Source organism: Actinophytocola sp. (assembly GCF_036378875.1).
In the GTDB taxonomy this organism is placed as follows: Bacteria; Actinomycetota; Actinomycetes; order Mycobacteriales; family Pseudonocardiaceae; genus Actinophytocola.
Genome location: NZ_DASUVO010000022.1, coordinates 57,672 through 173,014, shown reverse-complemented (window position 1 = coordinate 173,014; position 115,343 = coordinate 57,672). Strand labels below are relative to the sequence as shown.

Genomic DNA, 115,343 nt, shown 5'->3' with positions numbered 1-115,343 from the left:
GAGACCGGCGTCCAACGGATCGAGCACGATCGTCCCGCCGGCGGTGGTGATCGTCATCCGGTCCACGGAAGGCCCGGCACCCCACGTGAACCGGCAGCTCGCGGTCGGGCCGGCCGGCCAGTGCAACCGCACCACCGCGGTTCGCTCGGCGCCGCCCGGAAACAGGTCGGCGGATAGCCCCACGACCGCTTCCGGTGGGCCGAACAGCCAGCACAGCAGGTCCAGCCGGTGGCTGCCGGCGTCGGCGAGCACCCCGCCGCCGGAGACGGAGAACTCGGTACGCCAACGCATCGGGTGATCAGGCGCGGGTTCGAACGGGGACCGGAAGTCGATCGACACCCGGCGAACCTTCTGCGTGGCAAGGGTTTCGCGCAGCTGCGCGAGTGCCGGGTTGAGCCGGCGGTAGTAGGCGACCCCGGCCGTCACGCCACGCTCGACGGCCAGCGCGGCGAGTGCCTCCGCCTCGGTCCGCAGCGCTCCCCCGAGTGGTTTCTCCACCAACACGTGCCGGCCGGCGTCGACCGCGGCCAGTGCCAGTGGCACGTGCGTGACCACCGGTGTGGCGACATAGACCGCGTCCACCTTGGCGAGCAGCGTGGCGAGTTCCGTTGTGGCGACCGGGATCCCGTGCTGGGTGGCGACCTCGTCGGCACGCCGCTGGTCACGGCCCCAGATGCCGACGACCTCCTCGCCAGCCTCCCGCAGCGCCGGCAGCACCCGGCGGACCACCACGTCCCCATACCCGGCGACCGCCCACCTCACGACACGCCCTCACTCGCTCCGTGGCACCGGAACGCTCCGCAGGCTCCGCTCCACCGGCGCCCTCCGCAAGTGCCGTCGTGTCCTGAATGTCGCTGGTTCGCTCCGCAAGCTCCGCTCACGGGCAGATCGCGACCTTGAGCACGTTCGGCGGCGGGCCGGAGTACACCTCCTCCCCCTCCGGGGCGAGCGTTCGGTTGGCCGACAAGCGGTCGATCGCGTCCGGCAGCTTCTCCAGCGGGTAGGTGTCGGTCAGCAGTTCGGCGAGCCGGATCCGGTCGTGGTCGACGAGCCGTTGGGCGATCGCCATGCTCTCCACCCGTGCCTGGTCGGTGGGTTCGGCCGCGGTGTGCAGCCGCAGGCCCTTCTTCTCCCACGCGACCATGTCGAACGTGACGTGCGTGTCGACGTGGTGTGTGCCGAGGAAGACCACCAACCCGTTCTGCCGCACCAGGTCCACGCACGCGTTGGCGGTGATGGGGGTGCCGACGGCCTCGATGGCCACGTCGAAGTCGGCGCCGATCGCACGCAACGCGGCCAGACCGCCGTCCACGTGCTCGGTCCGGTGGGCGCCGAGCTGCCCGGAGACCGCCAACCGCCAGGGGTCGAGGTCGGCCACCACGATCTCGGCCGCGCCACGCAGTGCGGCCGCCTGCAGTGCCATGAGTCCGACCGGGCCCTGGCCGATGATCACGACACGGTCGCCGAGGCGCACCCCTCTGGTGGCGTGCACGGCCAGCGGAAGCAGCTGGAGGATCGCGCCCTGCTCGAACGGGATCCGCTCCGGCAGCCGGCCGAGCGCGATCTGCCTGGCCAGCGCGAAGTCGGCGAACCCGGAGGTCAGCGGGGTCCGCACGAACACCCGCTCCCCCACGGAGAACCCGGTGACACCCGCACCCAGCTCGTGGACGGTGCCGGCGACCTCGTGGCCGAAGCAGCCGGTGGCGCAGTGATCGCGCAACCCGAAGTAGTGGTAGTAGGCCAGATCGCTGCGGTTGCACAGAGTGTTCGCGCGTACCTGGACAAGAACCTCGCCGGGGCCGGGAACGGGCACCGGCGCCGCGTCGTCGAGCCGGATCTCGTGGCGGCCCGTCAGTTCGTACCTACGCATCATCTCCCCCATCCCGCCCCCGCGCGGCGACGTAATCGGCCGTCGGCGCAACAGCAGATCAACCAGCCGGCGTACCCGGCGAGCGCCGTCACCCCCGGCGCGTGCCCGCCGTCCACCCAGCCGGACCCGTCATCACATAATCGGCTCTTCACCGTCCCATTCGCGGTGGCCGCGTACAACCGGCCACTCAGCCCGGTCATGGCGACCACCTCGGCCGCCTCGCCGATGCGCCGCCACGCCCGCTCGTCCCACAGCGTGGCGAGGGGAAGCGCCCACAGCGCGCCGTCCTCGGTCACGGCGAACAGGCTCTCGAAGCACACCGCGAGATCGCGGGTGCCCTCCGGTGCGCGGCAGAGCGGGTCCCAGTGCGCCGGCCCGGGCAGTGGCTCACGGAAGGCCACCGTACGGTCGGCGAAGAGGCCGTACAGGCCGACCGTGCGGCCCACGTTGGTCTCCCGTGGCGCGGCGAGTGCCAGCAGGCCGGGTGCGTCGTCGACGGTGCGCCAGGCGAGGTTCTGCGCACTGATGTCCCTTGTGGACAGTTTGCCGTGTTCGGTCACGCCGAACAACCGGTGCTCGCAGGCCGCGACCGAGCGGATACCCACGCTGGAGCCGATGTCCTCCCACTCCTCGACACCCCGCGGCGCCGAGAGCCGGTCCACGACGTTGGCGGTGATCCGGGCCACCGTCACGTCCGTCAGCCGGTTCACCCAGTTCACGGTGGCGGCGTTGAACACGGTGCCGAGACCACGTCGGAAGATGCCCATCGTGGCGTGGCCGCCCTGCCCGTAACCGCGCCAGTGCCGCAGGTCGGCCGTGGCCAGCACGACGAACTCGGGTGGGGTGCCGTCCCGGCCGGTCACCCGTGGGACACCGTCGATCTCCTCGAAGTCCGCGGCGTCGGTCTCGTAGCCGACCGCGCCGGTGGCGAACTCCTCCCCGTCGCGCAGCCCGGTGCCATCGAACACCCAGTGCTGCGCGAACCTGGCCGTGTAGCCGGCCTTCTCGACCAGGGACATGTCCTCCCAGCAGCCTGCGCCGCGCCGGAAGCTCACGCCGGTGAGGCTGTTCTCGGGGCGGTTGACCGGTGCGCTGGACCATTCGACGGTGACGCGACGCGGGTCGACCGCGGACATGGGGTCGCCGGCCGCGTCGCGGTAGCAGACCATCGTGCGCAGGTCGTCTTCGAACCGCACCTGCCACCAGCACGTGTTGCCGGTGAAGAACGCCAGGTTGCCGCCGGTGTCGACGAACGCCTCGACGTTGTCCCGCATCTCCCACGACCAGTACTCGTCGTGGCCGGCGCAGATCAGCAGCCGGTAGCGGTCGAGCCCGGCGGCGCCGGTGTGCAGGTCAAGGGCCGAGCAGTACTCGACCGTGCGGCCGGTGTCCGAAAGCCAGCGGTAGAACGGCATCTCCCAGTCGCCGGCGTTCTCCGGGCCGCCGCCGGGGCGGTCCAGTCGCACGCGCACCGCCCGGTCCGGCTGTTCGGTCAGGTACATCCCCTCACCCGGCACGCCGAGGTGGTTGTACGCCTCCCAGGTCGGGAACGGCACCGACACCAGGATCGCTGAGCTCGCGCCCGGATCCGCCGGGCGGACCACGAAGTGGGGCCTGCTCCGCTCGTCGCCGCCGTCGCCGAACTCGGCGCGGTACAGCGAACTGCGCCACGGCGCCTGGATGCTCCACACCGGGCCCTCGGCAACGCCGGTGTACACCTCGTGTCCCGTCACGACATCGCGGACGGACACCGGGAACCGGCCGGGCGGCAGGTGGAAGGCGAGAGTGTCGCCCTGACGCACGGAGGTGTCGCTGGCGTGGGCGAGCACCGTCATCGGGACGGCTCGCGGTCCGCTCGCCACGGCCCGGACAGCCGCCCGTATCCGTGGTCCGCACGCCAGCTCAACGGTTCCAGGTGGGCGTTGAACGGCGCGCCGCTGTCGTTGACCATGCGCGGGCGTGGGTGGTCCAAATGCAGGAACGCATCGGTGTGACGCGGGACGGGACCGAGCAGCTCGAGCCGGGCCAGCATGTCGTCGTCCTCACCGCCCCAGCCGGCGTACCGCTCGTCCAGGCCGCCGACCCGGTCGAACGCGTCCCGCGTGAGCCACAGGCAGGCGCCGGGCGGGCGCTTCAGCAGCAGGCCACGCAGCACGTCGAACGGCACGTCCGGCTCACCGGCTGCGATGCGGTCCCGGATCGCCCGGTGGCTAGCGGCGGCGTCCAGCGAGAACATGTCGACGTACGGCAGGTGCGCCGCGTAGGGATCGGCCAGCAGACGTTCACGGTTACGCGCGACGAACTCGCGGTCGGCGAGGATGTCGGCGTCGAACACGCACAGGTTCCTGGCGCGGCCGGCACTGTGCGCCACGCCAACGTTGATCGCCCACGACTTGTTGAACGGCCCGTCGTCCGGCAGGAAGAAGTACTGGTCCACGAGTGGTTCGACCACCTCGCGCCAGCGCGGCCGCTCGTCGGTCTCGACCACGGTGACCGCGACCGGCCAGGTCTGGTCCCGCAGTGCCAGCAGGCAGGTCACGAGGTTGCGCACCCGGTGCCCGCCGACGTTGTCGCGCAAGGAGATCACCACGAGCACGTCCGGGTCGTCGGCCGGCCGGAGCGGGCGGTCCGCCGCCCATTCCCGCACCAGTGCCAGGTCGACCGGCTCGACGTCGGGCCGGTATCCGCGACCGTGGTGGTAGTCGATGCGGATCGCGGGCGCGGCCCGGTCCAGCGCGGCGTGGATCGCGGCGTGCCGGTCCTGGTGTGCCGCCAGCAGGACCGCCAGCTCGCGCCGCAGCGGCTCCTCGGCGGTGATGTCCCACGGCCGTTCCGTGAGCCGCTGCAGGGCCGGCTCCGCGGCTGTTCCGGCGACCAGATCACCTATCTGGCCGATCACGCCAAGGTAGTACGGCCGGCTTTCCTCCCAGTAGTCGACCGCGATGTCGGCCACGGCCGGGTCGTAGGCCAGCACGACGTACCGAACCAGGCGTTCTGCGAGCTCCTCTAAGCCATCCGCCATGGTTACGCCGGTTCGATCGTCAGGTCGTCGAACGACACGGGGAAGCCGCTTCCTTCCGGTGCCGCGCACATCACGCCGACGAGTGCCTCCTGGCCCGCCGGCAGGTACACGAGCGACGCCAGCTCGTACTGTCGGCCGTCCAGTGAGTAGTGCACCTCGACGGCTTCGCTCTTGCGGTGCATGCGCAGCCAGATCGTCGACGTGCCCTTGGGCATGGTGGCGAACGCCCAGCTGGAGTGGCCGATGGTCACGACCGTGCTCAGCCGCAGCTGTCCGTCGAAAAGTTCGACGCCGGCCTTGAGCCAGTGCTCGGCGTCCACCCAGGCCATGACACCGGCCTGGTCGTACTGGTCGCGGTAGTTCCCTTCGACACGGGCCGAGACCGTGACGTCGCCCGGCACCGTCTCCCCGTAGATGTGCCCGCTGTCCCGCACGTAGCCGTAACCGGTCGTGTGCCAGAAGTCGGTGTCCCCATCGGCCGTCGCTTCGAGCAGACCCTCACTGTACGTCCACTGCTTCGGCTCGTTGCGCCAGTGCATTGCGGCACGGTAGCACCGGCTGAATCGAGCCGACAAGGTCTTCCGATGCTTGACGAAACCGTGGTGACATGGGCTAATCCTTCGGACGACATGGGGGTTTTCGCGGTGCAGCGTGACCGACTCGACGGGTTGCTCGCCGCTCGCCCGGCCGAGCGTGCGCAGGGGGCCGCGTTGCGAGCGGTGGTGGCGCGGATCGCCTCGGTGCGCCCGGCCCGTCTCACCACACTGAATGTCCACACAGGACAGACAGGCGACCTGATCCGCGAGCGGTACGAACTGCGGCACGAGCACCGGAGCTCGGTCCGTGCCACCCTTCTGCGCCCGCCCGGCACCGGCGCGCGGCCGGCGATCCTGGTGTGCCAGGGCCGCAACGCGCGGTTCGAACACGTCACCGGCGAGGAACCACCCGACTATCCCGACCGCAATGTCGCCGAGCGACTGGCCCGTGCCGGTTTCGTCACGCTGACACTGGACTACGGGCTGGACGGCGGTCTGCCCGCCGAACGGCTGGGTGGCCGCGACGAGGCCGTGGTGCTCAACCAGGCACTGGAACTGTCCGGGCGATCGCTGCTCGGCGTGCTCGTCGAGGACGCCGTCGCCGGACTCGACTGGCTGGCACGGCAACCGGGCGTCCAGAGTGACCACATTGGACTGTTCGGGCACAGCCTCGGGGCCGCGGTGGCACTGCACACCGCACTGGTGCGCGACCGCCCGCTTCCCGTGTGCACGGCGAGCCATCTCGGCGGTTACGCGACCCTCTTCGGCCGACTGCTGTCGCTGGGCGAAGGCACCGCACTGCCCGGCATCCTGCGCCACGCCGACCTCGCCGACCTGTACGGCGCGCTAGCTCCGGCGCGGCTGCAGATCCAGTACGGCACCGAGGACTCCCGTCTCGACCGCGAGGACGCGGCCGCGGCGGGCGAGACGGTCCGCAAACGCTACGCCGAGGTCGAGGCGGCAGACCAGGTCGAGGTGCTTGCCCTGCCCATGGGTCACGGCACCGGGACCACGCAGGCCGCCGAGTTCTTCGCCCGCGCCTTCGCCGACGAGGCGCGGCCCGTCGCGGTGCCCGCGGCCCGGATCGTCTTCGACCCGGCGGCCCGCGTGGAGATCACGGACCGGATCGACCGTGCGCTCGCTTCCGGCGCGCTGACGCTTGGCTCGTACGGTCGGCGATTGGAGGAACTCGCCGAGCCGTGGACCGGCCGCGCGACCGCCGCGGTCTCGTCCGGCTCGTCCGCGCTCGAGATCGCGTTCCGGATCGTCGGGGTGACGGGCCGGACGGTTCTGGTGCCGGTCAACACGTTCTTCGCCACCGCGGCGTCCGCGGTGCGGGCCGGCGCCACGGTCGACTTCGTGGACATGGAGCCGGACGGGCTGGGCATGGACCCCGTCGCCCTCGACGTCGCACTGTCCACACGGGACGATGTGGCGGCGGTCGTGCCGGTGCACATCGCCGGCGTGGTGTCGCCGGCACTGCGTGACGTGCTGGACACCTGCGCGTCACGCGGGATCACGGTGATCGAGGACGCGGCCCACGCGATCGGCAGCACGCTCGACGGCCGTCCCGCAGGCGCGTTCGGCCGGCTCGCCGCGTTCTCGCTGTACCCCACCAAAGTGGTCACCAGCGGGGAGGGCGGGCTGCTCGCCTGCGCGGAGGGCGCGGATCTCGAGGATGCGCGCCGGTACCGGGACCAGGGCAAGCTCTCCTTCGAGACCAACGTGCACGGCAGCCTCGGCAGCAACTGGCGGATGAGCGAGCCACACGCGGCGATCGGCATCGCCCACCTGGAACGGCTCGACCAGATGCTCGACGAGCGCCGGCGCCTGGCCGCCTGGTACGACGAGCACCTGCCGTCCGTGCCCCGCGTCCGGCCCCACCCGGTCCCGGACGGCGTGCGCACCAACTACTACAAGTACGTGGCCTTGCTGGACACCGACGTGTCCCGTCCCGAGCTGAAGCGGCGACTTCGTGAGCGGTACCGGGTGGCGCTCGCCGGCGAGGTGTACGACACGCTGCTGTCCGAACAGCCGTACTTCGCGGACGCCTTCGCCGGCCGCGTGTTCGAACACGCGTCCCGGTTCGCGCGCCACCACATCTGCCTGCCGCTGTTCAACGGCATGACCGAACGCCAGCAACAGACCGTGGTGGACGCGCTGCGCGCGGAGCTTTCATGAGCCAGCTCATACAAGCCTTCCGTGGCGGCCGGTGGTACGAGTCGCTGGACACCGCGGAGGTCGCCGACGGCTTACGGATCTGCCTGACGCCGGAGATCATGCTGCGGGACGACGCGCGGAAGGCCCCGGCCACCGAGTTGGACATGCCAGGCACCGCCCGGCGGGACATCCTCCGCCGGGCGGTGTCGTCGTTCCGTACCGGCGCGCCCGAGGTCGGCGGGATCGGGGCGCAGGACCCGGACACCTTCGCCGCGTCGCTCGGAGAGATCGCCGGCCTGCCGGAGCCGCTCGTGTGGCGGTGGTGCGACCTGCTGGCCACGTCGATCGAGGAGTTGGCCGACGCGGCACCCGACCGGCACAGCACGCTGGTCTGGCTGCCCGGCAACACGTTCACCTGTCTGGTGGCGGTGGCCGAGGCTGTGCTGCGTGGTTCGGTCCTGGTCGTGCGGCCGAGCACCCGGGAGCCGCTGTCCGCCGCCCGGTTCGTCGCCGCGCTGCTCGAAGCCGGCTGGCCGTCCCACCGGATTCGCTTCTGCCCCACCCGGACCGGAGCGCTGGACACGCTGCTTCGGGTCACCGACCGGCAGATCGTCTACGGCGGTGAGGCCGTCGCCGCCGCCGTCGGCCACATGTCCACTGTGGACCTGCGTGGACCCGGACGGGCCTGCGCGGTCATCGCGCCGGACGCCGACCCGGACGACACGGCCGCCTGGCTGGCCGGCCTGGTCGCGGCGGACTCGGGCCGGTTCTGCACCAACGTGTGCACGGTGGCGTGTCTCGGCGACCCGGCGCCCGTCGCCGGCCGGCTCGGTGAGCTGCTGGACGGCATCGAGCTGACACCGGCCGACCAGCGCTGGCCGGTGGGCTGGGTGGACGAGCGAACCGCCGCCCGCACGGCGGAGTTCGTGACGGAACGCGTCGCGGCCGACGACACCTTTGTGACCTCGCGCGAGCTGGTCGTCAGCGAGGGCGGCCGTACCTTCCTCTCCCCCACCTTGGTGCGATTGCCGTCGCCGGCCGGGCATCCGCTGGTCGGCTGCGAACTGCCGTTCCCGTTCGCGTCCGTGGTCGCCGTCGACGAGCCGGCGGCCCGGCAGCTCATGGCCCGGTCCCGGTTCGTCTACACCGCGGGAGTCACAGCATGACCGTCATATCGCTTGTGGACGCCATGCGGGAGCAGGTGGCGCCCATGCGTCACGACCGTGACGAGTGGACGCGCCGCATGATGCGCTGGCATTTCTCGGACGAGACCGGTTCCCCGTTCTGGTTACGCCGGAAGACCGAGCTGCCGTTCGACCCGATCCGCGACGTGACCGAGTACGCCGCGCTGGAACTGTTCGGCTACTTCGACAAGACGGCGCTGCGTGCGGCGCGGGCGCGGGACCTGTTGCCGAAAGGGTTCGCCGGCCGGCCGTTCCGGGTCGTGGAGACCGGCGGCACCACCGGCGCGCCATGCCGCGTCGTGGACGTGACCAGGGGCCCGTACGACGTGGCGATGTACCGGGTGATGCTGCGGGCACGCGGGCTGGAGGGCGGCGACATGCTGGCCATGACGCCGAGCGGACCGCACGCCTACGGACACTTCGTCGCGCGCCTCGCCGACAGCTGGGCCGGCGCCGTGCACTTCATCGACTTCGACCCGCGCTGGGTGAAGAAGTCGTTGCTCGCCACCGGGAACGCGCACGACTACGTGGCACACCTGATCGACCAGACCACGGTGTTACTCGCCGCGGAACAGCCCGACCTGCTGTTCACCACGTCCCGGCTGCTTCTGGAACTCGCCGCCGAGCTGCCGAAACCCCTTGCCCACTACGGAGTCCGCGCCGTGTGCACCGGCGGCACGTCCTGCTCGCCGGAGGAGGTTCGGTACCTGCGCGAGGAGCACCTCGACGGAGTGGCGTGGATCGACACCTACGGCAACACGTTGATGGGACACGCTCTGCAGGCGGACAGCGCTGAGAGCACCGGCGGCACGCACACCTACCACCTCCCGCCCCCGCTCGCCTTCATCGAGGTGGTGGACCCGGCGGCGCCGGAACGGCGGGTCGCCCATGGCGAACGTGGCCGCGTGCTGGTGAACACGCTGTTGGAAGACCTGTTCATCCCCAACCTGCTCGAGCGGGACAGCGTGCTCCGGGTTGGTCCGCACGAGTGGTTCCCCTGGGACGGCGTGGCCGAGGTCAGGCCGTACGTCGACGACGAAGCCGAAGCGACCGAAGGCGTGTACTGATGGACGAGCGACACGACCCCGCCAGAGCCCGGTGGGCGGTAGCGGGACTGTTCTTCATCGTCGGCATCGTCATCAGCACGTGGTTCACCCGCATTCCGCAGTTCAAGACGGGGTTGTCGCTCTCCGACGCGGAACTGACCGTCGCGCTGCTCGCGCCGACCGTCGGCGCGCTGACGGGCATGCAGTTCGCCGGCAGACTCACCGCCCGCTACGGCAGCGCACCGATCGCCCGTGTCACCATCGTCCTCGCGCCCGCCGCGCTGCTCATCCCGGCCGCGTCCGGCGACCTGGTGACCGCGTTCGTCGGACTGCTGGTCTTCGGCGTCGTCGACGGGATCGCCGACGTCGCAGCCAACGCACAGGGCGTGGCGGTGGAACGTCAACTGCGCCGTCCCGTCCTGTCCGGCATGCACGCCGCCTGGGGCATCGGTGCCATCATCGGTGCCCTGTCCGGCGGCGCCGCCATCGCCACCGGACTGACCGTCCTGCAACACTTCGCGGTGATGGCCGCCGTCACGGTCGTGCTCGCGCTCGTGGCCGGCAGCCAGCTGCTCCCGGCCGGCGTCGACCGCAGCCAGACCGACCGGGAGAGTCCGAAACGGACGTCGTGGCGTACCGGTTGGACCCGCCGGGTGCTCGCACTCGGCCTGCTCGGCGGCGCCGCGATGCTCTGCGAGGGTGCGATCTCCAACTGGAGCGCGGTGTTCCTGCACGACGAGCTGGCCGCGACCGCCGCCGTCGCCTCGCTGGGCTACTCGGTGTTCACCGTCGTCGAAACGGCGACCCGGCTCGTGGGTGACGGCGTGCGCCGCCGGGTCGGGCCAGTGCCGGTGGTTCGGGTGTCGGTGGCACTGGCCATCGCCGGGCTCGCCTTGGTGCTACTGGGTTCCCCATCGGACATCGTGTGGTTGGCCATCGTGGGCTTCGGTCTGCTCGGTGCGGGCCTGGCGGTGCTGAACCCGATCGTGTTCAGCGCCGTGGGGCACGGAAGCGTGCAGGACACGGGTTCCGCAGACACGGCGGGCGCGGCGATCGCCCACTACACGACCATGAGCTATGGCGGGGTGCTCGCCGGGCCGGCCATCGTCGGCTGGCTGTCGGGGGCGATGGGGTTGACCGCCGCACTGGCGTGTCTGCTGGTGCCGTTGGTGGGCATCGGCCTGTTCGCCCGCGTGACCGCGGCGGCGGAGCCGGCGGTCGCCGACTGACCTCGCCGTTCCACCGGGACTTGATCGAGACTCCAGCACGGGAACGACATGCTGAGCGGGGGCACATTCATCATTCCCAATCGAGTGGGAGATCACGTTGACCGGTCCCGTGTTGAGCATCGTCATGCCAACCTACAAGGATGCCCACAGCGTCAAGTACACGCTGCGGTCGCTGAGCCGGCAGACCCTGCCGGCCGACCAGTTCGAAGTCGTGCTCATCTGCGACGGCCCCGGCGAGGGGTACGAGGGCATCGAGGAGTACGCGCAAGGAATCGACTTACAGATCACCGTATTGCCGCGACGCAGGGGCCGGTCGGCGGCACGTAACGCCGGGCTCGCCGAAGCCGTCGGCCAGACCGTGCTCTTCCTCGACAGCGACTGCTACGCGCATCCGGAGTTGCTGAGCCGCCACGTGGCGTTCCACGAAGGACAGTCGACACCCCGGGTGTTGTTGGGCGTGCGGCACGAGCTCGACTTCGTGCAGTTGGGCTTCGTCCACCGCGACGAGCCGGTCCCGGACGAACTGCTCACCCAAGTGCGTGAGGGGACCAGGTTCCTCGGCGTCCTGGAGACCGACCTCGCGAAGTGCATGGAAACGCCGTGGTTGTTCGCGCACAGCAACAACGTCTCCGTGCCGGCCGAGACGCTGGCCGAGATCGGTGGGTTCAACGAGGAGTTCGGCACGAAGTGGGGCTGGGAGGACACGGAGATCTTCTACCGTGTCTACCAGCAACTGGGCGGGGACGACCGCGCGTTCCAGACGGACACCGAGGCGGTCTGCTTCCACCTGCCCAAGTACCGGGACCCGCGGCGGGAGTACCTGGACTTCTTCGACAACCAGGCCGCGGTCAAGCGGCTCTACCCGCACTACGACTTCGAACTGAACTCCCTGCGGATCCCGGTCACCGTCGCGGCGAAGATCCGTTACTACCGGGAGGTCATTCGGGACTGCGTCGAGGCCAAGGCATGCCGGCTCGCGCCGGTGTGGACCTGGGTCGAACCCAGACTCGCCGAGGAAGGCGGCCGCGCCTTGTTCATCGGTATGGGCACGAACGAGATCCCGTTGCCCGACGGCACCCTGACCTTCGACCACGAGGCACCGCCGTCGGCAACGAACTTCCATCTCATCGGCACGGAGATACCCACACAGGACGCCGCGCTCGACGTGGTGGTGAGTGTCGACTTCTGGCGATGCCTGCAGTGGGAGGAGTTCTGCGCCTTCCTCCGCGACGCGACGCGCGCCGCGCGGACCGTGTTGCTCGTCCACACCGTCGACGCCAAGCTCCCACACCAACCACTCCAGGAGCAGAGCGAGCTGGACTTCCTGCTCGAGGTGCTGTCCCACGACTTCGTCCCGACCAAGGAAGTCACCGGCGACATCACGGGGATCACGGTGCGACGCCGATAACCGGTCGACACAGAAGTAGGCCCCCTTCGAGAATTCGAAGGGGGCCTACTTCTGGTCACTTGGCGACGTACACGCTGTTGGCGAGGAAGGACAGGGTGGGGACGCTGGTGTTCCCGTCGACCGGGTAGGGCCGGCCCGTGCAGTCGGCGCTCGCGAACAGGCTGGCGGTGTGCCTGCTGGTGTTGATCACGGAACGGGCGCGTTCGCCCCAGCCGTGCTGGACCAGGTCCACGCAGACCCCGCCCGAGCCGAGCGGGCTGGCGGTGAGACTCGCGCCGCCGTATCGCTGCTCCTCCCACAGGCACAGGGTGTTGGCGTACCCGCAGGTTCCCGCGGCGGCCGCCGCGGGTGCCAACGCGACCGTGACACCGGTCAGGAGCAGGCCGGCCAGCGCGGCGGCCAGCGTTCTGGATGCGTGAGGACGTCTCATGGCTACTCCTTTGTAGACTGTACACAATGGATGACCGACGGCGCTTCACGGATGCGTTCAGGGCGCCGCGGATGTCTCGAAAGACGTGCTGATGTCGTTGAACCCAGACCCACCGATGGTCTTGGTGGCTCGGGGTGCGGCCCGGTGGACTCGCCGCGCGGTTTCGGCCGGCAGCCATGCCACGCACGAATGGCGCGTCCACATGCGGGCAATGTCTCGAAAGACGCGCTCATGTCGTTGAACGCCCCGATCGCGTCTTTCAGGACACCGGTTATGCCCCCAACGCGTCCTTCGCGACGCGGCACCCTGCGGGTGTGTCGAACTGCGAGTCTGGACCCGGTCAGCGGGATGAGCGGCGGCGGAAGGTGCGGGCGGCCAGTGTCGCGGCGAGCGCGGTGAAGGCCAGCCACCAGGCCAGGGCGATCCAGGCGCTGTCGCCGACCGGCAGGTCGAGGAGCAGTGCGCGGACCGCGTCGATGACCGGGGTCACCGGCTGGTTCTCGACGAAGAACCGCAGTCCCGCCGGCATGCTGTCCGCGGGCACCAGGGCGCTGCTGGCGTAGGGCAGGAAAACCATGATCATGCTGAGGCCGCTCGCCCCTTCGACGCTGCCGGCCACGATGCCCAACAGGACCGCCAGCCAGGAGATCCCGACCATGAACAGCAGCAGCAGGCCGAGCGCACCCAGCCATCCGCCGATGCCCGCGGTGGGGCGGAAGCCGACCACGAGGCCCAGACCGACGAGAATCACCGTGGACAGCAGGTTTCGCAGCACGCCGGCGACCATGTGTCCGATCAGGACGGCCTGGCCGAGCATCGGCATGGACCGGAACCGTTCGACGATGCCGTTCTGCAGGTCGGCCGCCACGCCGACGGCGGTCGACGTGGAGTTGAACGCGACGCTGATCACCAGGAGCCCGGCGATGAGGTAGTTCACGTAGACGACGTCACCGGTGTTGATGGCGCCACCGAACAGGTAGCGGAACAGCAGCAGCAGGATCACCGGCAGGGCGAGGACCTGGATGACCTGGTCCGGGTTGCGCAGGACGTGCCGCAGGTTGCGGCCGATCAGCACCAGGCAGTCGTTCAGCGCGAGCACGGGAGCGGACCGCGTTCCGGTCCGCGGTGCGAGGGTCTGGGTCATCGGGTTTCTCCGGAGGTCAGGGTGCGGAACACGTCGTCGAGCGTGGGCTGGGTGATGGCCATGCTGTGGACCGGGATGCCGGCCTGCGCGGTGCGTTCGAGCACCGCACGTACGTCGTCGACCGCGCCGATCGGGAGGCTGAGGGTGACGTCGTCGACGTCGCCGCCCAACAGCTCGCCGGCGCGGCGCACGTCGATCTCGTCGGTGAAGGTCAGCGTCAGCCGTTCGCTGCCGACCTGCTGCTTGAGCTCGTCCGGGGCGCCCTCGGCCACGATCCGCCCGCCGTTGATGACCGCGACCCGGTTGGCGAGGCTGTCGGCCTCGTCGAGGTACTGCGTGGTGAGCAGGATGGTGGTGCCGTCCGCGACCAGTTTGCGGATGAGCTCCCACATGGCCGTCCGGCTGGTCGGGTCGAGCCCGGTCGTCGGTTCGTCCAGGAACAGCACCGGCGGCGCGGTGATCAGGCTGGCCGCGATGTCCAGCCGGCGCCGCATGCCACCCGAGTAGGTGCGGACCTGGCGGTCCGCCGGCTCCACCAGATCGAACTGGTCGAGCAGCCCCTCGGCGCGTTGCCGCGCCTCAGCCTTGCCCAGGTGGAACAGCCTGGCCATCATCACCAGGTTCTCCCGCCCGGTCAGCAGCTCGTCGACCGCCGTGTCCTGTCCGGTGAGGCCGATCGCACCCCGGACCGCCCTGGGGTCGCGGGCGACGTCGTGCCCGTCGACCTGCACGGTGCCGCCGTCCGCGGTGAGCAGCGTGCTCAGGATCCGCACCAGCGTGGTCTTGCCGGCACCGTTCGGGCCGAGCAGCGCCAGCACGGTCCCGCGCTCGACACGCAGGTCCACCCCGGCCAGGACCACCGTGTCGCCGAAGGACTTGCGCACCCCCGACGCCTCAATCGCACAGCCAGTCATGAAACACCACCAATCGCCATCTTGATCAGTTCGTCGGGGTCCATCGAGTCGATCGACTCCCGTTCCTCTTCTTCACCGTCCGAATCGGACAGTGGGGTCGCGTGCACACCGGCCAGTTCGAGCAGGTGGTCCAGCAGCCCCGCCTCCCGCAGTCGTGACAGCGGGATCGACCCGATGGCGGCACGCATCTCGTCCTCGCCTGCGACCTCCTCGGCGCCGCCGTCCTCGCTCGCCGGGAACAGCTCGGCGGCGAGGTGGTCGGCGAGCACCCGGGGACTCGGGTAGTCGAAGATCAGGCTCGCCGGCAGCTTCAGGCCGGTGAGCAGGGTCAGCTTGTTGCGCAGGCCCATGGCCGACAGCGAGTCGAAGCCCACCTCGCTGAACGACCGGTCCGGCTCGATCTCGTCCGGACCCGCGAAGCCCAGCAGGGCGGCGGCCTGGGTACGTACCAGGTCGAGCAGCGCCGGCACCCGGCGACGCGGCGGCAGACCGGTCAGTCGCTCCAGCAGCGACCCGGACTCCTCCTGGTCCGCCCGGCGTGCGGCGGTTCGGACCAGCGCGCGGAACAGCGGGTGCAGGTCACCGCCGGCCTCGAGGGCCTCCATGGTCCTGATGTCCAGCCGGATCGGCACCAGCAGCGCGTCGCCGCGACCGGACGCCGCGTCGAGCAGTCCGAGGCCCTCACCGGTGGACAGCGCGCCGACGCCGGTGTCGGCGATCCGCTTGGTGTCGGCGGCGCCGAGCGCGCCGGCCATCCCGTCGCCCGCCCACATACCCCAGGCCAGGGAGGTCCCGACCAGTCCGGCGGCCCGCCGGTGCCCTGCCAACGCGTCGAGGAACGCGTTCGCGGCCGCGTAGGCACCCTGGCCTGGCGCGCCGAGCACACCGGCGGCCGAGGAGAACAGCACGAACGCGGACAGTTCGGCACCGGCGGTCAGCTCGTGCAGGTTCAGCGCGGCGTCCACTTTGGATCGCAGCACGGCGTCGACCCGGTCCGGGGTCAGCGAGGTGATCACCCCGTCGTCGAGCACCCCGGCGGCGTGCACCACCGCGCGCAACGGCCGGTCCCGCGGGATCGCCGCCAGCATCGCGGCGACCGCGTCCCGGTCGGCCAGGTCGCAGGCCACCAGTGACACCGAAGCACCCAGCTCGACCAGCTCGTCGCGCAGCGCGGCCGCGCCCGGTGCGTCGGCGCCCCGCCGGCTCGCCAGCAGCACGTGCCGCACGCCGTGCTGGCCGGCGAGGTGGCGGGCGACCGAGCTGCCGAGCGCTCCGGTGCCGCCGGTGATGAGCACGGTGCCGTCCGGTTCCCACGGCGCCGCAGCGGGAGTGGGCGGGACTCGGACCAGCCGCGGCACCCGGACGACGCCCGCCCGCAGCGCGGCGTGCGGCTCACCGGAGCGCACCACGGCCGGCAGGAGGGCCGGCGTTGGGTCGTCGGGATCCAGATCGACCAGGGTGATGCGGTCCGGGTGCTCGGCCTGGGCCGAACGCACCAGCCCGGACACCGCCGCCCCGGCGAGGTCACGCGGGTCCTCGCCGGCGCACGAGACCGCTCCTCTGGTCACGACGACCAGCCGGCTTTCGGCGAACCGTTCGTCGGCGAGCCAGGACCGCAGGATGTCGAGCACCCGGTGGATCTCCTCGCGTACCGGGCCGCCGGTCGGCACGACCAGCGTGTCGCCCGGCTCGACCTCGTGGACGACCCGGGCGCCGAGCGTTTCGGCCAGCCCCCAGCGGTCCCCTAGCACGGCCCACTCACCGGCGGGTTTCTCAGCGTCCATGTCGGACTGCTGCCAGTCGACCCGGAACAACGCGTCGGTGGCGGCCGGGGCGGTGGCCGGCCGGGTCACCGCGGACATCGGCCGCAGCACCAGTGAGTCGACCGACACGACCGGCCGTCCGGTCGCGTCGGCGACATCCAGCGCGACCACCCCGACCCCGGTGGGCCGGACGTGCACACGCAGCCCGGTCGCGCCGTGGGCGTGCAGTTCCACGCCTTCCCAGGAGAACGGCAGCGCCCGCTCCTCGCCGGCGGCGCCGCTGAGCCCGATCGCGTGGAGCGCGGCGTCCAGGAGCGCGGGATGGATGCCGAACCCGTCCACGTCCGCCCGTGCCTCCTGCGGCAGGTCCACCTCGGCGAAGGTCTCCCCGGCCCGTGTCCACAGTGTCCGCATCCCGCGGAAGGCCGGTCCGTAACGCAGTCCTTCCTCGGCGAGGTCGGCGTACATGCCGTCCAGCGACACGGTTTCAGCGCCGGCGGGCGGCCACTCGGTCAGGTCGAACGGCGTGTTCCGCTGAGGGCCGGGGGCCAGCACGCCGGTCGCGTGCCGGATCCACGGGGCTGTGCCCTCGACGTGCGAGTGCACGGTGAAGCGGCGGGTGCCGTGCTCGTCCGGCGCGCTCACCGCGAGCTGCACCCGCACCCCGTCACGCGGGGGCAGGACCAGCGGCGCCTCGATGGTCAGCTCCTCGACACGCGGACAGCCCACCTGGTCGCCGGCACGAACGGCCATCTCCACGAACCCGGTGCCGGGGAACAGTGCCGCGCCACCGACGACGTGGTCGGCGAGCCACGGGTGTGTTCCGACGGAGAACCGGCCAGTGAACAGCAGTCCGCCGGCGTCGGCGAGTTCGGTAGCCGCGCCGAGCAGCGGGTGCTCGGCGGCGGCGCCCGGGCCGGCGCTCTCCAGCCAGTACCGCTGGCGCTGGAACGCGTAGGTGGGCAGGTCCACGATCCGCCCGCCGCTCCCGGCGAGCACCGCGTCCCAGTCCGGCGACGCGCCGTCGACGTGCAGCCGGGCGAGCGCGGTCAGCAGCGCGCGGTCCTCAGGCACGTCCTTGCGCAGCACCGGGGTCAGCACGGCGGCGCCCGCCCGCTCGGCCAGGCACTCCTGCGCCAGCGCGGTCAGCGTCGCGTCCGGGCCCACCTCGACGAACCGGGTCACGCCCTCGCCGTCGAGGTCCTCGACCGCGTCGTGGAAGCGGACCGCCGCACGGACGTGGCGGACCCAGTACTCCGGCGAGGTCAGCTCCGCGGACCGGTCACCGGTCACTGTGGACACGATCGGGATGTGTGGGGCGTGGTAGGTCAAACCCGACGCCACGGCACGGAACTCGGCGAGCATCGGCTCCATCAGTGGGGAGTGGAACGCGTGCGACACCCGCAACCGCTTCGTCCTCACGAAACGGGCGGCGACCGCGAGCACCGCGTCCTCGTCGCCGGAGACCACCACCGACTCCGGACCGTTCACCGCGGCGACGTCCACACGCCCGTCCAACAACGGCCGAACCTCGTTCTCGCCCGCGGCGATCGCCACCATGGCCCCACCGGCGGGCAACGCCTGTATCAACCGGCCCCGCGCCGCCACCAGCACACACGCGTCCGAAAGGGACAGCACACCGGCGACGTGGGCCGCGGCCAGCTCACCGATCGAGTGGCCGGCAAGGAAGTCGGGCACGACGCGCCAGGACGCCAGCAACCGGAACAACGCCACCTCGACGGCGAACAGCGCCGGCTGGGTGTACTGGGTCTGGTCCAGCTCGGCCCCGCCGATCACCTCACGGATCGGTCTGTCGAGGTGGCGGTCCAGCTCGGCGCACACCTCGTCGAACGCCAAGGCGAACGCGGGATACCGCTGGTACAGCTCGGTTCCCATGCCGACCCGTTGCGCGCCCTGACCGGAGAACAGGAACGCGGTCCGCCCGCCGGTCCGAGCGACGCCCGTCACCAGACCGGGCACGTCCTCGCCGTCGACCAGGGCCGCCAGCCCACGCAGCATCTCCGGCCAGCGGGCGCCGATCACGATCGCACGGTGTTCGAGCCGCGCCCGGGACGTCGCCAGCGAGACACCGACGTCCTCGAGCCCGTGGGGTTCGTCGTCCATGTAGGACATCAGCCGTTCGGCCTGGGCGGCGAGGGCCGCCCGGCCGCGTCCGGAGATCAGCCACGGGACAGGGCCGCCGGCAGGCTCGGGGTCGGGTTCCGGTTCGGTCTGCGCCGGCAACTCCAGCACCACGTGTGCGTTGGTGCCGCTGACGCCGAACGAGGACACCCCGGCGCGGCGCGGGTGGCCGGTGTCCGGCCAGGGCCGCGCCTCCGTCAGTAGCCGCACGGTGCCGGCCGACCAGTCGGTCTCGGTCGACGGCTGGTCGACGTGCAGGGTGCGCGGCAGCTCGCCGTGGCGCATGGCCTGCACCATCTTGATCACGCCGGCGACGCCGGCCGCGGCCTGGGTGTGACCGAGGTTGGACTTGAGCGAACCGATCCACAGTGGACGATCGGCCTGACCGTAGGTGGCCATGAGCGCCTGCGCCTCGATCGGGTCACCGAGCCTCGTGCCGGTGCCGTGTGCCTCCACGGCGTCCACATCGGACACGTCGAGGCCCGCGTTGGCCAGTGCCTGCCGGATCACCCGCTGTTGGGCGGGTCCGTTCGGCGCGGTGAGGCCGTTCGAGGTGCCGTCCTGGTTGATCGCGCTGCCCCGCAGCACCGCGAGCACCCGGTGCCCGTTGCGCCGCGCGTCCGACAGCCGTTCGAGGACGACCATCCCGACGCCCTCGGACCACGCGGTCCCGTCGGCGTCGGCGGAGAACGCCTTGCAGCGGCCGTCCGGGGCGAGACCGCGCTGTCGGCTGAACTCCACGAACGTCTCCGGGGTGGCCATCACGGTCACCCCGCCGGCGAGCGCGAGCGTGCAGTCGCCCTGCCGCAACGCGTTGGCCGCCCAGTGGATGGCCACCAGCGAGGAGGAGCACGCGGTGTCCACGCTGACGGCCGGTCCCTCCAGGCCGAGGCTGTACGCCACGCGCCCGGTGACGATCGATCCGGCGCTGCTGGCGGCGACGTAGTCGTGGTACTGCACGCCGGCGTACACCGCGGTCGGGCTGCCCTTCAACGACAGCGGGTCGATCCCGGCCCGTTCCAGCGCCTCCCAGGAGGTCTCCAGCAGCAGCCGCTGCTGCGGGTCGATCAGCGGTGCCTCCTTGGGCGAGACGCCGAAGAAGGCGGGGTCGAACTCGCCAGCGTCGTACAGGAACCCGCCCTCGCGGACGTAGGTGGTGCCCGGCCGCGTGCCGGTCGCGTCGAACATCCCGGCCACGTCCCAGCCGCGGTCGGTGGGGAACTCGCCGATCGCGTCGGTCCCGTCGGCGACCAGCCGCCAGAGATCCTCGGGCGAGCGGACACCGCCGGGCAGGCGGCAGGCCATGCCCACGATCGCGATCGGCTCGTCGCCACCGGTGGCCCGGACCACGGGCTCTGCATTGGCGGTGCCGGCCAGTTCGGCGAGCACGTGGTCGGCGAGCGCCGCCGAGGTCGGGTAGTCGAAGATCGTGGTGGTCGGCAGTCGGAGCCCGGTGGCGGCGCCGAGCCGGTTGCGCAGCTCGACCGCGGTCAGCGAGTCGAAGCCGAGTTGCTGGAACTCCACGGCCGGACCGATCTCCTCGGCCGAGCCGTAGCCCAGCACCGCCGCGGCGTGCGTGCGCACCACGTCCAGCACGGCGGCCCGACGCTCCGCCTCCGGCACGCCGGCCAGGAACCCGCTGGCAGGCTCCGGGACGCGGGACGGTGTGGTGCCGGCGAGCGCGAGCAGTGGCCGGGGCACGCCGGCGGGGTCCTTTCGTAGCGCGCCCGCGTCGACACGGACGCCGACCACGACGGGTTCCGGCGAGCCGAGCGCGGCGTCGAACCGGGCCAGGCCCTCCTCGGTGGTCAGCGGCACGAGGCCGGTGGCGGCGATGCGGGCGACGTCGGCCTCGTCCAGCCGGCCGCCCATCCCGCCGGCCTCGCCCCACAGTCCCCACGCGACGGACAGGGCGGGCAAGCCGAGGCCGCGCCGGTGCGTGGCGAGGGCGTCGAGGAAGGCGTTGGCCGCGGCGTAGTTGCCCTGTCCCGGTGCACCGAGCACGCCGGAGACCGAGGAGAACAGCACGAACGCGGCGAGGTCGGCGTCGCGGGTCAGCTCGTGCAGGTTCAGCGCGCCGTCGACCTTGGGGCACAGCACGGTGTCGAGCCGTTCGGGGGTGAGCGCGGTCAGCACGCCGTCGTCCAGGACACCCGCGGCGTGCACCACGGCGGTCAGCGGGTGCCGGGCCGGGATCGCGGACAGCGCCCTGGCCAGCGCGTAGCGGTTGGCCACGTCACAGGCCGTGGCGCGGACCTTCGCGCCGAGCCGGGTCAGCTCACGGGCGAGCCTGTCGACGCTCCTGCGTCCACCGCGGCTGAGCAGCAGCAGGTTCCTGACGCCGTGGGCGGTCACCAGGTGCCGGGCCAGCACACCGCCGAGCGCGCCGGACGCGCCGGTGATCAGCACGGTGCCCTCGGGATCGAGAGCCGGGGCCGGCTCCGCGGCGGCGTACCGGGCGAGCCGGGCGGCGTGCGGGACACCGCCACGCACCACGACCTGCGGTTCGCCTGAGGCGAGCACCGCGGGCAACACCGCGGCCACGTCGGTGTCCTCGTCGGTGTCCTCGTTGATGTCCAGCAGCACGAACCGGTCGGGGTGCTCGGTCTGTGCCGAGCGCACCAGGCCCCACACGGCCGCCCCGGCGAGGTCGGTCACGTGCTCGCCGACCGCGCCACGGGTCACGATCACGAGTCGGGTCGTGGTGTCGGTCGACAACCGGGTCTGCATCGCGTCCAGCACCTGGTGCGTGGCCGCCCGGACCGCGGCGGAGTCGGTGCCGCCCGGGCAGGTCAGCACGTCCGCGGGCGCGGGGTCCGCCGGCCCGGCCGGGATGGGACGCCACTCCAGCCGGTACAGCGGCGCGGCGACTCCCGCCGGGGGTGTGAACGGGCGGAACACCGCCGACTCGATGGAGGCCACCGGGGCGCCGGCGGCGTCGGCGAGGTCGAGCGTGTAGCCGTCGGCACCGGACGGGGCCAGCCGCACCCGCAGCGCCGCCGCCCCGCCGGCTCGCAGCTCCACACCGGACCAGGTGAACGGCACGCGTCCGACGCCGCCCGCGCCAACACGCAGGGCGTGGGTGGCGGCGTCCAGAGCCGCCGGGTGCAGGCCGAACCGGTCGGCCTCGTGCGGTACGTCGTCCGGCAGGCGCACCTCGGCGAAGATCTCGGCATTGTCGTCACCGCCGCGCCGCCACACCGCTCGCAGCGCACGGAAAGCGGGGCCGTAGGTCAGGCCGGTGTCGGCGAACTCCTCGTACAGCCCGTCCACCGGAACCGGCTCGGCGCCGGGCGGCGGCCACTCGGCGAGGTCGATCCCGGCCCGGCCCGACCCGCTCACCACGGACGCGGTCGCGTGTCGGGTCCACTCGGCGTCCGGGTCGTCCTCCGGCTTCGAGTGCACGGTGACCGCACGCCCACCGGCGGAGTCCGCGGCACCCACCGTGACCTGCACCCGCACCCCGCTGTGCTCGGGCAGGACGAGTGGGCTCGCCAGGGTCAGCTCGTGCAGGCGGGGACAGCCGGCCTGCATGCCGGCCTGGATCGCCAGCTCGACGAACGCGGTTCCCGGCACCACCACCGTGTCGCCGAGCCGGTGGTCGGCGAGCCATGGCTGCTGCGCGACCGAGAGCCGGCCGGTGAGCACGACGTGATCGGACTCGGCCAGCGTGACGGCCGCGCCCAGCAACGGATGTCCGGCGGAGTCCAGGCCGGCGGCACGCACCCCGTCCTGTCCCGGCTGACGCGGCAGCCAGTAGGTCCGGCGCTGGAACGGGTAGGTCGGCAGCGGCACGCGGCGAGCACCCCGTCCCGCGAACACGCCGGCCCAGTCCGGGTCGACACCGCTGACATACAGCCGCGCCAGCGCGGTGATCACCGACCGGGGTTCGGGCCTCTCCTTGGGAAGCAAGGAAACCACGGTCGGTCCGTCCGCGAGGTACTGGCGGGTCAGCCCGGCCAGCACGGCGCCAGGACCGACCTCGACGAACCGGGTCGCCCCGGCCTCGTGCAGCGCCGTCAGTCCATCGTGGAAGCGCACCGCCTCACGAACGTGCCGGACCCAGTACTCGGCGCCGCACAGGCCCCGAGCGGGTCCACCGGTCACATTGGACAGAATGGGAACGCTGGGCTCGTGGTAGGTCAGTTCCTTCGCGACGCGCTCGAACTCGGCGAGCATGTCGTCCATGCGGTGCGAGTGGAAGGCGTGCGAGACCCGCAGCCGCGTGGCCTTCGGGAAGCGGGCCGCGAGCGCGAGCACGGCGTCCTCGTCGCCGGACAGCACGACCGACGTGGGGCCGTTGACCGCGGCGATGTCGACCCGTTCACCCAGCAGCGGGCGCACGTCCTCCTCGGTGGCCTGTACGGCGACCATCGCCCCGCCGTCCGGCAGCGCGTCCATCAGCGTGGCGCGGGCGGCGACGAGGGTGCAGGCGTCGTCCAGCGACAGCACGCCGGCGACGTGTGCGGCGACGAGTTCGCCGATGGAGTGGCCCAGCAGCAGGTCCGGCCGCACGCCCCAGGACTCCAGCAACCGGAACAACGCGACCTCGACGGCGAACAGCGCCGGCTGCGCGTAGGCGGTGCGGTCCAACAGCGCGGGCTCACCGAAGCAGACTGCCTTGAGTGGACGGTCGAGCCGGCCGTCGAACCGGGCGCACACGGCGTCGAACGCCTCGGCGAAGACCGGGAACGCGGCGCACAACTCCTGGCCCATGCCGGCGCGCTGCGAACCCTGGCCGGAGAACAGGAACGCGGTCAGCCCCTCGGCGGCGGACCCGAGCAGCACGCTCGGATCGTCGACACCGGCGTGGAGCGTGTCCAGTCCCACGGCGGCGGACTCGGGACCGTCCGCCAGCACCACCGCCCGTTCCGGTAGCGGCGACCGGGTCGTGGCGAGCGAGTAACCGAGATCGAGCACCGATCCGTCCACAGCGGACTTGAGGTCACCGGCCAGCGCACGTAACGCACGCGGATCCTTGGCGGCGATCGGCAGCGGGACAGTGCATGACCAGTCCGGTTCCCCGGCGGGGTCGACCGGCGCCGGTTCGGCCTGTTCGATGATCACGTGCGCGTTGGTGCCGCTGACGCCGAACGAGGACACCCCGGCGCGGCGCGGATGGCCGGTTTCCGGCCAGGGCCGGGCGTCGGTCAGCAGCCGGACGTCGCCGGCCGTCCAGTCGACCTCCGTGGTCGGTTCGGTCACGTGCAGCGTTTTGGGCAGCAGGCCGTGCCGGATGGCCTGCACCATCTTGATCACACCGCCGATCCCGGCGGCGGCCTGGGCGTGACCGATGTTCGACTTGAACGAGCCGAGCCACAGTGGACGGTCACGTTCCTGGCCGTAGGTGGCGATGAGAGCGGACGCCTCGATCGGGTCGCCGAGCGTGGTGCCGGTCCCGTGCCCTTCGACGGCGTCGACCTCGGCAGCGGCGAGCCCGGCGTCGGCGAGGGCATGCCAGATCACGCGCTGCTGCGACAGGCCGTTCGGGGCGGTCAGGCCGTTGGACGCGCCGTCGGAGTTGATCGCGGAGCCGCGCACGACCGCGAGCACCGGGTGGCCGTTGCGCCGGGCGTCGGAGAGCCGCTCGACGAGGACCGTGCCGGCGCCCTCGGCCCAGCCGGTGCCGTCCGCCGCCGAGGAGAACGCCTTGCACCGGCCGTCGGACGCGAGGCCGCGCTGGCGGTGGAACGCCAGGAACGGGCCCGGCCGCGACATCACCATCACGCCGCCGGCGAGAGCCATCGCGCACTCGCCCCGCCGCACGGCCTGGACGGCCAGGTGGAGCGCGACGAGCGAGGATGAGCACGCCGAGTCGATGGTGACCGCCGGTCCCTCGAGGCCGAGCGCGTAGGCCACGCGGCCGGAGATGACCGAGCCGGCGTTGCCCGTGCTGAGGTAGTCCTCGACCACCCCGGACGCGACAGAGGGCGGCAGGTCGTCGTAGTAGTCCTGTCCCCCGCTGCCGATGAACACCCCGACCTGCTTCTCGCGCATGGTGTGCGGCGCGATCCCGGCCCGCTCGAAGGTCTCCCAGGCCAGCTCCAGCACCAGCCGCTGCTGGGGGTCCATGGTCAGCGCCTCGCGTGGCGAGACGTGGAAGAACGCGGCGTCGAACTCCCCCGCGTCGTGCAGGAACCCACCCTCACGCACGAACGTGGTGCCGGGGTTGTCCGGGTCGGCGTCGAAGCGCGTGTCGATGTCCCAGCCGCGGTTGGTCGGGAACGGACCGACCGCGTCCACCTCGCCGGCCACCAGGTCCCACAGGTCCTCGGGTGTGCGGACGCCGCCGGGGTAGCGGCAGCCCATCGCCACGATGGCGACCGGCTCATCATCGCGTTGCTCGGCCTCGCGCAGCCGCTCCCGGGTCTGGTGCAGATCCGCGGTGACGCGCCGGAGGTACTCGACGAGCTTTTCTTCGTTCGCCATCATTCAGCCTCTGGTCAGCTCGTTGTCGATCAGGTTGAAGAGATCCTCGGCCGAGGCCGTTCGCAGCTGGTCGGTCACCGTCGTCGTCCCGAGCCTCTCGTCCACTGTGGACAGCAGGGCACGCAGCCGGGCGGCCACCCTGCCGCTCTCGATCTCCGCCCGCGGCAGCGCGGAAAGGCGGGCGTGCAGCCGGTCCAGCTCGGCGGCGAGCGGCACGGCGGTGTCCGCGTCCGCGCAGAGCCGGGTCCACAGGTGCCCGGCGAGGGCGGTGGCGGTGGCGTGGTCGAACACCACCGTGGCCACCAGTTTCAGCCCGGTCGCCGTGGCGAGCCGGTTGCGCAGGTCGACGGCGGTCACCGAGTCGAACCCGAGCTCCTTGAACGCACGGCCTGTCTCGACCGCGGCGGCCTCGTCGTAGCCGAGCACGGCGGCGACGTGCGTGCGCACCAGGTCCAGCAGGAGACGGCGCTGCTCGGCCTCGGTCAGCTCGGCGAGCTGGGCCGTGATTCCGCTGGCCAAGAGCGTTTCGGTCTCCTCGGCAGGCGGGACGGCCTCGGGTAGTGCCCGCAGCAACGGGCGGGTCCTGGCGAGCGTGTACACCGGCGTGAACCGGGCCCATTCGATGTCCGCCACCACGAGGTGGCTCTCGTCGTTCGCGAGTGCCTGACCGAGTGCCTCGACGGCGAGTGCCGGGTCCATGTCGGACAGTCCGAGCCTGCGCAGGGCCGCGCCCGCCTCGCCGCCGGCCATGCCGCCGCCACCCCATGCGCCCCAGGCGATCGCGGTGGCGGTCAGTCCCCGGGCCCGGCGGTGCTGGGCGAGGGCGTCCAGGTAGGCGTTGGCGGTGGCGTAGGCCGCCCGGCCCGCCGTGCCCCACACCGAGGCGCCCGAGGAGAACAGCACGAAGGCGTCCAGTGGTGTCTCGGCAAGCAGGCGATCGAGGTGTGCCGCACCGGTGACCTTGGCCCGTGTGGCGGCCGCGAACTCCGCCATCGTGGTCTCGGTCAGCGGTTTCCCGTCGGGCAGCTCACCCGCGGCATGCACGACCGCTGTCAGTGGCAGTTCGGGCGGGACCGTGTCGAGGACGCGGCGCAGCGCCGCCGCGTCGGACATGTCGCAGGACTCGATCGTCACTCGGGCACCGGCGTCGGCCAACTCTGCCGCCAGTTCGTCGGCCCCGAGCGCGTCCCGGCCACTGCGGCTGGTCAGCAGGATGTGTTCGGCCCCGGCCCTGGCCAGCCAGCGTGCGACGTGGGCGCCGACCGCGCCCGTGCCGCCGGTGACCAGCACGGTACCGCGCGGTCGCCAGGGAGTGTGCGACCGGGCCGCGGCACGCACCATGCGCCGGGCGAACACGCCGGAGGGCCGGACCGCCACCTGGTCCTCACCGTCCACCCCGGACAGCAGAGCGCACAGGCGATCGAGTGTGCCGGGGTCGGTGGCATCGGCCAGGTCGACCATGCCGCCCCAGGTGTCCGGGTGGTCGAGCGCGAGCACGGTGCCCGTCCCCCACAGCGAGCCGGAGATCGGGTCGACGTCCTCGAACCGATCGACCGCGACCGCGCCGCGGGTGACGCACCAGAGCGGCGCGCTGATCCCGGCGTCGTGTGCCGCCTGCACAAGGGTGACCGTGCCGGCGATGGCTGGTGAGTCGGTCTCGGACTGGGCGCGTTCGTCCAGTGCCAGCAGGGAAACCACGCCGGTGAGACCCGAGGACAGGTCGCGCAGGGTGTCCGTGAGTTCGGCCCGGTCCGTGCCGTCCACCTCGACCAGGTGCACGTCGGCGCCACGCTCGGCGAGACCCGCCGCGACCGTGACGGCCGCGGTCGAGTTCGGTGGCATGGCGACCAGCCAGGTGCCGGTCAGCCGGCCCGCCGGCACGCCGGTCAGCGGCACCCAGGTCACCCGGTACCGCCAGGAGTCCACAGTGGTCATCCGGGTCCGCTCGCCGCGCCAGGTCGACAGCGCGGGCACGATCTCCCGCAACGGCGCGTCGTCAACACCCAGCCGCCTCGCCAGCGCCTCGACGTCCCCGCGCTCGACGTCCGCCCAGAAGTCCCGGTCCGCCGGGTCCCCGACAACGGCCTCGGGTGGGCGGTCGAGCCAGAACCGCTTGCGCTGGAAGGGATAGGTGGGCAGGTCGACCAGCGTGCCGCCGGCGCAGAAGGCCGTCCAGTCCGGGGAGACACCCCGCACGTGCAGCTCGGCGGCCGAGGCGACGAACCGGTCCATGCCGCCTTCGTCGCGACGCAGGGTCCCGACGACCACCGCCTCGTGCCCGGCCTCGTCCAGCGTCTCCTGGATGCTCATGGCCACGACGGGATGTGGGCTCACCTCGACGAACGCCGCGTAGCCCCGGGCCGTCAGGTCCCGGACGACGGGTGCGAACCGGACGGTCCGCCGGAGGTTCTCGAACCAGTACCGGGCGTCCATCTCGCCGCCGGACACCCAGGCGCCGGTCACCGACGACAGCATCGGCACCGCACCGTCGCGGGGCATGATCGGCGCCAGGTCGACGAGCAAGCGGTCGCGCAGGTCGTCCACATGGGCCGAGTGCGAGGCGTAGTCCACCGGCACCCGCTTGACTCGAACGTCCTCGGCGGCGAGCAGTGTGGCCAGGTCGTCGAGTGCGTCGCCGTCGCCGGACACCACGACCGAGCGGGCGCCGTTGTCGGCCGCGATCGAGACACCCGTGGGCAGCCGCCCGGCCACCCGGTCTGCCGGCAGCCCCACGGCCAGCATGCCGCCGCCCCGGCCGCCGAGCACCTCGCGGATCGCCTTGCTGCGCAGGGCGACGACCCGCGCGCCGTCGTCGAGCGACAGCACACCCGCGACGCACGCGGCGGCGATCTCCCCCTGGGAGTGCCCGATCACCGCGTCCGGATGAACGCCGTGGGCACACCAGTGTGCCGCCAGCGACACCATCATCGCCCACAGCACCGGTTGTATGACGTCCACGGACAGCACGTCGGGCGCCTCCCGCAGTACCGCGGCGAGCGACCAGTCCACAAAGGGCGCCAGAGCTTTCTCGCAGTCGGCGAGGCTTTCGGCGAACACGGTGGACTCGGTCCGCAGCGCGGTGGCCATCCCAGCCCACTGGGACCCCTGGCCGGGGAAGACGAACGCCGTTCGGCCGCGGAGATCGGCCAGGCCGGTCACCACACCGGGCGCGGTGTCCCCCTCGGCCAGGCTTCGCAGGCGGGTGCGCAGCTCAGCGGGGTCCCGGCCGATCACGACCGCCCGGTGCGCGAAGGTCGACCGGCTGGTGGCCAGGGAGAACGCCATGTCGACCGGCTGCCCGTCACACCGTTCCGCGAGGCGGGCCGCGGACTCCCGCAGCGCTTCGGGGCTTTTCGCGGACAGCACGAGCGGAACGGCGGTGTCCGGCCGGTCCGCCTCGCTCGCGGGCCGCGCCGGCGCCTGCTCGATGATCACGTGTGCGTTGGTGCCGCTGATCCCGAACGAGGACACGGCGGCCCGGCGCGGCCGGTCGACCTCCGGCCAGTCCCGCGCCTCGGTCAGGAGCCGTACCGCACCGGCCGACCAGTCCACCTTGCTCGTGGGCCGGTCCACATGCAGTGTCCTGGGTAGCGTGCCGTGCTGGACGGCCTGCACCATCTTGATCACGCCGGCGACACCTGCCGCGGCCTGTGGGTGACCCAGGTTCGACTTGATCGAGCCCAGCCAGAGCGGGTGGTCCGCCGTGCGCCGGCCGTAGGTGGACAGCAGGGCCTGTGCCTCGATCGGGTCGCCGAGCGCGGTGCCGGTGCCGTGTGCGTCCACGGCGTCCACATCGGACGGTGTGAGGCCGGCCGTGGCGAGCGCCTGTTCGATCACCCGGACCTGGGACGGGCCGTTGGGTGCGGTGATGCCGTTGCTGGCGCCGTCGGAGTTCACCGCGGAGCCACGCACGACGGCGAGTATCCGGTGCCCGTTGCGTTCCGCGTCGGACAGCCGTTCCAGCACGAGCACGCCGACGCCCTCGGACCACGCCGTTCCGTCGGCGTCGTCGGAGAACGACTTGCAGCGCCCGTCCGGCGCGAGTCCACGCTGGCGGCTGAAGTCGACGAACAGCTCCGGTGTGCCCATCACGGCGACACCGCCGGCGAGGGCCAGCGTGCAGTCGCCGGCACGCAGGGCACGCGTCGCCAGGTGCATCGCGACCAGCGAGGAGGAGCACGCCGTGTCGACTGTGACGGCCGGGCCCTCCAGTCCGAGGCTGTAGGCGACCTGGCCGGAGACCAGGCTCCCGCCGGGGCTGCCGCCTCCGCCGTAGTCGTGGTACATCAGGCCGGCGAAGACTCCGGTGGGGCTGCCGTGCAGGGACTCGGGGTCCAGACCCGCGCGTTCGATGGCCTCCCAGGAGGCTTCGAGGAGAAGCCGCTGCTGTGGGTCGGCCCGGCGTGCCTCGTTCGGGCTGATCCCGAAGAAGGACGCGTCGAACTCGGCCGCGTCGTACAGGAACCCGCCGCGCCGGACGTAGGTCTTGCCCGGCTGGTCGGGTTCGGGGTCGTACAGCGCCTCGACGTCCCAGCCGCGGTCGGCCGGGAACTCGCCGATCGCGTCGCGGCCTTCGTCGACGAACCGCCAGAGTGCTTCCGGCGAGTCGATCCCGCCCGGGTACCGGCAGCTCATCCCGATGATCGCGATCGGTTCGGCCTCGAGTTCCCGCACCCGGCGCTTGGCCTGCCGAAGGTCCGCCGTCGCACGCTTGAGGTAGTCGCGCAGTCTGTCGTCGTCCGCCATCGCCCGCCCGTTCACGAGATGCCCAGTTCTTCGTCCAGCACGTGGAAAAGCTCCTCGTCGGTGGCGCTCGCGAGGTCGCTACCCGTTTCGCCGCCGGCCCGCTGCCACGCGCGGAGGAGGGCCTGCAGCCGGGCGGTGATCTTCGCCGCGCCACGGTCGTCTCGTGGCCCCGCCGCGGTCAGGGTTGTTTCGAGGCGGTCCAGTTCGGCCAGCAGCGGCCCTGCGGGATCGGTCTGCCCTGGATCGATCAGTGTCAGCAGGTGGGCGGCCAGCGCCGCCGGCGTCGGGTGGTCGAACACCACCGTGGCCGGCAGGCTCACCTCGGCCGCCGCACCGAGCCGGTTGCGCAGCTCGACCGCGGCCAGCGAGTCGAAGCCCATCTCCTGGAACGCTCGCCTCGGCTGGACGGCGGCCGGGGACGCGTGTCCCAGCACCGCGGCGACATGGTGGGACACCAGTTCGAGTACCAGACCGTCCCGTTCGGACTCGGGAAGCGCGGCCAGCCGGACCGCCAGTGTCTCCTGTGGACGTTCGGGGGCCGGGCCGGGGCGTCGGGGCGGCCGGACCAGTCCGCGCAGCACGGCCGGTGTCTCACCGCCTCGGGCCCGCAAGGCCGGCAGGTTGATCTTCACTGGCACGAGCGCCGGTTCGTCGAGGCCGAGCGCCGCGTCGAACAGGGCAAGACCTTCCTCGGTGGACAGCGGGGGTAGCCCGAGCCGGTCCAGGCGACGCAGTGCTGCCTCGTCGAGCAGGCCGGCCATGCCGCCGTCCTCCGCCCAGGCGCCGTAGGCCAAGGCCACCGCCGGCAGCCCCAACCAGTGTCGGTGGGTGGCGAGCGCGTCGAGGAACGTGTTGGCGGCGGCGTAGTTGGCCTGTCCCGCGCCGAGCACGACCCCGGCGGCGGAGGACAACATCACGAACGCCGCGAGGTCGTGGCCCGCGGTCAGCTCGTGCAGGTGCCAGCCACCGTCCACCTTGGGGCGCAGCACACGGTCCCACTGGTCCGGGCTGAGTGACTCGACGACGCCGTTGTCCACCACGCCGGCCGCGTGCACGACGGCGGTCAGCGGGTGCTCGGGTGGGATCGTGGCGAGCAACGCGGCCATCGCGGCACCGTCGGCGATGTCGCAGCTGGTGATTCGCACCTCGGCGCCGAGCCCGGTCAGCTCCTGCTGGAGTTCCCTTGCGCTCGCCGCGTTCGGCCCGCTCCGGCTCGTGAGCAGCAACCGCCGCACGCCGTGCGTCGACACCAGGTTGCGAGCCAGTACCGCGCCCAGTCCGCCTGTGCCGCCGGTGATCAGCACGGTGCCGGCCGGATTCCATGAGCTGTCCCTGGCCGGTGCCACCGTGCGGACGAGCCGGGGCGCCAGCAGTTCCCCGTTCCGGATGGCCAGTTCGGGCTCTCCACTGGCCGCGGCCTCGCGCACCCGGTTCGGTGCCGGCTCCTGACCGTCCACATCGACCAGTACGAACCGGCCGGGGTTCTCCGCTTCCGCTGCTCTGACGAGGCCCCACACCGGCGCGTGGGCGAGGTTGATGTCATGCGCGTCCCGCACCTGGACGGCGTTGGTGGTCACGACGGCCAGCCGGGAGTCCGTGTGGCGTTCGTCGGTGAGCCACGTCCGTACCCGGTCGGCTACCTCGCCGAGCACCGAGCGGACCGAACCCGGGACGTCGTGGTCGCCGGGCGGCACGGTGAGGACGTCGACGTCCCGGGCACGCGTCGGAGCACCGGTCACGGAGTCCCACACCACGCGGTACATGTGGTTCTGGGCGAGGTGCTCATGGCTGATGGGTCGGGCCAGCAGCGAGTCGATCGTGGCGAGTGGTTTGCCCGCGGTGTCGGCGATCTCCAGGGCGAGCGCCTCCGGCCCGGCAGGCGTGATCCGCACCCGCAACGAGGACGCGCCGGCGGACAGGAGTGTCACCCCGCTCCACAGGAACGGGACCACCGGTGGGCCGTCCCCCGTCAGGAGGAGAGGATGCAACGCGGCGTCCAGCAATGCCGGGTGCAGCCCGAACGGACCACCGTCCACGTCGGACGCCTGCACCTCGGCGAAGATCTCCTCACCTCGGCGCCAGGCCCGGCGCAGTCCCCGGAACGCGGGACCGTAGTCGTAGCCCCGGTCGGAGAGCGTGTGGTAGCAGCCGTCGAGGTCGACTTCGTCGGCGTGTGGGGGTGGCCATTCGGTGAGGTCGAACGATGGTTGGTCGCCGGCGGCGAGCACTCCGGTGGCGTGACGGGTCCACTCGTGGTCGTCGTGTCGGGAATGGATCGACAGGCGGTGGTCGCCGTCCACCAGGACCTGCACGGTGACGGCACCGTGCTCGGGCAGCACGAGTGGTGCTTGCAGGGTCAGTTCGGCGACCTGGTCGCAGCCGACCTCGGCGGCGGCACGCAGCGCCAGCTCCACGAATCCTGTGCCTGGCAACAACACCTGGCCCAGGACCACGTGGTCCGCGAGCCAGGGGTGGGTGGTGGTGGAGAGGCGACCGGTCAGGACCGCGCCGCCGGTCTCCGGCAGCTCGACTGCCGTGTCCACCAACGGCTCCGGCGCCGGTGACAGCCAGAACCGTTGGTGCTGGAAGGCATACGTGGGCAGGTCGACTCGTCGGGCGTCGCGGGCGGCGTAGAACGCGGCCCAGTCGACGGGGACACCACGCACGTGCAACTCAGCCAGCGCGGACGTCACCATCACGACCTCGTCCCGACCCCGCCGGCACGAGGGCACGAACTCCTCATCCAGCGCCGACAACACCGCATCGGGACCCACCTCCACAAAAGAGGCCACCCCGGCAGAACGCAGAGCCTGAATCCCGTCGGCGAACCGCACCGTCCGACGAACGTGCTCCACCCAGTACTCGGCGCTGTACTCGGTGACCAGCTCTCCGGTCACGTTGGACACCACGGGGATGGTGGGCCGGTGGTAGGCCACCGACTCCGCGACCGACCGGAACTCCGCCAGCATCGGCTCCATCAGTCCAGAGTGGAACGCGTGCGACACCCGCAACCGCTTCGTCTTCGTGAACCGGGCCGCCACCGCCGACACGGCGTCCTCGACCCCCGAGATCACGACCGAGCTGGGTCCGTTGACCGCGGCGAGGTCGACGCCATCACCCAGCAACGGCAGCACGTCGTCCTCGGTGGCGGCGATGGCGACCATCGCCCCGGCAGCGGGCAGCGCCTGCATCAACCGACCCCGCGCGCTCACCAGCCGCGCCGCATCCGCCAGCGAGAACACACCGGCCACATACGCCGCGACCAACTCACCAATCGAATGCCCAGCCACATATCGCGGCGCGACACCCCATGACTCCAGCAACCGGAACAACGCCACCTCGAACGCGAACAGACCGGCCTGCGTATACCTCGTCTGATGGACGAGTTCGCTACCCAACGCATCCCGCACCGATTCACCCAGCGCGGCACACACCTCGTCGAACGCACGCGCGAACACCGGGAACGCCGAGGACAGCTCGGCACCCATCCCCGGGCGTTGGGAACCCTGACCGGAGAACAGGAACGCGAGTTGCTGTTCGGTTGCCTGGCCGTGGATGCCGTCGCCCTCGGCGATGGCGGTGAGCCCGCCGATCAGTTCGTCGCGGCCGGCGCCGACGACCGCGGCGCGGTGTTCCAGCGCGGCACGAGTGGTGGCGAGCGAGTAGGCCACGTCCACTGGTTCGAGCGACGCGTGCCGGTCGAGGTGGGACCGTAGCCGGACCGCCTGGTCTCGCAGTGCTTCGGTGCTCTGTCCGGACAGGATCCACGGTTGGACCGCGACGGTCTCCTCACGGGGCGAGGGTGCCGGGGTCGCGGGGGCCTGTTCGAGGATCACGTGGGCGTTGGTGCCGCTGATCCCGAACGAGGACACGGCAGCCCGACGCGGCCGGTCACGCGTCGGCCAGTCCCGGGTCTCGGTCAGCAACTCGACCGAGCCGGCCGACCAGTCCACCTTCGACGACGGTGTGTCCGCGTGGAGCGTGGCCGGCACCATCCCGTGCCGCATGGCGAGGACCATCTTGATCACACCCGCGACGCCAGCCGCGGCCTGTGTGTGACCGATGTTCGACTTGATGGACCCGAGCAGCAGCGGCCGCTCCCGCTCCTGGCCGTAGGTGGCCAGGAGGGCCTGCGCCTCGATCGGGTCACCTAGCGTGGTTCCGGTCCCGTGTCCCTCCACGACGTCCACGTCCACATGCGACAGTCCGGCGGACCGCAACGCCTGGGTGATCACCCGCTGCTGTGACGGCCCGTTGGGGGCGGTCAGCCCGTTGGACGCGCCGTCCTGGTTGACCGCGGAACCCCTTACCACTGCCAGCACCTCGTGGCCGTTGCGGCGCGCGTCGGACAGCCGCTCCAGCAGCAGAACCCCGACGCCCTCACCCCAGCTGGTGCCGTCGGCGGCCTCGGCGAACGACTTGCACCGCCCGTCCGGCGCCAACCCACGCTGCCGGCTGAAGTCCACAAAGGAGTCAGGCGTGGCCATCACGGTGACCCCGCCGGCAATGGCCAGCGTGCACTCGCCACGACGCAGGGCCTGGGCGGCCCAGTGCAAGGCCACCAGCGACGACGAGCACGCCGTGTCCACGGTGACCGCGGGCCCTTCCAGACCGAAGGTGTACGCGACCCGGCCGGACACCACGCTGCCCATGCTTCCGTTCGCGAGGTAGCCGGCGATGTCCTCCGGCACCTGGGTCTGCCGGCCCCAGTCGTGGTACATCACCCCGGCGAAGACGCCGGTCTGGCTGCCGCGGACGGTCGTCGGGTCGATCCCGGCCCGCTCGAACAGCTCCCAGGACGCCTCGAGGAACACCCGCTGTTGCGGGTCCATGGCCAGTGCCTCACGCGGGCCGATCCGGAAGAAGGCCGGGTCGAACCGGTCGGCGTCACGCAGGAAGCCGCCCTCGCGCACGTAGCTGGTGCCCACCCGGCCGCTGTCGGGGTCGTACAACGCGGAAAGGTCCCAGCCGCGGTCGCCGGGGAACGGACCGATGCCGTCGGCACCGTCGATCACCAGCTCCCACAACGCCTCCGGCGACGTGACGCCACCGGGGTAGCGGCAGCTCATGCCGATGATGGCGATGGGATCGTCCTCGTTCTCCCTGACCACCGGGACCGCCGTGGCCGGGCCGGTCCCGGTGCCGGTCCCGGTCCCGGTCCCGGTCCCGGTCCCGGTGCCGGTCCCGGTGCCGGTCCCGGTCCCGGTGCCGGTCAGCTCGGTGTCGATGAGGCGGGCCACCGCGACCGCCGTGGGGTGGTCGAAGACCAGCGTCGCCGGCAGCCGCGTCCCGGTCACCGTGCAGAGCCGGTTACGGAGTTCGAGTGCCGACAGCGAGTCGAAGCCCAGGTCGGTGAACGGCCGGTCCGCCTCGACGGCGTCCCCGGCGGTGTGTCCGAGCACGATCGCGATGTGGGCACGCACCAGGTCCAGGAGATGCCGTTCGCGATCCGATGTGGACATACCGGTCAGGCGGTCGGCGAGTGCCCGGTCACCGGTGCGGGTCGGGGTCGGCCGGGTGGCGCGGACGAGTCCACGGAGGACTGCCGGCACGTCGTGGTCCCGCACGGCGGCGGGGTCGAACCGCATGGGGTACAGCACGGCCCGGTCCAGGCCGCAGGCGGCGTCGAAGAGGTCGAGGCCCTCTCGTTCGGGCAGCGCGGCGATGCCGGACCGGCCGATGCGCCGGGCGTCGGTGTCGCTCAACGCGGTGGCTAGGCCGTTGTCCCACAGCCCCCAGGCCAGGGAGACGGCGGGCAGCCCTCGTGCCTGCCGGTGGGAGGCCAGCGCGTCGAGGAAGGTGTTGGCCGCGGCGTAGTTGCCCTGCCCGGCCGCGCCGAGGGTGCCGGATGCCGAGGAGAACAGCACGAACGCCGCGAGGTCGTGGCCGGCGGTGAGTTCGTGCAGGTGCCACGCGGCGTCGACCTTCGGGCGCAGCACCCGGTCGAGCCGTTCGCCGGTCAGCGCGGCGATCAGGCCGTCGTCCAGCACGCCGGCGGCGTGGATGACGGCGGTCAGCGGGTGGGTGGCGGGAATGCCGGCCAGGACGGCGGCGAGCGCGTCCCGGTCGGCGACGTCGCAGGCGACCACCGACGCCGCGGCGCCGCGTTCGGTCAGCTCACGCACCAGATCCTCGGCGCCGGGTGAGTCCGGGCCTCGGCGGCTCGCCAGAACCAGGCTGCGCACGCCGTGCTCGGTCACCAGGTGTCGGGCCAGCACCGCACCCAACCCGCCGGTGCCGCCGGTGATCAGCACGGTGCCGTCCGGATCCCAGGACGTGTCCCGGCCCGATGTCGCTGTGCGTGCGAGCCGGGGTGCGAGCAGACGGCCCTCGCGCACGGCCAGCTCCGGCTCGTCCGTCGTCAGTGCGAGGGGCACGGCCTGCCGGGACGCCTCGTGGTCGTCGACGTCGATCACCACGATCCGGCCCGGGTGCTCGGCCTGCGCGGACCGGACCAGTCCCCACAGCGGCGCCGAGGTGAGGTCGACGTCGTCCGCGTCGGACGTCGCCACCGCCCCACGCGTCACCACCGCCAGCCGCGCGGAGGACTGCTCGTCCGCCAGAAAGTCCTGAAGCTCGTCGAGCAGCCGACGCGTGGCCGCCCGTGCCGCCCGCGCGGTGTCCACAGTAGAGTCCGCGGTCACCCACCGGACGACGGTGTCGTCCGCCTGTCGCGCCTCGGCCGCCGGCACGGCGACCCAGTCCAACTGGAACAGTGAACGGCGGAGCGGGGTGCCGAGGCGGTCCGCCGACGCCGGGCGGGTCGACAGGGACTCCACGGTGGCGACCGGTGTTCCGGTCACGTCGGCCAGGTCGATGGTCACGGCGTCGGAGCCGGTGCGGGACAGCCGCACCCGCACCTCGGCCACCCCGCCGCCCCATCGCGTGATTCCGTTCCAGTGGAAGGGAAGCCCTGGACCGGACGAGTCGAGGAGGGCCGCGGCGTGCAGTGTGGCGTCCAGCAATGCCGGATGCAGGCGATAGGACTCCGCGTCGCCGCGCATCTCCTGCGGGAGGGCGACCTCGGCGAACATGTCCTCGCCCCGCCGCCACGCCCTGCGCAGACCGCGAAACGCTCGACCGTAGTGGAAGCCTTCGGAGTCCAGCCGCTCGTACAGGCCGTCGAGGTCGATCTCCTCGGCGTGCGCGGGTGGCCATTCGGTGAGGTCGAAGGACGGTTGGTCACCCGTGGCGAGTACTCCGGTGGCGTGCCGGATCCACTCGTCCTCCTCCTGTCGCGAGTAGACGGTGAACCGGTGGTCGCCCTCGACCGTGACCTGGACGGTGACCCCACCGTGCTCGGGCACCACGAGCGGCGCCTGCAGGGTCAGCTCGGCGACCTGGTCACAGCCCACCTCCTCGGCCGCCCGCAGTGCCAGCTCGACGAACCCGGTACCGGGAAACATCATCTGCCCCAGCACCATGTGATCGGCAAGCCACGGCCGGGTGTCCACGGACAGCCGGCCGGTCAGCACCACCCCACCCGACTCGGGCAGCTCCACCGCCGCACTCACGAGTGAGTCCGTGGCGGGCGACAGCCAGAACCTTTGGTGTTGGAAGGCATACGTGGGGAGGTCGACGCGACGCGCGCCGGTTCCGGCGAAGTACGCGGGCCAGTCGACCGGGACACCACGCACATGCAACTCGGCCAGCGCGGACGTCACCGTCACGACCTCGTCCCGACCCCGCCGAGACGTGGCCACGAACTCCTCATCCAGCGCCGACAACACCGCATCGGGACCCACCTCCACAAAAGAGGCCACCCCGGCAGAACGCAGAGCCCCAATACCGTCAGCGAACCGCACCGCACGACGAACGTGCTCCACCCAATACTCGGCGCTGTACTCGGAGACCAACTCCCCCGTCAGGTTCGACACCACCGGGATCTCCGGCCGCCGATACGACACGGACTCCGCGACCGCCCGGAACTCCGCCAGCATCGGCTCCATCAACACCGAATGGAACGCGTGCGACACCCGCAACCGCTTCGACTTCGCGAAACGCGCCGCCACCGCCGACACGGCATCCTCGACCCCCGAGATCACCACCGCGTCCTGGCCGTTGACCGCCGCGATGTCCACCCCGTCGACCAGTGCCGCCCTGACCTGCTCCTCGGACGCGGCCACCGCGACCATCGCCCCACCAGGCGGCAACGCCTGCATCAACCGGCCCCGCGCGCTCACCAGCCGTGCCGCGTCCGCCAGCGAGAACACACCGGCCACATACGCCGCGACCAGCTCACCGACGGAGTGCCCCAGCAGGAAGTCCGGGCGCACACCCCAGTCCCGCAACAACCGGTACAACGCCACCTCGAACGCGAACAACCCGGCCTGTGTGTACTTCGTCTGGTGAACCAGCTCGGTGTTCAGCGCCTCCGACACCGACTCGCCCAGTGCCGCGCACACCTCGTCGAACGCACGCGCGAACACCGGGAACGCCGAGGACAACTCGGCACCCATCCCCACGCGCTGGGCACCCTGACCCGAGAACAGGAACGCGGTGCGCCCGGCCGACCGTGCGACCCCGAGGAACACGCCGGGGGCCGCCGAACCGTCGGCCAGCGCACGCAGACCGCGGCGCAGTTCGTCAGGACTGGCACCGACCACCACAGCCCGGTGCTCCAGCGACGAACGCGTGGTGGCCAGCGAGTAGGCCACGTCCACCGGCTCTCCGTCCACATGCGACAGCAGGCGCAATGCCTGGGCCGGCAGGGCATCCGCACCACGAGCCGACACGAGCAACGGCACCGCCCGCTGACCGGTCGGCGCGTCACGTGGTTCACGCTCCTCGGCGGGCGCCTCCTCGATGATCACGTGAGCGTTGGTGCCGCTGATCCCGAACGAGGACACCCCGGCCCGACGCGGCCGGTCACCCGCCGGCCACTCCCGAGCCTGTGCCAACAACTCCACCGAGCCGGCCGACCAGTCCACAGTGGATGACGGTTTGTCGACGTGCAACGTCGCCGGCAGCACTCGATGCCGCATGGCCAGGACCATCTTGATCACACCGGCCACCCCCGCGGCGGCCTGCGTGTGACCGATGTTCGACTTGATCGAGCCCAACCACAGCGGCCGGTCCACGGGGCGGTTCTGGCCGTAGGTCGCCAGCAGCGCCTGCGCCTCGATCGGGTCACCCAACGTGGTCCCGGTCCCGTGCCCCTCAACGACATCGACGTCCACAGCGGACAGTCCGGCCGACCGCAACGCCTGTTCGATGACCCGCTGCTGGGACGGCCCGTTCGGCGCGGTCAACCCGCTCGACGCGCCGTCGGAGTTCACCGAGGAACCCCGCACGACCGCCAGCACGTCGTGCCCGTTGCGGCGCGCGTCGGACAACCGCTCGACGACGAGGACGCCGACACCCTCGCCCCAACCGGTCCCGTCGGCCGCGTCGGCGAACGACTTGCACCGCCCGTCCGGCGCCAGTCCGCGCTGGGAGCTGAAGTCCACGAAGGTGTCCGGCGTCGCCATGACCGTGACCCCGCCGACCAACGCCAGCGGGCAGTCACCACGCCGCAGCGCCTGGATGGCCCAGTGCAGCGCGACCAGCGCCGACGAGCACGCCGTGTCCACGCTCACCGCGGGTCCTTCCAGCCCGAGCGTGTACGCGACCCGGCCGGACACCACACTGCCGACCTGGTGGTTGCCCGGGTAGTCGTGGTACATCACGCCCGCGAACACCCCGGTCTGGCTGCCCTTCAGCGACGTGGGTGGGATCCCGGCCCGCTCCAGCGCCTCCCACGAGATCTCCAGCAGCAGCCGCTGCTGCGGGTCGATCGTGAGCGCCTCGCGCGGGCTGACCCCGAAGAACCCGGCGTCGAACGCCGGCGCGTCGTGGAGAAAGCCGCCGTGCCGCACATAGCTGGTGCCGGGCCGCTCCCGGGTCGGGTCGTACAGCCGGCCCAGATCCCATCCCCGGTCGACCGGAAAACCACTGATTCCGTCACGCCCGGACGAGACGAGCGCCCACAGATCCTCAGGCGAGAAAATGCCGCCCGGATATCGGCACGCCATTCCCACGATCGCGATCGGCTCGTCATTTCGCTGTTCGACCTCACGCAACTGACGACGTGCCTCACGGAGATCCGTGGTGGCCCGTTTGAGATAACTCAGCAGCTTTTCGTCGCCGGTCATTCGAGTCCTCTCGACTCCAGCGTAATTGCGGTGCTGTACCGCACGTTACGAGTCGAGAAAGCTCGCCCCAACCCCTATCGGGGCGTCGCCGCCCCCACAATTCAGGTACGGGTGGCGGTGGCGAGTCGCGCGAGCTCCGGCACGAGATCGTGCGGGCTCGGCATGGCGTCCAGCTCACCACGCAGGCGCTCGGCATGGCCCCGGGGCTCCGGATCGGTGAGCAGGCGGGTGAGCTGAGTACCGAGCGATTCGGGGTCGGCCATCAGGCCCGCCCCCTGGTCCACCACGCGGCGGAAGACGTCGGTGGCCGGCCCGAGCTGGGGCAGCCCATGCGCGAGCGCCGCCGCCACCGGGTGTGCCATGCCGTCGTGCACCACGGCCGAGCACGTCGGCAGCACGGCGGTCACCGGCAGTTCCTCGACCAGGCGGACGTTGCCCGGCACGCCCACGTCCGGCGGGACCTGGTCGGCGGCGCAGACCACCTCGGCGTCCACCCCGCCGAACCCCGCGACGAGAGCGGCAGCGCCCGCGGTCACGCACACGCGCCGCCGGCGCGGTTTCCGGCGCAGCCAGACGGGAACGACGGCCGGGCCCGCATAGGGGACGAAACGCATCGACCGGTGCCCGGCGTCCTCGGGGTCACGCAGTGACGGCGGCCGGGAGTCCAGTGTCAGGTCGGCCTCGGCCGCACTGGTCCCGCCGGGCAGGCCCACCACCCGGACGCTCGTCGCGGCGACGGCCCGGGCCGCCAGCGCGCCATCGGGCGCCCCGTCGTCCCAGACGACCAGGTCGGGTCGCCACAGGTCGGCGTGGTCCACCAGGTCGTCCGCGACAGCGACCAGCCCGGTCAGGTTGATCGTCTCGGTGAACTCCGGCGGGCCGGCCACCCGGACGAGGTGTCCGGCGGTGCGCAGGGCCCACGCCAGCGGCACCAGGTGATGCAGGCGCTCGGGCACGGCTGGGACGGTCATGAGGACGCGCATGGGAAGCTCCCAGAGAGGTCAGGCGTCCGGCAGGCTGACCGCCTCCGCGGCGGTGTGTTTCATCGCCAGCCGGGACGCGATGTAGGTGACCGGCAGCACCAGCAGGTACGCCGCGAGCACGACGGCGAGGAACACCCAGACCGGGCCGGACGGGACCACGGTGTGGCTCACCGCGATGGCCATCGGGATGACGGTGAACAGCGAGACGACCGCGCCGAGCGCGATGCCGGCGGTGGCGATGACGGAGCCTTCGAGGAACAGCATCCGCATCACCTGGCGCCGGGTCGCCCCGTTGAGCCGCTGCACCCCGAACTCCCGGCGGCGGGCCAGCACCGACACCGCCAGGGTGTTGATCGTCGCGATGGCCGCGTAGGCGATGGCCAGAAAGGCGAGCAGGTAGTTGATCCACGCCTGCATGCCGAGGCCGGACGAGAAGTTGGCCAGCAACGCGTCCTCGCCGCCGACCTCGGTGCCCGGCCAGCCCGCGACCCGCTCCCGGAGCGTGCCGACGAGCGCGGCCGGATCCTGCCCGGACTCGGCCCGGACCAGGATCTGTGACGGCAGCTCGGCGGTCGTGTGCGGGGCGAGCAGGCCGGCGGGAAGCACCAGGCTCGGGTAGTTCCACGGACTGTCCAGCAGTGCGACGACGCGGACGTCGACGAGGACGCCGTCGCCGAGCCGCACGGAGATCTCATCGCCGACGCCGAACCCGAGGTCCTCGGCGGCGTCCCTCGGCACCGCGACCGTGTTCCCGTCGAGGTCGGCGAGTGAGCCGGCGGTGACCGGCATCGCGATCACCGGGTCGCGTTCCTGGGCGTCGACCCCCAGCAGTGGCCAGCCCTCCTCACCGTGAAAGGTGTCCTCGGGCTGCTCGATCGCCCCCGAGCTCGACACCAGCGCGGAGGCGTCCGCCACGCCCGGGGTGCCGAGGACGTCGGCGAGCATGCCGGGCGTGACGGCGCCGAAGGTCGAGGTGACCACGGCGTCGGCCTGGAGCTGTTGGGCGTACCCGGCCTCGCGGGCGGCGCTCTCCGTGGTCTGGGAGTAGACGTTGCCGAGCGCGATGGCGGTGCCCAGCGTGATCGGCATCAGCACCGCGGCGAACTGCACGGCCCGCGTGCGGGTGTTGATCACCGCGAGGTGGCCGTTGGTGCCGCCGACCCGCCGGATGAGCCCGGCCGCCCGGCCCACCAGCCGGTCGATGATCTCGGGGCCGAGCAGCGCGACGGCGATGGCCCCGGTCAGGACCGCCGGACCGCCGGTCGCCGCCGCGGTCTCCGCGCCGAGGAACGGGGTGGTGACGGCGAGCCCGACCGTGGCGGCGGCGAACACCCTGGCGAGGTACCGGCGCACCATGCCGACCTCCGCCGGCGGGATGGCCGCCTCGACGAGTGCCTGGATCGGCCGGGTGTCGGCGGCGCGGCGGGCGGCCAACCGGGCCGCGAGGTAGGGCGCCGCGAGCCCGAGCACGATACCGGCGGCGAACGGGACGGGCCCCTGCTGGAACTCGAGCTTCGCGGGCACCACGCCCCGGTCGGTGATCAGCGCGAAGAGCCAGAGGCCCATGAACCTGCCGAGCGCGAGGCCGCAGAGGACGGCGAGCCCCGCGACCACCATGGTCTCGGCGAGCACCATCTTCCGCACCTGCGCGGGGGTGGCGCCGCTGGCCCGCAGCAGGGCGAGCTCCCGTTCCCGTTGCCGGACGGTCAGGCCGATCGTGGCAGCCACCACGATCCCCATCACCACCATCACCATGCCGCCGAAGATGCTCGACAGCAGGATCAGCGGGAAGAAGCTCGTGCCGATGCCGGCGAACTCGACCGTGCCGCGGTCGTCGCCGGTGAACACGGTCAGGTCACCGAACCGCGCGGCCAGCCTTTCGGCGAGGTCGTCCGCCGAGGTGCCGGCGGCGGGGAACACGCCGATCGCGTCGACCGTGTCCGGGTGCGCGGAGAACCGGCGCACGTCGTCCTCGGCGAAGAACAGGGCGGGCGCGTCGACCTGGTGCCGCGCCGTGGCGACCCCGGAGACGACGAAACTCTCCGGCTCACCCGCGACCACGATCTCCACGCGGTCACCGGGCTTCACCCCGGCGTGCTCGGCGGACACGGCGTCCAGCACGACCTCACCGGCGCCCGGCTCGTCGCCCCGCACCGTGTACGGGGTCAGGCTGGCGGAGGTCCAGTCGTGTCCGGCGAGGTAGGCGCCGCCGTCGGTGGGCCGAGGGTCGGCGACGAGAACGGCGGGGAACGACACGTCCGCCACCGCCCGCTCGACCCCGTCCACGGCGGCGACCTCGCCGACCACGTCGGCGCCGATGCCGGACCGCTCGCCGTAGCCGCCGACCTCGGGCTCCGGCCCGCCGAGCACCACCGGGGCGCCGGCGAACCGCTGGGGCAGCGAGTCGAGCCGCAGGCCGGACTCGAAGAGCCCGCCGCAGGCGATCAGGATCGCGGAACCCAGCATGACCGCGAGAAACGTCGCGATGGCTGCCGCGGTCCGGTAGCGAAGACTGGCCAGCGCGAGCTTGATCATCGCCGGCCCTGGACCAGACCGTCGGGCTTGCCGGCCCGCGAGCTCAGCCCGGCCAGCGCGGCGGCCACGGCCTCTGGCGTCGGCTCGGCGAGGCGGGACACGATCTGTCCGTCCACCAGGAACAGCACGTTGTCGGCGTAGGACGCGGCGACGGGGTCGTGCGTCACCATGACGACCGTCTGCCCGGCCTTCGCCAGCTCACGCACGAGGGCGAGCACGTCGGCCGCGGTCTGCGTGTCGAGCGCGCCGGTCGGCTCGTCGGCGAACGTCACCCGCGCCCGGCTCACGAGAGCGCGGGCGATCGCCACCCGCTGCTGCTGACCACCGGACAGCTCGCCGGGCCGGTGCTTGACCCGGTCGCCGAGGCCGACCAGCTCGATGACCTTGGCCACCCACTGCTCGTCCGGCTTCTGCTCGGCCAGCACCGTCGGCAGGGTGACGTTCTCCCACACGTTGAGCGCGGGCATCAGGTTGAACGACTGGAAGATGAACGCGATGTGCTTGCGGCGCAACAGGGTCAGCTCGGTCTCGCCCTTGCCGACCAGCTCGTTGCCGACCAGCGTGACCGAGCCCGACGTCGGCTGGTCGAGGCCGGCCGCGCAGTGCAGCAGCGTGCTCTTGCCGGAGCCGGACGGACCCATGACCGCGGTGAAGGACCCGGCGGGGAAGTCGACCGTGACCCCGTCGAGAGCGGTCACCGCGCTGTCGCCGCTGCCGTAGACCTTGCGGACCGACTCCAGGCGGACCGGCGCGTCTGGAGTGCTCACTCAGCCTGCCTCCGCTTGCGGGCCGCCGAGCCGATGGCCAGCCAGAGGCCGCCGACGACGAGGCCACCGCCGCCGACCGTCCACAGCCACCACGGGAAGGCGAGGTCCCCGCCGATGATGCTGACCAGCCCCCAGATGAGGATCTGGATGCCGCACACGGTCGCCCAGACCACGGCGATCACGCGGCGCGTGGTCAGCAGACCGACCGGCACGCCGTCGGTCTTCGCCTTCGTCCGCGCGGCCCGCGCCTGCTCCTTCTCGAGGTTCGCCTGCTCCTTCGCCGCTTCCGGGGCCTGCTGCTCCTCTGGCCACGACAAGCGGCCGAACAGTGAGTTCTCGTCTCGTTCCTCACTCATTCCGAGGCCCCCTTCCCCAGGTCCACGCGCGAGCCGGCGGCGTGGTTCCACTCGAACGTCCAGTACAGCGCGGCGGCCACCGGCAACCCACCGATCGGCGTCCAGATCCACCACCACTCGTCCAAGTCGCCGCTGAACAGGCCGATCATCAACCAGACGATCACCTGCGCGACGGTCGCCACGACCCAGAGGGCGATGGCGACCCGGCTGAGGACAAGCAGCGGAGGTGGGACGGCGACGTCGGGCACGCCGCTCACCGAGGCGGTGAGCTGGGCCCGCGTTCGCGCCGCAGCGGCCCGGGAGAGCCGGGCCTCGGCCTGCGGAACGACGATCCGCCCCTCGTCCCTGGCCTGCGCGATCCGCCGTGCGGCCAGCATGCGCTCGACCTCGGAGACGGGCGCCAGTTCGGGTCGCGACAGCTGGTCGAGCCAGGCGGGCGCTCCGCTTGATCGGTCGATCACGGCTCTCCTCGGTCGCCCGCACCGGTTAGGCTGGAAAATAGTGTGTGCCATGAACAGTTTATCGGTTTTCGGAGAGGAGAGGAAGTATGGCGGCGATCAACGACGGTCTGCCCCCCGGTTTCGCACTCGCCTGGGGGCTCACCCCGACGTCGGCGTCCAAGCGGGGGCCCAAGCCCGCGCACAGCGTCGACCAGATCGTCGAGACGGCCATCCGGCTCGCCGACGTGGAGGACTCCGCCGCGCTGTCCATGTCGCGTATCGCCAAGGAACTCGGCCTCACCGCCAACGCGCTCTACCGCTACGTCAGCTCCAAGGACGAACTGCTGGTCCTGGTCGCCGACACCGCCTGGGGTCCCCCGCCCGACTCCGTGGCCGAGGCCACGAGCTGGCGGGACGCGGCCGCCGTCTGGACCCGCGCGGTCATCGGCCGCTACCGCGAACGCCCGTGGCTGCTGGACATCCCGGTCCACGGCGCGCCGGTGACCCCCAACCTGTTGCGCTGGCTGGAAGTTCTCCTGGCGGCCATGGCCGGCTCCGGGCCGGCCGACCAGGAGCTGCTCGGCTGCGCGATGCTGCTGGACGGCTACGCCCGCAGCACAGCGTCGCTGTTCCGCGACCTGTCCGGCAGCAGCGGGCCGCCGGTGCAGTCCGCGTCCGTGACGGGATCCCTGCAACCGCTGCTGCGTGAGCACGGCTATCCCGTGCTCGCCGGCATGCTGGCCGGTGGGAGCTACCAGGACGGCCCGTCGACCATCGACGACGACATCGGCTTCGGCCTCGACCGGCTGCTCGACGGGATCGAGGCGCTGGTCACCGCCAGGCAGGCCACCGCGACCGTCTCCTGACCGGGTCACCGCCGCGCCCGCTTCCGCTTCCGGGCCGGCGATGAGCCGAGCCAGTCCTGGATGGCCGCGGCGGTCTCCGCCGCGTTGGCCTCGACCAGGCTGAAGTGGTCACCGGGGACGGTCACCACGGTGTCCGCGTGGCTCCAGGTGGTCTGCCAGGCCGTCGACGGCTCGGCGTCGCCGAACCGCTCCTGTGGCCGGACCAGCAGCGTCGGCACCTCGATGTCGGACACCTCGACGTCCGGCAGGAGGTTGAGGTACCTGGCCATCGCGGTCAGCTTGGTCCGGTCGAACGGCGCGTGCTCCGACTCGTGCTCCAGCATCCCGGCCGCCAGATCGATCATGACCTGGTCCAGCGCGGCCTGCTCCCCGGCCGCCGACTCGCCGACGGCATAGGTGTCCAGCAGGACGACCCCGGCCGGCGCACGGCCCGACCGGGCGAGCAGACCGGCGACGGCGTACGCGAGGATCCCGGCCGAGGAGTAGCCGAGCAGGGCGTACGGCTCGTCGCCCGCGGCATGGCGCACGCCCGCCGCCAGCACCTCGATCGCCGCCCCGGCGGAACCGGGCAGCGGCTCGCCGGCGGCGAAGCCGGGCATCGGCAGCACCGACAGCGCACGCTCGTCCCGGAAGTGCCTGGCCAGCCGGGCGTACTGGTAGGCGCCGCCCAGCGCGACCGGGGTCGCGAAGCACAGCAGTCGCGGTGTGCCGCCCTCGGCGAGCGTGACGGCGGGCGGTGCGGCGCCGAGGTCGGCCAGCGACTCGAAGGAGGGTCGCAGGTTCGCCGCCGAGCCGAGCAGCGAAAGGCCGTCGCGCACCTTCCCGGCCCGCACGGCCTCCTGGAACAGTCCGCGCAGGGAGTCCTCGGTGGCGGCCACGGCCGGCGCCGGCCTCCGGTCCAGCTCGTCGGCCAGCCGTTCGGCCAGCCCGGCCGGGGTCTGGTGGTCGAAGACGACCGTGGCCGGCAGCCGCAGTCCGGTGGCCGCGTTGAGGCTGTTGCGTAGCTCCACCGCCGTCAGCGAGTCGAAGCCCGACTCGAGGAAGTGCCGGTTCTCGTCGATCGCGTCCGCACCGGCGTACCCGAGCAACTCGGCGGCGTGTTCGAGGACGAGCGTGGTCAGCGCCCGTTCACGGCTCCGGGCCGGGAGCCCCGCCAGGCGCTCCCGCAGGTCGGCCGGGTCGGTTCCGGTCGAGCGGGCAGCGCTGCGTCGGGTCGGCGCCACCAGTGCCCGGAACAGATGCGGGACTGCGCCGGTTGGCGCGGCCTTGTCGATCGACATGGGTGCCAGCAGTGCCTCGGGACGTGCGGTGGCCGCGTCGAAGAGCGCGAGGCCCTCCTCGTCGGACATCGCGAGCATCCCGTTGCGGGTCATCCGCGTCCGGTCCGTCCGCGCGGCCATGCCGCCCCCGGCCCACAGACCCCAGGCCAGCGACTGAGCCGGCAGGCCATGCGCGTGACGGTGCGCGGTCAGCGCGTCCAGCACGGCGTTGGCGGCCGCGTAGTTGGCCTGGCCCGCGTTGCCGAGCAGGCCGGCGGCGGAGGAGAACAGCACGAACGCCGACAGGTCCGCGCCCTCGGTCAGTTCGTGCAGTGCCAGCGCGCCGTCCACCTTCGGACGCAACACCGCGGCCAGTCTCTCCCGCGTGAGCGTGCTGAGCGTGCCGTCGTCGAGCACGGCGGCCAGGTGCACGACCGCGGTCAGCGGACGTTCGGCGGGAATCGCGGCGAGCACGCCGGCCAACGTGTCCCGGTCGGACACGTCGCAGGCCGCCAGGGTGACCGTCGCGCCCAGCTCGGTCAGCTCCGCCACGAGATCGGACGCGTCGCCGCCTCGGCTCACCAGAACCAGGTGCCGGACCCCTCGCTCCGCCACGAGGTGGCGGGCAAGCACCCGGCCGATGGCACCGGTCGCGCCGGTGACCAGCGTGGTCCCGTTCGGGTCGAACACGCTCGCCGGCTCGCCGGCGCCGCTTCCGCGGACCAGCCGGGCGCCGTGGACGACGCCGTCACGCACGACGACCTGGGGCTCGCCGCAGGCCAGCGCCGCGGGCAGAGACCGGGCCGGGTCGGAGTCCACGTCGACCAGCGCGATCCGGCCGGGGTGCTCCGCCTGGGCCGACCGCGCCAGGCCCCACAGGGCGGCGCCCGCCAGGTCCGGCACGTCCTCGCCGGGCAGCCCCGCGGCGCCGCTGGTCTGCACGACGAGCCGTGTGTCGGCGAGGAACTCGGCGCCGGCCCACTCCTGGAGCAGGGCGAGCAGATCTCCGGCAGCGGCGTGGATTCCCGCTGCCGTGCGACTCGTCGCGCCGGTACGGTCGACCACGATCACCTCCGGCGGCAAACCGCCGGCGGCGACCAACGCGACCAGGTCGGCGTGCGACCCGACCGTGGCGACGCGACCGGGTGCGGGCGCCGAGCCGATCGTGACCGGCGACCAACGCAGGCCGTACAGGTTCTCGTGCGCCGCGCCGCGTGCCGCCGGCACGTCAACGGCACGCAGCACCAGGGACGCCACCGATGCGACAGGCCGGCCGGCCGCGTCGGCGAGCATGATCGACACGGTGTCGGCGCCGAGTGGACGCACCCGTACCCGAAGCCTGGTCGCGCCGGTCGCGTACAGCGCGACCCCGGTCCACGCGAACGGCAACCCGGCGGCCACGGTCACGTCCTCGCACAGGCCGACCGCGTGCAGCGCGGCGTCGAGCGCGGCAGGGTGCAACCCGAACCGGCCGTCCGGCACACCGTCCATGCTCACCTCGGCGAACACCTCGCCGTCCCCGCGCCACGCGGCCCGCAGTCCGCGGAAGGTCGGCCCGTAGCCGAAGCCTGCCTCGGCCAGCCCGTCGTACAACCCGTCCACCGCGAGTGGTTCGGCCCCCGCAGGCGGCCACTCGGTCAGCCCGCCCGGCTCCGGCCCGGCCTCGGGCGCCAACAACCCGGTGGCGTGCTGGGCCCATGGCGCGTCGTCGACGTCGCTTCGGGAATGCACGGTCAGCGGGCGCAGACCCGACTCGTCCGGCGAGCCGACCGTGACCTGCAGCCGCACCTTGCCCCGCTCTGGCAGTGTCAGCGGCGCCTGCAGGGTCAGCTCCGCCAGCTCTCGGCAGCCGGCGTGGTCGCCGGCCAGCAACGCGAGTTCGACGAACGCCGCGCCGGGGAACACGCTCACCCCGCCGACGGTGTGCTCGGCCAGCCACGGGTGGGTGGCGGTCGACACCACGCCGGTCAGGGTCACGTGGTCGGAGCCGGCGAGCGACACCGACGCGCCGACCAGGGGGTGGTCCGTGGCGTCCAGCCCCGACGCGGCCGGTGCGCCGGCACCACGCTGCGCCTTCATGTCGACGTCCGACCAGTACCGCTTCCGGTCGAACGCGTAGGTCGGCACCGGGACCCGCACGGCGTCGCGGCCGAGGAACAGCCGCGCGCCGTCGATCGCCATGCCGGCCGCGTACAGCTGCCCCGCCGCGAGCTGCACAGCGACGACCTCGGGTCGTTCCCGGCGCAGCAACGGCACCACGAGGGCGCCCTCGGCACCGGCCAGGCAGGCGCGGGTCAACGCCGAGAGCGTGCCGTCCGTGCCGAGCTCGACGAACCGGTCGACCCCCGCGTCTTCGAGGGCACGCGCGGCGTCCGCGAACCGGACCGGTTGGCGGCAGTTGGCCACCCAGTGCTCGGGGTCGGTCAACTCGTCAGCCGCGGCGGCGCCGGTGACGGTCGACACGACCCGAAGATCGGGCCGCTCGTAGGTCAGCTCCTCGGCGATCTCCCGGAGCTCGTCCAGGATCTCGTCCATGACCGGCGAGTGGATCGCCTGCCGGATGGCGAGACGCCTGGTCCGGCGGCCGAGCCCGGCCCAGTGCGCCGCGAGCGCGGTCACCGGCTCCTCCTCGCCCGACACCACGACCGACCGCGGGCCGTTGACGGCCGCGATGCTCGTGCGTCCGGTGAGCATCGCCGCCACCTCGTCCTCGGTCGCCTCGATGGCGACCACCGCACCGCCGGGCAGCTCCTGCATCAGCTGCCCTCGGTGCGCGACGAGCTTGACCGCGTCCTTCAGCGACAGGACCCCGGCCACGTGCGCGGCGGCGATCTCGCCGACCGAGTGGCCCATGACGTGGTCCGGCCGCATGCCCCACGACTGGAGCAGCCGGTACAGCGCCACCCCCATCGCGAACACGGCGGCCTGGGTGTAGCTGGTCTGGTCCAGTGACCGCGAGGCCACCGAGCCCTCCCTGGCGAACATCACCTGGCGCAGCGACCACCCGAGGTGGCCGTCGAACGCCGCGCTCACCTCGTCGAGGGCCTGCGCGAACGCCGGGAAGGCGGCATAGAGGTCCCGTCCCATGCCGGGGCGCTGGGTGCCCTGGCCGGGGAACAGGAACGCGGTCGTTCCGGCCCTCGACGAGGTGAGCGAGGTGCCGACCACCACGTGTCGCGGCGCCGCCTCCCCCTTCGCGAGCGCGGCCAGTCCGGCGAGGAGCTCCTCGCGGTCGCCTGCCACGGCCGCGCGGTGCTGGCCGGCGGGGCGCCGGATGGCCAGTGAGTACCCGATGTCCGCCGGGTCCAGCTCGGGATGGGCTGTGACGTGCGCGTGCAGTCTTTCGGCCTGCGCGGGCAGGGCCTGCTCGGTCCGCGCGGACAGCAGCCACAACGCCGACCCGCCGGAGCGCTCCCCGGCCCGTGCCGGCTCCGCGACCCGGTACGGCGCCCCGTCCTCGATGATCAGGTGCGCGTTGGTTCCGCTGTAGCCGAACGAGGACACGCCTGCGCGGCGCGGGCGGTCGTGCTCCGGCCAGTCGATGGTCTCGGCGAGCAGCCTGACGCCGCCGGACGACCAGTCCACGTGCGGGGTCGGGTGCTCCGCGTACCGCGTCATCGGTAGCCGGCCGTGCCGCATGGCCATGACCATCTTGATGACTCCCGCGACGCCGGCGGCGGCCTGGGTGTGCCCGATGTTCGACTTGATCGACCCCAGCCACAGCGGCCGGTCCGCCGCGCGGCTCTGGCCGTAGGTGGACAGCAGGGCGTTCAGCTCGATCGGGTCGCCGAGCTCGGTGCCGGTGCCGTGCCCCTCCACCGCGTCCACATCGGACGGTTCGAGGCCGGCGACGGCGAGGGCCCTGCGGATCACCCGTTCCTGCGCCGGACCGTTGGGCGCGGTCAGCCCGTTGGACGCGCCGTCGGCGTTGACCGCGGACGAGCGCACGACTGCCAGCACCTCGTGGCCGTTGCGCAGCGCGTCGGACAGCCGTTCCACGACCAGCACGCCGACGCCCTCGCCCCAGCCGACGCCGTCCGCTGCCGAGGAGAACGCCTTGGACCGGCCGTCAGAGGAGGTGCCGCTGCCGTCGAAGTGGGCGAACGGTTCCGGCGAGGCGAGCACGGCGACACCGCCGGCCAGCGCCAGCGAGCAGTCACCCTGGCGCAGCGCCTGGCCGGCGAGATGCAGTGCCACCAGGGACGACGAGCACGCGGTGTCGATCGACACGGCGGGCCCCTCGAGGCCGAACAGGTACGCGACCCGGCCGGACGTCACGCTGCGCAGGCCGCCGGAGCCACGGAACAGGCCGTTGTGCTCCAGCCTGCCCAGTGGACCGGGGTCGTAGTCGGTCTGCATGACGCCGACGTAGACACCGGTGTCACTGCCCCGCAGGGACGGCGGGTCGATCCCCGCGCGTTCCAGTGCCTCCCAGCACGCCTCCAGCAGCATCCGCTGCTGCGGGTCCATCATCACCGCCTCGTTCGGGCTGATCCCGAAGAACGCGGCGTCGAAGTCGGTGGCGTCGGACACGAACCCGCCCTCGGCCTTCTTGCCCGCGGCCTCGATCATGCCGACCCAGTGGTCCAGGTCCCACGCGCGGTCGGTGGGGAACGGCGTGAAGCCGTCCGCGCCGGTGGACACCAGGCGCCACAGGTCCTCCGGGCTCGCGATCCCACCGGGGTAGCGGCAGGCCATGCCCACGATCGCGATGGGCTCGTCGGACACCGCGATGGTCGGCGCCGCGACCTCGACCGCCTCCTCCAGATCGCCGAGCAGCGTCTGGAACAGGTACTCGGCCAGGTCCGCGATGGTCGGGTAGTCGAAGACCAAAGTGGACGGCAGCCGCAGGCCGGTGACGGTGGCGAGCCGGTTGCGCAGCTCGACGGCGAGCATGGAGTCGAAGCCGAGGTCCTTGAACGCCCGCTCGGCGTCGACGAGGTCGGCGGAGCCGTGTCCGAGGACCGCGGCGACATGGCCGCGCAGCATGTCGGTCAGTCCGGTCATCCGCTCGGCGGCCGGTAGCCGGACGAGGCGGTCGACCAGCGACTCGGCCCGCCCGGCGTCGGCAGCGGCCGCCCGCCGCACGGGCACCAGCCCGCGCAGGACGTCGGGCATCGCGTCGGGGTCCCGGCGGAACGCGTCGAGATCCAGCTTGACCGGGACCAGCGCCGGTTCCGGAGTGGACAGCGCGGCGTCGAACAGCTCCAGGCCCTCCACCACCGACATGGCCGGTAGTCCGGGCCTACCCACGGTGCCGGCTGATCCGGCCATGCCGTCGTTGTGCGCCCACTGCCCCCAGGCCAACGACTGGGCCGGCAGTCCTCGGGCGCGGCGGTGCTCGGCCAGGGCGTCCAGGAACGCGTTGGCCGCGGCGTAGTTCGCCTGACCGGGCGCGCCGAACACCCCGGCCGCGGACGAGAACAGCACGAAGGCGGCCGTCTCGGTGACCAGCTCGTGCAGGTGCCACGCGGCGTCCATCTTGGGCCGCAGCACCGTGTCGAGCCGTTCGGGCGTCATCGCGGAGAACACGCCGTCGTCCAGCACACCCGCGGCATGCACGACCGCGCCCAGCTCCCGGCCGGTCAGGAGGGCGGCGGCCGCCGCCCGATCGGCCAGGTCGCAGGCCGCCACCTCGACCTCGGCGCCCAGTTCGGACAGCTCGGCGACCAGCGTGTCCACCTCGGCGGCACGCGGGCCCTGCCGGCTGACGAGCAGCAGCCGCCGCACGCCGTGCCGCGCCACGAGATGCCGCGCCACCAGCCGGCCGAGCGCACCGGTCCCACCCGTCACGAGGACGGTGGATTGGCTCGCACCGATCGCCGACGAGTGGGCCTCTGCCGGCACGCTCACCCTGGCCAGGCGGGGCACCAGGACGGACTCGTCCCGCACCGCGACCTCGGGTTCGTCGGCCGACACGATCGCCGGCAGCCGGTCGAGCACGTCCTGGCCGTCAGCGGACACGAGCACGATCCGCCCAGGGTTCTCCGACTGCGCGGACCTGATCAGGCCACGCACCGCCGCCCCAGCCAGGTCGTCACCGGTGAGCACGACCAGCCGGGACGAACCGAACCGCTCGTCGGCGAGCCAGCGCTGCACCCCGTCCAGAGTGCTGTGGGTGGCCGTGCGTGCCGCGTCGGCGTCCATCCCACCGGCGACCCGGAGCACGACCACGTCGGGGACGGCGCCGGTGGCTCCGTACTCACCCACCGACAGCTCGGCGGCCGTGGGCAGGGCGATCCGTGTCCATTCCGTCCGGAAGAGCGCCTCCCCTGCGATGCCCTCCTGGGAGGCCGCGGCCAGTTGCTCGCCGGTGATCTCCCGCAGCGTCAACGACTCCACCGACGCGACCGGCTGCCCGGACACGTCGGTGAGCTCGAGGGACACCGTGCGCTCGCCGGCCGGCCGTACACGAACCCGGACCGCGGCGGCCCCGGTGGCGTGCAGTTCCACCCCGGACCAGGCATAGGGCAGCGCCATGCCCGAATCGCCCGCGCCGCTGAGCCCGGCCGCGTGCAGCACCGCGTCGAACACCGCGGGGTGCAGGCCGAACCGCTCGGCGGCGGCGTGCGCGTGCTCGGGCAGGCTCACCTCCGCGCAGATCTCCTCACCCAGCCGCCATGCCGCACGCAGGCCCTGGAACAGCGGCCCGTAGACCAGTCCCCGACCAGCGAGCAGCGGGTAGATCCCGGTGAGGTCCACCGGCTCGGCGCCGGCGGGTGGCCAGGCTTCCTGCTCGACCGGTCTGGTCGCCGGACCCGTGAGCCGGCCGGTGGCGTGTCGCGTCCACCGGTTCGAGCCGACCAGGTCGTCGGCGCGGGAGTGGATGCTCATCGGGCGCGCGCCGTGCTCGTCCGGCGGACCCACGCTGACCTGGACCTGGACCGCGCCGTTGGTGGGCAGCACCAGCGGGAGGTGCAGCGTCAGCTCGTCGACCCTGGGACAGCCGGTCCGGTCCCCCGCACAGACCGCGAGCTCCACGAAGGCCGTGCCCGGCAACAGGACCGAGCCGCCGACCTCGTGCTCGGCGAGCCAGGGGTGGGTGCCGACGGAGAGCCGGCCGGACAGCACCAGCCCGTCGACGTCGGCGAGGAGAGTGGCGGCGTTGAGCAGGGGGTGGTCCACCGGCTCCAGCCCGAGGGAGGCCGGGTCGCCGCTGGACGCGGTGAGCCAGTAGCGCTCCCGCTGGAAGGCGTAGGTCGGCAGGTCGACCGGCCGCGCGCCGAGCTGGCCGAACCAGGCCGTCCAGTCCGGCACCACGCCACCGGCGTGCAGCCGGCCGAGCGCGGTGACCAGTGCGAGGTCCTCCGGCATGTCCTTGCGTAGCAGGGAGATCCCGACGTGGCGGGCCAGGCGCTCCGGCGGCCCGGTCAGGCAGTCCGGCACCATCGCGGAGAGCACGGCGTCCGGCCCGAGCTCGACCCAGCGGTTCACGCCATCGGCTTCGAGCGCACGCACCGCGTCGCTGAACCGCACCGTGTCACGCACGTGGCGGACCCAGTGGTCGGCGGAGCAGAGGTCCGCGTCCACGGCCGGCCGGCCGGTGACCGCGGAGATCACCGGCAGGTTCGGCGGGGTGTAGGTGAGCCGTTCGGCGACCTTCCTGAAGTCCGCCAGCATCGGCTCCATCAGCGGCGAGTGGAAGGCGTGGCTCACCCGCAGCCGCCTGGTCCGGCGACCCCTGCTCTCCAGCGTGGCCGCCAGTGCGACGACCGTGTCCTCGTAGCCGGAGACCACGACGGCGGCCGGGCCGTTGACCGCGGCGATGGCGACCCGCTCGTCCAGCAGCGGCCGGACCTCGTCCTCGGTGGCGGCGACGGCCACCATGGCCCCACCGGCCGGCAGCTTCTGCATCAGCGTGCCCCGAGCGGCGACCAGCTCGGCGGCGTCGGTCAGGGACAGCACCCCGGCCACGTGCGCGGCGGCGAGCTCGCCGATCGAGTGCCCTGCGACGAAGTCCGGGATGATCCCCCAGGACTCCAGCAGCCGGTACTGCGCGACCTGGAGCGCGAACAGCGCGGCCTGCGTGTACCCGGTCTGGTCGAGTGCGTCGTCGTCGAGCACCGAACGCAACGGGCGGTCCAGGTGCTTGTCCAGCTCGGCGAGGACCTCGTCGAACGCGGCGGCGAACACCGGGTGCGCCGCGGCGAGCCCGGTGCCCATCCCCTGCCGCTGCGATCCCTGGCCGGAGAACAGGAACGCCGTCGACGACTCACCCGCGGCGGATCCGGTGATCAGCCCGGGGGCGTCCTCGCCGGCCGCCATGGCGTGCAGACCCCGCATCAGCTCGGCACTGTCGGTTCCCGTGACCACGGCCCGGTGCTCGAACGGCGACCGGCGGGTCGCCAGCGTGGCGCCGATCCCGAGGGGATCGAGGTCCGGCCGCTGGTCGAGGTGGTCCACCAGCTGGGCCGCCTGCGCGCGTAGCGCCGGCCTGGTCCGGGCGGACAGCACCCAGGGAACCGGGCCCGGTGTGGACTCCGTGCCCGGCTCGCTGTGCGCAGGCGCCTCCTCGAGGATCACGTGGGCGTTGGTGCCGCTCATACCGAACGAGGACACCCCGGCCCGGCGGGGGCGACCGTCCTCCCGGGGCCAGGTGACCGGTTCGGTGAGCAACTCCACCCGGCCGGCCGACCAGTCGACGTGCCGGGTCGGCTCGTCCACGTGCAGGGTCCTCGGCAGCAGCTCGTTGCGCAGCGCGAGCACCATCTTGATGATTCCCGCGACCCCGGCGGCGGCCTGGGTGTGCCCCAGGTTGGACTTGACCGAACCCAGCAACAGCGGCCGCTGTGCCGGTCGGTCCTGGCCGTAGGTGGCGATCAGTGCCTGTGCCTCGATCGGGTCGCCGAGCGTCGTGGCCGTGCCGTGTGCCTCGACGGCGTCCACCGCGTCGGCGGACAGCCGGGCGTTCGCCAGGGCCTGGCGGATCACCCGCTCCTGCGCCGGACCGTTGGGTGCGGTCATCCCGTTCGAGGCGCCGTCCTGGTTGACCGCGGTGCCGCGGACGACCGCGAGCACCCGGTGGCCGTTGCGCCGGGCGTCGGACAGCCGCTCCAGCAGGAGCATGCCGGCGCCCTCCGACCAGCCGGTGCCGTCCGCGGACTGCGCGAACGCGCGGCAGCGGCCGTCACTGGACAGCGTGCCGTCCATGCTGAACTCGACGAAGGTCCGGGGCGTGGCCATCACCGTGACGCCACCGGCGAGCGCCAGCGAGCACTCCCCCTGCCGCAGTGCCTGCACCGCCAGGTGCAGTGTCACCAGCGAGGAGGAGCACGCGGTGTCCACGGTGACCGCCGGTCCTTCCAGACCGAACGTGTAGGACAGCCGGCCGGACACCACGCCGGAGGAACCGTAGCTGCCCGGGTAGTTGTGGTACATCACGCCGGTGAACACCCCGACCGGCCGCCCCCGGACGGTGTGCGGGGGGATTCCGGCCCGCTCCAGCGCCTCCCACGAGGTCTCCAGCAGCAACCGTTGCTGCGGGCACATCAACAGCGCCTCACGCGGGCTGATGCCGAAGAAGTCGGCGTCGAACTCCGGTGCCTGGTGCAGGAAACCGCCGTCGCGGACGTAGCTCGTGCCCGGCCGCTCCCCTGTCGGGTCCCAGAGCCGGGCGAGGTCCCAGCCCCGGTCGGTGGGGAACGGGCCGACCCCGTCCCCGCCACCGGCGAGGAGGTCCCACAGCTCCTCTGGCGTGGTCACCCCGCCCGGGTACCGGCACGCCATGCCGACGATGGCGATGGGTTCCCGGCCGGCGTCGGTGAGCTTCTTGTTCTGCCCACGCAGCCGTTCGGTCTCCTTCAACGACGTGCGGAGAGCACGGAGCAGTTTGTCTTCGGAGGTGTTCACACGGCCTCTTTTCACCGGCGTCACGTCGCACAGAACTACCGAATATCTCCGACACCGTATGAGCGGAAACCACGCGGTCCCACCCCTAGCAGGCCCCTAAAGGTGGTCGCCGGCGATCCCACGCGAGCGAAGATCGACCGTCCACAACGTTAGGGGTTGTTCGCCGGACGCCGCATCGGTCACATTCGAGCGGAAATCGAAGGCTCGAGCAGGTCCGCCCCTCCCAGGCAGGATTCCTATGCATTCAACGATGAACCGCCTACTGGTCGTCGCGGCCCACGGGGACGACGAGACGCTCGGTGCGGGCGGCACGATCGCGAGACTTGCCGACGAGGGCGTGACGATCGGCCTGTGCGTGCTGACGAACGACGACGGATCCCGGGCCGGCGTCAGGAAAGGCGTCACGAACCGCGGTTCCGCGATCGAGACCGCCGCGAAGATTCTCGGCATCGAACGGGTCCAGGTCAACGAGTTCGGCGACAACCGGCTGGACACCGTCGGTCAGCTGGAGCTGAACCGGGTGGTGGAGCGCGAAGTCCGGGACTTCGAGCCGGACGCCATGTTCACCACGGCACTGTCCGACCTGAGCCATGATCACCAACTGGTCAGCCGGGCGGCCCGTGTGGCCGGCCGGTCGGGACGCAGCGGCGTCCGGGAGATCCGCGCGTTCGAGGTCCGGTCCGCAACGGACACCGGCGAGGCCGCCGGCATCTCCCCGGGCTTTCGCCCGAACTACTGGGAAACGCTGGACGAGGACCACCTCGAACGCAAGCTGTCGGCGCTGCGGGCCTACGGCGAGGAGCTCGAGGAGTGGCCGAACCCGCGCAGCGTTCGCGCCGTGCGTGCCCTGGCCGAGTACCGGGGATCGCAGGTCGCCGTGCCACTCGCGGAGGCGTTCGAGCTCATCCGGATCGTCCGGTAGACATCGACAGGAATTGAGTGAGAAATGCCAGAATCTGTCGCAACGCGGCCCATCTCGTCGGTCGCCGTCGTCGGGATGGGCTACGTCGGGTTGCCGACCGCGCTCGCACTGCACGCCGGTGGCTTACGCGTGCTCGGGATCGACTCCGCCCCACAACGCCTGGCCGCCATCTCCTCGCGTGACATCGACCTCATCGAGGCCGACCGGCGCCGACTGGAGTCGGCGTTGGGGACGGACGGTTTCGAGCTCACATCGGACTCCTCCCGGGTCGCCGAGGCGGACGCGGTCATGGTGTGCGTGCCGACGCCGGTCGACCGCCACCAGCTGCCGGACCTGACGGCGCTGCGGGACGCCTGTGACACGCTGGTGCGGCACGCCCGGCCCGGCCAGACCATCGTCCTGACCTCGACCAGCTCCGTCGGCACGACCGCGACCCTGCTCGTGGATCCGTTGACGGCCAACGGCTTCACGGTCGGGGAGGACATCTTCGTCGCGTCCAGCCCTGAGCGGATCGACCCGGGCCGCAGCACGCCGACCCAGCGCGAGGTACCCCGGGTGGTCGGCGGCGTCACCGAGGCCTGCACCGCCAGGGCGGTCGGCCTGTTCAGCGTGCTCACCGCGACCGTCCACACGGTACGGTCGGCGGAGGCGGCCGAGCTGACCAAGCTGTACGAGAACACCTTCCGCGCGGTGAACATCGCGCTGGCCAACGAGTTCGCCGACATCTGTGCCGGCCTTCGCCTCGACCCGATGGAGATCACGGCGGCGGCCGCGACGAAACCGTACGGGTTCATGGCCTTCTACCCGGGGCCCGGTGTCGGCGGCCACTGCATCCCCTGCGACCCGCACTACCTGCTCTGGCAGCTGCGGGCGACCCGCACCCCGGCGCCACTGGTGAACCAGGCCATGAACGCCATCGCCGAACGCCCCAGGCAGGTCGTCGACCGGTTGATCAACACGCTGTCCCGGGACGGAAAGGGAATCGCTGGCCGGCGGGTGGTGGTCGTCGGCGTGAGCTACAAGCCCGGCGTGCAGGACGTACGGGCCTCGTCCGCGCTGGACATCATCGCCTATCTTCTCGACGAGGGCGCCGTGGTCGACTACTTCGACCCGCTGGTGCCGCAGGTGACCCTGCACGACGACAGCAACATGAAGAGCTCCGTGCAGCCGAACGGCGCGGACTGGGACGTGGCACTGATCCACACCGTCCACACCGGACACGACTACAGCTGGCTGTCCGGCTGCCCCATGGTGATCGACACGACGTACCGCTTCGACACGGGCGCCGGCAAAGGACAGTGGCCATGCGTAGCCTGATCACGGGCGGAGCCGGCTTCATCGGCTCACACCTCACCGAGCACCTGCTGGGCCTCGGGCACGAGGTCGTCGTCCTGGACGACCTCAGCACCGGCAGCGAGCACAACCTGGCCACCGTCCGCGACGACCCGCGACTGCGCTTCGTCCGCGGCTCGGTGTGCGATCCCGACGCCGTCGAGCGCTGCATGGACGGGGTGACGGCGGTCTACCACCTGGCCGCCGCGGTCGGCGTGTTCACCATCCTCGACAAGCCGCTCGAGAGCCTGCGCACCAACCTGGCCGGCACCGAGACGGTGCTGGAGGCCGCCCGCCGCCACGACGTGCCGATCCTCGTCGCCTCGACCAGCGAGGTGTACGGCAAGAACACGACCGCCGGTCTGTCCGAAGAGGACGACCGGATCGTCGGCTCTCCGCTGAAGAGCCGCTGGTCCTACGCCGAGGCCAAGGCACTGGACGAGACCCTGGCGTACCTGTACCACGTCGAGCACGGCATCCCGACGGTGATCGTCCGCCTGTTCAACACGGTCGGCCCTCGGCAGACCGGCCGGTACGGCATGGTCATCCCCCGCTTCGTACAGCAGGCCCTCACCGGCGCGCCGGTCACCGTCTTCGGCGACGGGCAGCAGGTGCGCTGTTTCTGCCACGTCCTCGACGTCGTCCCCGCCCTGGTGGCCCTGCTGGCGGACGAGACCGCCCACGGCGCCGTCTACAACCTCGGCAACGCCGAGCAGATCACGATCTCCGCGCTCGCCGGCAAGATCATCGAAGCGACCGGCTCCCACAGCGAGATCGTGAAGATCCCCTACACCGAGGCCTATGGCGACGGCTACGAGGACATGCAGCGCCGCGTGCCCGACTGCACCAAGGCCCGCGACCGGGTCGGCTTCCGACCCCACCACACCCTCGAGGACATCATCCGCGCGGTCATCAAGGACCGCCGCCCGGCGACCTGACCTCCCTCACTTCTCCGACGGCACGGCCATCTCGCCGAGGCGGGACCAGTCGTCCTGGGGAATGGTCGCGTTGACGATCCGCGGCGTCTCCGCGAGGTGCGGCGGCAGCGTCCGTTGCGCCGCCCTGAAGTGCTCGGACTGAACGTGCGCCGCGCCGGCCTCGTCGTCGCGGAAGGCCTCCACCAGCACGAACTCGGTGGGGTCGGCGAGGCTGCGCGACCAGTCGAACCACAGACACCCAGGCTCGGCGCGGGTCGCCCGCGTGAACTCGTCGGTGATCTCGGGCCAGTCGTCCGCATGTTCCGGCAGCACACGGAACTTGGCGGTAATGAAGATCATGCCACTCCTTTCGGTTCGCGTGCACGTTACCGCCGCACACCGACCCCGGAGTGAGGTCACACCGGGTTCCGGTGGACACGTGGACCTGATGGGGGCGTGACTCGATGGGAAGTCGCGGTGGATGTCCTACCGGGCGATCCACCGCGAGGTGATCCGTGCCCGGGCCGCCCGCGGCACGGCCGGACGACCCGCCGCCCGGCCGTGCCGCGCGGTACCGGCAGCTGCTCGCGGGCAGGAACGCCCTGATCCTGTTGGACAACGCGGTCTCCGCCGCGTCGGCCCGCGGCCCCGCACCCAACATCGCCGGTCGCCGACCTGGCCGCCGCACTGGCACTGCTCGCCCCGGGCAACGCCCCGGCCCGTTACGTCGCGCTTCACGACGGCAGGGCGATCGCCGCCGGCTCCACTCCCGGCGCGGCCGCGATGGCCGCAAACCGGGCAGCACCGGGGATCACCCCGGTGCTGGTGCTGAGCGAGCAGCACGTCAAGCGTCGAACCGCGTCGTCCCATGGGCCGTGGGTCGGTTGGTCCTGAGCCAGCCGGTCAGTTGCTCGGTGATCGTGCTGGTGACGGCGGGCAGGTGCTCGGTGAGGTAGAAGTGACCGCCGGCGAAGGTGGAGACCTCGCAGGGGGCGGTGGTGTGGTTGTGCCACGCGCGGGCCTCGTCGAGGGTGGTCACCTCGTCGGAGTCGCCGGCCAGCACGTGGATCGGGCAGGTCAGGCGCTGGGTGCCGGTGTGCCGGTAGGTTTCGACGGCACGGTAGTCGGCCCGGATCGCGGGGAGCACCATGCGCATCAGCTCCTCGTCACCCAGCAGGCTCGTGTCGGTGCCGCTGAGCGAGCGCAACGCGGCGACGAGACCTTCGTCGTCGCGTCGGTGGAGCATTTCCGGGCGCCAGCGGGTGGGGGCGCGACCGGCGGACGCGAACAGGCCCAGCGGCATCACACCCGCACGTTCCAGGCGGCGGCCCACCTCGTAGGCGACGGTGGCGCCCATGCTGTGGCCGAACAGAGCGAACGGCCGATCGGTCCAGGCGGCCAGCTCCCGCGCGACCAGGTCGGCCAGCTCACCGAGGTCGTCGACACAGCGTTCCGCTCGGCGGTCCTGGCGGCCGGGGTACTGGATGGCCAGTACCCCGGCCGCCGGCATCAGCGCACGGGACAGGGGGAAGTACCAGGTGGCGGCGCCTCCCGCGTGTGGGAAGCAGACCAGCCGGACCGCGTCCTCCGGCGCGGTGTGGAACCGCCGGACCCAGGAGCCGACACTCGTCACCGTCACAGGGGCACCCCAATCATGTCGAGGACTCCAACTCCGAGTCGAGGATGTGGATGAGCTCCTCGGCCGAGACCCCGTCCAGGTCCGCCTCGTCGCCGGTGCGGCGGCGCTCACTCCAGCCCGTGACCAGGGACCGCAGCCGTGCCGCGATCGTCGCGTGCTCCGCGTCGTCCGGATCCGCGGCGGCCAGGGCGGACTCCAACGCCGCCAGGTGGGAGTCCAGTTGGTCCGGCGGTGTCAGCCCGGTGCCGAGTCGCGCGGCGAGTGCCGAGGGCGACGGGTGGTCGAAGATCAGCGTGGCTGGCAGGCGCAGACCGGTGATGGCCACCAACCGGTTGCGGAACTCGATGGCGGTCAACGAGTCGAACCCCAGCTCCAGGAAGCCGCGCTCCGGGTCGATCGCTGCGGCGCCGTCATGACCGAGCACCGCCGCGGCGGTGGCACAGACCAGCTCCCGCAGTTCCCGGTCCCGTTCCTCCGGCGCCAGACCGACGAGCTTCGCCCACCGCTCGTCGGCGCGGTCGGTGTCCACCCGACGGCGGGTCACGCCGCGGGCCGGACCGACCAGTCCACGCAGCATCGCCGGCACATCCTCGGTCCCGTTCCGCAGCGGGGAAAGATCCAGCCGCACCGGCACGAGCGCCGGCTCTGGCATACCGAGTGCCGCGTCGAACAGGGCCAAACCCTCCGCGATGGACAGCCCGAGCACCCCGGAGCGAGCCATCCGCAGCAGGTCGGTCTCCGGGAGGTCACCGGACATGCCGCCATCGGCCCACAGCCCCCAGGCCAGCGAGACCGCCGGCAGTCCCTGGGCTCGGCGGTGCTGTGCCAGTGCGTCGAGGAACACGTTCGCCGCCGCGTAGTTCGCCTGCCCCGCGGCGCCGAGCGTGCCGCCGGCGGAGGCGAACAGCACGAACGCCGACAGCTCCCGGTCAGCGGTCAGCTCGTGCAGGTTCCATGCGGCGTCCACCTTGGGCCGCAGCACCGCGTCCATCCGCGACGGGGTCAGCGCGGACACGACACCGTCGTCCACAACCCCCGCGGTGTGCACGACCGCCGTCACGGGCTCCGCGTCGAGCAGCCGACGCAACGCGTCCCGGTCGGCGACGTCACACGCGGCCACGGTGATGTCCGCACCGAGCCCGGTCAGTTCAGCGATCAACTCGGCGGCCCCGGGCGCGGCCATGCCCCGCCGGCTGGTCAGCACCATGCGGCGCACCCCGTGCCCCGTCACCAGATGCCGCGCGATCACGGCGCCGAGAACGCCCGTGCCGCCCGTGACGAGCACGGTGCCGCCGGCGTCGAGCCGGGCGGGTTGCCGCGCGGTCACCGGGGCCAGCCGGGGCGCGAGCACACGTCCACTTCGGACAGCGAGTCCGGGCTCGTCGGCCCCAGCGACGGCGCGAACGGCGGCGGCCGGCACGTCAGGTCCGTCCACATCGAGCATCACCAGACGGCCGGGATACTCGATCTGCGCGGTGCGCACCAGCCCCCACACCGCGGCATGCTCCAGATCGAGCACGTCCTCATCCGGCCCGGTCGCCACCGCGCGGCGGGTGACCAACACCAGCCGACAGGAGGCGAACCGCTCGTCGGCCGTCCAGGACTGGATCAGCCCCAACACCCGGTTCACCGCGGCCCGCGCGGCCTTGTCCACAGCCCCACCCGCGGACACCCGTTCTTGTCGGTGCTGGCCGGTAAGCTGGAAATCGGGGGGCCCCCCGGCGCACGAGTGGGACTTTCGCTCGGGTTGGGCGGGTGAACCGTTCGCCGGTTGCCCATCGGGCGCCTGGAACTGTCGGTGCTCGCCGGTAGGCTGGATGTCGGGGGCCGGAGGCCGCCGGGCACACAGCAGGAACACGGTGCCCACCGGCGCGGCGGCCAGCGACTCGAGGTCGGCGTGGCGCCGGACCCGCACACCGCTGGCCTCGATCGCCGCAACCAACCCGACATCACCCGCAACCAGCCCGACATCACCCGCAACCAGCCCGACATCGCCGGCAACCAACCCAGCATCATCCGCGACCAGCCCGACATCGTCAGCGACCAGCACCGCGCACTCGGCGACCGGGCCCGCGCTGTCCGGTACCGGCACCCAATCGACGCGGTACAACGAGTCGAGGCCGGGTGCTTCAGAACCCACCGGCCGTAACGACAACGACTCCACCGAGATCACCGGTCGGCCCGCCGAATCGGTTGCCGTCAGCGACACCGCGTTTTCCCCTACGGGTGCGACCCGCACCCGTAGGCTCTGTGCGCCGGTGGCGTGCAACTCCAGCCCGGCCCACGCGAACGGCAGCACCGCCCGGTCGGCGATCGGCCCGGCCAGGCCGATCGTGTGCAGTGCGGAGTCGAACAGCGCGGGGTGCAGCCCGAACCGGTCCACGTCGGACTCCTCGACCGCCACGTCGGCGAAGATCTCCTCGCCGCGGGTCCACGCGCGGCGCAAACCACGGAACGCCACGCCGTAGTCGAAACCCTGTGCGGCCAGGTCCTCGTACCGGCCGGACACGTCGACCTCGGCCACACCCGCCGGTGGCCATTCCGCCGGCAGGTCGGCCGGCTCGTGCGCGGAGGAAAGCAAGCCGGTGGCGTGTCGGGTCCACTGCGCGTCGCCCACCCGCGAGTACATCGCGATCGGCCGGTGACCGGCGGGATCGGCCCCGCCAACCACGACCTGCGTGCTGACGTCGCCCTCCGCCGGCAGGACCAGCGGCGCTTCGAGCGTCAGCTCCTCGATCCGTCCACAGCCGACCTCGTCGCCCGCCCTCAGCGCCAGCTCCACGAAACCCGTGCCGGGAAACAGGATCGAGCCCCGCACCACGTGGTCGGCGAGCCACGGGTGCCGTCGCGGCGACAGTCGCCCGGTCAGCGTGACGCCGCCGGTGTCCGGGGCGGGCACCACCGCATCGAGCAGTGGATGATCCACACCGGTCGGGGTCGGCACGTCCATCCAGTACCGCCGACGCTGGAACGCGTACGTGGGCAGGTCGACGCGCCGGGCGCCGGCACAGACCGCGGCCCAGTCGACGTCCGCGCCGTGGACGTGAGCGTGCGCGACCGCCCGCGTGAACTCGGCGGACTCCTGGCGGTCCCGACGCAGGACCGGGACGGCCAGGGCGGGCGTGTCGCCGGCGAGGCATTCCTCCGCCATCGCGCACAGGACCCCGTCCGGGCCGAGCTCGAGGTACCGTCGAACGCCCGCCCGCTCCAGGAACCGGATGCCGTCGGCGAACCGCACCGCCGCCCGCGCGTGCCCCACCCAGTACTCCGGCGAGCACAGCTCCTCGGCCCGCGCACCAGTCACGGAGGACACCACGGCGAGCCGCGGTGCCGAGTAGGTCAGCCGTTCGGCCACGGCACGGAACTCGTCCAGCATGGGCGCCATGAGCGGGGAGTGGAACGCGTGCGAGACCCGTAGCCGGCGGGTTCGCCGACCCTGCTCGGTGAACGCCGCTTCCAGGTCGGTCACGGCCTCGACCGCGCCGGAGACCACCACCGCGCGTGGACCGTTGATCGCGGCTATGTCCACTGTGGACGTCAGAAGTGGACTTACCTCGTCCTCTGTGGCCTCGATGGCCACCATGGCCCCGCCGGCGGGCAACGCCTGCATCAACCGGCCCCGGGCCGCGACGAGGGCACACGCGTCGGCAAGCGACCAGACACCGGCCACGTGGGCGGCGGCCAGCTCACCGATCGAGTGGCCCATGACGTAATCCGGCCGCACGCCCCAGGACTCCAGCAATCGGAACAGGGCCATCTGCAGCGTGAACATGGCGGCCTGGGTGTAGCCCGTCTCGGCCAGCACCTCCGCATCCGCCCCGAACACCAGCTCTCGCAACGGGCGGTCCAGGTGCTGGTCGAACTCCGCGCAGGCCGCGTCGAATACCTGGGCGAACACCGGATGCTCGTCGTGCAGCTCCCGCCCCATGCCCGGCCGCTGGGCGCCCTGTCCGGTGAACAGGAACGCGGTCGACCCGCCACGGGCACTCCCCCGGACGACCGACGGCGACTCGCGCCCGTCGGCCAGGGCACGCAAGCCGCGCCGGATCTCGTCCAGGTCCGCGCCGAAGACAGCGGCGCGGTGCGGGAACAGTGATCTGGTGGTGGCCAGCGAGTAGCCGACGTCGTCGAGTCCGTGGTCATTCGAGTCCAGAAAGGACAGCAACCGCGCGGCCTGAGCCGGCAACGCGTCGGCATCGCGAGCGGACAGGATCCATGGCACCTTGCGGGATGGCTGTGATGGAGGGTCGGTGGAGGAGACCGCCGGTGCCTGCTCGACGATCACGTGCGCGTTGGTGCCGCTGATCCCGAACGAGGACACGCCACCCCGGCGCGGCCGATCACACTCCGGCCAGGACCGCTCCTCGGTCAGCAGCTCGACGGCGCCGGCCGACCAGTCCACCTGTGGCGTGGGTTCGTCCACGTGCAGTGTCTTCGGCACGACACCATGGCGGATCGCCTGCACCATCTTGATCACGCCCGCGACCCCGGCGGCGGCCTGGGTGTGGCCGAGGTTGGACTTGAGCGAGCCGAGCCACAGTGGACAGTCCGCGGGCCGTCCTTTCCCGTAGGTGGCCAGCAAGGCCTGTGCCTCGATCGGATCGCCGAGCGTGGTGCCCGTGCCGTGCCCCTCGACCACGTCGACGTCCGAGGTGGACAGATCGGCCGCGGACAGCGCCGAGAGGATCACGCGCTGCTGGGACGGTCCGTTCGGGACGGTCATGCCGCTGCTCGCGCCGTCGGAGTTCACCGCGGAGCCACGCACAACGGCGAGCACCTCGTGGCCGTTGCGCAGCGCGTCCGACAACCGCTCCAGCACGACGACTCCGGCACCCTCCGAACATCCGACACCGTCGGCGCCGGCGGCGAAGGCCTTGCACCGGCCGTCCGGGGCCAGCCCACGCTGCTCGCTGAAGTAGACGAACATGTCGGGCGCGGCCATCACCGTGACCCCGCCCGCCAGGGCGAGCGTGCACTCGTCGCGGCGCAGCGCGTGCGCGGCGAGGTGGATGGCCACCAGCGAGGACGAGCACGCGGTGTCCACCGTGATCGCCGGGCCTTCGAGCCCGAGGGTGTACGCGACCCGTCCCGAGACCAGGCTTCCATCGCTGGTGCCCGCGCCGTAGTCGTGGTACATCACGCCGGCGAACACCCCGGTTCGGCTGCCCCGCAACGAGCCGGGCACGATTCCGGCTCGTTCCAGCGCCTCCCAGGAGGTCTCGAGCAGCAGCCGCTGCTGCGGGTCCATTGTCAACGCCTCGCGTGGGCTGATCCCGAAGAACTCGGCGTCGAAGTCCGCCGCGTCGTGGAGGAAGCCGCCGTTGCGGGAGTAGCTCGTGCCGGGAGTGCCGGGTTCCGGCCGGTACAGCGCGTCGAGGTCCCAGCCGCGATCCACCGGGAACGTCGTGATCGCGTCGGTGCCCGCGCGGACCAGTCGCCACAGGCCCTCGGGTGAGGTGACTCCACCCGGGTAGCGGCAACCCATGCCCACGATGGCAACGGGTTCACCGCCACCTCCCGCGGCGAGCTGCTCGTTCTCGCGCCGTAGCCGCTCGTTCTCGAGCATCGACTGGCGCAGAGCGCTGACGATCTCGTCCGTGGACGGAACCCCGGTCACGCCGGCTCACCTCCTGTGTTGGATCGTCCGAGTGCGGCGCGGACCAGGTCCGCCACGCCCATGGTCTCGATCGCGGAACCGTCCGGGGCCGTGGCGGGATCCTCGTCGGGGAACAGTTCGGTCAGCAGGTGCCGGGCCAGCGGGACCGCGCTGGGGTAGTCGAAGATCAGCGTGGCCGGCAGTCGCAGGTCGGTGGCCGCGCCGAGCCGGTTGCGCAGTTCCAGTGCCGCCAGCGAGTCGAGCCCGAGGTCGGTGAAACCCTTCTCCGGGTCGACCGCGCCGGCGTCGTCGTAGCCGAGGACGGCGGCGGCGTGGCCGCGCACCAGTTCCAGCACCTCTCGCTCACGCTCCTCATGGGACAGTTCAGCGAGCCGGTCCGTCCACGTTGCCGGTTCCGCGGCGGTGGCCACCACCGTCCGCCGGGCGGGGGCCCGAACCAGCCCACGCAGCAAGGCTGGCGGCGCGGCGGGCGTCGCCCCGGACAGCAGCTTGATGGGCGCCAGCACGGGTTCCGGGGTTCGCATGGCCGCGTCGAACAGCGAAAGTCCTTCCGCGGCCGGCAGTTCCGCGATGCCCGAGCGACCGATCCAGTCCAGGTCGACCTGCCCGTCCGTGCCTGCCCACGGACCCCAGGCCAGCGACTTCGCTGGAAGGCCACGGGCGGATCGATAGGTGGCCAGTGCGTCGAGGAACACGTTCGCCGCGGCGTAGTTCGCCTGCCCCGCGGCGAGCACGAGACCACCGGCCGAGGAGTACAGCACGAACGCGGCGAGGTCGAGGCCGGCGGTCAGCTCGTGCAGGTGCCAGGCCGCGTCCACTTTGGCCCGCAACACGGTGTCGACCTGTGCCGGCGTCAGCGCATCCAGCACCGCGCTGTCCATCAGCCCGGCGGCGTGCACGACCGCGGTCAGCGGGTGTTCGGCGGGGATCGCGGCCAGCACGGCGGCCAGCGCGAACCGGTCGGCGACGTCGCAGGCGACGACCGACACCGACGCGCCCAGTTCGATCAGCTCCGCGCACAGCCGCGCGGCGCCCGGGGCGTCCATGCCCCGTCGGCTGGTGAGCAGCAGATGCCGCACACCGTGCTCGATCAGCAGGTGTCGGGCCAGCTGACCACCGAGCAGACCGGTGCCGCCGGTGATCAGCACGGTGCCGTCGGGCCTCCAGCGCACCGGTTCGTCCAATGTGGATGTCCGCGCCAGCCGTGGCAGCAGGATCTCGCCATCGCGAACCGCGGCTTCCGGTTCACCGGACGCGACCACCGAGGCGAGTGCCGGCAGTGACGGCGGACCGTCCACATCGACCAGTACCAGCCGCCCGGGGTGCTCCGCCTGCGCCGCGCGAACCAGCCCCCACACCGGGGCCTGCGTCAGCTCCGGTCCACCCGTCGTCAGCACGACCAGTGTGGCGCTCCTCGGTTCGGCCAGCCATTCGCGCAAGCGGGCCAGCGTGCCGTGGACGGCGTCGTGGACGGCCGACGGCACGCTGCCCGTGCCGGACGGGACCGGCAGGACCACCACGTCCGGTGTGGTCGCCAGCGCCGCCGGTATGTCCGCCTCGGACGGTACGGCCAGGCCGGGCAGCGCCGTGCCGAGCACGACCCACCCGGCCGGTGCGGGCATCGGAGTCGACTGTGGACCTGGCTGCCAGTCGATCCGCAGCAGCGACTCCGGTGCCCCCGCGCCGAGTTGCCCGGCGGACACCGGTCGGGTCACGAGTGAGTCGACGAACGCCACCGGTGCGCCCGTGCTGTCGGCGAGGGCGAGCCGGACGGTGTTGTCGCCGGCGGCCGGCCGGGCCCACACCCGCAGCGCGGCCGCCCCGGTGGCGAACAGCGACACGCGGTTCCAGGCGAACGGGATCGTGGTCTCGGTGATCGCCTTCGGTCCGCCGTCCACCAGGAAGTCCATGGCGCCGAGCGCCGAGTCGAGCAGCGCGGGGTGCAGTCCGAAGGCGTCCGCGACGGTCGGCTCGGGCAGCGCGACCTCGGCGAACACCTCGTCGCCGCGTCGCCACACGGCCCGCAGGCACTGGAATGTGGGGCCGTAGCCGTAGCCGTTCTCGGCGAGGTCGTCGTAGACCCCGGTGAGGTCGACGGGGTGCGCGCCCTCAGGCGGCCATGCCCGCAGCTCGACCGGTGTCACCTGCGCGTCCCGGAGGAGTGTGCCCCCGGCGTGCAATGTCCAGGCACCGCTTGCCTCGGCCGGGCGGGAGTACACCGCCAGGTTTCGACGTCCCGACTCGTCCGGGCCGAGCACCACCCGGACGCTGACGCCACCCTTCTCGGGCAGCACGAGCGGAGCGTGCTGGGTCAGCTCTTCGACCACGGCGCACCCGACCTGGTCCCCGGCACGCACGGCCAGCTCGACGAACGCGGTGCCGGGCAACAGGGTCGTGCCCATGATCCGGTGCTCGGCCAACCACGGCTGCCGTTCGAGGGACAGCGCGCCGGTCAGCACGACGCCGCCGGTGTCCGGCAGTTCGACCGCCGCGCCGAGCAGCGGGTGCCCGACCGCGTCCATTCCGGCCGCGGTCACGTCACCCGTAGAGCGGGTGGCGTCGAGCCAGTAGGTCTTGCGCTGGAAGGCATACGTCGGCAGGTCGACCCGGCGGGCGCCGCGACCGGCGAAGAGCGCCGGCCAGTCGACGGGCACGCCGAGCACGTGCAGTTCGGCCACAGAGGACAACAGCGAGCGGACCTCTTCCCTGCCCCGCCGCAGTGTCGGGACCACCGTGACGGTGTCCGCGGACCCGTCCACGCACTCGCGGGCCATGCCGGACAGCACGGAATCCGGTCCCAGCTCGATCATCCGGGTCACGCCGGCCAGGACCAGCGAGCGCACGGCGTCGGCGAACCGCACCGTGCGGCGGACGTGCTCGACCCAGTACTCGGCGCTGTACTCGGTGATCGGCTTGCCGGTCAGGTTGGACACCACCGGGATCTCGGGCCGGCGGTACGACACGGACTCCGCGACCGCCCGGAACTGGGCCAGCATCGGCTCCATCAACACCGAGTGGAACGCATGTGACACCCGCAACCGCTTCGACTTCTCGAAACGACCGGCCACTGCCACCACCGCGTCCTCGACCCCGGAGACGACCACGGACGCGGGTCCGTTCACCGCCGCCAGATCCACACCGTCGCCCAGCAGCGGCGACACCTCGTCCTCGCCGGCCGCGATCGCCACCATCGCCCCACCCGGCGGCAACGCCTGCATCAACCGGCCTCGTGCGACCACCAACCGGGCAGCGTCCGCCAGCGAGAACACACCGGCGACGTGCGCCGCGACCAGCTCACCGATCGAATGGCCTGCGACATAGTTCGGTGCGACACCCCATGACTCCAGCAACCGGAACAACGCCACCTCGACCGCGAACAACCCGGCCTGCGTGAACACGGTCTGGTCGACCGAATCGTTGTCCAGCGCGGCACGCAGGGGCGCCTCGAGATGCTCGTCCAGCGCGTCGCAGATCTCGTCGAAAGCGCGCGCGAACTCCGGGAACGCCGCGCACAGCTCGGCACCCATGCCAACCCGCTGGGAACCCTGACCGGAGAACAGGAACGCGGTCAGCCCACCGGCACGCGACACGCCGCGCACCACCGACCCGCCGGCGTCACCGGTGGCGAGCCCCGACAGGGCCCGCACGGCCGACTCCCAGTCGGCGGCCAGGACCACCGCGCGGTGGTCGAGCGCCGCACGGCCGGTCGCCAGCGAGTACCCGACGTCGAGCAGGCCGACGGACTCGAGCCGCGTGGCCAGGTGCCCGGCCTGGGCCCGCAACGCGTCCGCGTTGCTCGCCCCGATCGGCAGCGGCACGAGGGAAAGCGGCGGTAGGGTGGCCGGCTTCGCCGGTGGCTCGGCCGGCGCCTCCTCGATGATCATGTGTGCGTTGGTGCCGCTGATGCCGAACGAGGACACGCCCGCCCGGCGTGGCCGGCCGTTGGCGACCCATGGCCGTGGCTCGGTCAGCAGCTCCACCGCGCCGGTCGACCAGTCCACGTGCGGCGAGGGCGCGTCCACGTGCAGCGTCCTGGGCAGCAACCCGTTGCGCAGCGCCATGATCACCTTGATCACCGCGGCGGCGCCGCCGGCGGCCTGCGCGTGGCCGATGTTCGACTTCACCGAGCCGAGCAGCAGCGGCCGCTCCCGCTCCTGCCCGTAGGTGGCCAACAACGCCTGCGCCTCGATCGGGTCACCGAGCCGGGTGCCGGAGCCATGCGCCTCCACGGCGTCCACATCGGACGCGCGCAGGCCCGCCGAGGCCAGTGCCGCGTGGATCACCCGCTCCTGGGACGGGCCGTTCGGCGCGGTGAGGCCGTTGGACGCGCCGTCCTGGTTGACCGCGCTGCCCCGCACGACGGCCAGCACCTCGTGGCCGTTGCGGCGTGCGTCGGACAGCCGTTCGAGCAACAGAAGGCCGGCGCCCTCCGCCCAGCCGACCCCGTTGGCCGCCGAGGAGAAGGACTTGCAGCGGCCGTCCGGGGCGAGCACGCCCTGCCGGCTGGAGTCCACGAACAGGTCCGTCTGGGACAGCACCGTCACCCCGCCGGCGAGTGCCAGGGAGCACTCGCCGTTGCGCAGTGCCTGCGTGGCCAGGTGCAGGGTGACCAGCGACGAGGAACACGCCGTGTCCACCGTCATGGACGGGCCTTCCAGTCCGAGGACGTAGGAGACGCGGCCGGAGACCACGGCGCCGGAGCTGCCGTTCGGGAGGTAGGCGGCCACGTCGGCCGGCGCGTCGTGCAGCCGGCTGCCGTAGTCGTCGTACATCACCCCGGCGAACACCCCGGTGGGGCTGCCACGCAGTGAGGTGGGGTCGATCCCGGCGCGTTCGATCGCCTCCCAGGCCACCTCCAGCAGCAGCCGTTGCTGCGGGTCCATGGCCAACGCCTCGCGTGGCCCGATCCCGAAGAAGGCGGGGTCGAACTCGGCGGCCCGGTGCAGGAACCCGCCCTCGCGGGCGTAGGTCCTGCCGCGCTTGCCGGGTTCCGGATCGTAGATGGCGGCCACGTCCCAGCCGCGGTTCGTCGGGAACTCCGTGACCGCGTCGACCTCGTCGACGAGTAGCCGCCACAGGTCCTCGGGTGAGGAGACCCCACCGGGGTAGCGGCAGCCGATACCGACGATCGCGACCGGTTCGTCCCTGGACACGGCCACTGTGGACGATCGGGCGGTGACCGTGGCGCCGAGCAGCTTGCCCTTGACGAAGTCGGCGACCGCGCGGGCGGTCGGGTGGTCGAACACGAGCGTGGCCGGCAGCGCGACCCCGGTCGCCGAGGACAACAGGTTGCGTAGCTCCACCGCGGCCAGCGAGTCGAACCCGAGCTCCTTGAACGCCTTCCCGCCATCCACTTCGGACGCAGTGGCGTAGCCGAGCACGGTGGCGACGTGCGCGCACACCAGCTCCACCAGCATCCGGTCGCGCTCGGCCTCGGCCAGTCCTTCCAGTTGCCGCGCCAACGGCACCGCCGCGGCGACCGGGGCCGCGGCGGCCACCCGCCGCGGCGACGCCGGCGCGAAACCACGCAGGAGTGCCGGAAGCTCGTCCGCGCGATCGCGCAGCGCCGTCACGTTCAGCGGCAGCGGCGCGATCACGGCGGCATCGGCACGCAGTGCCGCGTCCAGCAGCGCCAGGCCCTGCGCCGCGGTCACCGCCGGCATGCCGAGCCGGTCCATTCGCCGCAGGTCGGCCTCGCTCAGCTCGCCGCCGAGACCGGTGTTCTCCGCCCACAGCCCCCAGGCAAGGGACGTCGCCGGCAGGCCCCGCGCCCGGCGGTGTTCGGCCAGGGCGTCCAGGAACGCGTTGGCGGCCGCGTAGTTCGCCTGCCCGGCCGCGAGCACCATGCCCCCGGCGGAGGAGAACATGACGAACGCGGCGAGGTCGAGATCGGCGGTCAGCTCGTGCAGGTGCCAGGCGGCGTCCGCCTTGGGCGCCAGCACCGCGTCCAACTGCCCGGCGGTGAGCGATTCGACGACCCCGCTGTCGGCGACTCCGGCCGCGTGCACCACCGCGCTCGGCGGGTGCTCGGCGAGTACGGCGGCCAGCGCGTCCCGGTCGGACACATCGCAGGCGACCACGTGCACGACCGCGCCGAGTGCGGCCAGCTCGTCGCGCAGCGCCGCGGCGCCCGGCGCGTCGAGACCCCGCCGGCTGGTCAGCACCAGCTCGCGGGCGCCGTGCGCGGTCACCAGGTGGCGGGCCAGCAGGGCGCCGAGGCCGCCGGTGCCGCCGGTGATCAGCACTGTTCCGATGCCCCATGGCGCATCCACAGGCTGCGTTCTCGTTCTGACGAGCCGAGGGACGGTCACGGTCGAACCGTGGACGGCGACCTCCGGTTCGCCCGACGCCAGCGCGGCGGCGACCGCGGCATCGTCGGCGTCGACGGTGTCCAACAGCACGAACCGGCCGGGATGTTCGGCCTGCGCCGCACGCATCAGGCCCCAGACCGCGCCCTGCACCGGATCGGTGGTGGCTCCGCTGGTGCGTACGGCCAGCCGTGCGGACCGTTCGCCCGCCAACCACGTCTGTATCTCGGCCAGTACGGCGGCGGTCACGTCGTGCGCCGCGGCCGGCATGTTCGCTGTCGGTTGAGGACAGTCGAACACGACCGTCTCTGGCGCTGCGGCCGTGGTGGGCGCCGTGAGTGGTTGCCAGTCCACTCGGAACAGCGGTTCGTCCTCGGTGTCGAGCTGTCCCTCCGCGACCGGGCGGGAGACCAGGGAGGAGACGAACGCGACCGGGTTGCCTTCGGCGTCGGCCACCTCGATCTCCGACACCTCCTCGCCGGTCAGTGTCGCGATCCGCACCCGCACCGCGGCGGCCCCGACCGCGTGCAGCGAGACCCCGGTCCACACGAACGGCAGCAACGTCTCACCGCCACCGTCGAGGAGGTCGGCATGCATGGCCGCGTCCAGCAGCGCCGGGTGCAGGCCGAACCCGGCCGCCGACTCCGCGATCCCCGGTGGCAGTGCCACCTCGGCGAACACCTCGTTCCCGCGCCGCCACGCAGCCCGCAGCCCCTGGAAGGCCGGGCCGTAGCCGTAGCCGCGACCGAGCAGCTCCGGGTAAGCACCGGACACGTCGATCTCGTCGGCGCCCGGCGGCGGCCACTGGGCGAGGCCGGCCCGCTCCGGCTGTCGCCAGGCGGTCAGCGTGCCGGTGGCATGCCGGGTCCACGGTCCTTCCGCGTCCTCGGCACGCGAGTAGACCGACAGCGGGCGCCGATCGCCGTCCGCCGCGCCGACGACCACCTGCAGTGCGACCGCGCCCCGCGCCGGCAACACCAGCGGAGCCTGCAGGGTCAGTTCCTCGATCCCCGGACACCCCACCTCGTCGCCGGCACGCAGCGCCAGCTCGACGAAGCCGGTGCCGGGCAACAGGATGACGTCCCGCACCACGTGATCCGCCAGCCACGGCTGGGTTTCCACGGACAGCCGGCCGGTCAGCACCACCGAGTCCGAGCCGGGCAGCGGCACGACCGCGCCGAGCATCGGGTGCCGGGCGGCCACCTGGCCGACCCCTGCGACGTCACCGGACGGCGTGGCGTCCAGCCAGAACCGCCTGTGCTGGAAGGGATAGGTGGGCAGGTCCAGGTGCGTGGTGCCGGCGCCGAGCAGGGCCGGCCAGTCCACCGGCACGCCACGCACGTGCAGCCGGCCGAGGGCGGACAGCACCTCGGGCAGCTCCTCGTGGTCTCGCCGGCAGCTCGCGGCGAACACGACGTCCTCGTCGGGCCCGGCGCACTCCGCGCCCATCGCGGACAACACGCGATCCGGTCCGATCTCCAGGAACGTGGTCACCTCGTCGTTGATCATCCGCCGCACGGCGTCCCCGAACCGGACGCAGGCGCGGACGTGTCGTACCCAGTACTCGGCCGAGCACAGCTCGCCCGCGTCGGCGTCCTCACCGGTCACAGTGGACACGACCGGTATCCGCGGCGGGTGGAACTCGAGTCCGGCCGCGATCTCGGCGAACTCGGCCAGCATCGGCTCCATCAGCGGCGAGTGGAACGCGTGCGACACCCGCAACCGCCGGGTCCGGGCGAACCGGGCGGCGACCGCGAGCACCGCGTCCTCGTCGCCGGAGACCACCACCGACTCCGGACCGTTCACCGCGGCGATGTCCACACGCCCGTCCAACAACGGCCTAACCTCGTCCGCGCCGGCCGAGATGGCCACCATGGCCCCGCCCGCCGGCAGTGCCCGCATCAGCCGGCCCCGCGCCGCGACCAGCCGTGCCGCGTCCGCCAGTGAGAACACGCCGGCCACATGCGCGGCGGCCAGTTCGCCGACCGAGTGGCCGGCCAGGACGTCCGGTGTGACACCCCACGACTCGAACAGCCGGAACAGCGCCACCTCGAACGCGAACAACGCGGTCTGGGTGTACGCGGTCTCGTCGAGCGCGTCGCCGTCGATCACCGGACGCAGTGGACGGTCGAGATGCTTGTCCAGCTCCGCGCACACCTCGGCGAAAGCCTGCTCGAACACCGGGAACATGGCGGCAAGCTCGCGTCCCATGCCCACCCGCTGCGCGCCCTGCCCCGAGAACAGGAAGGCGAGCCTGCCTTCGCGCGTCACGCCGGTGACGGCGCCCGGCCCGCCGGCCACGACCGCGTCGAGACCACGACGCAGCTCGCCGGCGTTCCCGGCGACCACGACCGCCCGGTGCTCCAGCGCCGCCCGCGTGGTGGCCAGTGCCCGTGCGAGATCGCCCAGCGGGGCCTCATCCTCCACGAAGGAGCGGAGATTGGCGGCCTGGTCGCGTAACGCGGCGCCGGTGCGTCCGGAAAGGACGAACGGCAGTGCGTGCCGCACCTCCTCGGCGATCTCCCCGGCGGTCTGTTCGGGCGCCTCCTCCAGGATGACGTGCGCGTTGGTGCCGCTGATGCCGAAGGAGGACACACCGGCGCGACGTGGCCGGCCGTCCGGTGCCCAGTCCCGTGGCTCGGTCAACAGCTCGACCGCGCCGGCCGACCAGTCCACGTGCGGCGAGGGCCGGTCGACGTGGAGCGTGCGCGGCAGCACGCCGTTGCGCATCGCCAGCACCATCTTGATGATGCCCGCGACCCCGGCGGCGGCCTGGGTGTGGCCGATGTTGGACTTGACCGAGCCGAGCAGCAGCGGGCTTTCCCGGTTCTGCCCGTACGTGTCGATCAGGGCCCGTGCCTCGATCGGGTCGCCGAGCGTGGTGCCCGTGCCGTGCGCCTCGACGGCGTCCACCTCGGACGCCTCGAGGCCGGCCGAGCCCAGCGCCGCCCGGATGACCCGTTGCTGCGCCAGGCCGTTCGGCGCGGTGAGGCCGTTGCTCGCCCCATCGTGGTTGACCGAGGACCCACGCACGACGGCCAGCACCCGGTGCCCGTTGCGCCGGGCGTCGGACAGCCGCTCCACCAGCAACATGCCGACGCCCTCGCCCCAGCCGGTGCCGTCGGCGGCCGCGGCGAACGACTTGCACCGCCCGTCCGCGGCCAGCCCGCGCTGTCGGCTGAAGTCGACGAACGTGTCCGGTGTGGACATCACGGTCACGCCACCGGCCAGCGCGAGCGAGCACTCACCGCGGCGCAGTGCCTGGATGGCCCAGTGCAGCGCGACCAGAGAGGAGGAACACGCGGTGTCCACAGTGACCGTCGGCCCCTCCAGACCCAGCGCGTAGGACACCCGGCCGGAGACGACACTGGCGAGGCTGCCGTTGCCGAGGTAGCCGGCCAGCTCCTCCGGCACCGTCCCGAGACGGGTGGCCCAGTCGTGGTACATCACGCCGGCGAACACGCCGGTGCGGCTTCCCCGTAGGGAAAGCGGGTCGATGCCGGCACGCTCGACGGCCTCCCACGAGATCTCCAGGAGCAGCCGCTGCTGCGGGTCCATGGCCTGCGCCTCGCGCGGGCTGATCTCGAACATGTCCGGGTCGAACTCCGCGGCCTCGTGCAGGAAGCCCCCCTCCTTGACGTAGCTGCGGCCCGGCGTGCCCGGCTCGGGATCGTAGATCCGCGCGACGTCCCAGCCGCGGTCGGTCGGGAACGCGCTGACGGCGTCGACGCCCTCGGCGACCAGTCGCCACAGCTCCTCGGGCGAGTCGACCCCGCCTGGATAGCGACAGCTCATCCCGATGATCGCGATGGGCTCGTCGTCCAGCACCCGTGCCGGCGCGGCCTCGGTGACCGCCGACTCCTTTCCAGCCAGCTGCTGGAGGAGGTGATCGGCCAGCGCTTTCGGGTTGGGGTGGTCGAAGATCACGGTGGCCGGCAGGCGCAGGCCGGTCACGGAGTCGAGCAGGTTGCGTAGCTCGACCGCGGCCAGCGAGTCGAACCCCAGCTCACTGAACGCGCGGCGCGGGCTGATCGCGTCGCGGCCGTCGTGCCCGAGAACCGCGGCCACGTGCGTGCGCACCAGGTCCAGCACGACCCGGTCACGTTCAGCCGGCCCGAGCGCCGCCAGCTGGTAGCCAAGGGACTCGTCGACGACGGCGGTGCGTGCCACGCGTGGTGCACGACCGGTGGGCACCAGATCCCGGAGCAGTGCGGGCACCCCGTCCGCGCGGGAGCGCAGCGCGGCGCGGTCCACCCGGACCGGGACCACGGTGGCGTGCCCGGCACCCAGCGCGGCGTCGAGCGCGACGAGGTTCTCCTCGACCGACAGTGGCGCGAGGCCGAGCCGGTCGATCCGCCGCAACCCCCTGGCGTCGAGGCGGTCCCCCATACCCGCCGCCCACAGTCCCCAGGCCACGGAGACCGCCGGCAGGCCAAGGGACGCGCGGTATCCGGCCAGCGCGTCGAGGAACACGTTCGCGGCCGTGTAGTTGCCCTGCCCGGCACCGTCCACGATGCCGGCGGCCGAGGAGAACAACACGAACGCGGACAGGTCGAGTCCCCTGGTCAGCTCGTGCAGTGCCCACGCGCCGTCCACTTTGGCCGCGAACACGGTGTCGACCCGTTCCGGGGTGAGCGATTCGATCGTCCCGTCGTCGAGTGCGCCGGCCGCGTGCACGACACCCGTCAACGGGTGGTCGGCGGGCACACCGTCGAGGACCGCGGCCAGCGCCGTGCGGTCGGCGACGTCGCAGGCGACGACCCGCGCGTCGGCGCCCGCCGCGCGTAGCTCGGTCATCAGTTCGCCCGCGCCGGGGGTTTGCGGGCCGCGCCGGCTCACGAGCAGCAGGCGCCGAACCCCGTGCACGGCGACGAGGTGACGGGCCACGTGCGCGCCGACTCCGCCGGTGCCCCCGGTGATCAGCACGGTGCCGCCGGCCGGCCAGCGCGGCTCCTCGTCGGGGGTGTCGAGCCGGACAAGGCGCGGCGCCAGTACGGCTCCGGCGGCCACGCGTAGCTCCGGTTCCGCGGAGGCCAACGCGGTGGTGAGTGCCTCGTGAGTCAGTCCGTGCTCGTCGACGTCGACGAGCACGATCCGGTCCGGGTGTTCGGCCTGCGCCGAGCGGACCAGGCCGCGCACCGGAGCCGCCGCGAGCCCGTCGTGGGTGGTCGCCGCCACGGAGCCGTGCGTGAGCACGACCAGGCGCGAGGCGGCGAACCGGTCATCGGCGAGGAAGCGTTGGACGACTTCGAGCGCCCGGTGCGTGAGCCGCCGTGCGGCGGAGGTGACCCCGTCCCCGTCGGCAGTCATGCACACGAGGACGGCGTCCGGCACCTCGGCCAGTGCGTCCAGTTCCCGACAGGTCGGGACGTCCGTCGAAAGTCCGATGTGGACGGGATCCGCGCCGATCACCGCTACGCGGGCCGGGCCCGAGGTGGCCGCCACGGGCACCCACGAGGTCCGGTACAGGGGCTCCGTTGTCGCGAGTGTCCCGGTCGGCACGGGACGAGAACGGAAGGCCTGCACCATCGCCACCGGATCGCCTCCGGCGTCGGCCAGCGTCAGCGACACACCCCCGTCGGGCAGCGAGGAGATCCGCACCCGGAGCGCGGTCGCGCCGTGTGCGTACACCGAGACTCCGGTCCATGCGAACGGGAGCCGGATCTCGTCGGGCTCGCGCGCCTCGCCGGCGGCGAAGTCGGTGGCATGCAGGACCGCGTCGAGCAGCGCCGGGTGCAGGCCGAACCCGTCCGCCTCCCCGGGCAGCGCCACCTCGGCGTAGACGTCCCCGTCGCGGCGCCACACCCGGCGCAGGCCGCGGAAGGCCTCGCCGTAGTGGTATCCCTGGGCGGCCAGCTCCGGGTAGAAGTCCTCTGTGGGCAGGAGCGTCGCGCCACGCGGCGGCCACTCCCGCAACCCGGTCGGCTCGGCAACCGGGTCGGGGGCCAGCGTGCCGGTGGCGTGCCGGGTCCAGCCGGTCTCGTGGTCGGGACGGGAGTGGAACTCGATGGTGCGGTGGCCGTCCTCGGCTTCCGGCCCGACGACGACCTGCAGCACCGCCTCACCGGTGTCCAGGAGGACCAGCGGCGCGTGCAGGGTCAGCTCGGCCAGCCGCGCGCAGTCCACCATGTCCGCGGCGTGCACGGCCATGTCCACGAACGCGGTCGCGGGCAGCACCATCGCGCCGGCGATCACGTGGTCGGCGAGCCAGGGGTGGGAGCGGATCGACAACCGGCCGGTCAGCACGAGGCCGCCGTCGCCGGCGAGGTCGATCGCCGCGGTCAGGAGCGGGTGGTCCGCCGCGACCTGGCCCGACCGGGCGGCACCGGCCTGACCGTCCTGACCGGACAGCCAGAAGTGCCTGCGCTGGAAGGGGTAGGTGGGGAGATCGACACGTCGGGCACCGCGCCCGGCGAAGAAGGACGGCCAGTCGACCGCGACCCCGCGCGTGTATGCCGTGCCCAGCGCGGAAACCAGCGAGGTCTCCTCGGCGTGCCCGCCACGCAACGTGGGCACGAAGGTGACGTCATCGTGTGGGAGGCAGTCCCGTGCCAGACCGGACAGCACCGGGTCCGGGCCGAGTTCGAGGCAGGTGTTGACGCCTGTCCCGGTCAGCGACCGGACGCCGTCGGCGAACCGGACGGTCTCGCGCACCTGACGCACCCAGTAGTCCGGCGAGCAGAGTTCCGCCGCGGTGGCCGGCGCGCCGGTCACCGTCGACACGACCGGGATCTGCGGCGGCGCGTAGTCCACCGCGGTCAGGATCCGGCCGAACTCCGCCAGCATCGGCTCCATCGACGCCGAGTGGAACGCGTGTGACACGCGAAGCCGCGTGACCTTGTACCCGGCGGACTCCAGCCGGCCAACGGTCTCGTCGACCGCGTCCCGGGCACCGGAGATCACCACCGCCGCCGGCCCGTTGACCGCCGCGATGTTCACCGCGTCTCCCAGCAGCGGGTGGACCTCGTCCTCCCGCGCGGCCACGGCGGCCATGGCACCACCGTCCGGCAGCGCCTGCATCAGGCGGCCGCGTGCGGCGACCACCAGGCACGCGTCGGCCAGCGACCACACGCCCGCGACGTGGGCGGCCACCAGCTCGCCGACGGAATGTCCCAACAGGACGTCCGGGGTGACGCCCCAGGACTCCAGCAGCCGGTACAGCGCGACCTCGACCGCGAACAACGCGCACTGGGCGTACGCGGTGCGGTTCAGCTCGGCCTCGTCGGCACCGAAGAGCACGTCCCGCAGCGGCCTGTCCAGCTGCAGGTCCAGGTGGTCCACGGCGTCGTCGAACGCCCGAGCGAACACCGGGAACGCCTGGTACAGCTCGCGCCCGACGCCCAGCCGCTGTGAGCCCTGGCCGGTGAACAGCATGGCCAGGCCACCCGGTGCGACCGGATCCGCGGTGCCCTGTTCCGCGACGGTGGCCAGCCCACGCGCGGCCTCCGCGACATCCGCGGCCACCACGACCGCTCGTCGCGGCAACGCGGCCCTGGTCGTCGCGAGGGAGTACGCCAGGTCCGCCAGTGTCACCCCACTGTCCACAACCGACCGCAGGTTGGCCGCCTGTGCTCGCAGCGCCGCGTCGTCACGCGCGGAGATCGCCAGCGGCACGGCGTCGGCACGCACCGACTCCTCGTCCGGCGCGGTCGCCACCGCCTCGGCCTGCTCGATGATCAGGTGTGCGTTGGTGCCGCTGACCCCGAACGAGGAGACGCCGGCCCGCCGGGGCCGTTCCGCCGGCCATTCCCGGGCCTCCGTCAGCAGCTCGACCACGCCGGACGTCCAGTCCACCCTCGGGGTCGGACTGTCCACATGCAACGTACGGGGCAACCGGCCATGGCGCATGGCCATCACCATCTTGATGACACCGGCAGCGCCGGCCGCTGCCTGGGTGTGACCGATGTTCGACTTCACCGAACCCAGCCACAGCGGGCTCTCCCGGTCCTGTCCGTAGGCGGCCAGCAGTGCCGTCGCCTCGATGGGATCGCCGAGCCGGGTGCCGGTGCCGTGCGCCTCCACCGCGTCGACCTCGTCCGGGGACAGGCGCGCGTCCGCCAGCGCGGCACGGATCACCCGCTGCTGCGCCGGACCGTTCGGGGCGGTCAGGCCGTTGGAGGCGCCGTCCGAGTTGATCGCCGTGCCGCGGATGACGGCCAGCACGCGGTGCCCGTCACGCAACGCGTCGGACAGGCGGGCCAGCACGAACACCCCGACACCCTCGGCGAACCCGGTGCCGTCCGCGGCGGCGGCGAACGCCTTGCACCGGCCGTCCTCGGCGAGCCCACGCTGCCGGCTGAACGCGGTGAACGTGCCGGGGCCGCCCATGACGGCAACCCCGCCGGCCAGCGCGAGTGTGCACTCGCCCCGGCGCAGGGCCTGCACGGCGAGGTGCAGTGCCACCAGTGAGCCGGAGCACGCGGTGTCGACGGTGAGCGTAGGCCCCTGCAGCCCATAGACATAGGCGATGCGGCCGGACACGACGCTCGGCGCGTTCCCGGTCAGCAGATAGCCGTCCAACCCGTCCGGCGCGTCGTGCAGCCGTGGACCGTACTCCTGTGCCTCCGCGCCGATGAACACGCCGGTTCTGGTACCGCGCAACGAGGTGGGGTCGATCGCGGCCCGTTCCAGCGCTTCCCATGACGTCTCCAGCACCAGCCGCTGCTGCGGGTCCATCGCGGTCGCTTCTCGAGGGGAGATGCCGAAGAAGTCCGCGTCGAACCGTCCCGCGTCGCGCAGGAAGCCGCCCACGCGCACGTAGCTCGTGCCCGGGTTGTCCGGGTCCGGGTCGAACAAGCCGTCCAGGTCCCAGCCCCGGTCGGTCGGGAAACCGTCGATCGTGTGCCGCTCGTCGGCCACCAGCTGCCACAGGTCCTCCGGTGAGGTGACGCCCCCCGGGTACCGGCAGCCGATGCCCAGGATCGCCACCGGTTCGTCGTCCGCCCGGGACACCTCCACCTGCTCGTCCGGTGCCGCCCCCTGGCTCAGGTACCGGGCCAGCGCGGACGGCGTCGGGTGGTCGAACGCGACGGTGACCGGGAGGTCCATGCCGGTCCTGACGCTGAGGGCGGCGTGGAGAGCCACCGCGGCAAGGGAGTCGATGCCCAGGTCCTTGAAGGACCGGTCCGGGTCGATCGTGGTGGGCGCGTCGGCATGAACGGACCGCAGTATCTCGACGGTCTGGGCGCGCACGAGTTCCAGGTAGCGGTCGTTCATGTGGTTGCCTTCTGTGTCGTCTACTTCGCGAAATCGACTCTCACCACGTGATCTTCATGGTGGCGGGGCCTCGTACTATGACGCCGAACTTCCACCGCACGCCCTCTGGGCCGTCCGCCAGTTCCAGTGTTGGGAAGCGGGTCAGCAGCTCCGCCAGGGCTTCCTGAAGTTCCAGGCGGGCCAGCTGTGCGCCGATGCAGTGGTGTGGGCCGTGGCCGAAGGTGATGTGCGGGTTGGTCTTGCGGGTCAGGTCTATTTCTTCCGGGTTCTCGAAGACCTCGGGGTCCCGGTTGGCGGCGTGGATCGCGGCGAGCACCGGGTCGCCTCGACGAACCAGGGTGTCGCCGACCCACACGTCCTCCAACGCGTACCGGGCGAACATCGCCGCCGTGTTGATCGGGACGTAGCGCAGCAGTTCCTCTACCGCGCTGGGGATCAGGTTCGGGTCGGCGCGCAGTTGTGCCAGCTTCTCCGGTCGGGAGAGCAGGGCGAACACAAAGCTGGGCAATGCCGACGACACCGTCTCCACGCCGCCGGTCAGCAGGCCGGCACCGGCCAGGGAGACGAGTTCCACCTCGGTGAGCTTGTCGCCGTTGTCCCTGGCGTAGACCAGGGCACCGAGCAGGTCGTCGGTCGGCTCCGCGCGGCGGGCGGCCACGAGGTCGCCGATGTAGGCCTCCAGTTCGGCGCCCACCTCGTAGAGGACGTCGCCCTTGGCGGTGGCGTCGTCGGTCAGCGCGGCGGTCCACTCGCCGAACCGGTGGCGGTCGGTGAACGGGACACCGAGCAGGTCGCAGATCACCGTGACCGGCAGCACCCTGGCGAAGTCCACCACCAGGTCCGCCGGCCGGCCGCGGTCGACCATGTCGTCGATCAGTCTGCTCGCGACGCCACGCACACCGACCCGCATCTGTTCGACGCGGCGGGCGCTGAACGCCTTGCCGACCAGCCTGCGCAGGCGGGTGTGGTCCGGCGGGTCCATGCCCATGATGCCGTCACCGGTCGACTGCCGGCGCATCCTCGGCTGGTCGAGCCCCTGCGCGACGGCACGGCTGAACCGGGAATCGGTCATCACCAGGCGACAGTCGGCGTACCGGGTGGCGAGCCAGGCCGGCTCGCCGAACGGAAGCCGCACGCGGGAAAGGGGTTCCTCGGCACGTAGCTTCGCGTACAGCGGCGACACCTCGATCTCGTGCATGTCGAACGGGTAGTCCCGGACCATGTTCATGAGACTCTCCTTCCGCCGATGGCGCGGGGTTCCCGGCGTGCGAGCGCGAGTGCGTCGAAGGTGTCGCGGACATGGGACAGCGCCGCCATGAGGTCCGCCGACCCGACCGAGCGGCGTGCGCCCATGCCGTCCATGGTGGACAGCGGGAGGGAACCGGTGTCGGCCCAGCGCAGGGTGCCGTCGGCGTCGAGGTAGCTGCGGGTCTGCCCGGCGTTGTCGGGATGCAGGCAGTACGGGACGTCGAGCAGGCCACGCTTGAAGGCCGTGACAAGTGCCCGACCGAGCTCCTCTTCACAGTTCAGGACCGCGTCCAGCAGTGCGTGGGCTTCCCGGTAGATCTCGTTGTCACCATCGGGAAGCGGTGGGGTCGTCAACGGCCGGGCCGCGGCCGCCGCGTGCTCAAGGGCGGCGACGTTCTCCGCGATCGTCGGGATGCGGTGGGCCTCTGCTGCGGTCTTCACGATCAGGCGGGGTGAACCCGTGGCGACCGCCAGCTCCGCGGCGCTGGCCAGCAACTCGAGGGCGCCCTGCGGTGTTCTCGGGTACAGACCCATGTAGGCGTAGACCACGACGTGCCAGCGGGCCGACGGGAGCAGCTCCGTGCACAGCCGGCGCAGGGCCGCGATCGCCTCGCGGTCCTGCGCGGGGTTCGTCTGCTGGGCATAGCTCACCGAGATGCTGCGAAACCCGTGGTGGTAGAAGAAAAGCGCTTCCAGCACGCTCAACGCGACCAGGAGCCCTGGTGGGCAGAGCTGGCCCATCATGCAGCCGCCGAAGGTCTCGATGTGCGGCTCCACACCGGACTCGCGGATCAGCGGGGCAAGCTCGCGGCAGGCCGCCCAGTTGCGCACAGACTCCTCGAGGGAGGTTCGCCCGTACGGCAGGCAGTAGGAGACCGGGCCGCCTTCCGTGGCGTGCAGGCGCGCCGCTACCAGCGCCTGGAAGATCTCCGCCGGGCGTGGTGACCCGTGCCGCACCTGGACCGGGAAGTCGGTGCTCTCGACCCCGTCCAGCATCGCTCTGGTCACCTGTGTCGAGTGGCTGACGATCGGGTAGCCGTTGAGCCCGAAGCCGGTACGCAGTGCCCGGTCGACCGAGGCGAGGTCACCGACCCTGGTGTAGCTGTCCAGGGTGATCGTGCCGACCGTCGTCGCGTTCGCGTCACGCGTGGCCAGCAACCCGGCCCGCATCCGCGCCGGGTCCGCGAAACCCATGCGTGGCTGCACGACCAGCTGTGCGGCCTGCTCGACGAACTCACCGAAGTTCATGGGCACTGTCCGAGATGGACTCGACGAACCGGCGGAACGACGCCGGCCCGTCCACGCGGTCGTCGAAGACGGCGTCGAAGCCCGCGGCGAGCAGACGGTCGACCTGCCCGCTGGTCTGCCGGCCGGCCGTGCCGAGCTTGCCGCCGACGACCATCGGGACGTCGGCCAGTTCGTGGTGGGCACGCAACCGCTCGACCACCCGCAGCGCGTCCTGGTACCCGTGGCCGTTCACGCTGCTGATCACCAGCAGGTCCGGCCGCACGCTCAGGCACTCGGACACCAGCAGCTCGTCCGGCACGCAGGCGCCGAGGTTGATCACCTCGAAGCCCAGCTCCTCGACGAGCAGCTGCAGGAACACCAGGTTCCAGGTGTGGGCGTCGGAGGAGACGGTGCTCACGATGACACATCCCCTGCGTCGCGACGGCAGGTCGAGGCTCGTCAACGCGCCACCTCCACCCGCCGACACTCCACCTGGGACACCGACACCACCTCGCCGCCTCGCACGACCACCTCGGTCGGGGTTGGACGGCTCAGAAAACCGAGCAGGCTGGCGGAGATCCCGTATGCGCCGACGTTGGGCACGGTGACCACGTCACCGACCGCCAGCGCCGGCACGGCGGTGTCCCTACCCAGCGTGTCCCCGGGTGTGCACAGTGGACCGACAAGGCTGGCGTGCTCCACCGGCTCCCGTCCCTCGAACCGCGCGGACACCGGCAGCAGGCGACCCAGACCGGACAGGCCACCCACGGCGTTGATGCCCGCGTCCAGGACGACGAACTTCTTGCCGCGGCTCTCCTTGATGTTCACCACGCCGCACAGCAGGGAGCCACTGCCTCCCACCAGGTAGCGGCCCGACTCGCAGGCCAGCCTCGGCTCGCCGGCCCGCCACCTGGGCAGGTACAGGTCGAGCAGCGCCTCCAGCTCCGTGCGCAGCTTGTCGTACTGGGCTCGCCGGCCCGGAACCGCGTACGGCGAGGAGAAGCCGCCGCCGATGTCCAGGAACTCCAGCGGCAGGCCAACTTCCTCGGTGAGCCGTGCGGTCAGCTCCAGGACGAACTCGAACTCGGCCGTCAGGCTCGCCTCGTCGGCCGCGTTGCTCATGGTGAAGAAGTGCGCGCCGACCACGCGGATGCCTCGGATGGACGTGAGCGCCGGCATCAGCTCGGGCAGGGTCTCGCTGTCGATACCGAACTGCGACGGCTTGCCCATCATCCGGATGCTCGTGGCCGCGCTCGCCGACACACTGTTGACCCGCAGCAGGCAACGGGCGACGACGCCGTGCCGGTCGGCGGCGGCACCGACGTGTTCGGCGTCGGTGAGCGACTCGACGGAGAACATCCGCACACCGCGCCCGATCGCCTCGGCCAGCTCCCGATCGGTCTTGCCGGGTCCGGTGTAGAGGCACTCCTCGGCCGCGTATCCCGCGGTCAGCGCGGCGGAAAGCTCCCCCACCGAGCTGATCTCGGCCCGGCAGACCCGGCCATCGCCGGTGCGCAGGGCGCGGGCGACCTCGGGATGCGGGTTGGCCTTGAGCGCGTAGAACAGGTCGAAGTCCGCGGGCAGGGCGGCGAACAGGCTCTCCCGAGCCTCGACGACCTGGTCGAGATCGTAGACGTAGAGCGGGGTTCCGTACCTGGCGGCAAGCTCGGTGGTGTTCATCGCCCCTCCACGAGGGAGGCCAGTTCCCGTGCCGCGTTCTTGCCGTGCGCGGTGAGCGGAAAGTTCTCGACGACGTGACAGACCGCCGGCACCTTCGCCGGCTCCAGCCGTCGCGCCAGCTCACGCAGCACGGTGTGCGGGGACAGATCGGTCTCCACGCAGAGCGCCAGGTCGCGGTCGGCGGTCGGGGGAATCGCCCCCGCGGCGCGAACACCGGGAATGTCCATCGCCGCCGCCTCGATCTCCAGCGTGCTCATCCGGATGCCCTTGCGCTTGAACATGTCGTCCCGGCGGCCCTCGAAGTACAGGTAGCCGTCCGCGTCCAGCCGGCCGTAGTCACCGGTGTGGAGCCGAGGCACGCCGGTGAGCGCGTCGGTGCGGAACGTGCGGGTGGTCAGCTCCGGCGCGCGCCAGTAACCGGGCATCACATGTGGTCCACTCACGACGATCTCGCCGATCTCACCGGCCGGCACCTCGTTCCCGCCCGCGTCCACGATCTGCACGGTGGTGCCGGGCATCGGCCGACCAACCGAGTCGGGCCGCTCCCCGTCCTGCTCCGGTGGCATGATCGCGATCCGCTTGCACTCGGTCTGACCAAACTGTCGAACCACCCGCACTCCGGGGAAAGCGGCACGGAGCGCTTCGATGGTGGCTTTGGGCAGTGCGGCACCGGTGTTGGTGAACATCCGCACCGGCGGCCGAGGACCGCTGTCCCGCGCCAACAACGTGATGAGCATCGAGGCGAGCGAAGGCACGATGGGCACCACGGTCGCCCCGACCTCACGCATCCGCGTGAGCAGTACCAGATCCGCTTCCCCACCGGCGAGAACGAGCTCGGCACGCCCAAGGCAGGACAGCAACACCTTGTACAGGCCGTAGTCCCACGACATCGGGAAGCGACAGAACACCACGTCGTCGTCCCGGTATCCGAGCACGGCCTGAATGGCCCGCGACGCGAAGGTCACCTGCGCGTGCGGCCCGATCACGCCCTTCGGCGCGGCCGTGCTACCGGAGGTGTAGATGAGCACGGCGATGTCGTTCGGGCTGACGTCGGCGGGCGCGAGACGCACACCCCGATCCCGCAACGCGGTCACCTCACGCCAGAACGCGGTGAAACCGTGCACGGGCACACCGGTGGCCTGCCGGACGTCCTCGACGTCGTCGTCGGCGACGATGACCAGCGCGGGTTCCGCGTTGTCCACGACGGACCTCAACTGGAACGTCTTCATGCCGGGGTTGAGCGGCACGAACACCGCACCCCGGCGGGAAACACCGAAGAACGTCGCGACCAGCTCACGGGTGGTCGGCAGCCGCACGACCACCCGCTCGCCCGGGCCGAGGCCACGCGCACGCAGCCATGCGTCCACCGCACGGCTCCAACCAGCGACCTCGGCATAACTCCACACCCCGGACGCGTCCCGCACGGCCGCACCGTCCGGCTTGTCCGCCACCGCATCGTCAAGCAGATCATGAACGAGCATTTCCACGTCCAATGCGCACATTTCGCCGCCAATTCCCGTGACTGCCAGAAGCTTCACGCGACGCGGGGCCTCAACCAACCCCTAACGTCCCCTAGCGCACGACCGCTCCGGTGAGCAGCTCACCCGCCAAGGCCGTCAGCCTCGACCGATCCACTTTTCGGTTGCCGTTCAGTGGGAACTCGTCCAGGTTCCGGTAGTGCTTGGGAATCACACCTTCGGGGAGCAGGTCCCGCAGCTTTCGGACAATGTCCACAGTGGCCAGCGGGGCGCCGGTGTAGAAGCTGAACAGCTGAATGCCGCCCGTACCGGGTACACCCACGGTGACGGCGTCGTGGACGCCGCTTGCCCGCAGCGCGTTCTCGATCTCGGCCAGCTCGATCCGCCAGCCCTGCACCTGAACCTGCGAGTCGAGTCGGCCGAGGTAGGCCAGCTCACCCTCACCGATCACGCGTACCCGGTCGCCGGTTCGGTACCAGCGCAGGGAATCCCGGTCCACGAACCGTCCCCGTTCGTCCTCCGGGTCCAGGTAGCCCGGGGTGAGCTGGGGCCCGGCCACGCACAGCTCGCCCTCGCCGGCGGTGGGTTCGCCGCGCTCGTCCAGCAGTACGTGGTCGTGCCCGTCATGCAGGGCGCCGATGGGCACCACGCCGTTCACCGAAGCGGACGGTGACATGTCGTCGCACCAACGGTAGGCGGCGACCGTGATGGTCAGCTCTGTCGGACCGTACAGGTTTTCCAGCACCGCGTTGGGCGCGGCACGTCGCCAGTCCGCGGCGTCCCGGCACTTCAACGCCTCGCCGGCGAAGAAACTCCACCGTAGTCCGGGCAGCGCCGCGGCGTCGAGGCCGCCCATCCGGCGGACCAGGTCGATGACGCTCGGCGTGGAGAACCAGACGGTGAGCCCGGCATCCGCGACGTACTCGGGTAGCGCGCGGTAGGCCTGCGGTGGCACCACCACGGCGGTGCCACCCGAACCCCAGGCACAGAACAGGTCGAACAGCGAGCAGTCGAAGTTCAGGTCGAAGGTCTGGGAGAACACGTCGGCCGGCGTGAAGTCGTACCGCGCGTCCAGCAGCCGGAAGTAGTGTTCCGTGCTGCCGTGGGTGATCACGACCCCCTTGGGCCGGCCGGTCGACCCGGAGGTGAACAGCACATAGGCCGGGTCGTCCCGGGTAACCGGGCGAGGGTGGTCCAGTGCGTGCCGGCCGTCCGCGGCGAGCACCGGGAATTCCGCGACGGCGAGGTCGGCTTCCGGTGCCAGCACGGCGACATCGCACCGGTCGGCCAGCAGTCCAGGTAGGACTCCGAGTCCGGCGCCGTCGCAGATCAACGCCGTGGCCCGGGACGCCCCGAGCATCTGTCGGAGGCGGGCCACCGGGAAGTCCGGACGGAGCGGTACGACCGTCGCGCCGGCGTAGAGAGCCGCCAGGATCCCGGCGTACGCGGTCCGTCCCTTGCCGGCCAGCACCCCGACCACCCTGTGCTCCGCACGGGCGAGCGCCCCGCCCCAGCGCAGCGCCAGCTCGTGTGCCTGCGTATAGGTCACCGAGTCCGGGCCCACCCGCACCGCCGCGCCATGGGGGGACAGCTCGAGCCCTCGCAGGAACCTCGAGTACAGCGCGTGCCCACCGGTTGCGTCCATTCGCGTCCTCCGCCGAATTAGGGGCCAGTTTCGGAAAACCTAGGGGTCTGTGTACGCCGATCCGGCCGCTTACACTCTTTCCTATGTGGGACAACAAGTTCGAGGAACTTCTGCGCCAGTACCTGCCCTACCTGCCGGCCGACGAGCCACTGGAGCCGACCCTGTCACTACGCGAGTTCGGGCTCGACTCCATGGCCACCGTGGAGCTGCTGTCCGCGTTGGAGAACGCGTACCAGCTCCGTTTCGAAGACGACGCACTGACGTTGGAAACCTTTGCCACCGCGGAGATCCTGTGGAAGACACTGGACCCGACGCGCTGAGTCAGACCGGTACGGTGCCGCGCCGGCGAGGCGACATCGCGAGCCTCGGCGTCGCGGCCACCACCTCGAAGTTGCTCGTCGTGCACGGCACCCGGCCGAACAGACTGTCCGGTCCGGACACACACACCGTGCCGACACCCAGTTGTTTCAACCTGTCCACGACCGCGGGCCAGCGCAGCGGCCGGGTGAAGCTGTCCAGCAGCATCGCCCGCACCCCCGCCCCGGTACGCACGACCGTCCCGTCCTGATCGGCGATCACAGGCAGCACCGGGTCCGCGAACGGCAGATCACCGAGCACCTCGTCCTCGGCCTTGCGCCGCAACGCCCCGAACGCGCTCGAGTGCATGGGCGGACGCATCGTGTACAACGAGAGCCCACCAATGGCACGCACCTTCCGCTGTAGCCACTCCAGGTTCCGCTCCCGCAGCGACACCATGTAGAAGTTGTGGTCGACGTAGCACGAGATGTCGCACCACTCGCCGAGGGCGTTCAACTCGGCCAGCACCTCGCTGACCGCCTCCTCCGGCGTTCGCACGAACGAGTGCGTCACCACGTCCTGGTACTCGGTGGCGAAGAACTCATCCATGCAACGTGCCAGCGCCGCGGTCATCCACACGCCGTCGGAGAACGAGAGCGCTCCGATGTGGACGGCCGCCGGTTTCTCCCCGAAACTGGGACCGGTGCAGAACTGTGGCGACACGCCGAGCTCGTGCTCGGCCCACCAGGCCAGGGCGAGGCAGTTCACCATGAACGCGACCTGTGCGTACTCGGTGTAGTCGCCGTCGTTGTCGCGGAAGCGGTCCACCAGCGAGTAGCCGAGCCGCTCGTCGGCGGCCGCGACGAGCTCGCGGGCGAACGGGTTGATCAGCATGAAACGACCGACGTCGGCGAACCGCGCGGGGGCCATGCCCGGGAACACCAGTGCCGTGCCGGATCGACTCTCCATCCGAGATTCACCTTCCGTCGAGACTCTTGAGAAACTCCACCAGGACGGCGTGGAAGCGTTCCGGCTCCTCCAGGTTCGGCACGTGGCTGGAGTCCTCGAAGATCTCCCACCGCACATCGGGTATGTGGTCGTGGAACGGCCGCACGGCCGCCGGGGTCGCCTCGTCGTGCCGTCCGGAGATGACCAGGGTGGGCACGTCGATGTCGGGCAGACAGTCCACGACGGACCAGTCCTTGAGACTGCCGACGACGTGGAACTCGCTCGGGCCGTTCATCACCGAGTACACGGTCGGGTCGTTGGACGTCTCCATGAACGAGGCGAGATAGTCCTTGGGCCACGGGACGATCCGGCAGACGTGCCGGTCGTAGAAGACCCGCATGGCCTCGTAGTACTCCCGGCTGTCGGTCGTGCCGGCGGCCTCGTGCCGGCGCAGCGTCGCGTCCACACCGGACGGGAGCCGCGCGCGCAGCACCTCCATCTCCTGCCGCCACAGCGGGTAGGAGGCAGGCGAGTTGGCGATCACCAGCCCCCGCAGGCCTTCCGGCTGGTTCGCCGCGTGCCGTGCCACCAGCATGCCGCCCCACGACTGGCCGAACAGGACGTAGTTCTTCGCGATGTCCAGGCGTGCCAGCAGGTTGTTCAGCTCGGCCAGGAACAGCTCAGGGGTCCAGAAGTCGGCGCCGCGGTCGGGCAGGTGGGTGGAACCGCCGTTGCCGAGCTGGTCGTAGTGCACGACCGGCCAACCGGCGTCGGCCAGCACGCTCAGGTTCAGCAGGTAGTCGTGGGTGCTCCCGGGGCCGCCGTGCACGGCGACGAGAGCCGGGCGCTCGGTGTCCAGGGGGCCGGTCACCCGGTACCACGTCCGGAACTGCCCGAACTCCACCCATCCCTTGGCGCTGGGTGCGACGGTCATGCTTGCCACCTCCGTTCCTTTCCACGCTTGCCCGTCCGGGCGGCGCGCGCCAGCCCTTAAGGGGTGCCGGAAACTCGGGTGGTATTCGACCGGCTCGCGAAATAGGGGTGCACCCCTGTCTTCGCTCGTGCCGATCACCGTCACCGGGCTTCGCGGCTACCGTGTATTCGCCCGGGCGACGAGGTAGAGGAGCACGCCGATGCGCGTCATGTTGATCGTCTTTCCGACCAGGACGCACATCTACAGCATGGCCCCGGTCAGCTGGGCGCTGCGGGCGGCGGGACACGAGGTTCGATACGTCGGCCCGTGCAATCCGGCCGAGGTGCGGCCGTTCCAGGAGACCGGGATCGACGTGATGTGGTTCGGCGACGAACTGGACATCGCGCGGCACCGGCGCATGGGCGGAGACGGGTACAACCCGATGGACGGGGAGCACAAACTGTCCGAGACCCGGCCGGAACGCTACACCGACGAGCACGTGCGCACGGTGTACGAGACATGGGTGGAGATGTTCCGGTGGGCGTCACCCGACTCGCTGCTCGACGACCTGCTGCGGTTCGCCAGGCAGTGGCAGCCGGACCTGGTGGTGTGGGACCCGCTCATGTACGCGGGCCCGCTGGTCGCGCACGCGGTGGGCGCCGCGCACGTGCGCATGCTGTACGCGGCCGACCAGACGGCCCGGATCCATTTCCAGTACCAGGACCTGCTTTCCCGCGTCCCGGGCTCGGATCCGTTGGTGGAGTGGATGTCCGGCTGGCTGTCACGGCACGGACTCGAGTTCGACGAGGCACAGCGGTTCGGCATGGCCACCATCGACCCGTCACCGTCCTGCATCCGGTACGACCTCGACGTGAACTACATCCCGGTCCGCTTCGAGCCGGTCAACCGTCCACTGCCGATTCCGCGGTGGGTACTGGAAAAGCCGGCCCGCCCACGGGTGCTGCTGACGCTCGGGGTGTCGAACCGCCAGGTGCACGGGCGGGAGGAGGCGTCGGTCGAGCATCTGCTCGACGGGTTGGGCGGCCTCGACGTCGAGGTGATCGCCACGCTCGACGCCGACCAGCTGGCCGGTGTCCGGGTGCCGGACAACGTGCGCGCGGCCGGCTTCGTGCCGATGAACGAGGTACTGGCGAGCTGCTCGGCGATCGTGCACCAGGGCGGCGGGGCGACCGTGGGGAACGCGGTGGTCAACGGCGTTCCACAGCTGATCGTCCCTGGCACGACGTGGAGCGAGCGGGCTTCGGCGCTGGCACAGGAGAAGCGCGGCTACGGCCTCCTGCTCGACCTGGCGGACCTGACACCGGAAACGGTGCGCCGCCAGGCGGCACGCCTGCTGCAGGAGCCGTCGTTCCGGAAGTGTGCGATCGAGGTGCAGCAGGAGATGCTGGCCACCCAGACACTGCACGACATCGTTCCCCTGCTGGAACGGATGTCCGGAGATCACGTCCCGGCCGGAACCGCCGCGGCGAGCGCGGGGTAGGACACACCCCACCCCGCGCCGGCTAGCGCTGTGACCGATTACGTTCGCCGGCTCGGCCCGGGCTCGGTCCGGACGGCGGAGGCCGACCTCTGTGAACAGCGGGACCCCGGCGAACCTTTGCGGTGACAGCCCTAGCAGGACCGAGCGGCGTGTTTGTGCCACCGGCGATGTCCCGAAAGACGCTGTCGGGTCGTTGAACGCCATCAGCGCGTCTTTCGAGACATCGGCGATGCCCCGCACGCGCCTTTCGGGACATCGCCGCCGTTCCGAACGCGCCGCATCCCCGCGTGTGCACTGAAACTAGTGGACCGCTCTCGATGGGAGTAGTTCGGCGGACAGGTCCGTTCGGCCGCTCACGTTGAGCTTTCGGTACACGCGGGTCAGGTGCTGTTCGACCGTGCTGACGGTGATGTAGAGCTTCCTGCCGATCTCTCGGTTGCTGTGCCCGTGTGCGGCCAGCTCGGCGACCTTCCGCTCCGCCTTGCTGAGCAGGGTCGCGCCGGCGGTGTGCGGTTCCGGTTCGCGAACCGAACGGTCCGCCGCGGGGGCGCGGCCTTGTTGGGCCGGCAGGATCCGGGCGTGACAGGCGTGTGCCAGCTGTTCGGCGTTGCGCATCACCAGCCGTGCGTGGCCCAGCTCGCCCAGTTCACAGTGGACCTGGCTCAGATCGGCCAGTGCGCGCACCATCTCCAGCCGGTCACCGGACCGTTCCAGGAGTCGGATCGCCTCGCGTAGCAGCGCGGTTCGTTCGGTCAGGTCGGCGCAGCTTGCCAGCAGGCGCAGCGACGCGGCACGGAGCCGTGAGCTGCCACTGGAACCGAGCCGGTCGAGCTGTTCCTGTGCCAGTTCCTTCGCCTGCTTTCGCATCCCCAGTTTGAGATACGCCTGGGCCAGGTCGCTCCCCCACGGCATCATCGGCGGAACGTCGAAGTTCCGGCCGCGCACCCATGCGCCACACCGCTCGAGGTCGTCGACGGCGGCCAGGGTTCGGCCGGCCGCCAGGTGGTGGTTGCCGCGCGCGTGCAGGTAACGCGCCCCGAACGCGGTGCCGAACATGGCCTCGGGCACCGCCCGGTCCAGCCACTCGGCCGCCAGTCCCGCCTTGCCCATCGCGGTGCTCGACAGTATCAACGTCGACAGCGGCAGGCCGATGAGCACACCCCAGCACTGCGCGGGCAGCAGCCCGAGCGCGGTGCTGGCCTGCGTGTGTGCCGCGAGCAGGTCCCCACGCCGCCACGAGAGCTCCGCACGCACACACCCGAGAACGGCCCGCCACGTGGTGGTCCGTCGGCGGGTCGCCTCGTCGGTCAGCCGGTCGCACCAGTGTCTGGCCCGGTCGCGCCGGTTGATGTCGTCCAGTGCGAGCAGCGCGGTCGCGCCGACCTCGGGGAGGACGTCGCCGAGGCAGCCCTGCAGGATGTGCTCGGCACTGCTGGCCACCTCGGCGCCGGCGCCACGCGTCACCCGTTTGTTGAGGGTGGCCGTGCGCCACCACGGGCTCATCGGCGCACCGACCGGTCCGGTCGCCATGAGCACGGTCCGCACCTGTTCCGCGGTGCGATCCCGCAACGAGCCGAACACCCACTCCCAGGCGAGCCGTAACTCGGCCGTGGTGCGGGCATCCGCGGGCCCCTGCGAGTCGTACACGGCCTGCAGCTGGCTCGCGGCCGACACGAGATCACCCTGCCACAGCCGGTACCTGATCACCGGCACCGCGTCGGGCCAGGACAGCTCGCCGGCGTACAGCTTGTCGTGTAACGGTGTGAGGTGTGGCGCCGCCATCGACGGGTTGGCCCGCCATGCGATCCGCACGATGGTCGACCGCAGCGTGATCTGTTCGTGCTCGCCCTCACACCCGTGCATGGCCAGTTCCAGGCAGGTCACCGCCAGCGCGGGATCCTCGACCGCCAGCTGGTTGGCGGCGTGCTGGAGCATCCTCGCCGCCCACGGTCCCGGGACGGTCCCGGCGGCCACGATGTGCTTGGCGATGTCGCGCGCGTCCGCCCCGCGCTTGTAGAGGATCGCCGCGGCACGCACGTGCAGCCGGACCGCCTGCTCGGACTGCAGGTTGCCGAGGATGGTCGCGGTGATCTCCGCGTGCCGTAGTCGACCAGCGCTGACCAGACCGGCCGCCTCGAGCACGTCGACGACCCGGCTGACCCCGGGTGGGCTCATGCCGCTCAGCTCGGCAAGGACCTCCGCCGTGCCACAGTCCCCCAGGATCGCGAGACTCGTCGCCACGGTGAGGAACTCCGGATCCCACCGGTACAGGCAGTCCAGCACCGCCTGCCGGAAGGCGCCGCCGACCACGGGCGCCATCCAGTCCACATCGGACTCGCCGCCGCGACCGCGCTGGTCTTCGACGAGTGCGTTGACCAGCAACGGGTTTCCGCCGGTCAACGCGTAACCGCCCACGGCGAACCCGTTCGCCGCCCTGGTGCCGAACCGCCGCGCCAGGAACTCCGCGACCCCGCGTTCGGACCACGGGCCGACCGTGATCCGAGCGTGCGGCGCACGGGTGAGCTCGGCACGCAGCAACGGCCGCGCGAGTCCTGGCCGCTCCCATTCGGTGAGCACGAGCATCAGGCGCTCGGCACCCATGTGTCGGCGCAGGTACAGCAGAACCTGAAGGGAGACGGTGTCGACGAACTGGAGGTCGTCGACCTCGATCACGAGCGGCCGGTTCTCGGCCAGGCGGAGCAGCGCACCGCACACGTCCCGCACCACGCGGGCGTCGGCGAGCGGCGACGCGCCCGGGTCGGCGTCCTGCGGCGCGTCGTCGAACAGCTCCGGCGCGCGCCCCGCGCTGCGGAACAACTGCGACACCACACCCATCCGGAGCGAACGCTCTGTTCGTGCTCCGGTCGCGGTCAGCACCAGCGCCCCCGACTCGACGGCATGCGTGCCGAACGCGTGCAGCAGCTCGGTCTTCCCGGTGGCCAGCCCACCGCTGATCAGGGCCAACCGCCCACCGCCCCCCGCGCACTCCGCGAGCAGGGCCACCAACACGGCTAAGTCATCAACCTCGTTCACTGGGGTTCTCCGCTCCACTCTCAGGAGATCGCGACGCTGTTCGGCTCGCGCTGGGGCACCCAGCCGCTGAAAACGAAGTTGGGATCGTCCACAGTGGGATTGCCGGCAAGGATCTCCTGGTGGAGCTGCCGTAATCGAGTCGTGGGTTCGACCCCGAGCTGTTCGACGAGGGCGTCCCTGGTATGCCGGTACGCCTGCAGTGCCTGCCACTGCCGGTCCGATCGGTACAGCGCGAGCATGAACTGGGCACAGAAGTTCTCGAGTAAGGGATAGCGCGCGCACAGCGTCGCCAGTTCGGTGAGTAACTGGTGGTGCCGACCGAGACACAGGTCCACGTCGATCCGCAGGCCGAGGTCGGACAGCCGGCTCTCCTCCAACCGCACCGCCTCGATCTGCAGGAGCGGCCCGGTCGGCACATCGGCCAGCGCCTGCCCACGCCACAGGTCCAGCGCCGAGTCCAGTGTGCGGGACGCCGTGGGGTAGTCGCCTTCGCCCGCGGCCCGGCGGCCCAGCACGGACAGCCGGTCGTAGACGACCGCGTCGATGCTCGACCGCGGCACGTCCAGCAGATACCCGTTGCGCCGGGTGAGAAGGATGCTCTCCGCCGTGCCATCGCCCGGGACCTCGCGTAACCGCTTGCGCAGCGTGCGGATGTACGTGTGGATCGTGGTCACCGCCGTGCGCGGAGGATGCTGGTTCCAGACCTCCTCGATCAGCTCGTCGGTGGTCAGCACACGGCCGGCCGTGAGCGCCAACATCGCCAGCACCTGGCTCGGCTTGTTCGCGGTCGGCACGATCGAGACGCCGGCCACGGTCACCTCGAACGCGCCGAGAACCTTGATATCAACGTGCATTTCCCTTTTCCCATCTCGGTCCGCCCCCGGCCCGGTTATTCGAACAACTGACCGCCAAGGCCGCGCTCCAGCGCGGCGCGGTGAAGCACGCTGGCGAGCGTGGGATCCAGCGCGTTCGCGCTGAGCAGCTCCACCAGCAGGACGTGGTCGAGTTCGGTTCGCCCGGCTCGTGCCCCCGTCAGCACCTGACCGAGATCGGCGTCGATACGCCGCCTCCCCCGCAGATGCGCGTCGACGAAGTACCTGTTTCGGTTCTCCTCGATGAGCGCGGCGTCGTCGACGTAGAGCCCGTCGACGGCGTTGACCAGATCGTCAGGCAGGTCCTGGTTGGTCGCGTTCACCACGACGGCGCCCTTGGCCAACGAGTCGATCCGCAGTCGCCCCGAGGTCGCCGCGGCCACGACCAGGTCGGCGGCGAGCACGGCGTCGGTCACGCTCGTCGTGCGGTGGACACGGACGCCGGCCAGGTCGAGGTGGTCGAGCACCCGCGGCTCGATCGCGCTCTCCGACCGGTCCGAGGCCGAGTAGATCGTGAGCCGGCCGACGCGGCGCAGGTACCTGGCGATCACCATCAGATGCGGCTCGGTGGCGAAGCTGGAGCTCAGGACGGCGGCCGTCGCCTCCCCCGGCGCGAGGAACGCCGTGGCGGCCAACCCGGTCAGCGCCGCGGCCCGGCAGGCACGCAACCCCGAGGCCGGCAGCACGCACCGTTCGCCGGTGCGGAGATCCTCGAGCAGCAGGGGTTCGGCCATCGGCCGGCGGGTGGCCCCGACGCGACCCCGCCACGGCGTCAGCCGGACCTCCTCTGGTGCCGATGTGGTCCCGTCCGCCAACTCCTCGGCGAGCAGGTCGACGGGATCGACGCCTTCCAGCGCGCTCGACAGCTCGTCGGCGCTGAGCTGGAGGATCGGCTCGGCCATCACGACGCCTTTCCGGTCGCACGGTCGTGAACGTCTCCGATACTCCAGCGAGGCTCTGTCGCGGCTCTACCGGCGCTCTCTCGCCGCCACGAGAGCGCAGCGGCAGTCGGGTGAGAGACCGCCGTAGTCGACTTCTCCCATCAGCCCCGAAGCACACAGGAAACGGTGGAGAAAATGACAAAGGTCGCGATGGTCGCGCTGGTTCTGCTCGCTCTCGCCGGTGTCGCCGCGGTGTCCGGCGGGACCACGACGAGTCAGCCGTCCACGATCACCCTGGCCGACGACGAGACGCCCCCGACGCCGCGCGACTGGCACTGGCGGCCGGCACCGACCACCATTCCCGGCTTATAGCGCGAAGTCGCGGTCCGCGTCCCGTCCGGCGTGTGGCGCGGACCCGGAGTCGTCCAGCTGGTCCAGCCATCGGTTGGCCTGTTTCGAGTCCAGCCCGATCAGCAACCTTCTGGCCCGGTCGACCTCCTCGCGCGCCATCCGGTCCTCGCCGCGTCCCGCATGCAGCTGGGCAAGGAGGATCAACGCCCTGGCGTGTAGGAAGGTCGCGCCAAGCTCTTCGAACACCATGCAGGCGTCCAGGATGTGCGCCTCGGCCTCGACGCTGCCGCCGGCCACGCCGACCTGGCCGAGCCCGTGGAGGATCTGTCCCTGGATCAGTCGTTCGCCGACGCTTCTGGCCAGGGACAGCGCTTCCCGCAGCGCGGTCTCGGCGGCGGCCAGCTCTCCGGTGCGGATGTGGACCAGCCCCAGACCGTGCAGGGCATAGGCTTCGCCGATCCGGTCGCCGATCTGCCGCACTATGACCAGCACGCGGTCGAACTGTGCCGCCGCGAGGTCGAGTTTCTCTGTGTGCAGGTGGAAGTAGGCGAACCGGTAGAGCACCCGCACCTCGCCGCGGAGACATTTCGTCTCTCGGCAGATGGACAGCGCCTCGGCGAGCATTTCCCGCCCGACCTCGACGTCGCCCTCGTCGACCCAGAACGTGGCCATGTTGGTCAGCACCTGCGCCTCGCCCATGCGGTCGCCGACCCGACGCATCAGCTCCAGCGACTCGGTGTTCTTGCGCACCATGGCGGCACTGTTCCCGACCAGCCCGTCGACGATGGCGGCGTTGCGGAGCACGAGCGCGCAGCCGTGCTCGTCGCCGTCCGCCGAGAACATCGCCAGCGCCGAGGTGAAGAGGCGGTCGGCGTCCGTCAGCCGCTTGAGGAACATGTGGAGGGTGCCGAGCGAGTACAGCATCGCCGCCTCACCGGTCCGGTTGCCGATGCTCCTGGTGACCTCCAGTCCGAGTTGGCTGGTCTCCCGCCAGTGGTCGAAGTAGCCACCGGCCTCGAACAGGGTGATCGAGGTGAGGGCGAGGTCCCAGCACAGCTCGTCCATCCCGGCGTCGGCTGCCTGCCGGATGGCGGCCACCAGGGACCCGTGCTCGGCGTTCCACCAGCTCATCGGCTTGTCGGGCATCACGTCACCCCAGCCGCCCGGCGGCTGCCACCGCGGCGCGTTGCCGTGCAGCACGAGATAGTCGCCGACGTACTCCTTGGCGTGCGCGGCTTCGGCCAGGGCGAGCCACGCGCTGAGCAACCTGCCGAGGGCCTCGTCCCGTTCGGACTTGGTCTCGTTCTGCAGCAGCTGTTCCAGCGCGTAGATCCGGATCAGGTTGTGCAGGCGGTACCGGACACTCACGTCCGGATACTCGACCGTGTCCAGCAGCCGGGCGTCGACCAGGCTCTCGAGCACGTCCGCGGCGGCGTCCAGGTCGGTGGCGAGCAGCGCGGCCGCCGTCCACTCGGCGAAGTCGGGCGCGCGGACCAGTGCGAGCAACCGGAACAGCCGCTTGGCCTGTGGAGTCAGGCTGCGGTAGGTCAGGTCGATGTTGAACCGCAGTTCGAGCCCGCGGTACCGGAACTCGTCGAGCCTCTTGGCCTCGTCGGCGAGCCGGCGCACCAGCACACCGATGGACCAGTGTGGACGGGACGCCAGCCGGGCGCCTGCGATCCGCAGGGCCAGCGGCAGCCCACCGCACAGGTGCGCCAGCTCGACCGCGGCGCTCTCGTCGGCCAGCACTCGGTCCCGCCCGATGATCTTGGCGAGCATCTCCATCGACTGGTCGATGTCCAGGACGTCGATGTCGACCCAGTGCGCGCCCCACAGGCCGCTCAACCGCATCCGGCTCGTCGCGATGACCGCGCAGGTGGGGCTGCCGGGCAGCAGCGACCGCAGCTGTTCCTCGTTGGTGACGTCGTCCAGCACCACGAGAATCCGCTTGTCGGCGAGCAGGCTCCGGTACAGCTCGGCGCGCTCCTGCGGGTCGTCGGGCATCGCAGGGCCGCTGACGCCGAGTGCGCGCAGGAACCGCCCGAGCACCGCGGCCGTGGCGTCCTCGACGGCCGGGTTGTGCAGGTCGCCGTACAGCAGCCCGTCGGGAAACGTGTCGACGAGCTCGTGAGCGACCCTGATGGCCAGGCTGGACTTGCCGATCCCGCCTTTCCCGTTGATGGCCACGATGCGCACCGCGTACTGGGCCGTCGACGGATCGGGGTCGGCGGCCAGGATCCGCGTGATGACGTCGATCTGGGCGTCCCGCCCGGTGAAGTCGGCGATGCTGGCCGGGAGCTGACGTGGGATCACTGGGCGCTCGGCGACCGGTGTCGTCCTACCCGTGGTCCGCGTCTCCGTCTCGGGTGCGTCCCGCCGCAGGTCCAGCGACGGATCCCGGTTGAGGATCGCCTTCTCCAGGTTCTGCAGCTCGTGGCCGGGTTCGATGCCCAGCTCCTCGACCAGCCTCGTACGGGTGCGCCGGCCCATCGCCAGCGCGTCGGCCTGCCGACCGGACCGGTACAGCGCGAGCATCCGGAACCCGGCGAGCCGTTCGCGCAGCGGGTGCTCCTCGACGAGCTCCGCCAGCTCACCGATGATCTCCTCGTGCCGGCCCAGCGCGAGATCCAGCCGCACCCGTTCTTCGATCGCGGCCAGCCGGCTGTCCTCGAACCGGGCCGCTCCCCGCTGCACGAGGCTGCTGTCCACGTCCGCGAGCGCCGGGCCACGCCAGAGGTTCAGTGCCTCCCGGAGCGTCGCGGCCGCGTCCGTGAGCCGACCCGCGTCGGCATGCGTCCGCGCGGTGGCGACCAGCTCCGAGAACACCGCGCTGTCCAGCTCCTTGGTGGAGATCTCCAGGAGGTAGCCGGGTGAGCGCGTATGAATCGCGCCGGACTGTCCGATATCACCGAACATTTTGCGCAGACTGGACACACAGGTCTGGATCTGGGCCCGCGCGGTCCCGGGTGGCGATTCGTTCCATAACGCCTCGACCAGATCGTGCACGGAGGTCACGCGGTTCGCGTTGAGGGCGAGCATTGCCAGCACGACGCGTTGCCGCAGCCCACTGATGTTGAGCTGGCGGCGCCCGACGACAACCTCCAGCGTGCCAAGGAGTCTCAACCCCATAGCCGCTCCCAGAGATATGCGTCCGCGAATGTTGACATGAAGCCTATCGACCAGAGGCCGCGGCCCAAAATGCGTACGTATGCCATTTCACGTAAGCACCGAGGTCCGAAACGATCTTGGTAGTGAAGTTCCAACGTCCTACACAGCGTGCCATGATCCCGTCACGGTGGGTATAACACGAGCCGATGGCCCTATGTCGATAATCTATGCCGGAAATCTGGGACAGCCACGGCCGGAGCGGGACCACCATGTGACGGCGAAACCATTTGCTCCTGCCACGCGAATTTTCGGGGCTCCCGATCGAGCCGCACCAACCTCCCGTTCCAGCAGCCGGTTCACGGTCGACCACCCGCCTGCCGCGCGGTCGACGGTTGAATCTACCAGGTTCCCGGCACAGCCGGATAGGTACCCGGATTCGTTTCGCGGGAGCGGCTCACTCACGTTACGGCGAGTTGTCGAAACAATACATTACATTTTTGCTACCCGTCCGCCGAATTGGCGTGTGTTTTGCTCCGGCGGATGGACTGTTCCGCCAACACTCGGCGGATCCGGCGTGTCGCCCGACCCGCACGGCCTCGCCTGCCGGACTCGGTCCGGCGCGCACCCACGGTCCGGACGCGTCGGCATCGCCACCCGCCGATCGGCGCGGATTCCATGATGACAGTTCCTCCGCCTATTCGCGGATCGTTTCCGCAATTCGCACGACACAGTCAAAACCGACGCGAAACGCAAACGGCGCATGCACGTTTACGGGAGGGCGGTTAGAGTAGTCCGCATGGAGTATCGGCAACTGGGCAAATCAGGCCTGCGTGTTTCGGCGTTGACCCTCGGCACGATGACCTTCGGCGGGCGGGGCGTCTTCGCCAAGGTGGGCGAGACCGACGTCGCGGACGCCAGCCGCCTGATCGACCGCGCACTGGACGCGGGCGTCAACCTGATCGACACGGCCAACGTCTACTCACTCGGCCTGTCCGAGGAGATCATCGGTCAGGCGATGAAGGGGCGCTGGCACCGCGCGTTGATCGCCACGAAGGCGCGCATGCCCATGGGCGATGGCGTGAACGACGCCGGCCTGTCGCGCCACCACCTGGTCGACGAGTGCGAGGCGAGCCTGCGCAGGCTGGGCACCGACCACATCGACCTCTTCCAGGTGCACGCGTGGGACGGCGTCACACCACTCGAGGAGACCCTGTCCGCACTGGACGATCTGGTCCGCGCCGGCAAGGTCCGATACGTCGGCTGCTCGAACTACTCAGGCTGGCACCTGATGAAGGCGCTCGCGACGACCGACCGACTCGGCATCACCCGGTTCGTCGCCCAGCAGATCTACTACTCGCTGCAGGCGCGGGACGCCGAGTACGAACTGGTCCCGATCGCCGCCGACCAGGGACTCGGGGTGCTGGTGTGGAGCCCGCTGGCCGGCGGTCTGCTGTCCGGCAAGTACCGCCGGGGCCAGCAGGCGCCCGAGGGCTCGCGACACCTCACCGACTGGAACGAACCACCGGTCCGCGACGAGAACCAGCTGTACGACATCGTCGACGTCCTGGTCGAGATCGCCACCGCCCGTGACGTGTCGCCGGCACAGGTCGCGCTGTCCTGGCTACTGTCCAAGCCGACGGTGACCTCGCTCGTGATCGGGGCCCGCACCGAGGAACAGCTGGCGGACAACCTCAAGGCCGCCGACCTCACCCTGACCGAGGCGGAACGCACCCGCCTGGACGAGGTGAGCGCCCCGCCACTGCTCTACCCCTACTGGCACCAGGCGAAGACGGCGTCCGACCGCCTCAGCCCGGCCGACCTGACACTGCTGGGCCGACACGTCGAACAGGAGTAGGCCCCGCGGGGCCGGGGCAGTCAGCAGCTGTAGAGGCTGTTGGGGTGGACCGCCTCGCAGTAGCGGACGTGCAGATGGTTGTCGTAGCGGGTGGTGAGGCCCTCGGAGATGAGGGTGGGGTCGTTGAAGAAGATCAGCTTCACGTGGCCGGGGGCGGCGGCGCGGATGGCCCTGACCAGTTCGCGGGTGGCGGCGCGGTCGTAGGTGGACGACTGCCACGTGATCCGACCGCCGGTGCACTGGGCGTCGTCGGTGCGGATGGGCCAGATGTCGATGTCCAGTCCCACGGCATGGCTGCTGCGGCCGGGAATGCTGCCGCCGTGCTCGAAGCCGATGTCGCCGACGGGCACGCGGCCCGCGCCGGTGGCGGCGAACGCGCGGGCCGCCTGTTCGAGCTGGGCGACAGCGGCGGCTGTGCCCCAGTTGGCGGCGGTGCCGTTGCCGTCGGGGTCCTGGTCGCACAGGTTCTGCGCGAAGTCGGCGTAGTCGTGGTGCCAGACCAGGTTCTTCCAGGTGATCGGGCCCACGACCCCGTCGGAGTCGATGCCCGCGTGGGTCTGGAAGTTACGCACGGCGGTGGTGGTGGCCGCGTCGAACTCGCCGGTGGCCGTCAGGGACAACCTGCGTTTGGCGTTGAGCTCCACCTGTAGGGCCCGTACCGCGTCGCCGGTGTCACCCGCGCGGAGGGTGGGGCTCAGCGCGGCCCATGTCTGGGGGCCGACGATGCCGTCGACGCCAAGACCCTTGGCGGTCTGGAACGCCCGCACGGCGGCGGTCGTTGCCGCGTCGAACACGCCCGTGGTGGGTGCCGACTGGCCGCCGTGGATGAGCAGGTGCTGGATGGCCAGCACGTCCACCCCGCGGTTACCGCTGTTCTGCGTGTGGAAGAAGGCACCCGCGTAGGCGTGCGCGGGGGTCACCGCGGCGGCCGCGGCGGCGAGGAGGACGGCCAGAACCGTCACGAGTCTGCGCATGGGATCTCCGGTTGTCGGGGGGCCGGTGGTCGTGAGGGGGAGCGACCACCGGCCATGAGGCCCTCGTCGGTCTGCCGGGAGTTAGTTGGTGCAGCCCGACGTGGGCAGGGACGAGGGCGTCGGCGGGTTGGTGCCGTCGTAGAGAGCCAGCAGCAGCCGCTGCGGGCAGTGGTTGGTCGAGCCGATCTTGACGCCGAAGTGCAGGTGCGGGCCGGTGGAGTTGCCGGTGTTGCCCGTGTAGCCGACGAGTTGGCCCGGCTCAACGGCCGAGCCGGCGGACACCACCTGCTGGGACAGGTGGCAGTAGATGAACCGGACGCCGTTGGCGGTCAGCACGACGCCCTTGCCGCAGCTGCTGTCGTTGACCAGTGACGCCGTGGCCGTGGTCACCGCCAGTGCGCGGGTGCCGGTCCCCACCGGGAGATCGATGGCCGGGTAGTCATGGTGCGGGTCGTCGTACTCGCCGCGTGGCAGTGCGGTGCGCGCCAGCGGCAGGGACCAGCCGTCCACCGTCGGGGTGCCGGCGACGAGCCACTGCCAGGTCGTGGCGTCGATCAGGGAGGTGGCGGACAGGCCCTTCTTGGTCTTGAAGTCGGTGACCGCGGCGGCCGTGGCCGGGCCGAACGCGCCGTCGGCGACCAGGTCGTAGCCGTGGCGCACCAGTTGGTGCTGGGCGCCGGTCACGGCGTTGCCGCTCGCTCCGCTGTCGATGTCCATCACGAGCTTCGACCAGGTGAGCGGGCCTGCGATGCCGTCGTTGTTGAGACCGTTGGCGCTCTGGAACGCCTTGATCGCCGCCACGGTCTGGGGACCGTTGATGCCGTCGGCCGCGATCTGGGACCCACGCTCGCGCAGCAGGTACTGCACCGTCCTGACCTCGGGCCCGGTGGCGGTCGTCCCCACCACGGGCCACGCGGGCGGAGTCGCCGCACTCGCGGTACCCGCACCCACTACCACCATCGCCAGGCTGGCCAGCACGATTGCTACCAGCGCCAGTGTTCGCGCCATGTTTCTCCTTCCGGGACCGGACGAGGCCGGAACCGTAGAGAAGGCCGCTGGCGCGCGGAAAGCGTTTCCACCTGTGCCGAAAGGCTTTCCGGGCCGGCGGAAACATCAATAACCTGCCGCGATTCGGAAGGGAGAACCGATGACCCAGTCCTCACCACGCGCGAGACGTGCGATCGCCGTCGCCGCGCTCCTGGTCGGGGGTTTGCTCACCGCGACGGCGCCCGCCGCCTCGGCCCCCACGACCCGAACCGTCACCTACCACGGCTACCAGGTGGACGTCCCCGCGCACTGGCGGGTGGTCGACCTGGCCGAGCAGCCCCGCGCCTGCGTGCGGTTCGACGTCGAGACCGTCTACTTAGGACGATCGAGCAAGGAGAGCGACTGCCCGGGGCGGCTCGTCGGCCGCACCGCCGGGCTGGTGGTCGAGCCGCTGGCAGACATCGCGCCCGAGAAGGTGCCCGACGGGGTGGTGACCGCGCCACACGGGTCTGCCCTGCCGCCGGTCGACGCCACCTCGCACGACGGGGCCGTGCGGGTCGCCGTGGAGGACGCCGGGGTGCTGGTCACCGCCGCGCACAACGGGGACACCGAGCCGGTGGTGCGCCGGGTGCTGGACGGGGCACGGCTGGTGTCCGGCGGGAAGCCGGCCACGCTGCCGGCCGCGGCGCCGATGGCGACCAAGGCGGCGATCGTGGCGCCCGGCACCTTCGAGGGCAAGGGTTTCGACGCCTGCGCCGCCCCGTCACAGGCGACCATGAACGCATGGCTGGCGTCGCCCTACCGGGCGGTGGGCATCTACACCAGCGGCGACCTGCGGGCCTGTTCCCAACCCAACCTGACCGCGAGCTGGGTGACCAACCAGTCCGCCAACGGCTGGCGGTTCATCCTGACCGACGTCGGCAGGCAGGCCCCGTGCACCAGCTACCGGCTGCGGATGTCCACCGACCCGGCCACCGCGCGCCAGCAGGGCCGTGACGCCGCGGACGACGCCATGACCGCCGCCACCGCACTCGGGTTCGGCAGCGGCAGCGCCGTCTACAGCGACATCGAGAACTACTCCTCCACCGCCTCCTGCAAGGCGAGCGTGCTGTCCTACGTCAGCGGGTGGACCGAACAGCTGCGCTCCAGGGGATGGCTGTCGGGGGTCTACTCCAGCGCCTCGTCCGGCATCAGGGATCTGTCGAGCGCCTACAGCAGCACCACCTACACCCGGCCCGACCACATCTGGTTCGCCTGGTGGAACGACCAGGCGGACACCGACACCGGCTCGTACGCGCCGGCCACCCAGTGGGCCAACCACCAGCGCATCCACCAGTACGCAGGCGAGGTCCCCGAAACCTGGGGCGGGGTGCGCCTGTCCGGCATCGACCGCAACTACCTCGACGTCGGCTCCGGCACTCCGATGCCGTGCGACACGGTGAGCCTGGACTTCAGCGCATACCCGAGGCTGGCGGCCGGAGCGACCGGGAACGCGGTCAAGGCGGCCCAGTGCCTGCTGGCCTCCGTGGGGCAGCTGCCCGCGACCACGAACCCGAGCGGAACGTTCGACGCGGACACCACCTCGGCCACCACGGCGTTCCAGCAGTCCCGTGGCCTCACCGCGAACGGCGTCGTCGACGCGCACACCTGGACGGCCCTTCTGTCCACAGGAGACATACCAACCCTGCGGCAGGGTTCCTCCGGCACCGCGGTGCGCAGGCTCCAGCGCGCGCTCATCGCGGCCCTCGGCTCGGCACTGACCATCGACGGCGCCTTCGGCCCCAACACCGAGACCGCGGTCCGCGGCTACCAGACCTCGCGCGCTCTCGGCGTGGACGGCGTGGTCGGCCCGGCCACGTGGGGCGCGCTCCAGGCAGGGAGATAACACCCATGTTCAGATTCCGCACTGTCGCGCCGTTTCTGGCACTGACCACCGTCGCCCTCGCGGTGACACCGCAGTCCGCGGCGGCCGCACCGGCCCTGGCCCCGGTCCCGGTCCCGCAGGTCGACGTCAACGGCGACGGGATCGGCGACCTCGTCATGGCCACCGGCGCCCGGCTGACCTACCTCGGTGACACCGCCCTGTCCCCCAACGACCTCGGCGGTTCGGTGCTGGTGATCCCCGGCGGGGCCCCGGCGGCCATGGTCAACCAGAGCAGTCCCGGGGTCGGCCTGGGCATGAAGGCGACCGACAAGTTCGGCGCCACACTGGCCACCGGCGACTTCAACGGTGACGGCCTCGCCGACGTGGCCGTCGGCAACCCAACCGAGTACGTCGGCGGTCTGGCCAACGCGGGCACGGTGACCGTCCTCTATGGACAACGCACCACGCCCTACCTGCGCACCATCGCCGGCGCCCTGACCAACATCAACCAGGACTCGGCCGGCCTCCCTGGCGTGGTGGAGGCGGGCGACCAGTTCGGCAGCAGCCTCGCCACCGGCGACTACAACGGCGACGGCTACGCCGACCTGGGCATCGGCTCCCCCGGCGAGGCCATCGAGACCAAGACCCGTGCGGGCGCGGTCTGGATCCTCTACGGCGCCGCCGCCGGCCTCACCGGAACCGGGGCCGTGGCGTTCAACCAGGACGACCCGGACCTCGCGGGCGCCGCCGAGGCGGACGACCGGATGGGTTGGGCGCTGGCGGCGGGCGACGTCACCGGGGACCGTCGCGACGACCTCGCCGTGCTGTCCTCCGGCGAGGTCATCACCGGCACCGCCGACGCCTGGGGTTCGGTGCACCTGATGCACGGCGGCGCGGGCGGGCTCTCCGGCGCCGCGTCGTCCTACGTCAGCGTCGGCAACGCCGCCACGACGGGCAAATGGCGAGGGCTGGCGATCGGCCGCTTCCACGGCGGCGCCAACGCCGACCTGGTCGTGCAGGCCGACCAGCGGCGGGGCGCACCCGCCGGGGCCGGCGCCATCGTCGCGGTGCGCGGCGGCGCGTCGGGCCTGACCACCACCGTGGACGTGATCGACCAGGCGGGCGACGCCATCCCCGGCTCGCCGGAGGCCGGCGACTACTTCGGCGGTTCGCTCGCCGTCGGCGACCTCGACGGCGACGCCGTGGACGACCTCGCCGTGGGTGCCATCAAGGAGAACGACCGCACGGGCTTCCTGTGCCTGCTGCGTGGCGGCGGCGCGGGCCTGCTTTCCCAGCCGGGCACGGAGGTCGGCGAGAACACCGCACCGGTCAACGCGGGCGCGGGGGTCGGCGAGGGCTTCGGGTACGGGTTGCGGATCCTCGACATCACCGGGGACGGACGTGCCGAACTCGTGGTCTCCGCGCCGTGGGAGGACGGCACGCTGCAGACCGGGGCCCTGTTCGTTCTCGGCACCGGCCTGTCCGGCTCGACTCTTGCGGTGACCTCCGCGCGCCGCATCACCCGCGCCGACATCGGCACCGCGTCCGGCTTCGGACCGGGTGCGCCGTTCGCGGGCAACTCCCTTGTGCTGAACGACAACCAGGAGACGCCGAGATGACCAGGTTCAACCGAAGGATCTTCGTCTTCGGCGGTGGGGCCGCCGTGGGCACACTGACGATGGGCGGTCGGGCGGCCGCCGCGGCGACGTTCCCGTTCACCCTGGGCGTCGCCTCCGGCGACCCACTTCCCGACGGCGTGGTGCTGTGGACCAGGCTGGCGCCGGCGCCGTTGAACGCGGACGGGCACGGCGGGATGCCCAACCAGAACATCCCGGTGGACTGGGAAGTGGCCACCGACGAGGGTTTCACCGCCATCGTCCAGCGCGGCACGGCGACCGCCACTTATGGCGAGGCACATTCCGTGCACGTCGAGGTGGGTGGGCTGCAACCGGACTACGACTACTTCTACCGTTTTCGCGCGCAGGGCCACATCTCCCCTGTCGGGCGCACCCGCACGGCACCCGCCTTCGGCACGCCCGGCCGCGATCTGCTGATGGCGTTCACCTCCTGCGCGCAGTACGAGGAGGGCTTCTACACCGTCTACCGCCGCATGGCAGAGGACCGGCCGGGTCTCGTCCTGCACCTGGGCGACTACATCTACGAAGGCGGTGCCAACAAGCGGATCCGCGAGCACGCCGGCGCGGAGCTGCGGTACCTGCAGGACTACCGGCGGCGGTACGCGCAGTACAAGACCGACGCCGACCTCCAGGCCGCGCACGCCGCGGCCCCGTGGCTGGTCGTCCCCGACGACCACGAGGTGGAGAACAACTACGCGGGCTACTCCCGCAGCGGCAACAGCCCCGAGCTCACCGACCCAGAGTGGCGGCAGCGACGGGCCGACGCCTACCAGGCGTACTACGAGAACATGCCGCTGCGGGGCGGCGCCCGACCGAACGGCGGCAACATCCAGCTGTACCGCCGCGTCAGATGGGGCACCCTGGCCACGTTCCACATGCTCGACACCCGCCAGTACCGCCACGACCAGGCCTGCGGCGACGGCTGGCAGTACTGCCCGGAAGCCGGTGACCCAACCCGGAGCCTGCCCGGCACCGCCCAGGAGAACTGGCTGCTCGACGGCCTGGGACAGCGCAACGGCACCTGGGACCTGATCGGCCAGCAGGTGTTCTTCGCCCGACGGGTGGACGCGAACGACGCCTTCGGCCTGGACGGTTGGGACGGCTACCCAGCCTCCCGCGACCGCATCCAGAAAGGCTGGGTACAACGAGGAGTCCGCAACCCGGTCGTCCTGACCGGCGACGTCCACCGGTCCTGGGCCAACGACCTGAAGGTGGACTTCACCAACCCCGCGTCCCCAGTGGTGGGCACGGAACTGGTTTCCACATCGGTGTCCTCGGGCGGAGACGGCGCGGACACCACCGGTATCCCGGACAGCGCCTACAACCCGCACCTGAAGTTCTACTCCAACCACCGGGGTTACGTGCGCACCACGATGAGCTCGACCCAGATGAACGTGGACTTCCGAGCGGTCAAGAAGATCACCACAGCGAACCAACCAGCGACCACACTGCGGTCGTTCACCATAGAAGCAGGCCGCCCAGGCCTCCAAACCCCCTGACAACCACGAAAAGCAACCATGACCGACTCCGAGTGCCCTGCCCCAAAGGCGAAGCCGAGGGGCAGGGTGCCAGGAGTCGGTGCGTGCCAACCCAACCGCTCGGCGCGGGTGGATGACCTTTGGCCGCACTGTTCCTGGCTGTCGTCCGCCGGGGTTGGAGACTTCGATCATGGGCATTCTCGCGGGCAAGGCCGTGGTCGTCACCGGTGCCGGTCGGGGGCTGGGCAGGGCATCCGCGCTACACGCGGCCGCGTGCGGTGCCGCGGTGGTGGTGAACGACATCGATGGGCAGCCCGCCGAGGAGGTCGTCTCGCTGATCGAGGATTCCGGCGGGCGGGCGGTGACCAGCGTCGGCTCGGTGGCGGATCCCGGCCAGGCTGACGCGGCCGTCCAGCGGTGCCTGGCCGAGTTCGGCAGAATCGACGGGTTGGTCAACAACGCCGGCGTGCGTTACCAGGCCCTGGTGTGGGAGGACATGCCGGAGCGGATGCGCGAGTTGATCGAAGTCAACGTTCTGGGGTCGCTGTACTGCGGGTCCGCCGCCGCACGTGCGATGCGCGAGCAGGGCACGGGATCGATCGTGAACATGGCGTCGCTGGCCATGATCGGACAACGCACCGCGGCCACGTACTCGGCGTCCAAGGGCGCGATGTCCTCGATGACCGTGGCGTGGGCCGGGGAACTGGCTGAGCACGGTGTGCGGGTGAACGCGCTCTTCCCGTTGGCCCACACGCGGATGGCACTGGCCGACACGCGGTCACCCGCGCCCCCGGAGGAAACACCGGAGCGGATCGCGCCGATCGTGACGTACCTGCTCAGCGACCTCTCCACGGCCGTGACCGGCCAGTTGATCCGCTTCACCGCCAACAAGGTGCACATCGTGCGCCAGACGTCAGCCAAGGAACCGGTTCTGCGCAACGACGGTTGGGAGGTTCACGACATCGCCGAGGCCTTCGACAACCACCTCATCGACGCCTTGGAACCGCCGCCTTCTCAACGATGGACCCGCTAGAAAGCACCGGCACCGGACAGAAGGGAGGCACCCAACGGCGTGATCGAGTGCAGGACCGACTGGCCATTCTGCACAGTCTCGACCAGACCCGCGGCGCGCAGGGTCGCTGCCTGTTGGCTGGCGGTGGGCAGGCTGGTCTCGGTGCGGGTGGCGAGATCGCTTGTGGTGCCGGGGCGTTCGCCGAGAGCCTCGAGCACCCGGGCGCGGGTACGACCGAGCAGCGCCGCGAGTGGCTTGCGGGTGCCTTCCGGCGCGGACCAGCCCACCACGTGCTCGATCGGGTACACGAGCGTGGGCTCGTACTCGGCGTCCAGGAAGGTCGTGGGTAGTCCCCAGCAGAAGAACGACGGCGCGAGGTGCAGGCCGCGCCCGTCGAGGTGGAGGTCGTGGTCCACGGGGTAGCCCATCTCCAGCACGGGGTAGCGCCAGCGGGCGGTGGGGTGCAGCCGTTCGAGGACGGATTCCCAGCCACCGTCGGCCAAGGCCGCGGTCAGCCGGGCCCGTTCCTGGTCGACGCGGCCGCGCACGCGCGCCCAGTACGGCGCCAGACAGGCCGCGAAGTACTGGTCGGCGGCGTCCGCGAGCCTGCGCAGTGCCTCGGGTCGACCTTCGGCCAGCTCCGCGGTCCATGCCGGGAGCTTCCGGCCGCCCGCGAGGACGGTCAGGTCCTTGCGCAGCCGCCGCCGCGGGGTGCGCCGCAACGCTTCCAGTGCCTCGTCGAGGGATGACGCGGCGGTCGGGGTGAGGAAGTCCGGAGAGTAGCCCGTGACCGGGGCCAGATCGGTCAGCAGCCGGGTGATCGCCGGGGTGCGGGCGGCCACCGACCGGCGCCATCCGCCGAAGACGACGTCACCGTCGCGTCCGCGTAGCCGGTTGGTGCTCAGCAGGAGCTCCCACATCAGGTGCGGTCCGGTACTGATCCGCGTTCTGGCCAGGTCTTCAGGCGTGAAGTGGATGCGCAGCACCACCGTGATGCTAGGGGAGTCATCGACTGTACGGTGTGGATTTCACGAAATATCGGGAAAAGTCGTGAGTGGGTCGCCACCAGGGGCCTTTGCCCTGGTATGGAAACCTTTGTCATCGCGGTGGCGCGTCACCGATGCTTGGCGGCCATGAGATCACCAACTACGCGCGCGGGTCCCCTACAGCCAGACCTCCCATCACACCAACCAGTACGGCACCTACCGGCAGGACTGCTCCGGGTTCGTGTCCATGGCCTGGGGGCTCGCCACCTCCCGCTGGACCGGCGACATCATGGCGGTCGCCACCCGCATCGAGCCCACTCCGGCACGGTCGCGGCCGAGAACACGTGGTCCGCCGACCGCACGGCGGGCTTCACCGCCATCCGCTACCGCAACGTCATCGAGGGCGACGTCCGGACCTGCGCCGCGGTCGACCACAGCCGCGGCCGCTATCCCCAGGTCGGGTCCGGCGCGACGGGTGACCTGGTCACGGCGGCACAGTGCCTGCTGAGCTCCGCGGGGCTCAACACCGGCACCGCCGGACCCAGCGGCATCTTCGACGACACCACCATCCTTGCCGCCCAACAGTTCCAGACCAGGGTCGGGCTGCCGGCGACCGGTGCCGTCGACGCCGGGCTGACCATTGACGGGAAGTTCGGCGCCAACACCACCGCGGCGGCGAAGCGCTACCAGACCGCGGCCGGCCTCACCTCGGACGGCATCGTCGGCCCCTGGGCAAGTACGCCGAGCGCGGTGGGGGTACGCGCACGGTCCCGGTCTGCGCGACCGGCAACGCCGTGCACTGGCGCTCGGGCATGACCATCGACTGCGACGGTCAGCGCACCGAGAAGTGCAATCCGAACACCGACCCGTACTGTCAGAACCAGACCGCCTGGTCCCAGTCCGACGGCGCCCCGCTCAACGCCGAACTCCTGCCGTACGTGGTCGTGCCGGGCATCACCTCGACCTGGAGCCACAGCGGATCCGGCATCACCGGCGCCACGGTGGCCGCCGTGGTGTACCAGGGCCGCGTCGCCTACGCGGTGGTCGGTGACGTCGGCCCGGGCGACGCGATCGGCGAGGGTTCCTACCCGCTGGCCAAGGCGCTGGGCATCAACCCAGACCCGCGTACCGGTGGGGTTTCCGGCCGGGTCGTGGACCACATCCTGTTCCCGGGGTGCGGGCGAGCCCGATCCAGGACAGTGCGGACGCCGCCGCAGTGGGGCAGGCCGCCGCCGAGGACCTCGTGGCGGGCCGCCAGGGCTGTGCCGGTGTGCGGCTGAGCTACTCCACCTACCCGCGCCTGGACGCCGGCGCCCCCACACCCGTGGTGAAGGCGGCCCAGTGCCTGCTGCGGGCCGCGGGCCTGGACACGGGCCCGGGTGACCCCACCGGCATCCTGGACGCGGCGACGGCGGCCGCGTTGCGGCAGTTCCAGTCCAGCGTCGCCCTGCCCGTCACCGGCGCGGTGGACTCCCGCACCTGGACCGCGTTACTGGCCCGAGGCACAACCCCGGTGTTGCGGGACGGCGCGACCGGTGAGGCGGTCTTCCGCCTCCAACGGGCTCTCAACGCCGCCACCACCGCGGCGCTGACCATCGACGAGCAGTTCGGCCCCAGAACGGTCGCCGCGGTCCGGACGTACCAGTCCAGTCGCGGACTCACCGTCGACGGTGTCGTGGGACCCAACACCTGGGCAGCCCTGCAGGCGGGCAGGTAGCCAAAGCAGCCGCGGCCGCTCAACTCTTCGGGCTACTGGTCAGGATCTGGAGCAATGCTCGCGCGGCGAGGCGGTAGCCGTGCGGGCCGAAGCCGGCGATCACGCCGGCGGCCAACGCGGCGGTGATCGGCGTGTGGCGGAACTGTTCCCGGGCCCAGATGTTCGACAGGTGCACCTCGATCCACGGCGCAGGGAAGTTCTCCAGCGCGTCCCGCAGGCCCCAGCCGGCGATCATCAGCGCGCCGGGGTTCACGATCGCGCCGGCCACGTGGTAGTTGTCCTGGACCGCACCGATCAGCTCACCCTCGCCGTCGCGCTGCACGCTGGACAGCTGGTACCAGGGCGCGATCTCCATGGCGACCGCGCGTTCGACGTCGGCGAGTGTGTCGGTCCCGTAGACGTCGACCTGCCGACGGCCGAGGATGCCGAGGTTCGGACCGTTGAGCAGCAGGATGTCAGGCACGGTAGGAGAACCTTTCCCCGCGTGCC

The 115,343-nt window shown here is 71.5% G+C and carries 57 protein-coding genes and 1 pseudogene (2 of these 58 cut by a window edge); 20 read left to right on the top strand and 38 right to left on the bottom strand.

The window, feature by feature from the left end; translation table 11 throughout:
- The 5 genes from VF106_RS06600 to VF106_RS06580 all read right to left on the bottom strand — a co-directional run.
- Positions 1 to 762, bottom strand: the 5' portion of a protein-coding gene (locus VF106_RS06600; protein ID WP_330838672.1) for a Gfo/Idh/MocA family protein. The gene continues 129 nt to the left of window position 1, outside the view; only the first 762 of its 891 coding nucleotides appear in the window; it begins with the start codon at positions 760 to 762; its stop codon lies beyond the left edge, outside the window.
- Between the two features lie 115 nt (positions 763 to 877).
- A complete protein-coding gene (locus tag VF106_RS06595) occupies positions 878 to 1,870 on the bottom strand; it encodes a zinc-dependent alcohol dehydrogenase (protein WP_330838671.1) in 993 nt (330 codons plus the stop codon).
- On the bottom strand, positions 1,870 to 3,705 hold the full coding sequence (locus tag VF106_RS06590; RefSeq protein ID WP_330838670.1) for a N,N-dimethylformamidase beta subunit family domain-containing protein: 1,836 nt from the start codon (positions 3,703 to 3,705) through the stop codon (positions 1,870 to 1,872). Before VF106_RS06590 ends, VF106_RS06595 begins: the two co-directional genes overlap by 1 nt.
- Positions 3,702 to 4,892, bottom strand: a complete 1,191-nt coding sequence (locus tag VF106_RS06585) for a galactosyltransferase-related protein (protein ID WP_330838669.1) — start codon at positions 4,890 to 4,892, stop codon at positions 3,702 to 3,704. Before VF106_RS06585 ends, VF106_RS06590 begins: the two co-directional genes overlap by 4 nt.
- Positions 4,893 to 4,894: 2 nt before the next feature.
- Positions 4,895 to 5,431 (bottom strand): DUF1349 domain-containing protein, encoded by a 537-nt coding sequence (locus VF106_RS06580; RefSeq protein WP_330838668.1) that lies wholly within the window; start codon positions 5,429 to 5,431, stop codon positions 4,895 to 4,897.
- 45 nt (positions 5,432 to 5,476) lie between these two features.
- On the opposite strand from VF106_RS06580, the gene VF106_RS06575 reads away from it, so the two are divergent.
- The 5 genes from VF106_RS06575 (at position 5,477) to VF106_RS06555 (ending at position 12,455) form a co-directional block, all read left to right on the top strand.
- Positions 5,477 to 7,609 carry a DegT/DnrJ/EryC1/StrS family aminotransferase gene (locus tag VF106_RS06575; RefSeq protein WP_330838667.1) on the top strand — a complete coding sequence of 711 codons (2,133 nt, stop codon included), beginning with the start codon at positions 5,477 to 5,479 and terminating at the stop codon, positions 7,607 to 7,609.
- A complete protein-coding gene (locus tag VF106_RS06570) occupies positions 7,606 to 8,754 on the top strand; it encodes an aldehyde dehydrogenase family protein (protein WP_330838666.1) in 1,149 nt (382 codons plus the stop codon). The genes VF106_RS06575 and VF106_RS06570 overlap by 4 nt, the downstream gene beginning before the upstream one ends.
- Positions 8,751 to 9,839, top strand: coding sequence for a phenylacetate--CoA ligase family protein (locus VF106_RS06565; RefSeq protein WP_330838665.1), 1,089 nt, complete (start codon positions 8,751 to 8,753; stop codon positions 9,837 to 9,839). The genes VF106_RS06570 and VF106_RS06565 overlap by 4 nt, the downstream gene beginning before the upstream one ends.
- The gene (locus VF106_RS06560; RefSeq protein ID WP_330838664.1) at positions 9,839 to 11,047 is read left to right on the top strand and encodes an MFS transporter; all 1,209 of its coding nucleotides are present in this window, start codon (positions 9,839 to 9,841) and stop codon (positions 11,045 to 11,047) included. Before VF106_RS06565 ends, VF106_RS06560 begins: the two co-directional genes overlap by 1 nt.
- 124 nt (positions 11,048 to 11,171) lie before the next feature.
- Positions 11,172 to 12,455: a glycosyltransferase gene (locus VF106_RS06555; RefSeq protein ID WP_330838663.1), complete on the top strand. Its 1,284-nt coding sequence runs from the start codon at positions 11,172 to 11,174 to the stop codon at positions 12,453 to 12,455.
- Positions 12,456 to 12,510: 55 nt separating this feature from the next.
- On the opposite strand, the gene VF106_RS06550 is transcribed toward VF106_RS06555, so the two are convergent.
- The 11 genes from VF106_RS06550 to VF106_RS06500 form a co-directional block, all read right to left on the bottom strand.
- The gene (locus VF106_RS06550) at positions 12,511 to 12,885 is read right to left on the bottom strand and encodes a peptidase inhibitor family I36 protein (protein WP_330838662.1); all 375 of its coding nucleotides are present in this window, start codon (positions 12,883 to 12,885) and stop codon (positions 12,511 to 12,513) included.
- Between the two features lie 340 nt (positions 12,886 to 13,225).
- Complete coding sequence (locus VF106_RS06545; protein ID WP_330838661.1) at positions 13,226 to 14,029, bottom strand: ABC transporter permease; 804 nt, start codon at positions 14,027 to 14,029, stop codon at positions 13,226 to 13,228.
- Positions 14,026 to 14,943, bottom strand: coding sequence for an efflux ABC transporter ATPase subunit, DrrA-related (locus VF106_RS06540; RefSeq protein ID WP_330838660.1), 918 nt, complete (start codon positions 14,941 to 14,943; stop codon positions 14,026 to 14,028). The genes VF106_RS06545 and VF106_RS06540 overlap by 4 nt, the downstream gene beginning before the upstream one ends.
- On the bottom strand, positions 14,940 to 25,277 hold the full coding sequence (locus VF106_RS06535; protein WP_330838659.1) for an SDR family NAD(P)-dependent oxidoreductase: 10,338 nt from the start codon (positions 25,275 to 25,277) through the stop codon (positions 14,940 to 14,942). Before VF106_RS06535 ends, VF106_RS06540 begins: the two co-directional genes overlap by 4 nt.
- Positions 25,278 to 25,280: 3 nt before the next feature.
- Complete coding sequence (locus tag VF106_RS06530; protein WP_330838658.1) at positions 25,281 to 30,023, bottom strand: type I polyketide synthase; 4,743 nt, start codon at positions 30,021 to 30,023, stop codon at positions 25,281 to 25,283.
- Positions 30,024 to 30,034: 11 nt separating this feature from the next.
- On the bottom strand, positions 30,035 to 40,156 hold the full coding sequence (locus VF106_RS06525; RefSeq protein WP_330838657.1) for an SDR family NAD(P)-dependent oxidoreductase: 10,122 nt from the start codon (positions 40,154 to 40,156) through the stop codon (positions 30,035 to 30,037).
- 101 nt (positions 40,157 to 40,257) lie between these two features.
- Positions 40,258 to 41,139 (bottom strand): nucleotide disphospho-sugar-binding domain-containing protein, encoded by an 882-nt coding sequence (locus tag VF106_RS06520; RefSeq protein ID WP_330838656.1) that lies wholly within the window; start codon positions 41,137 to 41,139, stop codon positions 40,258 to 40,260.
- An 18-nt stretch (positions 41,140 to 41,157) separates the two neighbouring features.
- Positions 41,158 to 43,674: an FtsX-like permease family protein gene (locus tag VF106_RS06515; protein ID WP_330838655.1), complete on the bottom strand. Its 2,517-nt coding sequence runs from the start codon at positions 43,672 to 43,674 to the stop codon at positions 41,158 to 41,160.
- A complete protein-coding gene (locus tag VF106_RS06510) occupies positions 43,671 to 44,441 on the bottom strand; it encodes an ABC transporter ATP-binding protein (protein ID WP_330838654.1) in 771 nt (256 codons plus the stop codon). The genes VF106_RS06515 and VF106_RS06510 overlap by 4 nt, the downstream gene beginning before the upstream one ends.
- Positions 44,438 to 44,797, bottom strand: coding sequence for a hypothetical protein (locus VF106_RS06505; RefSeq protein WP_330838653.1), 360 nt, complete (start codon positions 44,795 to 44,797; stop codon positions 44,438 to 44,440). The genes VF106_RS06510 and VF106_RS06505 overlap by 4 nt, the downstream gene beginning before the upstream one ends.
- Positions 44,794 to 45,258 (bottom strand): DUF1707 domain-containing protein, encoded by a 465-nt coding sequence (locus tag VF106_RS06500; RefSeq protein ID WP_330838652.1) that lies wholly within the window; start codon positions 45,256 to 45,258, stop codon positions 44,794 to 44,796. The genes VF106_RS06505 and VF106_RS06500 overlap by 4 nt, the downstream gene beginning before the upstream one ends.
- Positions 45,259 to 45,344: 86 nt before the next feature.
- On the opposite strand from VF106_RS06500, the gene VF106_RS06495 reads away from it, so the two are divergent.
- Positions 45,345 to 46,103: a TetR/AcrR family transcriptional regulator gene (locus tag VF106_RS06495; protein ID WP_330838651.1), complete on the top strand. Its 759-nt coding sequence runs from the start codon at positions 45,345 to 45,347 to the stop codon at positions 46,101 to 46,103.
- Between the two features lie 5 nt (positions 46,104 to 46,108).
- Here VF106_RS06495 and VF106_RS06490 read toward each other — a convergent pair whose 3' ends face one another.
- Positions 46,109 to 57,211 carry an SDR family NAD(P)-dependent oxidoreductase gene (locus VF106_RS06490; protein ID WP_330838650.1) on the bottom strand — a complete coding sequence of 3,701 codons (11,103 nt, stop codon included), beginning with the start codon at positions 57,209 to 57,211 and terminating at the stop codon, positions 46,109 to 46,111.
- Between the two features lie 250 nt (positions 57,212 to 57,461).
- Here VF106_RS06490 and VF106_RS06485 point away from each other — a divergent pair, with 250 nt between their 5' ends.
- From VF106_RS06485 to VF106_RS06475, 3 genes are read left to right on the top strand one after another with little or no spacing between them, the layout of a single operon-like run.
- The gene (locus VF106_RS06485) at positions 57,462 to 58,133 is read left to right on the top strand and encodes a PIG-L deacetylase family protein (RefSeq protein WP_330838649.1); all 672 of its coding nucleotides are present in this window, start codon (positions 57,462 to 57,464) and stop codon (positions 58,131 to 58,133) included.
- 24 nt (positions 58,134 to 58,157) lie between these two features.
- Positions 58,158 to 59,450 carry a nucleotide sugar dehydrogenase gene (locus VF106_RS06480; protein ID WP_330838648.1) on the top strand — a complete coding sequence of 431 codons (1,293 nt, stop codon included), beginning with the start codon at positions 58,158 to 58,160 and terminating at the stop codon, positions 59,448 to 59,450.
- Entirely contained in the window at positions 59,438 to 60,403 is a 966-nt protein-coding gene (locus VF106_RS06475; protein WP_330838647.1) for an NAD-dependent epimerase/dehydratase family protein, read from the top strand. Before VF106_RS06480 ends, VF106_RS06475 begins: the two co-directional genes overlap by 13 nt.
- Before the next feature lie 6 nt (positions 60,404 to 60,409).
- Here VF106_RS06475 and VF106_RS06470 read toward each other — a convergent pair whose 3' ends face one another.
- The 10 genes and pseudogenes from VF106_RS06470 to VF106_RS06425 all read right to left on the bottom strand — a co-directional run bounded on the left by VF106_RS06470 (position 60,410) and on the right by VF106_RS06425 (position 90,440).
- On the bottom strand, positions 60,410 to 60,742 hold the full coding sequence (locus VF106_RS06470; protein WP_330838646.1) for a putative quinol monooxygenase: 333 nt from the start codon (positions 60,740 to 60,742) through the stop codon (positions 60,410 to 60,412).
- Positions 60,743 to 61,226: 484 nt separating this feature from the next.
- Positions 61,227 to 62,021 carry a thioesterase II family protein gene (locus tag VF106_RS06465; protein ID WP_330838645.1) on the bottom strand — a complete coding sequence of 265 codons (795 nt, stop codon included), beginning with the start codon at positions 62,019 to 62,021 and terminating at the stop codon, positions 61,227 to 61,229.
- Between the two features lie 13 nt (positions 62,022 to 62,034).
- Positions 62,035 to 67,638, bottom strand: a complete 5,604-nt coding sequence (locus VF106_RS06460) for a type I polyketide synthase (protein ID WP_330838644.1) — start codon at positions 67,636 to 67,638, stop codon at positions 62,035 to 62,037.
- Positions 67,635 to 83,147 (bottom strand): annotated as a pseudogene (locus tag VF106_RS06455) (SDR family NAD(P)-dependent oxidoreductase); the annotation flags it as partial. The gene VF106_RS06460 and the pseudogene VF106_RS06455, both read right to left, overlap by 4 nt.
- 55 nt (positions 83,148 to 83,202) lie before the next feature.
- Positions 83,203 to 84,390 carry a cytochrome P450 gene (locus VF106_RS06450; protein ID WP_330838642.1) on the bottom strand — a complete coding sequence of 396 codons (1,188 nt, stop codon included), beginning with the start codon at positions 84,388 to 84,390 and terminating at the stop codon, positions 83,203 to 83,205.
- Entirely contained in the window at positions 84,387 to 85,658 is a 1,272-nt protein-coding gene (locus VF106_RS06445; RefSeq protein WP_330838641.1) for a methylaspartate mutase, read from the bottom strand. Before VF106_RS06445 ends, VF106_RS06450 begins: the two co-directional genes overlap by 4 nt.
- Complete coding sequence (locus VF106_RS06440) at positions 85,645 to 86,055, bottom strand: cobalamin B12-binding domain-containing protein (RefSeq protein ID WP_330838640.1); 411 nt, start codon at positions 86,053 to 86,055, stop codon at positions 85,645 to 85,647. The genes VF106_RS06445 and VF106_RS06440 overlap by 14 nt, the downstream gene beginning before the upstream one ends.
- Positions 86,056 to 86,096: 41 nt before the next feature.
- Entirely contained in the window at positions 86,097 to 87,317 is a 1,221-nt protein-coding gene (locus tag VF106_RS06435) for a type III PLP-dependent enzyme domain-containing protein (protein WP_330838639.1), read from the bottom strand.
- Positions 87,314 to 88,798, bottom strand: coding sequence for an AMP-binding protein (locus VF106_RS06430; protein ID WP_330838638.1), 1,485 nt, complete (start codon positions 88,796 to 88,798; stop codon positions 87,314 to 87,316). Before VF106_RS06430 ends, VF106_RS06435 begins: the two co-directional genes overlap by 4 nt.
- 91 nt (positions 88,799 to 88,889) lie before the next feature.
- Positions 88,890 to 90,440 carry an AMP-binding protein gene (locus tag VF106_RS06425; RefSeq protein WP_330838637.1) on the bottom strand — a complete coding sequence of 517 codons (1,551 nt, stop codon included), beginning with the start codon at positions 90,438 to 90,440 and terminating at the stop codon, positions 88,890 to 88,892.
- An 83-nt stretch (positions 90,441 to 90,523) separates the two neighbouring features.
- Between VF106_RS06425 and VF106_RS06420 the strand changes: the two genes are divergently transcribed.
- Positions 90,524 to 90,760 (top strand): phosphopantetheine-binding protein, encoded by a 237-nt coding sequence (locus VF106_RS06420; protein ID WP_330838636.1) that lies wholly within the window; start codon positions 90,524 to 90,526, stop codon positions 90,758 to 90,760.
- Between the two features lies 1 nt (position 90,761).
- Here VF106_RS06420 and VF106_RS06415 read toward each other — a convergent pair whose 3' ends face one another.
- The gene (locus tag VF106_RS06415) at positions 90,762 to 91,706 is read right to left on the bottom strand and encodes an ACP S-malonyltransferase (protein ID WP_330838635.1); all 945 of its coding nucleotides are present in this window, start codon (positions 91,704 to 91,706) and stop codon (positions 90,762 to 90,764) included.
- Between the two features lie 7 nt (positions 91,707 to 91,713).
- The gene (locus tag VF106_RS06410; RefSeq protein WP_330838634.1) at positions 91,714 to 92,619 is read right to left on the bottom strand and encodes a proline iminopeptidase-family hydrolase; all 906 of its coding nucleotides are present in this window, start codon (positions 92,617 to 92,619) and stop codon (positions 91,714 to 91,716) included.
- Positions 92,620 to 92,818: 199 nt separating this feature from the next.
- On the opposite strand from VF106_RS06410, the gene VF106_RS06405 reads away from it, so the two are divergent.
- Complete coding sequence (locus VF106_RS06405; RefSeq protein ID WP_330838633.1) at positions 92,819 to 94,099, top strand: nucleotide disphospho-sugar-binding domain-containing protein; 1,281 nt, start codon at positions 92,819 to 92,821, stop codon at positions 94,097 to 94,099.
- Positions 94,100 to 94,399: 300 nt separating this feature from the next.
- Here the strand turns inward: VF106_RS06405 and VF106_RS06400 are convergent, their stop codons facing one another.
- From VF106_RS06400 to VF106_RS06390, 3 genes are read right to left on the bottom strand one after another with little or no spacing between them, the layout of a single operon-like run.
- Complete coding sequence (locus tag VF106_RS06400; protein ID WP_330838632.1) at positions 94,400 to 97,132, bottom strand: LuxR C-terminal-related transcriptional regulator; 2,733 nt, start codon at positions 97,130 to 97,132, stop codon at positions 94,400 to 94,402.
- 20 nt (positions 97,133 to 97,152) lie between these two features.
- Positions 97,153 to 97,986, bottom strand: coding sequence for an AfsR/SARP family transcriptional regulator (locus VF106_RS06395; protein WP_330838631.1), 834 nt, complete (start codon positions 97,984 to 97,986; stop codon positions 97,153 to 97,155).
- Positions 97,987 to 98,021: 35 nt separating this feature from the next.
- Positions 98,022 to 98,906: a hypothetical protein gene (locus VF106_RS06390; protein ID WP_330838630.1), complete on the bottom strand. Its 885-nt coding sequence runs from the start codon at positions 98,904 to 98,906 to the stop codon at positions 98,022 to 98,024.
- Positions 98,907 to 99,080: 174 nt separating this feature from the next.
- Here VF106_RS06390 and VF106_RS06385 point away from each other — a divergent pair, with 174 nt between their 5' ends.
- Positions 99,081 to 99,257, top strand: coding sequence for a hypothetical protein (locus VF106_RS06385; protein WP_330838629.1), 177 nt, complete (start codon positions 99,081 to 99,083; stop codon positions 99,255 to 99,257).
- On the opposite strand, the gene VF106_RS06380 is transcribed toward VF106_RS06385, so the two are convergent.
- Entirely contained in the window at positions 99,252 to 102,365 is a 3,114-nt protein-coding gene (locus VF106_RS06380; RefSeq protein WP_330838628.1) for an AfsR/SARP family transcriptional regulator, read from the bottom strand. The genes VF106_RS06385 and VF106_RS06380 overlap by 6 nt on opposite strands.
- A 775-nt stretch (positions 102,366 to 103,140) precedes the next feature.
- On the opposite strand from VF106_RS06380, the gene VF106_RS06375 reads away from it, so the two are divergent.
- Entirely contained in the window at positions 103,141 to 104,199 is a 1,059-nt protein-coding gene (locus VF106_RS06375) for an aldo/keto reductase (RefSeq protein WP_330838627.1), read from the top strand.
- 20 nt (positions 104,200 to 104,219) lie between these two features.
- On the opposite strand, the gene VF106_RS06370 is transcribed toward VF106_RS06375, so the two are convergent.
- The gene (locus VF106_RS06370) at positions 104,220 to 105,173 is read right to left on the bottom strand and encodes a peptidoglycan-binding domain-containing protein (protein ID WP_330838626.1); all 954 of its coding nucleotides are present in this window, start codon (positions 105,171 to 105,173) and stop codon (positions 104,220 to 104,222) included.
- 81 nt (positions 105,174 to 105,254) lie between these two features.
- Entirely contained in the window at positions 105,255 to 106,181 is a 927-nt protein-coding gene (locus VF106_RS06365; RefSeq protein ID WP_330838625.1) for a peptidoglycan-binding protein, read from the bottom strand.
- Positions 106,182 to 106,320: 139 nt separating this feature from the next.
- On the opposite strand from VF106_RS06365, the gene VF106_RS06360 reads away from it, so the two are divergent.
- The 4 genes from VF106_RS06360 to VF106_RS06345 all read left to right on the top strand — a co-directional run bounded on the left by VF106_RS06360 (position 106,321) and on the right by VF106_RS06345 (position 112,172).
- Positions 106,321 to 108,045 (top strand): glycoside hydrolase domain-containing protein, encoded by a 1,725-nt coding sequence (locus VF106_RS06360; protein WP_330838624.1) that lies wholly within the window; start codon positions 106,321 to 106,323, stop codon positions 108,043 to 108,045.
- 5 nt (positions 108,046 to 108,050) lie between these two features.
- The gene (locus VF106_RS06355) at positions 108,051 to 109,643 is read left to right on the top strand and encodes an FG-GAP repeat protein (protein WP_330838623.1); all 1,593 of its coding nucleotides are present in this window, start codon (positions 108,051 to 108,053) and stop codon (positions 109,641 to 109,643) included.
- A complete protein-coding gene (locus VF106_RS06350; RefSeq protein WP_330838622.1) occupies positions 109,640 to 111,160 on the top strand; it encodes an alkaline phosphatase D family protein in 1,521 nt (506 codons plus the stop codon). Before VF106_RS06355 ends, VF106_RS06350 begins: the two co-directional genes overlap by 4 nt.
- 169 nt (positions 111,161 to 111,329) lie before the next feature.
- A complete protein-coding gene (locus tag VF106_RS06345) occupies positions 111,330 to 112,172 on the top strand; it encodes an SDR family NAD(P)-dependent oxidoreductase (protein WP_330838621.1) in 843 nt (280 codons plus the stop codon).
- On the opposite strand, the gene VF106_RS06340 is transcribed toward VF106_RS06345, so the two are convergent.
- Positions 112,169 to 113,137 carry an ArsR/SmtB family transcription factor gene (locus VF106_RS06340; protein ID WP_330838620.1) on the bottom strand — a complete coding sequence of 323 codons (969 nt, stop codon included), beginning with the start codon at positions 113,135 to 113,137 and terminating at the stop codon, positions 112,169 to 112,171. The two genes, VF106_RS06345 and VF106_RS06340, sit on opposite strands and share 4 nt — an antisense overlap.
- A gap of 147 nt (positions 113,138 to 113,284) precedes the next feature.
- Between VF106_RS06340 and VF106_RS06335 the strand changes: the two genes are divergently transcribed.
- The 3 genes from VF106_RS06335 to VF106_RS06325 are packed head-to-tail and all read left to right on the top strand — an operon-like array spanning position 113,285 to position 114,854.
- Positions 113,285 to 113,953, top strand: a complete 669-nt coding sequence (locus tag VF106_RS06335) for a peptidoglycan-binding domain-containing protein (RefSeq protein WP_330838619.1) — start codon at positions 113,285 to 113,287, stop codon at positions 113,951 to 113,953.
- Entirely contained in the window at positions 113,950 to 114,417 is a 468-nt protein-coding gene (locus tag VF106_RS06330) for a glycoside hydrolase family 75 protein (protein ID WP_330838618.1), read from the top strand. The genes VF106_RS06335 and VF106_RS06330 overlap by 4 nt, the downstream gene beginning before the upstream one ends.
- On the top strand, positions 114,354 to 114,854 hold the full coding sequence (locus VF106_RS06325) for a peptidoglycan-binding domain-containing protein (protein ID WP_330838617.1): 501 nt from the start codon (positions 114,354 to 114,356) through the stop codon (positions 114,852 to 114,854). The genes VF106_RS06330 and VF106_RS06325 overlap by 64 nt, the downstream gene beginning before the upstream one ends.
- A 19-nt stretch (positions 114,855 to 114,873) precedes the next feature.
- Here VF106_RS06325 and VF106_RS06320 read toward each other — a convergent pair whose 3' ends face one another.
- Both VF106_RS06320 and VF106_RS06315 read right to left on the bottom strand, forming a co-directional pair.
- On the bottom strand, positions 114,874 to 115,317 hold the full coding sequence (locus tag VF106_RS06320; RefSeq protein ID WP_330838616.1) for a type II 3-dehydroquinate dehydratase: 444 nt from the start codon (positions 115,315 to 115,317) through the stop codon (positions 114,874 to 114,876).
- On the bottom strand, positions 115,310 to 115,343 hold the 3' end of the coding sequence (locus VF106_RS06315; RefSeq protein WP_330838615.1) for an HAD-IA family hydrolase. The gene runs 629 nt beyond the window's last position; only the last 34 of its 663 coding nucleotides appear in the window; its start codon lies beyond the right edge, outside the window; its stop codon occupies positions 115,310 to 115,312. Before VF106_RS06315 ends, VF106_RS06320 begins: the two co-directional genes overlap by 8 nt.

Bases quoted from the DNA above. Each gene is read 5' to 3' on its own strand.
- VF106_RS06410 (WP_330838634.1), bottom strand. From the start codon at position 92,619: ATGACCGTCGCACCCAGCGCCAAGGGATGGGTGGAGTTCGGGCAGTTC.
- VF106_RS06585 (WP_330838669.1), bottom strand. From the start codon at position 4,892: ATGGCGGATGGCTTAGAGGAGCTCGCAGAACGCCTGGTTCGGTACGTC.
- VF106_RS06540 (WP_330838660.1), bottom strand. From the start codon at position 14,943: ATGACTGGCTGTGCGATTGAGGCGTCGGGGGTGCGCAAGTCCTTCGGC.
- VF106_RS06365 (WP_330838625.1), bottom strand. From the start codon at position 106,181: ATGGCGCGAACACTGGCGCTGGTAGCAATCGTGCTGGCCAGCCTGGCG.
- VF106_RS06345 (WP_330838621.1), top strand. From the start codon at position 111,330: ATGGGCATTCTCGCGGGCAAGGCCGTGGTCGTCACCGGTGCCGGTCGG.
- VF106_RS06560 (WP_330838664.1), top strand. From the start codon at position 9,839: ATGGACGAGCGACACGACCCCGCCAGAGCCCGGTGGGCGGTAGCGGGA.
- VF106_RS06595 (WP_330838671.1), bottom strand. From the start codon at position 1,870: ATGCGTAGGTACGAACTGACGGGCCGCCACGAGATCCGGCTCGACGAC.
- VF106_RS06565 (WP_330838665.1), top strand. From the start codon at position 8,751: ATGACCGTCATATCGCTTGTGGACGCCATGCGGGAGCAGGTGGCGCCC.
- VF106_RS06550 (WP_330838662.1), bottom strand. From the start codon at position 12,885: ATGAGACGTCCTCACGCATCCAGAACGCTGGCCGCCGCGCTGGCCGGC.
- VF106_RS06425 (WP_330838637.1), bottom strand. From the start codon at position 90,440: ATGGACGCAACCGGTGGGCACGCGCTGTACTCGAGGTTCCTGCGAGGG.
- VF106_RS06495 (WP_330838651.1), top strand. From the start codon at position 45,345: ATGGCGGCGATCAACGACGGTCTGCCCCCCGGTTTCGCACTCGCCTGG.
- VF106_RS06515 (WP_330838655.1), bottom strand. From the start codon at position 43,674: ATGATCAAGCTCGCGCTGGCCAGTCTTCGCTACCGGACCGCGGCAGCC.
- VF106_RS06475 (WP_330838647.1), top strand. From the start codon at position 59,438: ATGCGTAGCCTGATCACGGGCGGAGCCGGCTTCATCGGCTCACACCTC.
- VF106_RS06380 (WP_330838628.1), bottom strand. From the start codon at position 102,365: ATGGGGTTGAGACTCCTTGGCACGCTGGAGGTTGTCGTCGGGCGCCGC.
- VF106_RS06385 (WP_330838629.1), top strand. From the start codon at position 99,081: ATGACAAAGGTCGCGATGGTCGCGCTGGTTCTGCTCGCTCTCGCCGGT.
- VF106_RS06445 (WP_330838641.1), bottom strand. From the start codon at position 85,658: ATGAACTTCGGTGAGTTCGTCGAGCAGGCCGCACAGCTGGTCGTGCAG.
- VF106_RS06350 (WP_330838622.1), top strand. From the start codon at position 109,640: ATGACCAGGTTCAACCGAAGGATCTTCGTCTTCGGCGGTGGGGCCGCC.
- VF106_RS06375 (WP_330838627.1), top strand. From the start codon at position 103,141: ATGGAGTATCGGCAACTGGGCAAATCAGGCCTGCGTGTTTCGGCGTTG.
- VF106_RS06485 (WP_330838649.1), top strand. From the start codon at position 57,462: ATGAACCGCCTACTGGTCGTCGCGGCCCACGGGGACGACGAGACGCTC.
- VF106_RS06570 (WP_330838666.1), top strand. From the start codon at position 7,606: ATGAGCCAGCTCATACAAGCCTTCCGTGGCGGCCGGTGGTACGAGTCG.
- VF106_RS06580 (WP_330838668.1), bottom strand. From the start codon at position 5,431: ATGCACTGGCGCAACGAGCCGAAGCAGTGGACGTACAGTGAGGGTCTG.
- VF106_RS06505 (WP_330838653.1), bottom strand. From the start codon at position 44,797: ATGAGTGAGGAACGAGACGAGAACTCACTGTTCGGCCGCTTGTCGTGG.
- VF106_RS06450 (WP_330838642.1), bottom strand. From the start codon at position 84,390: ATGAACATGGTCCGGGACTACCCGTTCGACATGCACGAGATCGAGGTG.
- VF106_RS06415 (WP_330838635.1), bottom strand. From the start codon at position 91,706: ATGGAGAGTCGATCCGGCACGGCACTGGTGTTCCCGGGCATGGCCCCC.
- VF106_RS06420 (WP_330838636.1), top strand. From the start codon at position 90,524: ATGTGGGACAACAAGTTCGAGGAACTTCTGCGCCAGTACCTGCCCTAC.
- VF106_RS06330 (WP_330838618.1), top strand. From the start codon at position 113,950: ATGACCATCGACTGCGACGGTCAGCGCACCGAGAAGTGCAATCCGAAC.
- VF106_RS06575 (WP_330838667.1), top strand. From the start codon at position 5,477: ATGCTTGACGAAACCGTGGTGACATGGGCTAATCCTTCGGACGACATG.
- VF106_RS06590 (WP_330838670.1), bottom strand. From the start codon at position 3,705: ATGACGGTGCTCGCCCACGCCAGCGACACCTCCGTGCGTCAGGGCGAC.
- VF106_RS06535 (WP_330838659.1), bottom strand. From the start codon at position 25,277: ATGGCGAACGAAGAAAAGCTCGTCGAGTACCTCCGGCGCGTCACCGCG.
- VF106_RS06435 (WP_330838639.1), bottom strand. From the start codon at position 87,317: ATGAACACCACCGAGCTTGCCGCCAGGTACGGAACCCCGCTCTACGTC.
- VF106_RS06545 (WP_330838661.1), bottom strand. From the start codon at position 14,029: ATGACCCAGACCCTCGCACCGCGGACCGGAACGCGGTCCGCTCCCGTG.
- VF106_RS06480 (WP_330838648.1), top strand. From the start codon at position 58,158: ATGCCAGAATCTGTCGCAACGCGGCCCATCTCGTCGGTCGCCGTCGTC.
- VF106_RS06525 (WP_330838657.1), bottom strand. From the start codon at position 40,156: ATGACCGGCGACGAAAAGCTGCTGAGTTATCTCAAACGGGCCACCACG.
- VF106_RS06470 (WP_330838646.1), bottom strand. From the start codon at position 60,742: ATGATCTTCATTACCGCCAAGTTCCGTGTGCTGCCGGAACATGCGGAC.
- VF106_RS06335 (WP_330838619.1), top strand. From the start codon at position 113,285: ATGAGATCACCAACTACGCGCGCGGGTCCCCTACAGCCAGACCTCCCA.
- VF106_RS06405 (WP_330838633.1), top strand. From the start codon at position 92,819: ATGCGCGTCATGTTGATCGTCTTTCCGACCAGGACGCACATCTACAGC.
- VF106_RS06430 (WP_330838638.1), bottom strand. From the start codon at position 88,798: ATGCTCGTTCATGATCTGCTTGACGATGCGGTGGCGGACAAGCCGGAC.
- VF106_RS06530 (WP_330838658.1), bottom strand. From the start codon at position 30,023: ATGGCGGACGACGACAGACTGCGCGACTACCTCAAGCGTGCGACGGCG.
- VF106_RS06390 (WP_330838630.1), bottom strand. From the start codon at position 98,906: ATGGCCGAGCCGATCCTCCAGCTCAGCGCCGACGAGCTGTCGAGCGCG.
- VF106_RS06360 (WP_330838624.1), top strand. From the start codon at position 106,321: ATGACCCAGTCCTCACCACGCGCGAGACGTGCGATCGCCGTCGCCGCG.
- VF106_RS06370 (WP_330838626.1), bottom strand. From the start codon at position 105,173: ATGCGCAGACTCGTGACGGTTCTGGCCGTCCTCCTCGCCGCCGCGGCC.
- VF106_RS06555 (WP_330838663.1), top strand. From the start codon at position 11,172: ATGCCAACCTACAAGGATGCCCACAGCGTCAAGTACACGCTGCGGTCG.
- VF106_RS06355 (WP_330838623.1), top strand. From the start codon at position 108,051: ATGTTCAGATTCCGCACTGTCGCGCCGTTTCTGGCACTGACCACCGTC.
- VF106_RS06395 (WP_330838631.1), bottom strand. From the start codon at position 97,986: ATGCACGTTGATATCAAGGTTCTCGGCGCGTTCGAGGTGACCGTGGCC.
- VF106_RS06520 (WP_330838656.1), bottom strand. From the start codon at position 41,139: ATGCGCGTCCTCATGACCGTCCCAGCCGTGCCCGAGCGCCTGCATCAC.